This is a genomic window from Pseudomonas sp. NPDC088890 (genome assembly GCF_044900155.1).
In the GTDB taxonomy this organism is placed as follows: Bacteria; Pseudomonadota; Gammaproteobacteria; order Pseudomonadales; family Pseudomonadaceae; genus Aquipseudomonas; species Aquipseudomonas urmiensis.
Genome location: NZ_JBJDNG010000001.1, coordinates 440001 through 551514 on the forward strand (window position 1 = coordinate 440001; position 111514 = coordinate 551514).

Annotated in this window: 109 protein-coding genes and 1 pseudogene (2 of these 110 only partly in view); 70 read left to right on the plus strand and 40 right to left on the minus strand. The window is 60.5% G+C overall.

The window, feature by feature from the left end; all coding sequences use genetic code 11:
* Positions 1–1472, minus strand: the 5' portion of a protein-coding gene (gcl, locus tag ACI2JX_RS01985; RefSeq protein ID WP_186556269.1) for a glyoxylate carboligase. Its footprint begins 304 nt before the window's first position; only the first 1472 of its 1776 coding nucleotides appear in the window; it begins with the start codon at positions 1470–1472; the stop codon falls past the left edge of the window.
* A 258-nt stretch (positions 1473–1730) separates the two neighbouring features.
* On the opposite strand from gcl, the gene ACI2JX_RS01990 reads away from it, so the two are divergent.
* Positions 1731–2171, plus strand: a complete 441-nt coding sequence (locus ACI2JX_RS01990; RefSeq protein WP_404689233.1) for a heme-binding protein — start codon at positions 1731–1733, stop codon at positions 2169–2171.
* Positions 2172–2291: 120 nt separating this feature from the next.
* Here the strand turns inward: ACI2JX_RS01990 and ACI2JX_RS01995 are convergent, their stop codons facing one another.
* Entirely contained in the window at positions 2292–2903 is a 612-nt protein-coding gene (locus tag ACI2JX_RS01995) for a TetR/AcrR family transcriptional regulator (protein ID WP_404689234.1), read from the minus strand.
* A gap of 130 nt (positions 2904–3033) precedes the next feature.
* On the opposite strand from ACI2JX_RS01995, the gene ACI2JX_RS02000 reads away from it, so the two are divergent.
* On the plus strand, positions 3034–3948 hold the full coding sequence (locus tag ACI2JX_RS02000; RefSeq protein ID WP_404689235.1) for a DUF808 domain-containing protein: 915 nt from the start codon (positions 3034–3036) through the stop codon (positions 3946–3948).
* A 150-nt stretch (positions 3949–4098) separates the two neighbouring features.
* Here ACI2JX_RS02000 and ACI2JX_RS02005 read toward each other — a convergent pair whose 3' ends face one another.
* The 7 genes from ACI2JX_RS02005 to puuE form a co-directional block, all read right to left on the minus strand.
* Complete coding sequence (locus ACI2JX_RS02005; protein WP_186556273.1) at positions 4099–4881, minus strand: outer membrane protein OmpK; 783 nt, start codon at positions 4879–4881, stop codon at positions 4099–4101.
* A gap of 356 nt (positions 4882–5237) precedes the next feature.
* The gene (locus ACI2JX_RS02010; RefSeq protein ID WP_186556274.1) at positions 5238–6023 is read right to left on the minus strand and encodes an outer membrane protein OmpK; all 786 of its coding nucleotides are present in this window, start codon (positions 6021–6023) and stop codon (positions 5238–5240) included.
* Between the two features lie 139 nt (positions 6024–6162).
* Positions 6163–7518, minus strand: coding sequence for a nucleobase:cation symporter-2 family protein (locus ACI2JX_RS02015; protein ID WP_264237216.1), 1356 nt, complete (start codon positions 7516–7518; stop codon positions 6163–6165).
* Positions 7519–7774: 256 nt separating this feature from the next.
* Positions 7775–9103, minus strand: a complete 1329-nt coding sequence (locus ACI2JX_RS02020) for a urate hydroxylase PuuD (protein WP_186556276.1) — start codon at positions 9101–9103, stop codon at positions 7775–7777.
* Between the two features lie 72 nt (positions 9104–9175).
* Complete coding sequence (locus ACI2JX_RS02025; RefSeq protein ID WP_186556277.1) at positions 9176–9679, minus strand: ureidoglycolate lyase; 504 nt, start codon at positions 9677–9679, stop codon at positions 9176–9178.
* A 108-nt stretch (positions 9680–9787) separates the two neighbouring features.
* The gene (gene uraD, locus ACI2JX_RS02030; protein WP_264237217.1) at positions 9788–10303 is read right to left on the minus strand and encodes a 2-oxo-4-hydroxy-4-carboxy-5-ureidoimidazoline decarboxylase; all 516 of its coding nucleotides are present in this window, start codon (positions 10301–10303) and stop codon (positions 9788–9790) included.
* The gene (gene puuE / locus ACI2JX_RS02035; protein ID WP_186556279.1) at positions 10303–11229 is read right to left on the minus strand and encodes an allantoinase PuuE; all 927 of its coding nucleotides are present in this window, start codon (positions 11227–11229) and stop codon (positions 10303–10305) included. Before puuE ends, uraD begins: the two co-directional genes overlap by 1 nt.
* A gap of 389 nt (positions 11230–11618) precedes the next feature.
* Between puuE and uraH the strand changes: the two genes are divergently transcribed.
* Positions 11619–11972, plus strand: coding sequence for a hydroxyisourate hydrolase (gene uraH, locus ACI2JX_RS02040; RefSeq protein WP_186556280.1), 354 nt, complete (start codon positions 11619–11621; stop codon positions 11970–11972).
* 934 nt (positions 11973–12906) lie between these two features.
* Here uraH and ACI2JX_RS02045 read toward each other — a convergent pair.
* Positions 12907–14835 (minus strand): transglycosylase SLT domain-containing protein, encoded by a 1929-nt coding sequence (locus tag ACI2JX_RS02045; RefSeq protein WP_264235422.1) that lies wholly within the window; start codon positions 14833–14835, stop codon positions 12907–12909.
* 216 nt (positions 14836–15051) lie between these two features.
* Between ACI2JX_RS02045 and ACI2JX_RS02050 the strand changes: the two genes are divergently transcribed.
* Positions 15052–16980 (plus strand): ATP-binding cassette domain-containing protein, encoded by a 1929-nt coding sequence (locus tag ACI2JX_RS02050; RefSeq protein WP_404689236.1) that lies wholly within the window; start codon positions 15052–15054, stop codon positions 16978–16980.
* 128 nt (positions 16981–17108) lie between these two features.
* Here ACI2JX_RS02050 and ACI2JX_RS02055 read toward each other — a convergent pair whose 3' ends face one another.
* Positions 17109–17552, minus strand: coding sequence for a universal stress protein (locus ACI2JX_RS02055; protein WP_264235424.1), 444 nt, complete (start codon positions 17550–17552; stop codon positions 17109–17111).
* Positions 17553–17661: 109 nt separating this feature from the next.
* Here ACI2JX_RS02055 and ACI2JX_RS02060 point away from each other — a divergent pair, with 109 nt between their 5' ends.
* The 7 genes from ACI2JX_RS02060 (at position 17662) to ACI2JX_RS02090 (ending at position 26021) form a co-directional block, all read left to right on the plus strand.
* The gene (locus ACI2JX_RS02060; RefSeq protein ID WP_404689237.1) at positions 17662–18099 is read left to right on the plus strand and encodes a hypothetical protein; all 438 of its coding nucleotides are present in this window, start codon (positions 17662–17664) and stop codon (positions 18097–18099) included.
* Between the two features lie 486 nt (positions 18100–18585).
* Complete coding sequence (gene fadB, locus ACI2JX_RS02065; RefSeq protein ID WP_404689238.1) at positions 18586–20733, plus strand: fatty acid oxidation complex subunit alpha FadB; 2148 nt, start codon at positions 18586–18588, stop codon at positions 20731–20733.
* Between the two features lie 32 nt (positions 20734–20765).
* Positions 20766–21941 (plus strand): acetyl-CoA C-acyltransferase FadA, encoded by a 1176-nt coding sequence (gene fadA / locus ACI2JX_RS02070; protein WP_186556329.1) that lies wholly within the window; start codon positions 20766–20768, stop codon positions 21939–21941.
* A 79-nt stretch (positions 21942–22020) separates the two neighbouring features.
* Positions 22021–22272 (plus strand): DUF1653 domain-containing protein, encoded by a 252-nt coding sequence (locus ACI2JX_RS02075; protein ID WP_186556330.1) that lies wholly within the window; start codon positions 22021–22023, stop codon positions 22270–22272.
* 100 nt (positions 22273–22372) lie between these two features.
* Entirely contained in the window at positions 22373–24985 is a 2613-nt protein-coding gene (topA, locus tag ACI2JX_RS02080) for a type I DNA topoisomerase (RefSeq protein WP_404689239.1), read from the plus strand.
* Positions 24986–25215: 230 nt separating this feature from the next.
* Positions 25216–25737 (plus strand): DUF6586 family protein, encoded by a 522-nt coding sequence (locus ACI2JX_RS02085; protein ID WP_264235428.1) that lies wholly within the window; start codon positions 25216–25218, stop codon positions 25735–25737.
* A gap of 50 nt (positions 25738–25787) precedes the next feature.
* Positions 25788–26021, plus strand: a complete 234-nt coding sequence (locus ACI2JX_RS02090) for a hypothetical protein (protein WP_138220148.1) — start codon at positions 25788–25790, stop codon at positions 26019–26021.
* A gap of 44 nt (positions 26022–26065) precedes the next feature.
* Here ACI2JX_RS02090 and sulA read toward each other — a convergent pair whose 3' ends face one another.
* Positions 26066–26542: an SOS-induced cell division inhibitor SulA gene (gene sulA / locus ACI2JX_RS02095; protein ID WP_368971330.1), complete on the minus strand. Its 477-nt coding sequence runs from the start codon at positions 26540–26542 to the stop codon at positions 26066–26068.
* A gap of 13 nt (positions 26543–26555) precedes the next feature.
* Positions 26556–27164: a transcriptional repressor LexA gene (lexA, locus tag ACI2JX_RS02100; RefSeq protein WP_264235430.1), complete on the minus strand. Its 609-nt coding sequence runs from the start codon at positions 27162–27164 to the stop codon at positions 26556–26558.
* Positions 27165–27398: 234 nt separating this feature from the next.
* Between lexA and ACI2JX_RS02105 the strand changes: the two genes are divergently transcribed.
* From ACI2JX_RS02105 to nagZ, 3 genes are read left to right on the plus strand one after another with little or no spacing between them, the layout of a single operon-like run.
* Positions 27399–28112, plus strand: coding sequence for a TetR/AcrR family transcriptional regulator (locus ACI2JX_RS02105; protein ID WP_264235431.1), 714 nt, complete (start codon positions 27399–27401; stop codon positions 28110–28112).
* 46 nt (positions 28113–28158) lie between these two features.
* On the plus strand, positions 28159–28683 hold the full coding sequence (locus ACI2JX_RS02110) for a L,D-transpeptidase family protein (RefSeq protein ID WP_404689240.1): 525 nt from the start codon (positions 28159–28161) through the stop codon (positions 28681–28683).
* Between the two features lie 22 nt (positions 28684–28705).
* Entirely contained in the window at positions 28706–29704 is a 999-nt protein-coding gene (gene nagZ / locus ACI2JX_RS02115) for a beta-N-acetylhexosaminidase (RefSeq protein WP_404689517.1), read from the plus strand.
* 97 nt (positions 29705–29801) lie between these two features.
* On the opposite strand, the gene ACI2JX_RS02120 is transcribed toward nagZ, so the two are convergent.
* The 3 genes from ACI2JX_RS02120 to mfd are packed head-to-tail and all read right to left on the minus strand — an operon-like array spanning position 29802 to position 37147.
* Positions 29802–33113, minus strand: a complete 3312-nt coding sequence (locus tag ACI2JX_RS02120) for an SNF2-related protein (RefSeq protein WP_404689241.1) — start codon at positions 33111–33113, stop codon at positions 29802–29804.
* Between the two features lies 1 nt (position 33114).
* Complete coding sequence (locus ACI2JX_RS02125) at positions 33115–33687, minus strand: peptidoglycan binding protein CsiV (protein WP_404689242.1); 573 nt, start codon at positions 33685–33687, stop codon at positions 33115–33117.
* A 10-nt stretch (positions 33688–33697) separates the two neighbouring features.
* Positions 33698–37147, minus strand: coding sequence for a transcription-repair coupling factor (gene mfd / locus ACI2JX_RS02130; RefSeq protein WP_264235435.1), 3450 nt, complete (start codon positions 37145–37147; stop codon positions 33698–33700).
* A 168-nt stretch (positions 37148–37315) separates the two neighbouring features.
* On the opposite strand from mfd, the gene ACI2JX_RS02135 reads away from it, so the two are divergent.
* The 3 genes from ACI2JX_RS02135 (at position 37316) to sthA (ending at position 41630) form a co-directional block, all read left to right on the plus strand.
* Positions 37316–38779 carry a glyceraldehyde-3-phosphate dehydrogenase gene (locus ACI2JX_RS02135; protein WP_186556340.1) on the plus strand — a complete coding sequence of 488 codons (1464 nt, stop codon included), beginning with the start codon at positions 37316–37318 and terminating at the stop codon, positions 38777–38779.
* A gap of 247 nt (positions 38780–39026) precedes the next feature.
* Complete coding sequence (locus ACI2JX_RS02140; protein ID WP_264235436.1) at positions 39027–40025, plus strand: FAD:protein FMN transferase; 999 nt, start codon at positions 39027–39029, stop codon at positions 40023–40025.
* A 210-nt stretch (positions 40026–40235) separates the two neighbouring features.
* Positions 40236–41630: a Si-specific NAD(P)(+) transhydrogenase gene (sthA, locus tag ACI2JX_RS02145; protein ID WP_186556342.1), complete on the plus strand. Its 1395-nt coding sequence runs from the start codon at positions 40236–40238 to the stop codon at positions 41628–41630.
* 42 nt (positions 41631–41672) lie between these two features.
* On the opposite strand, the gene ACI2JX_RS02150 is transcribed toward sthA, so the two are convergent.
* Positions 41673–42395, minus strand: coding sequence for a glycerophosphodiester phosphodiesterase (locus tag ACI2JX_RS02150; RefSeq protein ID WP_264235437.1), 723 nt, complete (start codon positions 42393–42395; stop codon positions 41673–41675).
* Between the two features lie 31 nt (positions 42396–42426).
* Complete coding sequence (locus ACI2JX_RS02155; protein WP_368971335.1) at positions 42427–43011, minus strand: PilZ domain-containing protein; 585 nt, start codon at positions 43009–43011, stop codon at positions 42427–42429.
* A 93-nt stretch (positions 43012–43104) separates the two neighbouring features.
* Here ACI2JX_RS02155 and ACI2JX_RS02160 point away from each other — a divergent pair, with 93 nt between their 5' ends.
* From ACI2JX_RS02160 to ACI2JX_RS02170, 3 genes are read left to right on the plus strand one after another with little or no spacing between them, the layout of a single operon-like run.
* On the plus strand, positions 43105–44355 hold the full coding sequence (locus ACI2JX_RS02160; RefSeq protein WP_186556345.1) for a lipoprotein-releasing ABC transporter permease subunit: 1251 nt from the start codon (positions 43105–43107) through the stop codon (positions 44353–44355).
* Positions 44356–44362: 7 nt separating this feature from the next.
* Positions 44363–45046 (plus strand): lipoprotein-releasing ABC transporter ATP-binding protein LolD, encoded by a 684-nt coding sequence (gene lolD, locus ACI2JX_RS02165; RefSeq protein WP_186556346.1) that lies wholly within the window; start codon positions 44363–44365, stop codon positions 45044–45046.
* Positions 45047–45105: 59 nt separating this feature from the next.
* Positions 45106–46350: a lipoprotein-releasing ABC transporter permease subunit gene (locus ACI2JX_RS02170; RefSeq protein WP_404689243.1), complete on the plus strand. Its 1245-nt coding sequence runs from the start codon at positions 45106–45108 to the stop codon at positions 46348–46350.
* A gap of 31 nt (positions 46351–46381) precedes the next feature.
* Here ACI2JX_RS02170 and ACI2JX_RS02175 read toward each other — a convergent pair whose 3' ends face one another.
* The gene (locus tag ACI2JX_RS02175; protein WP_404689244.1) at positions 46382–47725 is read right to left on the minus strand and encodes a heavy metal sensor histidine kinase; all 1344 of its coding nucleotides are present in this window, start codon (positions 47723–47725) and stop codon (positions 46382–46384) included.
* A complete protein-coding gene (locus ACI2JX_RS02180) occupies positions 47725–48405 on the minus strand; it encodes a heavy metal response regulator transcription factor (protein WP_264235441.1) in 681 nt (226 codons plus the stop codon). Before ACI2JX_RS02180 ends, ACI2JX_RS02175 begins: the two co-directional genes overlap by 1 nt.
* A 176-nt stretch (positions 48406–48581) precedes the next feature.
* Between ACI2JX_RS02180 and ACI2JX_RS02185 the strand changes: the two genes are divergently transcribed.
* Both ACI2JX_RS02185 and queF read left to right on the plus strand, forming a co-directional pair.
* Positions 48582–49085, plus strand: coding sequence for a plastocyanin/azurin family copper-binding protein (locus tag ACI2JX_RS02185; RefSeq protein ID WP_368971338.1), 504 nt, complete (start codon positions 48582–48584; stop codon positions 49083–49085).
* Between the two features lie 68 nt (positions 49086–49153).
* Positions 49154–49984, plus strand: a complete 831-nt coding sequence (gene queF / locus ACI2JX_RS02190) for an NADPH-dependent 7-cyano-7-deazaguanine reductase QueF (RefSeq protein WP_404689245.1) — start codon at positions 49154–49156, stop codon at positions 49982–49984.
* Between the two features lie 43 nt (positions 49985–50027).
* Here queF and ACI2JX_RS02195 read toward each other — a convergent pair whose 3' ends face one another.
* Together ACI2JX_RS02195 and ACI2JX_RS02200 are read right to left on the minus strand one after the other, a co-directional pair.
* Positions 50028–50291 (minus strand): DUF4404 family protein, encoded by a 264-nt coding sequence (locus ACI2JX_RS02195; protein ID WP_209871096.1) that lies wholly within the window; start codon positions 50289–50291, stop codon positions 50028–50030.
* 123 nt (positions 50292–50414) lie between these two features.
* Positions 50415–50978 carry a phosphonoacetaldehyde phosphonohydrolase-related protein gene (locus ACI2JX_RS02200; RefSeq protein WP_404689246.1) on the minus strand — a complete coding sequence of 188 codons (564 nt, stop codon included), beginning with the start codon at positions 50976–50978 and terminating at the stop codon, positions 50415–50417.
* A gap of 191 nt (positions 50979–51169) precedes the next feature.
* Here ACI2JX_RS02200 and ACI2JX_RS02205 point away from each other — a divergent pair, with 191 nt between their 5' ends.
* Entirely contained in the window at positions 51170–51877 is a 708-nt protein-coding gene (locus ACI2JX_RS02205; RefSeq protein ID WP_186556354.1) for a VacJ family lipoprotein, read from the plus strand.
* Positions 51878–52015: 138 nt separating this feature from the next.
* Here the strand turns inward: ACI2JX_RS02205 and ACI2JX_RS02210 are convergent, their stop codons facing one another.
* A complete protein-coding gene (locus tag ACI2JX_RS02210) occupies positions 52016–52315 on the minus strand; it encodes a PilZ domain-containing protein (protein WP_264235445.1) in 300 nt (99 codons plus the stop codon).
* Positions 52316–52584: 269 nt separating this feature from the next.
* Between ACI2JX_RS02210 and rssB the strand changes: the two genes are divergently transcribed.
* Positions 52585–53769: a two-component system response regulator RssB gene (gene rssB, locus ACI2JX_RS02215; RefSeq protein ID WP_264235614.1), complete on the plus strand. Its 1185-nt coding sequence runs from the start codon at positions 52585–52587 to the stop codon at positions 53767–53769.
* Entirely contained in the window at positions 53766–54248 is a 483-nt protein-coding gene (gene rssC / locus ACI2JX_RS02220) for an anti-sigma factor antagonist RssC (protein WP_186555062.1), read from the plus strand. The genes rssB and rssC overlap by 4 nt, the downstream gene beginning before the upstream one ends.
* A 115-nt stretch (positions 54249–54363) precedes the next feature.
* Here the strand turns inward: rssC and ACI2JX_RS02225 are convergent, their stop codons facing one another.
* From ACI2JX_RS02225 to dusA, 3 genes are all read right to left on the minus strand, one after another.
* A complete protein-coding gene (locus tag ACI2JX_RS02225) occupies positions 54364–56253 on the minus strand; it encodes an alkaline phosphatase D family protein (protein WP_404689247.1) in 1890 nt (629 codons plus the stop codon).
* Between the two features lie 175 nt (positions 56254–56428).
* Complete coding sequence (gene tal, locus ACI2JX_RS02230) at positions 56429–57355, minus strand: transaldolase (RefSeq protein ID WP_404689248.1); 927 nt, start codon at positions 57353–57355, stop codon at positions 56429–56431.
* A gap of 305 nt (positions 57356–57660) precedes the next feature.
* Complete coding sequence (dusA, locus tag ACI2JX_RS02235) at positions 57661–58671, minus strand: tRNA dihydrouridine(20/20a) synthase DusA (protein WP_404689249.1); 1011 nt, start codon at positions 58669–58671, stop codon at positions 57661–57663.
* Positions 58672–58775: 104 nt separating this feature from the next.
* Here dusA and ACI2JX_RS02240 point away from each other — a divergent pair.
* Both ACI2JX_RS02240 and ACI2JX_RS02245 read left to right on the plus strand, forming a co-directional pair.
* Positions 58776–59896: pseudogene (locus ACI2JX_RS02240) on the plus strand (tyrosine-type recombinase/integrase).
* Positions 59897–60033: 137 nt separating this feature from the next.
* Complete coding sequence (locus tag ACI2JX_RS02245) at positions 60034–60729, plus strand: hypothetical protein (RefSeq protein ID WP_404689250.1); 696 nt, start codon at positions 60034–60036, stop codon at positions 60727–60729.
* Positions 60730–61828: 1099 nt separating this feature from the next.
* Here the strand turns inward: ACI2JX_RS02245 and ACI2JX_RS02250 are convergent.
* The 6 genes from ACI2JX_RS02250 to ACI2JX_RS02275 form a co-directional block, all read right to left on the minus strand.
* Positions 61829–62437, minus strand: a complete 609-nt coding sequence (locus ACI2JX_RS02250) for a hypothetical protein (RefSeq protein WP_404689251.1) — start codon at positions 62435–62437, stop codon at positions 61829–61831.
* 165 nt (positions 62438–62602) lie between these two features.
* The gene (locus ACI2JX_RS02255) at positions 62603–62878 is read right to left on the minus strand and encodes a pyocin activator PrtN family protein (protein WP_404689252.1); all 276 of its coding nucleotides are present in this window, start codon (positions 62876–62878) and stop codon (positions 62603–62605) included.
* Positions 62879–63299: 421 nt separating this feature from the next.
* A complete protein-coding gene (locus ACI2JX_RS02260; protein ID WP_404689253.1) occupies positions 63300–64253 on the minus strand; it encodes a hypothetical protein in 954 nt (317 codons plus the stop codon).
* Positions 64254–64309: 56 nt separating this feature from the next.
* Complete coding sequence (locus ACI2JX_RS02265) at positions 64310–64627, minus strand: pyocin activator PrtN family protein (RefSeq protein ID WP_404689254.1); 318 nt, start codon at positions 64625–64627, stop codon at positions 64310–64312.
* Between the two features lie 158 nt (positions 64628–64785).
* Positions 64786–65070: a phage antirepressor KilAC domain-containing protein gene (locus tag ACI2JX_RS02270; RefSeq protein WP_108480055.1), complete on the minus strand. Its 285-nt coding sequence runs from the start codon at positions 65068–65070 to the stop codon at positions 64786–64788.
* A 9-nt stretch (positions 65071–65079) separates the two neighbouring features.
* Positions 65080–65391 carry a hypothetical protein gene (locus ACI2JX_RS02275; RefSeq protein ID WP_404689255.1) on the minus strand — a complete coding sequence of 104 codons (312 nt, stop codon included), beginning with the start codon at positions 65389–65391 and terminating at the stop codon, positions 65080–65082.
* A 334-nt stretch (positions 65392–65725) separates the two neighbouring features.
* Between ACI2JX_RS02275 and ACI2JX_RS02280 the strand changes: the two genes are divergently transcribed.
* The gene (locus tag ACI2JX_RS02280; RefSeq protein WP_404689256.1) at positions 65726–66697 is read left to right on the plus strand and encodes a hypothetical protein; all 972 of its coding nucleotides are present in this window, start codon (positions 65726–65728) and stop codon (positions 66695–66697) included.
* Positions 66698–66709: 12 nt separating this feature from the next.
* On the opposite strand, the gene ACI2JX_RS02285 is transcribed toward ACI2JX_RS02280, so the two are convergent.
* Entirely contained in the window at positions 66710–67426 is a 717-nt protein-coding gene (locus ACI2JX_RS02285; protein WP_404689257.1) for a S24 family peptidase, read from the minus strand.
* A 78-nt stretch (positions 67427–67504) separates the two neighbouring features.
* On the opposite strand from ACI2JX_RS02285, the gene ACI2JX_RS02290 reads away from it, so the two are divergent.
* The 32 genes from ACI2JX_RS02290 (at position 67505) to ACI2JX_RS02445 (ending at position 93998) form a co-directional block, all read left to right on the plus strand.
* Positions 67505–67822 carry a hypothetical protein gene (locus tag ACI2JX_RS02290; RefSeq protein WP_404689258.1) on the plus strand — a complete coding sequence of 106 codons (318 nt, stop codon included), beginning with the start codon at positions 67505–67507 and terminating at the stop codon, positions 67820–67822.
* Between the two features lie 262 nt (positions 67823–68084).
* A complete protein-coding gene (locus ACI2JX_RS02295; protein ID WP_404689259.1) occupies positions 68085–68603 on the plus strand; it encodes a phage regulatory CII family protein in 519 nt (172 codons plus the stop codon).
* 97 nt (positions 68604–68700) lie between these two features.
* Positions 68701–68814: a TraR/DksA C4-type zinc finger protein gene (locus tag ACI2JX_RS02300; RefSeq protein WP_404689518.1), complete on the plus strand. Its 114-nt coding sequence runs from the start codon at positions 68701–68703 to the stop codon at positions 68812–68814.
* Positions 68804–71020 carry a VapE domain-containing protein gene (locus ACI2JX_RS02305; protein ID WP_404689260.1) on the plus strand — a complete coding sequence of 739 codons (2217 nt, stop codon included), beginning with the start codon at positions 68804–68806 and terminating at the stop codon, positions 71018–71020. The genes ACI2JX_RS02300 and ACI2JX_RS02305 overlap by 11 nt, the downstream gene beginning before the upstream one ends.
* Positions 71017–71379 (plus strand): hypothetical protein, encoded by a 363-nt coding sequence (locus ACI2JX_RS02310; RefSeq protein WP_021782199.1) that lies wholly within the window; start codon positions 71017–71019, stop codon positions 71377–71379. Before ACI2JX_RS02305 ends, ACI2JX_RS02310 begins: the two co-directional genes overlap by 4 nt.
* Before the next feature lie 510 nt (positions 71380–71889).
* Positions 71890–72237: a phage holin family protein gene (locus tag ACI2JX_RS02315; RefSeq protein ID WP_232858820.1), complete on the plus strand. Its 348-nt coding sequence runs from the start codon at positions 71890–71892 to the stop codon at positions 72235–72237.
* Between the two features lie 165 nt (positions 72238–72402).
* Positions 72403–72999, plus strand: a complete 597-nt coding sequence (locus tag ACI2JX_RS02320; RefSeq protein ID WP_404689261.1) for a terminase small subunit — start codon at positions 72403–72405, stop codon at positions 72997–72999.
* 4 nt (positions 73000–73003) lie between these two features.
* Positions 73004–75052, plus strand: a complete 2049-nt coding sequence (locus ACI2JX_RS02325; RefSeq protein ID WP_404689262.1) for a phage terminase large subunit family protein — start codon at positions 73004–73006, stop codon at positions 75050–75052.
* Position 75053: 1 nt separating this feature from the next.
* On the plus strand, positions 75054–75260 hold the full coding sequence (locus tag ACI2JX_RS02330) for a phage head-tail joining protein (RefSeq protein WP_084858143.1): 207 nt from the start codon (positions 75054–75056) through the stop codon (positions 75258–75260).
* Between the two features lie 17 nt (positions 75261–75277).
* Positions 75278–76735, plus strand: coding sequence for a phage portal protein (locus ACI2JX_RS02335; protein WP_404689519.1), 1458 nt, complete (start codon positions 75278–75280; stop codon positions 76733–76735).
* Positions 76732–77883: a head maturation protease, ClpP-related gene (locus tag ACI2JX_RS02340; protein ID WP_404689263.1), complete on the plus strand. Its 1152-nt coding sequence runs from the start codon at positions 76732–76734 to the stop codon at positions 77881–77883. Before ACI2JX_RS02335 ends, ACI2JX_RS02340 begins: the two co-directional genes overlap by 4 nt.
* Positions 77880–78227, plus strand: coding sequence for a head decoration protein (locus ACI2JX_RS02345; RefSeq protein WP_404689264.1), 348 nt, complete (start codon positions 77880–77882; stop codon positions 78225–78227). The genes ACI2JX_RS02340 and ACI2JX_RS02345 overlap by 4 nt, the downstream gene beginning before the upstream one ends.
* A 61-nt stretch (positions 78228–78288) precedes the next feature.
* Positions 78289–79284: a major capsid protein gene (locus ACI2JX_RS02350; RefSeq protein WP_404689265.1), complete on the plus strand. Its 996-nt coding sequence runs from the start codon at positions 78289–78291 to the stop codon at positions 79282–79284.
* A gap of 2 nt (positions 79285–79286) precedes the next feature.
* Positions 79287–79601: a hypothetical protein gene (locus ACI2JX_RS02355; RefSeq protein ID WP_404689266.1), complete on the plus strand. Its 315-nt coding sequence runs from the start codon at positions 79287–79289 to the stop codon at positions 79599–79601.
* Positions 79598–80260: a hypothetical protein gene (locus ACI2JX_RS02360; RefSeq protein WP_404689267.1), complete on the plus strand. Its 663-nt coding sequence runs from the start codon at positions 79598–79600 to the stop codon at positions 80258–80260. The genes ACI2JX_RS02355 and ACI2JX_RS02360 overlap by 4 nt, the downstream gene beginning before the upstream one ends.
* Positions 80253–80786, plus strand: a complete 534-nt coding sequence (locus ACI2JX_RS02365) for a hypothetical protein (protein WP_404689268.1) — start codon at positions 80253–80255, stop codon at positions 80784–80786. The genes ACI2JX_RS02360 and ACI2JX_RS02365 overlap by 8 nt, the downstream gene beginning before the upstream one ends.
* The gene (locus ACI2JX_RS02370) at positions 80783–81343 is read left to right on the plus strand and encodes a phage baseplate assembly protein V (RefSeq protein WP_404689269.1); all 561 of its coding nucleotides are present in this window, start codon (positions 80783–80785) and stop codon (positions 81341–81343) included. Before ACI2JX_RS02365 ends, ACI2JX_RS02370 begins: the two co-directional genes overlap by 4 nt.
* Before the next feature lie 43 nt (positions 81344–81386).
* Positions 81387–81611 carry a hypothetical protein gene (locus ACI2JX_RS02375; protein WP_404689270.1) on the plus strand — a complete coding sequence of 75 codons (225 nt, stop codon included), beginning with the start codon at positions 81387–81389 and terminating at the stop codon, positions 81609–81611.
* Between the two features lie 4 nt (positions 81612–81615).
* The gene (locus tag ACI2JX_RS02380) at positions 81616–81942 is read left to right on the plus strand and encodes a GPW/gp25 family protein (protein WP_404689271.1); all 327 of its coding nucleotides are present in this window, start codon (positions 81616–81618) and stop codon (positions 81940–81942) included.
* A complete protein-coding gene (locus ACI2JX_RS02385; protein WP_404689272.1) occupies positions 81939–82820 on the plus strand; it encodes a baseplate J/gp47 family protein in 882 nt (293 codons plus the stop codon). The genes ACI2JX_RS02380 and ACI2JX_RS02385 overlap by 4 nt, the downstream gene beginning before the upstream one ends.
* Positions 82820–83428, plus strand: a complete 609-nt coding sequence (locus ACI2JX_RS02390; protein WP_404689273.1) for a phage tail protein I — start codon at positions 82820–82822, stop codon at positions 83426–83428. The genes ACI2JX_RS02385 and ACI2JX_RS02390 overlap by 1 nt, the downstream gene beginning before the upstream one ends.
* Entirely contained in the window at positions 83421–85388 is a 1968-nt protein-coding gene (locus ACI2JX_RS02395; RefSeq protein ID WP_404689274.1) for a phage tail protein, read from the plus strand. Before ACI2JX_RS02390 ends, ACI2JX_RS02395 begins: the two co-directional genes overlap by 8 nt.
* A 272-nt stretch (positions 85389–85660) precedes the next feature.
* Positions 85661–85837 (plus strand): hypothetical protein, encoded by a 177-nt coding sequence (locus ACI2JX_RS02400; protein WP_404689275.1) that lies wholly within the window; start codon positions 85661–85663, stop codon positions 85835–85837.
* A gap of 85 nt (positions 85838–85922) precedes the next feature.
* Positions 85923–87089, plus strand: coding sequence for a phage tail sheath subtilisin-like domain-containing protein (locus tag ACI2JX_RS02405; RefSeq protein WP_404689276.1), 1167 nt, complete (start codon positions 85923–85925; stop codon positions 87087–87089).
* 12 nt (positions 87090–87101) lie between these two features.
* A complete protein-coding gene (locus ACI2JX_RS02410) occupies positions 87102–87611 on the plus strand; it encodes a phage major tail tube protein (protein ID WP_404689277.1) in 510 nt (169 codons plus the stop codon).
* Positions 87612–87641: 30 nt separating this feature from the next.
* Positions 87642–87944, plus strand: a complete 303-nt coding sequence (locus ACI2JX_RS02415) for a phage tail assembly protein (RefSeq protein ID WP_404689278.1) — start codon at positions 87642–87644, stop codon at positions 87942–87944.
* Positions 87945–88073: 129 nt separating this feature from the next.
* Positions 88074–90722 (plus strand): phage tail tape measure protein, encoded by a 2649-nt coding sequence (locus ACI2JX_RS02420; RefSeq protein WP_404689279.1) that lies wholly within the window; start codon positions 88074–88076, stop codon positions 90720–90722.
* A 9-nt stretch (positions 90723–90731) separates the two neighbouring features.
* Entirely contained in the window at positions 90732–91577 is an 846-nt protein-coding gene (locus ACI2JX_RS02425) for a phage tail protein (protein ID WP_404689280.1), read from the plus strand.
* Positions 91552–91758, plus strand: coding sequence for a tail protein X (locus ACI2JX_RS02430; protein ID WP_404689281.1), 207 nt, complete (start codon positions 91552–91554; stop codon positions 91756–91758). The genes ACI2JX_RS02425 and ACI2JX_RS02430 overlap by 26 nt, the downstream gene beginning before the upstream one ends.
* Positions 91759–91819: 61 nt before the next feature.
* Positions 91820–92866, plus strand: coding sequence for a phage late control D family protein (locus ACI2JX_RS02435; RefSeq protein ID WP_404689282.1), 1047 nt, complete (start codon positions 91820–91822; stop codon positions 92864–92866).
* A 26-nt stretch (positions 92867–92892) separates the two neighbouring features.
* Positions 92893–93444 (plus strand): glycoside hydrolase family 19 protein, encoded by a 552-nt coding sequence (locus tag ACI2JX_RS02440; protein ID WP_404689283.1) that lies wholly within the window; start codon positions 92893–92895, stop codon positions 93442–93444.
* Positions 93441–93998, plus strand: coding sequence for a lysis protein (locus ACI2JX_RS02445; protein ID WP_404689284.1), 558 nt, complete (start codon positions 93441–93443; stop codon positions 93996–93998). The genes ACI2JX_RS02440 and ACI2JX_RS02445 overlap by 4 nt, the downstream gene beginning before the upstream one ends.
* 120 nt (positions 93999–94118) lie before the next feature.
* On the opposite strand, the gene ACI2JX_RS02450 is transcribed toward ACI2JX_RS02445, so the two are convergent.
* Positions 94119–94394, minus strand: coding sequence for a hypothetical protein (locus ACI2JX_RS02450; RefSeq protein ID WP_404689285.1), 276 nt, complete (start codon positions 94392–94394; stop codon positions 94119–94121).
* Positions 94395–95153: 759 nt separating this feature from the next.
* Between ACI2JX_RS02450 and ACI2JX_RS02455 the strand changes: the two genes are divergently transcribed.
* The gene (locus ACI2JX_RS02455) at positions 95154–95345 is read left to right on the plus strand and encodes a hypothetical protein (RefSeq protein ID WP_404689286.1); all 192 of its coding nucleotides are present in this window, start codon (positions 95154–95156) and stop codon (positions 95343–95345) included.
* Between the two features lie 465 nt (positions 95346–95810).
* On the opposite strand, the gene ACI2JX_RS02460 is transcribed toward ACI2JX_RS02455, so the two are convergent.
* Complete coding sequence (locus ACI2JX_RS02460; RefSeq protein ID WP_404689287.1) at positions 95811–96515, minus strand: SOS response-associated peptidase family protein; 705 nt, start codon at positions 96513–96515, stop codon at positions 95811–95813.
* Between the two features lie 105 nt (positions 96516–96620).
* On the opposite strand from ACI2JX_RS02460, the gene ACI2JX_RS02465 reads away from it, so the two are divergent.
* Together ACI2JX_RS02465 and umuC are read left to right on the plus strand one after the other, a co-directional pair.
* Entirely contained in the window at positions 96621–97049 is a 429-nt protein-coding gene (locus ACI2JX_RS02465) for a LexA family protein (protein WP_404689288.1), read from the plus strand.
* A complete protein-coding gene (gene umuC, locus ACI2JX_RS02470) occupies positions 97039–98310 on the plus strand; it encodes a translesion error-prone DNA polymerase V subunit UmuC (RefSeq protein WP_404689289.1) in 1272 nt (423 codons plus the stop codon). The genes ACI2JX_RS02465 and umuC overlap by 11 nt, the downstream gene beginning before the upstream one ends.
* A gap of 5 nt (positions 98311–98315) precedes the next feature.
* On the opposite strand, the gene ACI2JX_RS02475 is transcribed toward umuC, so the two are convergent.
* The 4 genes from ACI2JX_RS02475 to ACI2JX_RS02490 form a co-directional block, all read right to left on the minus strand.
* Positions 98316–98681, minus strand: coding sequence for a multiprotein-bridging factor 1 family protein (locus ACI2JX_RS02475; RefSeq protein WP_404689290.1), 366 nt, complete (start codon positions 98679–98681; stop codon positions 98316–98318).
* Positions 98682–99027: 346 nt separating this feature from the next.
* Positions 99028–99882 (minus strand): DUF4435 domain-containing protein, encoded by an 855-nt coding sequence (locus ACI2JX_RS02480; RefSeq protein WP_404689291.1) that lies wholly within the window; start codon positions 99880–99882, stop codon positions 99028–99030.
* Entirely contained in the window at positions 99882–101279 is a 1398-nt protein-coding gene (locus tag ACI2JX_RS02485) for an AAA family ATPase (RefSeq protein WP_404689292.1), read from the minus strand. Before ACI2JX_RS02485 ends, ACI2JX_RS02480 begins: the two co-directional genes overlap by 1 nt.
* A gap of 656 nt (positions 101280–101935) precedes the next feature.
* Entirely contained in the window at positions 101936–103402 is a 1467-nt protein-coding gene (locus ACI2JX_RS02490; protein WP_404689293.1) for a sensor histidine kinase, read from the minus strand.
* Positions 103403–103744: 342 nt separating this feature from the next.
* Between ACI2JX_RS02490 and ACI2JX_RS02495 the strand changes: the two genes are divergently transcribed.
* From ACI2JX_RS02495 to ACI2JX_RS02525, 7 genes are all read left to right on the plus strand, one after another.
* The gene (locus tag ACI2JX_RS02495; protein ID WP_404689294.1) at positions 103745–104668 is read left to right on the plus strand and encodes a hypothetical protein; all 924 of its coding nucleotides are present in this window, start codon (positions 103745–103747) and stop codon (positions 104666–104668) included.
* A gap of 268 nt (positions 104669–104936) precedes the next feature.
* Entirely contained in the window at positions 104937–105422 is a 486-nt protein-coding gene (locus ACI2JX_RS02500) for a formate dehydrogenase subunit gamma (protein WP_186555056.1), read from the plus strand.
* Positions 105416–106969 (plus strand): formate dehydrogenase beta subunit, encoded by a 1554-nt coding sequence (locus ACI2JX_RS02505; RefSeq protein WP_404689295.1) that lies wholly within the window; start codon positions 105416–105418, stop codon positions 106967–106969. Before ACI2JX_RS02500 ends, ACI2JX_RS02505 begins: the two co-directional genes overlap by 7 nt.
* Positions 106966–109851, plus strand: a complete 2886-nt coding sequence (fdhF, locus tag ACI2JX_RS02510) for a formate dehydrogenase subunit alpha (protein ID WP_404689296.1) — start codon at positions 106966–106968, stop codon at positions 109849–109851. The genes ACI2JX_RS02505 and fdhF overlap by 4 nt, the downstream gene beginning before the upstream one ends.
* The gene (locus ACI2JX_RS02515) at positions 109848–110069 is read left to right on the plus strand and encodes a formate dehydrogenase subunit delta (protein ID WP_368971347.1); all 222 of its coding nucleotides are present in this window, start codon (positions 109848–109850) and stop codon (positions 110067–110069) included. Before fdhF ends, ACI2JX_RS02515 begins: the two co-directional genes overlap by 4 nt.
* A gap of 109 nt (positions 110070–110178) precedes the next feature.
* Positions 110179–110361 carry a YhfG family protein gene (locus tag ACI2JX_RS02520; protein ID WP_404689297.1) on the plus strand — a complete coding sequence of 61 codons (183 nt, stop codon included), beginning with the start codon at positions 110179–110181 and terminating at the stop codon, positions 110359–110361.
* Between the two features lie 3 nt (positions 110362–110364).
* Positions 110365–110961, plus strand: coding sequence for a Fic/DOC family protein (locus tag ACI2JX_RS02525; protein ID WP_368971349.1), 597 nt, complete (start codon positions 110365–110367; stop codon positions 110959–110961).
* A gap of 38 nt (positions 110962–110999) precedes the next feature.
* Here ACI2JX_RS02525 and ACI2JX_RS02530 read toward each other — a convergent pair whose 3' ends face one another.
* On the minus strand, positions 111000–111514 hold the 3' portion of the coding sequence (locus ACI2JX_RS02530; protein WP_368971350.1) for an SOS response-associated peptidase family protein. Its footprint extends 193 nt past the window's final position; the window shows 515 of its 708 coding nt (coding positions 194–708); the start codon falls outside the window, past its right edge; the stop codon is at positions 111000–111002.

A 111514-nucleotide genomic window follows, 5' to 3' on the forward strand; every position in this document is an offset into this window, starting at 1 on the left:
CAGTAATCCATGTCGAAGCCACGCTGCGCCTGGCGGATCAGGCCAAGGTAGGCGTTGTTCACCAGCACGTGGACGTACGGCAGGTTGAACTGCGCGCCGACTGCCAGTTCTTCGATCATGAACTGGAAGTCGTAGTCACCCGAGAGGGCAACGACCTTGCGTTGCGGGTCGGCCTTGACCACGCCCAGTGCTGCTGGAATGGTCCAGCCCAGCGGGCCGGCCTGGCCGCAGTTGATCCAGTGGCGTGGCTTGTAGACGTGGAGGAACTGCGCGCCGGCGATCTGCGACAGGCCGATGGTGCTGACGTAGCAGGTGTCCTTGCCGAACACTTGGTTCATTTCTTCGTAGACGCGCTGCGGCTTGACCGGCACGTTGTCGAAGTGAGTCTTGCGCTGCAGGCTCGACTTGCGCTGTTGGCAGTCTTCCAGCCAAGCGCCACGGTCCTTGAGCTTGCCAGCGGCTTTCCACTCGCGCGCCACTTCGAGGAACACATCCAGCGCCTTGCCGGCGTCAGACACGATACCCAGGTCCGGGGTGAACACACGGCCGATCTGGGTCGGTTCGATATCGACGTGAACGAACTTGCGGCCCTCGGTGTAGACGTCGACGGAACCGGTGTGGCGGTTGGCCCAACGGTTGCCGATACCGAACACCAGGTCGGATTTGAGCAGGGTGGCGTTGCCGTAGCGGTGCGAGGTCTGCAGACCGACCATGCCGACCATTTGCGGGTGGTCGTCAGGGATGGTGCCCCAGCCCATCAGGGTCGGGATGACCGGTACGCCGGTCAGCTCGGCGAACTCAACCAGCTTGTCGCTGGCATCGGCGTTGATGATGCCGCCACCGGCAACCAGCAATGGGCGCTCGGCGTCATTGAGCAGGGCCAGGGCCTTCTCGGCTTGCACGCGGCTGGCCGATGGCTTGTTGACTGGCAGTGGCTCGTAGGCATCGATATCGAACTCGATCTCAGCCATCTGCACGTCGAACGGCAGGTCGATCAGCACTGGGCCAGGGCGGCCGCTGCGCATTTCGAAGAAGGCCTTCTGGAAGGCGTAAGGCACTTGGCCTGGCTCCAGAACAGTGGTGGCCCACTTGGTCACTGGCTTGACGATGTTGGTGATGTCGACTGCCTGGAAGTCTTCCTTGTGCAGACGTGCGCGCGGTGCTTGGCCGGTGATGCAGAGGATCGGGATGGAGTCGGCGGATGCACTGTACAGGCCGGTGACCATGTCGGTGCCGGCAGGGCCGGAGGTGCCGATGCACACGCCGATATTGCCTGGGTTGGCACGGGTGTAACCCTCGGCCATGTGCGAGGCACCTTCGACGTGACGAGCGAGGACATGATCGATGCCACCGACTTTTTTCAGGGCCGAGTACAGCGGGTTGATGGCAGCCCCTGGGATGCCGAACGCGGTATCTACACCTTCACGGCGCATGACCAGAACGGCTGCATCGATTGCTCTCATTTTGCTCATGGGTTGTGCCTCATCGATTTTGTAATTGTATACAACTTGCTCTGCGCCAGAGTGTATTCACGCTCGGCGGCTTAGGTCAATCCATTTTCATCGGGACGGGTGGCTTTCGTCGGGATGCCCATGAAAACGGCATTTCGTCTGATCGTGCACGATCGTCTAAAAATATTGTATACAAAAACAATTGTCGTTGTGTTCTATTTGTCCGATCGAATTTCAACTGCCCTCAGGGCTTCTCACAACAATAAGAGGACCTTTGCAATGACTACATTGACTCTGAAAGTCGCTGTCAGCGTGGTGAACGCCGCGCTGGCCGCTGGCCGCAAGATCAACGCCGCACCACTGACCGTGGCGGTGCTCGATGCCGGTGGGCATCTGCTGGCGCTGCAGCGTGAAGATGGCGCCAGCCTGTTGCGGCCGCAGGTGGCCACCGGTAAAGCCTGGGGCGCGATTGCGCTGGGCAAGGGCTCGCGTCTGCTGGCGCTGGATGCGCAGCAGCGGCCGGCGTTTTTCGCTGCCTTGAATGGGCTGGGTGAGCGGTCGGTGGTGCCGGCGCCGGGGGGTGTGCTGATTCGTGATCAGGACGGCAAAGTGCTGGGAGCGGTGGGGATCAGCGGGGATACTTCGGATATCGATGAGCAGTGTGCGATCAGTGCGATCGAGGAGGCGGGGTTGACTGCCGATGCGGGCGTCGCGGCTTAAGCGATAGTTGTCAGTTGCAACCCTATCGCGGGGCAAGCCCGCTCCCACGAAGACTGCATGCCACCTAGGGACAGTGCAGGTAGTCCACGTGGGAGCGGGCGTGCCCCGCGATTGCGGCTCTCAGGCTGCCTCGGGTTCACATCCCTTCAGCACCAGGCGAATGATGGTCTGCGCCGCCGCTTCATAATCACTGTCAGCCAACTTGGCCTTGCCGGTGACTGCCGAAATCTGCCAATCGAAATCCGCATAGGTCTGGGTCGCCGCCCAGATGCTGAACATCAGGTGATGAGCATCGACGGGGGCGATCTGCTTGCGGTCGATCCAGCGCTGGATGCACTCGATGTTGTGCCTGGCCTGCTCGTTGAGCTGCTCGACCTGGCTGGGCGACAGGTGCGGCGCGCCGTGCATGATCTCGCTGGCGAACACTTTGGAGGCATGTGGCAGGTCGCGCGAGATGCGGATCTTCGAGCGAATGTAGGAACTCAACACTTGCTTGGGGTCACCATCGGCATTGAACGGCGTCGAGGCCTGCATGATCGGCGCGATGATGCTTTCCAGGACCTCGCGGTAGAGGTTGTCCTTGGATTTGAAGTAGTAGTACACGTTCGGCTTGGGCAGGCCTGCCTTGGCCGCGATGTCGCTGGTCTTGGTGGCGGCGAAGCCCTTGTCGGCGAATTCCTCGCTGGCCGCGCGCAGGATCAGTTCCTTGTTGCGCTCGCGAATGGTGCTCATGGTCAGGGATCTTCCTCGCAATGGTCGCCTCTAAGAGGGATCGGCCATGGTAGCACCGGCCTTGACGGGCGCTCAAGGCAGGGTGTTTGGGCTAGAATTCGACGATTCACTCAATGGGAAACCGGCAAACATGGCAGGAAGCAGTCTACTGGTACTGATCGACGACATCGCCACGGTGCTCGACGATGTCTCGCTGATGACCAAGGTCGCGGCGAAAAAGACCGCTGGCGTGCTCGGTGACGATTTGGCACTGAACGCTCAGCAAGTCACTGGCGTGCGTGCCGAACGGGAAATCCCGGTGGTCTGGGCGGTGGCCAAGGGTTCGTTCCTGAACAAGCTGATCCTGGTCCCGGCGGCGCTGTTGATCAGTGCCTTCATTCCTTGGGCGGTAATCCCGTTGCTGATGCTGGGCGGGGCTTATCTGTGCTTCGAGGGCTTCGAGAAGCTGGCGCACAAGTTTCTCCACAGCAAGGCCGAGGATGCCGCCGAGCACGGCGCCCGCGCCGAAGCGGTGGCAGATCCGAATGTCGATCTGGTGGCCTATGAGAAGGACAAGATCAAGGGCGCGGTGCGCACCGACTTCATCCTCTCGGCGGAGATCATCGCCATTACCCTGGGTACGGTGGCCGACGCCCCGCTGGCGCAGCAGATCATCGTGCTGTCGGGTATCGCCATCGTCATGACCATTGGTGTGTATGGCCTGGTGGCCGGCATCGTCAAGCTCGATGACCTTGGCCTGTGGCTGACCCAAAAAGCCTCGCGTGCGGCGCAGGCGGTGGGGAACGCAATTCTGCGCACCGCGCCGTACATGATGAAGAGCCTGTCGGTGATCGGTACTGCAGCGATGTTTTTGGTCGGCGGCGGGATTCTGGTGCATGGCATTGCGCCGTTGCATCATGCCATCGAAGCCTTCAGCGAAGGGCGCGGCGGGGCACTGACCGGGGCGTTGCTCAATGGGCTTGCCGGGGTGGTTGCCGGGGCCGTGGTGCTGGCGGTGGTCAGCGTGCTGGGTAAGGTTTGGCGGGTGGTACGTCCTGCTAGCTGATGCCAATCGCGGGAGCGGGCTTGCCCTGCGATTGCGTCGTCAATCAAATCGCTATCGCAGGGCAAGCCCGCTCCCACAGGTTCAGCAGCGTTATACCTGTAGGAGCTGGCTTGCCCGCGAAGGGCCGCAGAGCGGCCCCGAACACTCAGATCAGAAGTGCACCTTGACCAACAGGCTCGCGGTGTTCTGGTCGGTGGTGAACGCATCGGAATCCTTGATCCCGTACTTGTTCTTCCAGTAGTCGTACTCGATACCGACGTACAGCTGCTTCTCGCCAAAGTGCAGCGCCTTGCCCAGGTCATACTTGATCTGTGGGTTGAAGTGCAGGTTGGCCTGATAGGTGCCGCGACGGTTCTCGTCGTTATCCACCACCCAATCCATGAAGCCATCGATGAGGATGTCGGACGAGCCGACCGGGATGGTGTACGACCACACTGGGGTGATCTGCCAGACGTTGTCACCGGGGCGGCTGCCATCGGTGGTGCGCTGGTAGAAGTTCAGCTGGAAGTAATCGAAGCCTGGGATATCCAGGTCAAAGCCAGGACCGATCAGGTACGCCTCGGTATCACCCTCGCCGAACTCGTAGGTCATCGCCAACAGCACGTCCTTGACCGGGCCGAAGGCGATCTTCTGATCGAAGATCTTGCCGAACGACAGGCGCGGGCTGATTTCGCCGTAGTAGGTGTTGGGGCCGTTACTGGCGTCTTTCTTGCCCTGGTAGAAGATCTTGTCGACAAAGATGAAGTTGTCGCCGTACTTCCACCCATCGGCGTGCTCGAAGGTGAAGGTCTGCTGGGTCTCTGGGTTGACCTTGAAGTTCTTGCCCCAGAGGTAGGTCAGGCTGTTGTTCTGCCACTGCAGCAGGTCACCGGCGACGCTGGCGCCAGAGGCCAGCAGGCCGCCAGCGAGGATCAGGCTATTGATGGTACGCATTGCGTGTGTCGCTCCCTTGAGTCGGATCTGTTGTCAGCGCTCGGTGGCGGCGCTGTTCTTGTCTTTTGAGTCAGCTTTTTTCGATTGGCCACAGCTGTTTGGCAAGAGCTGCGCCAACTTTCCGGGTTGGTCACAACCATCCTGCTCGACGTCTTTCTGAACGGATGAAATGGGTAGCTTGAGGCTGGCAAAACGTTGGCCAACCGCCCGAATTCATTGACTGAGCGGTCAGTAAACGCAGGCAGAAATCATTCTGCCCTGAGCGAGGGGGCGCGCAGATTACTCACTTGCGCGCCGGTCCTCAAGTGCTCCGTCCTGGAGCACTACTCACCAAACTTGGGCGTTTGGTCAGATTCTTAGAAGTGCACCTTCACCAGGGCGCTGGCGACGCTTTGATTGCTGTCGACATTGCCACGGCTGTCGATGCCGTATTTGTCTTTCCAGTAGCTGTATTCAAAGCCCACATACAGCTGCTTGGCGCCCATGTTCAGAGCCTTGCCCAGGTCGTATTTGACCTGTGGGTTGAACTGCAGGTTGGCGTGATAGGTGCCGCGGCGGGTCTGGTCGTTGTCCACTACCCAGTCGATGTAGCCATCGATAAGGATGTCGGAGCGGCCCACTGGGATGGTGTAGGACCAGGCCGGGGTAATCTGCCAAACGTTGTCACCGGGGCGGCTGCCTTCGGTGTTGCGCAGGTAGAAGTTCAGGGTGAAGTAGTTGAAGCCGGGGATCCCCAGGTCGAACCCGGGGCCGATCAGGTAGGCCTCGTTGTCGCCTTCGCCGCGCTCGTAGGTCATGGCCAGGAGCACGTCCTTGACCGGGCCGAAGGCGAAGCTCTTGCCGGTGATCTTGCCCAGCGACAGGCGCGGGCTGAACTCACCGTAGTAGGTGGTCACGCCTTTGCTTGGGTCGGCCTTGCCGTTGTAGAAGATCTTGTCGACGAACAGGAAGGTGTCGCCGTACTTCCATTTGTTGGCGTGCTCGAAGGTAATGGTCTGCTGGATGTCGGGGTTGACCTTGAAGTCTTTGCCGTACAGGTAGGTCAGGCTTTCGCCGTGCCATTGCAGCCATTCGCCTGCATGCGTGGGGAGGGTGGCCAGCAGGCTGCTGCCCAGCAACAGGGACGAGGTGATGCGCTTCATGTTGTGATTCCCGGACTTATTGTTTTTTTTGGGTTTTTTTGGCGCAAACGCGCCCCGAACGGCCCATTCCGGCGGGCCGACGGTGTTGCGGTACGACGAGGTTGAAAAACGGGGTGGCCGACCGCGCCACCCCGCGCACTCAGTGCTGGTGACAGGCGTCGTTATGCGCCGCCCGATCAGCGCCACCGAGGATGTTGAACAGCACGTTCAGCACCAGGGCACTGAGCGTGGCCATGGCGATACCGCTGTGGGTGATTGGCTCCATCCACTGTGGCATTTGCGCGAAGAACTCGGGCTTGACCACCGGGATCAGGCCAAAGCCCACGCTGACCGCGACCAGCAGCTGGTTGCGGCGGTCGGAGATGTCCGCCTCCTGCAAGATCTTGATCCCGGTGGCGGTGACCATGCCGAACATGGCAATGGACGCGCCGCCAAGGACCGCAGGCGGGATCGAGGCGATCAGGTAGGCCGCCTTGGGCAGCAGGCTCAGGCCGATCAGCAGCCCACCCGCGACCACCGTGACGTAGCGGCAGCGCACGCCGGTCATCTGCACCAGGCCGATGTTCTGGGCGAACGAGGAGTGGGTGAAGGTGTTGAAGAAGCCAGCGACGAACGAGGCGCCAGCGTCGCACAACAGCCCGCGGCGGAGCATGCCCGGGGTCACTTCGCGATCGGTCACTTTGCCCAGGGCCAGGAACATCCCGGTGGACTCGACAAAGATGATCACCACCACCAGGCACATCGACAGGATCGGCGCCAGGCTGAACGTCGGCATGCCGAAGTGCAGCGGCGTGACCACTTGCAGCCATGGCGCCTGGGCCAGGCCCGACAGGTCGACCATGCCGATCGAGCCGGCCAGGATGTAGCCCAGGCCCATGCCGACCAGCACCGAAACGTTGACCCAAAAGCCGCGCATGAAGCGGTTGATCAACAGGATCACGGCCAGCACCAGGCCTGCCACCATCAGGTAGATCGGCGAGCCGAAGGTCTCGGCTTCATGCCCGCCACCGGCCCAGTTGACTGCCACTGGGAACAGCGACAGGCCAATCGAGGTAATCACGGTGCCGGTGACCAGCGGCGGGAAGAAGCGCACCACCTTGGACATGAACGGCGCGATCAGCATGCCGAAGAAGCCGGCGGCGATGGTCGCGCCGAAGATCCCCTGCAGGCCGACACCGGGCATGCCGGCCATGGCCACCATGCTGCCGACCGCAGCAAAACTGGCGCCCATCATGACTGGCATGCGAATGCCGACAGGACCGATACCGAACGATTGGATGATGGTGGCAACGCCTGCGACCAGCAGGTCGGCGTTGATCAGGAACGCGACTTCTTCGCGCGACAGGCCAGCGGCCTGGCCGATGATCAGCGGCACGGCGATCGCGCCTCCGTACATCAGCAGAACATGTTGCAAACCTACCAGGATCAGCTGAAACAGGGGCAGGGGCTGTCGTGGCGGCGCAACGGGGATGTACGCCTTGGGTGACTCGGACATGCAGCACCTCGAGTTTTGTTCTTATTCTCGGATCCAAGCGCTGGGTCTCGATCGGCAAGCTCTGGTTAGAAAGCTAGGGGTTCCCGATTGAGGCCTGACGCTCGATGCTTGCTTGTTGCGTACTGCGTATAGCGTAAGCGGCAAAGCCACTGCGTCTGTAGGAGCGGTGTTGCCCGCGATGGCGATAGTGCACGCTCTATCGCATTCGCGGGCAAGCCCGCTCCTACAGGTTGACGCGTCGTTGCCGCTGTCTCGATCAGTTGACGGGAGCGCCTTTGGCAATCCAGTCACCGACCAACTTGCGCTCCTCGACGGTCATCTGGGTGATGTTGCCCAGCGGCATGATCTGGCTGGCGACCGCTTGCGCTTGGATGCGCGCGGCCTGGGCCTGGATCTGCTGCGGGGTGTCGAACATCACACCGCCAGGGGCGGCGCTGAACAGCGGGCTGGTTGGCTTGGACGAGTGGCACACGGTGCAGCGTTCCTGGATGACCGTGTGGATCTTGTCGAAAGCGCCACCGGCGGCCTGGGTGCTGGCCTGAGCTGGAGCCTCGGCCGCTGCGGCAGGCGCTTGGGCGGCTTTGGCAGCTTCTTCGGCGCGCAGTTCGGCAGCGGTCTTGCCCCCTACAGCGGTCGCTGGCAGCGGCTGGTACTCGACCTGCGCGGCAGCCTGCTCAGGTGCGGTGGGCAGCGGCTTGGGACCGGTCACATAGGCCAGGCAGATCATCGCCAGGGCGCCGACAGGCAGGGTCCAGGCGAACTTGTTGCTGTCGTGGCGGGTGTTGAAGTAGTGACGGATCAGTACCGCAGCCACGGCGATCCCGGCCAGGATCAGCCAGTTGTATTGGCTGCCATAGGTGCTCGGGAAGTGGTTGCTGATCATGATGAACAGCACCGGCAGGGTGAAGTAGTTGTTATGACGCGAGCGCAGCAGACCCTTGGCCGGCAGTACCGGATCAGGGGTCTGGTTGTTCTCGATTGCCGCCACCAGCTGGCGCTGGGCCGGCATGATGATGCGGAACACGTTACCGACCATGATGGTGCCGATGATCGCGCCAGTGTGCAGGTATGCGCCGCGACCGCTGAACACCAGGCTGAAGCCCCAGCAGGCGGCGATGATCAGCACAAACAGCACACCGCCGAGCAGGGCGGGGCGCTTGCCCAGTGGCGAGTCGCAGAGGAAGTCGTAGATGAACCAGCCGGCGACCAGCGAGCCGATACCGATCGCCACGCCTTCGGCACCACTGAGGGTGCTGCCTGGTGCCAGCAGGTACAGGGTCGGGTTCCAATAGAACACCACGCACAGCAGGGCGATACCGGACATCCAGGTGAAATAGGCTTCCCATTTGAACCAGTGCAGGTTCTCAGGCATTTTCGGCGGGGCCAGCTTGTACTTCTCCAGGTGGTAGATACCACCACCATGGATGGCCCAGAGATCACCTGACAACCCATCGCGCGGGTTGCTTCGATTCAGGTGGTTCTCGAGCCAGACGAAGTAGAACGATGCACCGATCCAGGCCACGCCGGTGATCATGTGAACCCAGCGAATGCTCAGGTTCAGCCATTCGTGAAGGTGTGCTTCCACAGTATGTACCTCTTGCCGGTCACGGTTCAGGCACTGAGCAGGTCGCCCAGTGCTTGGATGACCGACCTTTTCTTATTGGTGGGGATTGAGGATCAGCATCTGTTCCTCGGTGAAATAATGCTCGTCGCAGTTGTTACCGGAACCACTGCGATCAACCACCAGGAAGTCATCCCGCTTTTCGATCGTCAGCACCGGGTGGTGCCAAACGCCGCGATGGTAATTAATGCCCTGCCTGCCGTTGCTGCGGAAAGCGCGGACCAAACCTGATACAGGTGCATCGCCAACTGGCGCGACCACGATCAGAAAGGGGTTGCCGAGCAGCGGAATGAAAGCCTGGCTGCCCAGCGGATGGCGTTCGAGCATGCGTACGGTCAAGGGCATCTCCAGGGCGTCGGCGCGGAAGATGCTGATGATCGCTTTGTCCTCGGGCTCGGCGGTTTCGACCGTGGCGAGCTTGTGGAAGCGCATGGTCGAGCCGTTGTTGATCATGAAGTGGTCGCTGCCATCGGTTTCGATCACGTCACCGAACGGGGCGAAGGCTTCTTTGGTCAGGGGCTCGATCACTAGTGTGCGCATGCTTGTTATCTCTTTTTTCTATGTTCTATGTAGGGTTGGACAACTGCCTTGGGTCAGGCCCTGGGTGCGTTCGCGTGTGCACTCGGGCCAGGCCTTGACGGTGTGCCCTTACAATTGCAGCAGGCGGAACAGCGCGATCAGGTTGATCTGCGCCAGGGCTTCCTTGAATTCGGTATTGGCATCGTTATGGATGCGTTTTTCGAAGGCGGCGAGAATCTGGTGCCGGTTGCTGCCCTTGACCGCCATGATGAACGGGAATTGGAACTTGGCCTTGTAGGCATCGTTGAGTTCGGTGAAGCGAGCGAACTCTTCGGCGGTGCACTGGTGGATACCGGCACCGGCCTGCTCGTTGGTGCTCGACTCGGTCAGCTCGCCCTGGATCGCGGCCTTGCCAGCGAGGTCCGGGTGAGCGTTGATCAGGGCCAGCTGGTCGCTATGGTTGGCGCTCAGGAGGATATCGCTCATGCGCTGGTGCAGCGTCTCGATCTCGTCCAGCTCGACCCGTTGGCCGAGGTCATAAGCCTTCTCGGCAACCCACGGCGAGTGCTCGTAGATGTCGGCGAAGGCACTGACGAAGGCGTCGCGGCTCAGGGTCGATGGCGTCAGGGTCTTGAAGGCGGTCATCAGGCGTTCTCTTTCTTGTACGGGTGGGTGGTGTGCCAGTGGCGGGCGATATCCACGCGACGGGCGAACCAGACCTGTTCATGGCTCTTGGCGTATTCGACGAAGCGTTTCAGTGCAGCCAGGCGGGCCGGACGGCCGACCAGGCGGCAGTGCAAGCCGATCGAGAGCATTTTCGGCGCCTCGGCACCTTCTTCGTAGAGCACGTCGAAGGCGTCCTTGAGGTACTGGAAGAACTGCTCGCCGCAATTGAAACCCTGCACCTGGGTGAAGCGCATGTCGTTGGTGTCCAGGGTGTAGGGGATCACCAGGTGCGGCTTGTCGGTCGGGTTGTTCGGCTCCCAGTAGGGCAGGTCGTCGTCGTAGGTGTCGCTGTCATAGAGGAAGCCGCCTTCCTCCATCACCAGCCGGCGGGTGTTCGGCCCAGTGCGACCGGTGTACCAGCCCAGTGGGCGTTCGCCGGTGAGTTCGGTGAGGATGCGGATGGCTTCGAGCATGTGCTCGCGCTCCTGCGCCTCGTCCATGTTCTGGTAGTCGATCCAGCGGTAGCCGTGGCTGCAGATTTCATGGCCGGCTTGGGCCATGGCGCGGATTACGTCGGGGTGGCGCTGGGCGGCCATGGCCACGGCGAAGATGGTCAGCGGTACGCCGGTGTCCTTGAACAGCTTGAGCAGGCGCCATACGCCGGCACGGCTGCCGTACTCGTAGAGCGACTCCATGCTCATGTTGCGTTGGCCTTGCAGGGGTTGCGCCGCGACCATCTCGGAGAGGAAGGCTTCGGACTCTTTATCGCCGTGCAGGATGTTGCGCTCGCCACCTTCTTCGTAATTGAGGACGAAAGACAAGGCAATGCGGGCATTACCCGGCCATTGCGGGTGAGGTGGGTTGTTGCCGTAACCGATCAGGTCGCGAGGGTAGTCAGCGCTCACTGCAGTCTTCCTTCTTGTACGTGTGTGCGGGGGTGGGTGGACCCGCGTCGGGTTGTCGCACTCACCGGATGGGCTGATTGTATACAACTTCTGAAATCATTTGTAAGCCTGTTTTTCCGCATTTCTTCCCTTTTGTCGCTTGAGAATGTATTGCAAGAAACCTGCCTGTTTGGTCAGCTAATGATGTTGGCGTGTGCGTGGCGCCTATATTTGGCAACTGGTGGCCTATTCTTGAGGGAGCTTGATCGGATGTTTCGAAAGGGTCGAAAAAATTGTGTACAATTTTTTGAGAAAGTGTCTTAATGGCGCCATTCCCACACACGGTAGGCGCTTTCGTGGTGCCTGCTGGGTATTTTCTGCCCACGATTTGAACAAGAGGCGACAAGCACATGGGACGTTTGACTACTCACGTACTGGATGCTGCGCATGGCTGCCCGGGCAGCTCGATCAAGGTCGAGTTGTACCGTGTCGAAGGCCAGCAGCTGGAGTTGGTGAATACTGCGCTGACCAATAGCGATGGCCGGGTCGATGCGCCGTTGCTGCAGGGTGATGATTACCGCACTGGGGTATACCAGTTGCAGTTCAGTGCTGGGGACTACTATCGGGCTCGGGGCGTGGCTTTGCCAGAAGCGGCGTTCTTGGATGTTGTGGTGTTGCGGTTTGGGATTGATGAGAAGCAGGAGCACTACCATGTGCCGCTGCTGATCTCGCCCTATAGCTACTCGACCTATCGTGGAAGCTAGTTGGTCGCTAGAAGAATCTTCGTAGGTCTTTGGCCCGCTCTCACACTGGCGGGCTTTTTTTCGTCTCATGGTTTTGTGGTTGTGGTTAGTTTTGTATTTTGTGCGCATATCCATTCACGATGGCGACATTTAGGCACCCTTGCGCCCTTACGGCGGGTCACTTTTTGGCAAACGCCCGGTGTGCCGGCCCAGCCATAAGTAACCAAAAAGGTCTGCGCTCCACCATCAGTCCCGCCCGTGGCGGGATCCCCTCGCTTGGGTGCCTTCCGGGCCCGCGCGGCCTCCTGAAGTCGCGAAGTTAGTGGCGGCGACTGGGCTGGCGTTATCTGGCGATAGCGCCATGTGTGGTGGATATACCGGCCTCTTCGCGGGCAAGCCCGCTCCCACAGGTACCGCGTAGATTTAAGTCCAGCGTTGAGCCAGCACTGACACCACGCAGATGCTGCGAACCCCGCAAAACCCTGTGGGAGCGGGCTTGCCCGCGAAGAGGCCAGAACAAACAACACAAAACAGAAAAATCAAATCTTGGCTTTGGCTTTGGCTTTGGCTTTGGCTTTGGCTTTGGCTTTGGCTTCTGCGAGAGCGCAGCGATTCGCTGCTCTTGATCTTCATGCGCGTAATTCCAGGCGCCGCAGATTCGCGACTTCAGGAGGCTGAGCAGAGGTGCCTGGAGGGCCAGGTGCGTTAGCACCCTTCGGCGTAGCCGAAGGCGCGAGATGTAGATTTGCGTAGCAAATCGTAGGCCGCGCGGGCCCGGAAGGCGCCGGCGCGAAGGGACCCCGGAGCGCAGCGCAGGGGCCGTATGCAGGAGCGAGCGGCTTTGCCTACTTTGGCCAAGACCAAAGTAGGCCGCCGTAAGGGCGGAAGGGGCCAGTAGCGCCGCCACATCAAACGGATAAGCTCAAATCTCTAAAAGCCCAAGCCCAAGCCCACCTCACATATCGTCAAAATACCGCTCATGCCAATCCACCAAAGGCTGCGGCGAATTCAGCTTCTGCCCATAAATCACCGAATAAGACAGCACGTTCTGCACATATTGGCGCGTCTCATCGAATGGAATCGACTCAACCCAAACATCGAAACTCAAATGCTTAGCCCCCTTGAGCCACTGCCGCACCCGCCCAGGCCCAGCGTTGTAGGCCGCCGAGGCCAGCACCCGGTTGCCATTGAACTGCCCATGCACCTGGCTCAAATAAGCCGCACCCAGCTGAATGTTCTTGTCCGGATTAAGCACCTGCGACGGCGAGGCCAGAGGAATACTGAACTTGCGCGCAGTTTCCTTGGCCGTGGCCGGCATCAACTGCATCAAGCCGCTGGCACCCACCGGAGATCGAGCATCTTCCATGAAGGCACTTTCCTGTCGGGTAATGGCAAACACCCAGCTGGAGTGCAGGCCGCGGACCTTGGCCTCACGCACCAGGGTATCGCGGTGCGCCATTGGGAAGCGGATGTCCAGGTCGTCCCAGTACTGCGCCTGGCTGATGGTGCGAATAGCTGGGAAGTACCAGCGCAAGTCGTACGCCAGGCGCGCCTGGGCGACCATCTCGTCACGGTTGAAGTGCCGGCTGACGTGGTACCACTCACGGCGCCCCTCGACGATCTGGCCGCGTGCGTGGAATTCCAGCGCGCGACGGATACCCGGGGTATTACGCACCTTGTTGACCAGCTGCGGGCTCAGCACCAGCGGCCTGTTGTTCAGCTGATAAGGCGTCTGCGCCCGATCGGCCGCAAGGAAGCCATAGAAGTCGCGCTCACGAGCCACAGTCTTGTACAGCAGCGGGATCTGCGGGTTGTTCGGCTGGGCGAGCTCCAGGCTACGGGCCTGCCAGTAACGCCAGCGGCTGCTGCTGGCCAGGTCCTGGGGCAGGCGCTTGGTCAGCTCGTAAGCTTCTTCCCAGCGGCCCAGACGCAACAGTAGGCGCAGGCGCCATTCGCTGACGGTGTTATCGCGCAGCTCAGGATCGTAGCGGGTCATCAAGTCGAGTGCGCGTGGGTCGTAGCGGCGCGCCAGGGTCAAGCCGATTTCGCGAGCGATGGCGACCTTTTCGTCGCGCGAGAAGTGCATGCGCTGGGCGTAGTCATCGAGCAAGGCCATGGCCCGCTCAGGGTTTTGGCGGGCGAGCCGGCGCAAGCCCAGGCTGACCACGTCGGACATCGCTTCATTGACCGGGGTAAAGCGCGAAGGCTGGTTGAGCAGCTCGGGCTTTTGCGCCACATCGATCAGCAGTTTGCCTTGCGGGGCGAGGGTGGTCAGGGTCTTTACCAGGCTGTTGGCCAGGGCGTAGTTACGCGTTTGGGCAGCAAGCTTGGCGCGTTCCCAGCGCTTGGCCTCGGTCAGTTGGCCTTCGGCTGCCCACATCGCGAACAGGGTGTCGCAGGCCGCCGGTTGCGACTTGCCGACGTTCCATAGTTTTTCGGCGCTGGCAAAGCCTTCGGCGCGTTTGCCATGGCTGAGCTGATACTGGCCATTGATGCAGTCCAGTTCGGTGAAGTTGAGCTTGGGGTCGTAATACTTGGCGAACGTGTTCCATTCGCCGCGCTCGGACAGCCAGCGTAGCCAACGCAACTTCATCCAGTTGGCTTGAGGCAGATCGCCGTGCTTGGCGAGGAAGCCTTCGATTTCTTCGTTGCTGGCGCTTTTCAGGCGGGCGGTCAGCTCGTCATAGGCCAGGTAGGGCGTCAGTGGATAATCACGCAGGGCCTGCGAATAACGCAGGTAAGGGCCTTTGTCGCCTTTGGCCAGGGCGCGTTTGGCTTCGTCATAGTACTGACGTTGCTGGGTAAGGTCGGCGGCCTGCGCCGCACTGGCAGTGGCGGCGGTGATCAGCAGGCAAGAAGCAATCTGTAACAGGCGGCTGCGCATGATACGTCCGGGCAGTTGAACCATGGGAAAGTGACGGCGAGGCCAGCACTGTTGTATTGCGTAAGCTTAGCCGTTTGCGCGCTGGCGGTGAAAGCACTGCGCTTGTATCCAACTGTTAAGTTCGACCAGATGTCGCAAAGCGTTTGCGCTGGCGTTGACTTGATGCCGGCAAGGGTCAAGTCAGGTAGAATGCGCGCCCAGTTTTTGGAGATGATCATGACCCTACTCAAATTAAGCGATGTGTCCCTTGCGTTCGGCGCCATGCCGCTGCTGGACAAGGTTTCCTGGCAGATCGCCCGTGGTGAGAGGGTGTGCATCATCGGTCGCAACGGCACGGGCAAGTCGAGCATGCTGCGCCTGGTCAAGGGCGAGCAGAAGCCCGACGATGGTGCCATCTGGCGCGCTCCGGCGTTGAAGATCGGCGAACTGCCGCAGGAACTGCCGGTGGCCGACGAGCGCACCGTGTTCGATGTAGTCGCTGCCGGCCTGGATGGCGTCGGTGAACTGCTCGCGCAGTACCATCACCTGAGCCAGAACATCCACAACGATGAAGACCTGGACAAGCTCATGCATGTCCAGCACGAGCTCGAAGCGCGTGACGGCTGGCGCCTGCAGCAAGTGGTCGACAGTACCCTGAGCCGCCTGCAACTGCCGGCCGACAAAACCCTGGCCGAGCTTTCCGGTGGCTGGCGTCGCCGGGTACTGCTGGCCCAAGCGCTGGTGTCCGAGCCGGACCTGCTTCTGCTCGACGAGCCAACCAACCACCTGGACATCGGTGCCATCGCCTGGCTGGAGGAGGCCCTGAGCGGTTTCAACGGCGCTGTGCTGTTCATTACCCACGACCGTTCCTTCCTGCAGAACCTGGCCACGCGCATCCTTGAACTGGACCGTGGTGGCCTGATCGACTGGAACGGCGACTACGCCAGCTTCCTGGTGCACAAAGAAGCCGCACTGGCCGCTGAAGAAACTGCCAACGCGCTGTTCGACAAGCGCCTGGCCCAGGAAGAGGTATGGATCCGCCAGGGCATCAAAGCCCGGCGGACCCGTAACGAAGGTCGCGTGCGCGCCCTCAAGGCCTTGCGTGTCGAGCGTGGTGAACGCCGCGAGCGCCAGGGCAAAGCCAATATCCAGATCGAGTCGGCGGAAAAATCCGGCAAGCAGGTGATGGTCCTGGAAAACGTCAGCTTCGCTCACCCGCAAGGGCCGATGCTGGTCAAGGACTTCTCCATGGTGCTGCAGCGTGAGGACCGTATCGGCCTGCTGGGCGCCAACGGTACCGGCAAGACCACCTTGCTCAAGCTGATGCTCGGTGATTTGCAGCCCACCGGCGGCAAGGTCGAGAGCGGCACCAAACTGGAAGTGGCTTACTTCGACCAGATGCGTCACCAGCTCGACCTGGAAAAAACCGTTATCGAAAACTTGGCCGAAGGCCGCGATTTCATCGAGATCGATGGCCAGAACCGCCATGTCCTGAGCTACCTGGGCGACTTCCTGTTCAGCCCGCAGCGTGCTCGTACGCCGGTCAAGGCGCTGTCGGGTGGTGAGCGTGCGCGTTTGCTGCTGGCCAAACTGTTCAGCAAACCGGCCAACCTGCTGGTGCTGGACGAACCGACCAACGACCTGGACGTGGAAACCCTCGAGCTGCTCGAGGAGGTGCTGTGCAACTACAAGGGTACGGTACTGATGGTCAGCCACGACCGGGCCTTCCTCGACAACGTGGTCACCAGCACGCTGGTGTTCGAAGGCGAGGGCAAGGTGCGTGAATATGTCGGCGGCTACGAAGACTGGATCCGTCAGGGCGGCTCGCCGAAGTTGTTGGGCGTGACCGAGAGCAAGGGCGGCAAGTCCGAGCTCAACAGCGCTGTGGTGGAGAAAACGGTTGAAGCACCGGCGCCGGTTAGCGCAGCACCGGTGGCAGATGCCAGCAAGAAGAAGCTCAGCTACAAGCTTCAGCGTGAGCTGGAAGCCTTGCCGGGGCAGATTGATGTGATCGAGCAGTCCATGGCCAAGTTACAGGAAGAAGTCGGTTTGCCGAGCTTCTACCAGCGGCCGATCGGCGAGACCTCGGCGGTGCTGGCCAAGCTTGAGAAGCTGCAGGCTGAGCTGGACGTGCTGGTTGAGCGCTGGGCTGAGCTGGAGGGTTAAGGTGCGGCACTTGCGGTGATCGGGCGAGCCTCATCGCGGGGCAAGCCGCTCCCACGCCGCTGGCACTGAAAGCGCTGGCGTGGGAGCGGGCTTGCCCCGCGATGAGGCCGTTCAGAACCCCGCGGCCCTTAGCTTTCCTTCTTCAGCAGACGCACCGCCAGCACATCGCACGGCGCACCATGCAGCACGTCATTGGCGGTGGAGCCCAGTAGCAGCGCCAGGCCATGACGACCATGGCTGCCGACCACGATCAGGTCGCACTGTTGATCCTTGGCCAGCTGATGAATCTCTTGGCGCGGCTGGCCGTAGACTAGGTGCGAATCACCGCGGTTGATATCGGGATACTTGTTGTACAAGCGCTCCATGCGCTCTTTGGCCTGGTCGAACTGCTGTTGTTGCAGCTGCGACAGGTCCATCGGCACGTCACCGCCAAAGGCCATGGCCATCGGCTCGACGATGTGTACCAGCGATACCTTCGCGCCGTTAGCCAGAGCGATCGCCTTGGCGCGCTTGATCACCGGGTCGCATTCTTCGGTCAGGTCGACGGCGACCAGAATATGTTGGTATTCCATGGGTGGTACTCCTGACAATCGCGATAGTAGAAGTATGGTCGCTTTCGCGCCGATTAACGTGAAACCTGGCTAACCAGCTCATTTGCAACGCTTTATGGGATCTACAGATATGACGGTATGGCTGGTGGTGTCAATCCTTGCGCTGATTCTCAGCCCTCTGGCGTGGTTGCGCCCCTCACGCAAACAGAGCGAGCAGATGAACCTGCGCCTGGAAGGTCGGCGTATGGGGCTGGCCATGCAATTGGCGCCGCAGCATTGGCCGCACTGGCTACAAGACCAACCGCCAAGCCCTTGTCCGCAGTATCACCGGGCGCGGCGCAAAGGGCGCGACGATTGCTGGGCCTACTGGCAGGTGAGTCCCGGGGTATGGTGGAACACGTGGCGTGAGCCTTGTGCCGATCCACGCCTGATCGAGCAATTTTCCCGCCTGCCAGGCAATGTCTACCTGGTCGAGGCCAATAGCCAAATGATCGCTCTCTACTGGGGAGAGCGCGGCGATAGTTCTGTGTTGCAGAATATTGCCCAGACCTTGGAAACCCTCGCTTAAACCCTAAAAACGACATCGCGGGGCAAACCCGCTCCCGCGTTAGCGTGGAGTGGGCTTGCCCCGCGATGCGTTCTGCAGCCGCAGAATGGCCAGGCAGGCCGGGAAACATTCAACTCGCCCCTCACTATAGCTAGCCTCAGCGAATTTGCGATCGGCCAAACGCATTTTCCCTCCCGCCTTTATGTTTATCGCCGCCATGAATGTCTGGCGATCACTGTCATCAGGGTTTGCACCCACGCGTTGCAAAATGACCGGAAAGTCGCGTTTTCGCACTGCTTGCGAGCATTTGACAACGTCGATCATTTCGGAGAATGTGTGCATACCCAAATCAAACGGGCGTATGAATTGAGCGTTTGTATGTCAGACCGCTCGTACGAATCCCGACTATCGCGCTGACGGGTGTGCCTGGTAAGACCGCTGAATAGACAGCGTTTCAGCCAGCGTTCGGCGTGTACAGTTCAGCTTCCATATCGTGGAGATCAGTTGATGATTTACGAAGGTAAAGCCATCACGGTTAAGGCTCTTGAAAGCGGCATCGTCGAACTCAAGTTCGACCTCAAGGGTGAGTCCGTCAACAAGTTCAACCGCCTGACCCTGGACGAACTGCGCCAGGCCGTAGCTGCCATCAAGGGCGACGCTTCGGTCAAGGGCGTTATCGTCAGCAGTGGCAAGGATGTGTTCATCGTCGGCGCCGACATCACCGAATTCGTCGACAACTTCAAGCTGCCCGAGGCCGAACTGGTCGCTGGTAACCTGGAAGCCAATCGCATCTTCAATGACTTCGAAGATCTCGGCGTGCCTACTGTCGCTGCCATCAACGGCATCGCTTTGGGCGGTGGCCTGGAAATGTGTCTGGCCGCCGACTACCGGGTCATGTCCAGCAGCGCCAAGATTGGCCTGCCGGAAGTCAAGCTGGGCATCTACCCAGGCTTTGGCGGCACCGTGCGCCTGCCGCGCCTGATCGGTTCGGACAACGCCATCGAGTGGATTGCCGCCGGTAAGGAAAACCGTGCCGAAGACGCCCTGAAAGTCGGCGCAGTCGACGCTGTAGTCGCGCCTGAGCTGCTGCAGGCCGCCGCCCTGGACCTGATCAAGCGCGCTATCAGTGGTGAGCTGGATTATCAGGCCAAGCGCCAGCCCAAGCTTGAGAAACTCAAGCTCAATGCCATCGAGCAGATGATGGCCTTCGAAACCGCCACAGGCTTCGTTGCCGGCCAGGCGGGTCCGAACTACCCGGCGCCGGTCGAAGCGATCAAGTCCATTCAGAAAGCGGCCAACTTCGGCCGTGACAAAGCGCTGGAAGTCGAAGCCGCAGGTTTTGCCAAGCTGGCCAAGACTGACGTCGCCGCCAGCCTGATCGGCCTGTTCCTCAACGATCAGGAGCTCAAGCGCAAGGCCAAGGCACATGACCAGATCGCCCAGGACGTGAAGCAGGCCGCCGTGCTCGGCGCCGGTATCATGGGTGGCGGTATCGCCTACCAGTCGGCGGTCAAGGGTACGCCTATCCTGATGAAGGATATTCGTGAAGACGCCATTCAGTTGGGTTTGAACGAAGCCTCCAAGCTGCTCGGCAACCGCGTCGAGAAGGGCCGCCTGACCCCGGCGAAGATGGCCGAGGCGCTCAATGCCATTCGCCCGACCCTGTCCTATGGCGACTTCGCCAATGTCGACATCGTCGTCGAGGCGGTGGTCGAGAACCCCAAGGTCAAGCAAGCCGTGCTGGCTGAAGTGGAAGGCCAGGTCAAGGAAGATGCGATCCTCGCTTCCAACACCTCGACCATCTCCATCAACCTGCTGGCCAAAGCCCTCAAGCGCCCAGAAAACTTCGTCGGCATGCACTTCTTCAACCCGGTGCACATGATGCCGCTGGTGGAAGTGATCCGTGGCGAGAAGTCCAGCGAAGTGGCCGTGGCCACCACCGTTGCCTACGCCAAGAAAATGGGCAAGAACCCGATCGTGGTCAACGACTGCCCGGGCTTTTTGGTCAACCGCGTGCTGTTCCCGTACTTCGGCGGCTTCGCCAAGTTGGTCAGCGCCGGCGTCGACTTCGTGCGCATCGACAAGGTCATGGAAAAGTTCGGCTGGCCGATGGGCCCGGCCTACCTGATGGACGTGGTCGGTATCGACACCGGCCACCACGGCCGCGACGTGATGGCCGAAGGCTTCCCGGACCGCATGAAGGACGATCGCCGCTCTGCCGTCGACGCCCTGTACGAGGCCAATCGCCTCGGCCAGAAGAACGGCAAGGGCTTCTATGCCTATGAGACCGACAAGCGCGGCAAGCCAAAGAAAGTCGCCGATGCCAGCGTGCTGGATGTGCTCAAGCCGATCGTCTTCGAACAGCGTGAAGTCAGCGACCAGGACATCATCAACTGGATGATGATCCCGTTGTGCCTGGAAACCGTCCGTTGCCTGGAAGATGGCATTGTCGAAACCGCCGCCGAAGCCGATATGGGCCTGGTGTACGGCATCGGCTTCCCTCCCTTCCGTGGGGGCGCGCTGCGCTACATCGACTCGATCGGGGTCGCTGAGTTCGTCGCCCTGGCCGACCAGTACGCCGATCTGGGGCCGCTGTACCACCCCACCGCGAAGCTGCGCGAAATGGCCAAGACTGGCCAGCGCTTCTTCAACTGAGCGCCCAAACGAGTTAGAGCGAGAGTATTGATATGAGCCTGAATCCAAGAGACGTGGTGATTGTCGACTTCGGTCGGACCCCGATGGGCCGTTCCAAGGGTGGCATGCACCGCAACACCCGTGCCGAAGACATGTCCGCGCACCTGATCAGCAAACTGCTGGAGCGTAACGACAAGGTCGATCCAAAAGAAGTCGAGGACGTGATCTGGGGCTGCGTCAACCAGACCCTGGAGCAGGGCTGGAACATCGCCCGCATGGCCTCCTTGATGACCCAGATCCCGCACACCTCGGCTGCGCAGACCGTCAGCCGCCTGTGTGGCTCGTCGATGAGCGCGCTGCACACCGCCGCCCAGGCGATCATGACTGGCAATGGTGACGTGTTCGTCATCGGTGGCGTCGAGCACATGGGCCACGTCAGCATGATGCATGGCGTCGACCCTAACCCGCACATGTCGCTGCATGCGGCAAAAGCCTCGGGTATGATGGGCCTGACCGCCGAAATGCTCGGCAAGATGCATGGCATCAGCCGTGAACAGCAAGATGCCTTTGGCTTGCGCTCTCACCAGCTCGCTCACAAGGCGACCTTGGAAGGCAAGTTCAAGGACGAGATCATCCCGATGCAGGGTTATGACGAAAACGGCTTCCTCAAGGTCTTTGACTTCGACGAAACCATTCGCCCTGACACCACCCTGGAAAGCCTGGCCGCCCTCAAGCCTGCCTTCAATCCAAAAGGTGGTACGGTCACTGCCGGTACTTCTTCGCAGATCACTGACGGTGCTTCGTGCATGATCGTCATGTCTGGCCAGCGCGCCATGGACCTCGGCATCCAGCCGCTGGCGGTGATTCGCTCCATGGCAGTAGCTGGCGTCGACCCGGCAATCATGGGTTACGGCCCGGTGCCATCAACCCAGAAAGCCCTCAAGCGTGCCGGCCTGACCATGGCCGATATCGACTTCATCGAGCTCAACGAAGCCTTCGCCGCACAGGCCCTGCCAGTGCTGAAAGATTTGAAAGTGCTCGACAAGATGAATGAGAAGGTTAACCTGCACGGCGGCGCCATTGCTCTGGGACACCCGTTCGGTTGCTCTGGTGCTCGTATTTCGGGCACCCTGCTCAACGTCATGAAGCAAAATGGCGGTACCCTGGGCGTCGCCACCATGTGTGTAGGCCTGGGCCAAGGCATCACCACTGTCTTCGAACGCGTCTGATCGCGATCGCTAGGCAGCAACCGGGGCCATGTGCCCCGGTTTTTGTTTTTTACAGAATTTGTTCAAGAGGGTCAGCGAGATGCACATACAGCCAGGCGTATACCGCCACTACAAGGGCCCTGAGTATCGTGTATTCGGCGCTGCGCGGCACTCTGAAAGCGAAGAGTGGGTAGTCTTCTACCAATGCCTGTATGGTGATTACGGGCTTTGGGTGCGACCCCTTTCGATGTTCCTGGAGTCAGTCGAGGTTGACGGCGAGCAGGTGCCACGCTTTGCTTTGGTCACGGCCGAAGAAGGGCGGTTCGAGCATCCCGGTGCAGACCAGGCTTAGTCGACTGCGCTTGACCTCACCCTGTTGCCACTATATATAGCGGTGCCGCGTGCGGCACCTGACGCGTTTTTCATCTTCAGATTCAGGAATACTCCGATCCATGGGCAAATCGCTGGTCATTGTGGAATCCCCGGCCAAGGCCAAGACCATCAACAAGTACCTGGGCAGCCAGTACGTGGTGAAGTCGAGTATCGGCCACATCCGTGACCTCCCCACCAGCGGTTCGGCCAGCACCAGTAAGGAGCCGGCGGCCAAGCGTGGCAAGGCTGCAGCGGGTGAGGCGCCGGCCTTGTCGCCGAAAGAGAAGGCTCGGCGCCAGCTGGTCGCGCGTATGGGCGTCGATCCGGATGCGGGCTGGAAGGCCAAGTACGAGATCCTGCCGGGCAAGGAAAAGGTCATCGACGAGTTGCGTCGTTTGGCTAAAGATGCCGACACCATCTATCTCGCGACCGACTTGGACCGCGAAGGGGAGGCGATTGCCTGGCACCTGCGTGAGGCCATCGGCGGTGACGACACTCGCTACAAACGCGTGGTGTTCAACGAAATCACCAAGAAAGCCATCCAGGAGGCGTTCTCGCAGCCAGGTGAGCTAGATATCGACCGGGTCAACGCCCAGCAGGCACGGCGCTTCCTCGACCGCGTCGTGGGCTATATGGTCTCGCCGCTGCTGTGGTCGAAGATCGCCCGTGGCCTGTCGGCAGGTCGCGTGCAGTCGGTAGCGGTCAAGCTGGTGGTCGAGCGTGAGCGCGAGATTCGTGCCTTCAACCCTGAAGAGTACTGGGAAGTGCACGCCGACCTTGGCACCGCCAAGGATGCCAAGGTGCGTTTCGAAGTGGCGCGCGAGAAGGGTGAAGCCTTCAAGCCGCTCAACGAAGCCCAGGCCATGGCTGCCCTGGACAAGCTCAAGGCCTCCAGCTACAGCGTGGCCAAGCGCGAAGACCGGCCAACCAGCAGCAAGCCTTCGGCGCCGTTCATTACCTCTACCCTGCAGCAGGCCGCGAGCAATCGCCTGGGCTACGGCGTGAAGAAGACCATGATGATGGCGCAGCGCTTGTACGAAGCCGGCTACATCACCTACATGCGTACCGACTCGACCAACCTGTCGGCTGACGCTGTGGACATGGCTCGCAGCTACATCGAGAAAGAATTCGGCAAGCAGTACCTGCCTGAAGCGCCGATCGTGTACGGCAGTAAGGCAGGCGCCCAGGAGGCGCACGAGGCGATTCGTCCTTCCGATGTCAACACCCATCCCACCAAGCTCAGTGGCATGGAGCGTGACGCCGAGCGTCTGTACGAGTTGATCTGGCGCCAATTCCTGGCCTGCCAGATGCCGCCTGCGCAGTACCTGTCCACCAGCGTCACAGTCAACGCTGGTGACTTCGAGCTGCGTGCCAAGGGCCGTATCCTCAAGTTCGACGGTTACACCCGGGTGCTGCCGCAACAGAGCAAGCCAGGCGAAGACGATGTGCTGCCTGACATGGCCCAGGGCGAGGCGCTCAAGCTGATCAAGCTCGACCCAAGCCAGCACTTCACCAAGCCGCCGGCGCGCTTTACCGAAGCCAGCCTGGTCAAGGAAATGGAAAAGCGTGGCATTGGCCGTCCATCGACCTATGCGGCAATCATTTCCACCATTCAGGACCGTGGCTATGTGACCCTGCATAACCGCCGCTTCTACTCCGAGAAGATGGGTGACATCGTCACCGAACGTCTGTCGGAGAGCTTCTCCAACCTGATGGACTACGGCTTTACCGCCGACATGGAAGAAAACCTCGACGACGTCGCCCAGGGCGAGCGCGATTGGAAGAACGTTCTCGACGAGTTCTACGGCGACTTCAGCAAGAAGCTGCAGACTGCCGAGTCGTCGGAAAACGGCATGCGCGCCAATCAGCCGACCATGACCAACATTCCGTGCAAGGAATGCGGCCGCCCGATGATGATTCGTACCGCCTCCACCGGCGTGTTCCTTGGCTGCTCGGGCTACAGCCTGCCGCCTAAAGAGCGCTGCAAGGCTACCGTCAACCTGGTGCCAGGCGACGAAATTGCCGCCGACGACGAAGGTGAGTCGGAGTCGCGGGTGCTGTTGGGCAAGCATCGCTGCCCGATCTGCGCCACAGCGATGGATGCCTACCTGCTCGATGAGAAGCACAAGCTGCATATCTGCGGTAACAACCCAGATTGCGTCGGCTACGAGATCGAACAAGGCAGCTACCGCATCAAGGGCTACGAAGGGCCGAGCCTGGAGTGCGACAAGTGCGGCAGCGAGATGCAGCTCAAGACTGGCCGTTTCGGCAAGTTCTTCGGTTGCACCAACCCTGCGTGCAAGAACACCCGCAAGCTGCTCAAGAGCGGCGAAGCGGCGCCACCGAAGATGGACAAGGTGGACATGCCGGAGCTCAAGTGCGAGAAGGTCAACGACACCTACGTGCTGCGTGACGGCGCATCGGGGTTATTCCTGGCTGCCAGCCAGTTCCCGAAAAACCGCGAGACGCGTGCACCGCTGGTAATGGAAATCATCCCGCACAAGCACGAGATCGATCCGAAGTATCACTTCCTCTGCGAAGCGCCGCAGAAAGACCCGGAAGGTCGCCCGGCGGTGATCCGCTACAGCCGTAAGACCAAGGAGCAGTACGTGCAGTCCGAGGTCGATGGCAAGCCGACGGGTTGGAAGGCGTTCTACGATGGCAGCGTGTGGAAGGTAGAAGACAAGCGCTGATATCGCACTGCCTTTCTTGATATGGGGCCGTTTTGCGCCCCTTCGCGGGCAAGCCCGCTCCCACAGGGATCGCGCCGCTTCTAAGGATAAGCGCAATAACTGTGGGGGCGGGCTTGCCCGCGAAACAGCTCCAAAAGCAGCTATGCCCCGCGATGTTTTTGAGCTTGCGAGAGGGCGGGGCGATGGCTGAAACTGAGCTATCGCCTTGCAGCCTTTGGGAGGGCATTGAAATGGCCCAGGAACTCTACACCCGCACCAACCAGAAACTGTTCTTTGCCGGTCTTGCACTGGAATCCATGGCCAAGGCTGAGCAAAGCCGGGCGATGAACGCCCAGGGGTTGATCCAGGCCGAGCGCGAATCGGCGCTGTTTCACCTGTACGGCGCGCTGCTGGGGTTGTGCCACGAAATCGGTGGTTTCTATCGTCTGCCCCAGGCTAGCGCCGCGCGTGCTGAGGTGTTGCTCAACGATGAAGTCCTGCAAAGCGTGGCGATTCCGGAAATGGCCGAGATGCTCGAATTGGCACGCCAACCGGAAACCTGGCTGGCGCAATTGCTAGCAGCTTATGCCGATTTGTTCCGACCACCTGTCGCCAAGAAAGTCGCCAAAACCGACGTTACCCAGCCGCTGATTCAAGCCATAAATCTCGACGAAGCCGAGCAGCCCGCGCTATCTCGGGAAGAACTGGAAAGCTGGCGGAAAAATCTGAAAGATCTGGTGCGACGTTTTCGTGACGCGTTGAGTGAGTGCTGATAGGCCACTTGGCTGGTACAATGCCCGCCTTTCGTGGAGAACAGCCCTTTATGTCAACGTCCTTTCTTGAAATTGTAGAGTTGCCTGATGGCCGGATCGAGCTGCGTCGCGCCGAAGATGAAGGCTCTCTGGTAACCCTGGATTTCTCCGAGGACGCCAAGGCATTCCTGCAGGGGCAGCACGTTGAAGTGGCCAAGGCCATGCTCAGTGTGGGTGTGCAGATGGCAGGCAAGCTGGTCGAAGGTGACTTCGAACGCGAAGAAGGCCCGCGCGTTCTGCACTGAGTATCAGCTACACGATAGCGATCAATACAGGCAAAGCCTGAACATCAGCCGAGGCGGATGTTCAGGCTTTGTGCATTTCCACTGTTGGCAGCGCGGATCAGCTGCTGACGGGTGTTGGCGTTGAGGTTGCCCAGCCAGCTGACCACGGTGTGGCTGTGGCCCAGGCGCAGGGCTTCACAGGCCAGCTGCAGGGCGCTCTGGTTGCCGCCCGGTTGCAGCAGCAGGATGCGTTCGCGGTTAAGGCCTGCATCGCGCAGCCAGGCCTGGGTCAGGCTGGAGGGTGGGGCGATCAGGGTCAGCCAGCGTGCATCTTGCTCTTCGCTCAGGTCGCGTAGCACAGGCGCCAACAGGCTTTGGCAGTGACCCGGCGCACCGCGCAGGGCCAGTTCGCTGAACCGCTCGGGCTGGCTGCTCTTGCGCGCGTGTGCGCTAGCCTTCAGGCCCGGCAGTACCGGTTCGGCCAGAAAGGCTTCAAACAGCGGTAGCTGGGCGGACTGGGGTGCGTGGATGAACTGCTGCATGGCGCCTCCTGGATCAGCGGCGTATGACGCCGACACTCAAGCCCTCGATAACCAGCTCCTGTTGTTTCAGGTCGACTTCGATGGGGGCGAATTCGGGATTCTCGGCGATCAGCCAGACCTTGCTGCCTTCGCGCTTGAAGCGCTTGACGGTCACTTCATCACCGATACGGGCGACGACGATCTGGCCATTACGGGCCTCGCGGCAGGTGTGTACCGCCAGCAGGTCGCCGTCGAAGATGCCGACGTCCTTCATGCTCATGCCGTGGACACGCAACAGGTAGTCGGCAGGAGGGTGGAAGAAGGTCGGATTGATGTTGCAGGATTGCTCGATGTGCTGCTCGGCGAGAATCGGCGCACCGGCCGCGACCCGGCCGATGATCGGCAAGCCGCTCTCTTCAGCCTTGGCTTCGTGGCCAGGGATGCGGATGCCGCGGGATGCACCTGGGGTCATCTCGATTGCACCCTTGCGGGCCAGGGCCTTGAGATGCTCCTCGGCAGCGTTGGGCGACTTGAAGCCCAGTTCCTGGGCAATCTCGGCACGCGTTGGCGGGAAGCCGTTGTCGTCGAGGCAGCGTTTGATGAAAGCCAGGATCTCGGCTTGGCGTGGCGTCAGTTTCAACATGGCGAGCGCTCTGTCTTTTTATACAGTGACTGGGATTATATACAGTAGATGGCTCGCTGCAAGCAGTTAACGGAAGAAGATGCGTGAGGGGGCGTATTGCGGGGGCTGCAGCTTGAAGCGCAGCGCTGTGTTTTAATGGCGACCCATGGGTCACCGAGCCTTGACAGATGATGGCCTGAAACGTATGTTTCAAACAACTGTTTGTCAGGCCCCGTCCCGGAGTAGTGAGTAGTCATGGCCCAATCGGAAACCGTTGAACGCATTCTCGATGCTGCCGAGCAGCTATTCGCGGAAAGGGGGTTCGCGGAAACCTCGTTGCGGCTTATCACCAGCAAGGCCGGGGTCAACCTGGCGGCGGTGAACTATCACTTCGGCTCCAAGAAGGCCCTGATCCAGGCAGTCTTCTCGCGCTTCCTCGGCCCCTTCTGTGCCAGCTTGGAGCGTGAGCTGGAGCGTCGCCAGGCGCGTCCGGAGAGCAAGCCCAGCCTTGAAGAACTGCTCGAGATGCTGGTCGAGCAGGCGCTGGTAGTGCAGCCGCGCAGCAACAATGACCTGTCGATCTTCATGCGTTTGCTGGGCCTTGCGTTCAGTCAGAGCCAGGGCCACCTGCGGCGTTACCTGGAAGACATGTACGGCAAGGTATTCCGTCGTTACATGTTGCTGGTCAATGAAGCGGCCCCGCGTATTCCGCCGCTCGAATTGTTCTGGCGGGTGCACTTCATGCTCGGCGCCGCGGCGTTCAGCATGTCGGGTATCAAGGCCCTGCGGGCGATTGCCGAGACCGATTTCGGTATCAATACCTCGATTGAGCAGGTCATGCGCCTGATGGTGCCGTTCCTGGCGGCCGGTATGCGCGCCGACAGCGGTGTCACCGATGAGGCCATGGCCGCAGCGCAACTGCGCCCGCGGGCCAAGTCAAGCGCCTCCAGTACCCCCGCCAAGGCCTGAGCGCCGAGGCTGGGCGAGCAAGAGCAGTTGGGCTAAGCTAGCGCCCATGCCCGACCTCGATTTCCTGCACATTTCCCTCGCCGACCAGCACCTCTACGGTTTTGCCCATGGGCAGTTGCGTCTGCGCCTGGCGGTTTCCACCGCGCGCAACGGTGCCGGTGAGCTCAATGGTTCGGGTTGCACCCCACGCGGCCTGCATCAAGTGCGGGCCAAGATCGGTGCCGGCTTGCCCCTCGGCGCGGTGTTGAGCAGTCGCCGCTGGACGGGTGAAGTGTGGTCGCCGGCGCTGCACGCAGCATTTCCCGGGCGCGACTGGATCCTCAGTCGCATCCTCTGGCTCAGTGGCTGCGAACCCGGGGTCAATCGTCTGGGTCGGCGCGACACGTTTCGCCGCTATATCTATCTGCACGGCACGCCGGATACGCAACCGCTGGGTATACCTCTGTCCCATGGCTGCGTACGCCTGCGCAATGTTGATTTACTGGACCTGTTCGATCGCGTGCCCGCCCACTGCCCGGTGCGGATCGACGAGGTCGCATGCCCGCAATGGCTTTCCCTGAATATCGAATGAAGGACTTTCCATGACTGCCAGCCTGCAAGGCTCCCTGATGGTCGACATCGCCGGTCTCTGGCTGACCGCCGAGGACCGGCATCTGCTGCGCCAGCCCGAAGTGGCCGGCCTGATCATCTTTGCGCGTAACATCGACAGCCCGCGCCAGGTGAGTGAGCTGTGCGCCTCGATTCGCGCCATTCGCCCTGACCTGATTCTTGCCGTCGATCAGGAAGGTGGCCGGGTCCAGCGCCTGCGCCAAGGCTTTGTGCGCCTGCCAGCGATGCGCGCAATCGCCGATAACGACAACGCCGAGTACCTGGCCGAGCAGTGCGGGTGGCTGATGGCCACCGAGGTGTTGGCGGTTGGCTTGGACTTGAGCTTCGCCCCGGTGCTGGATCTTGATCATCAGCGCAGCGCAGTGGTGGGTAGTCGTGCGTTCGAGGGTAATCCTGAGCGTGCCACGCAGCTGGCCGGTGCGTTCATCCGCGGTATGAATGCTGCGGGTATGGCCGCTTGCGGCAAGCACTTCCCGGGGCATGGTTGGGCTGAAGCGGATTCGCATGTGGCGATTCCTACTGACGAGCGCAGCCTTGAGCAACTGCGCCAGGCCGACCTGGTGCCCTTCACCCGTCTGAGCGGTCAATTGGCGGCGGTAATGCCGGCGCATGTCATTTACCCGCAAATCGACACTCAGCCTGCTGGTTTTTCCCGACGCTGGTTGCAGGACATCCTGCGCGGCGAGTTGGGCTTCGACGGGGTGATCTTCAGTGATGACCTGTCGATGGCTGGGGCGCATGTGGTGGGCGATGCTGCCAATCGGATCGAGGCGGCGTTGACTGCCGGTTGCGATATGGGCCTGGTATGCAACGACCGGGCGGCGGCGGAGCTGGCGCTGAGTGCGGCGCAGCGCTTGAAGGTCAAGCCTTCGCCGAGGATTGCCGGGATGCGCGGACGTGGTTTTGCACGCACCGATTATCGGCAGCAGCCGCGTTGGCTGGAAGCGTTGGGGGTCTTGAGAGAGGCGCAGCTGGTCGATTGACAGGTTGGCCCTCATCGCGGGGCAAGCCCGCTCCCGCAGATCTTATCCATCTCTGTAGGAGCAGGCTCGGCCCGCGATGCGGCTGTGGCAATTATGGCTACTTGCCGCGCTTGCCTGGCAACGGCGCGAACAGCGCTTCAATCTCCTCATCCCCAAGCCGCCACTGCCCGGCCTGGCCGCCATCCAGCAGCCCGGCTGCCAGTGCCGCTTTCTCTTGCTGTAGCAGCTGGATCTTCTCTTCCACGGTTCCTCGGGTAATCAGCTTGAACACGAATACCGGTTTGTCCTGGCCGATGCGGTAGGCTCGGTCGGTAGCCTGGTTCTCGCTGGCGGGGTTCCACCACGGGTCATAGTGAATCACGGTATCAGCCGCAGTCAGGTTCAAGCCGGTGCCGCCGGCCTTGAGGCTGATCAGGAACACCTCGCTATCGCCCTTCTGGAACTGTCGCACCGGCGCGCGGCGGTCACGGGTGTCGCCGGTCAGTAGGCTGTAGCGGATCTCGCGTTTCTCAAGCTCTTGCTCGATCAGCGCCAGCATCGAGGTGAACTGCGAAAACAGCAGTACCCGGCGGCCTTCGCTGAGCAGCTCTTCGAGCATCTGCATCAGGCTGCCTAGTTTGCCTTTGTCGGCCTGGTTGCCTTTGCTCTCCACGCTCTTGACCAAACGCAGGTCGCAGCACACCTGGCGCAGCTTGAGCAGCGCGTCGAGGATGACGATCTGGCTGCGCGCTGCGCCATTGCGCGCCAGCTCGTCGCGGACCTTCTTGTCCATCGCCACCCTTACCGCTTCATAAGTGTCGCGCTGGGCGTCGCTGAGCTCGACCCAGTGAACCATCTCGGTCTTGGCGGGTAGATCCTGCGCCACCTGCTCTTTGGTGCGTCGCAGCAGGAACGGGCGGATGCGACTGGCCAGGTGGGCCATGCGTTCGTGGTCGCCGTGGCGCTCGATCGGGGTGCGGTAGTCGTGGTTGAAGCGTTTGAGATCGCCCAGCCAGCCGGGCATCAGGAAGTGGAACAGCGACCATAGCTCACCCAGGTTGTTTTCCATCGGTGTGCCCGTCAGGCATAGGCGCTGAGTGGCTTGTAGCTCGCAAACGGCCAGGGCGGCCTTGCTGGTGCTGCTCTTGATGTTCTGCGCCTCGTCGAGCACCAGCGTATGCCAAGGTTGCGCGCGCAGGTGTTCCAGGTCGCGAGGTACCAGGGCGTAGGTGGTCAGAACCAGGTCGTACTCACTGAGCGTGGCAAAATGCTTGCTGCGGCCTGGGCCGTGCAGGGCGAGTACGCGCAAGTCGGGGGCGAAGCGCTGGGCCTCGTCCAGCCAGTTGGGTACCAGGCTGGTGGGCATGACCGCCAGGGCTGGCTGCTGAAGGCGTCCGTGCTGCTTTTCCAGCAGTAGGTGGGCGAGGGTTTGCAGGGTCTTGCCCAGGCCCATGTCGTCGCCAAGGATGCCGCCGGTGCCCATCTCGCGCAGCGCCTGTAGCCAGTTCAGGCCCTGTTGCTGGTAAGGGCGCAAGGTGGCCTTGAGCTGTTTGGGCGGCTCGACCTCAAGCTCGCGGGCGTCACGCAGGCGCCGACCGAGGCCGCGTACGTGCTCGCCGCCTTCCCAGTGCAGCGGCAGGTGCTCGATATCGTTCAGGCGGGCTGCGTCGGCGCGGTCCAGGCGCAGGGCGGGGCCTGCGGCGCCCTCGTGCAGGTAGAGCTCGCCGAGGGTGCCCATCACCGCCTTGATGCGGCCGTAGGGCAGGGCTACCCGCAGGGCCGGGCTCTCTGGTCGGCCCCGGTTGAGGTCGATCAGCAGGTGTTCATCGTCATTGCGCCGGGCCAGCTCGCTGGGGCGCAATAGCTCGGGGTTGCTGCGCAGTAGCTGCAGGACGATCGGCAGCAGGCTGTGGCGTTCACCATCGACGACGATGCCCAGCTCCAGATCGAACCATTCATGGCCAGGGGCTTCCTCGACCGTGGCGTACCAGTCGTCCACCTCGTGCAGGTTGAAGGCGAAGTCGCGGTGTACTTCGACCTCCCAGCCGGCCTCGCGCAGGCGCGGCAGGCCTTCGCGGGCGAACTGCAGCCAGGCTTCATCGTCGGGCAGTTGGTGCATGTCGCCAGCGCTGTCGGGCAGGGCCTTGCTCTGCCGGGTGGCCGGCTTGAAGCCGAACTCACGCAGGGTTTTGCGAATGGCCTGCTCGGCCTGGGGTTGGCGCTGGATGCGCTGGCTGGTCTCGCCGACCAGGCGGGTCAGCGGTTTGTCATCAGTGCCGGTGGCGCGCAGGCCGTCGTAGTCGAAGGCGAGGGCGGCGCGGTGTTGCATCTGGCGCTGCATGCGTCCGGTCTTGGGCATGTAGGCGCTGAATTCGAGGCTACCCAGGGTCAGCCGCGGCGTGGGGGTGAGGCTATCAATGGTTTCACTGCGCACTGGCGTTGGCGTTGGCACGTGACGGTTCAGGGCGTTCAGGCGATGGCTCAAGGGGATGACCAGGTGTTCGGGTACGGTAGGTGCACGTGCTAGTTGGCTGGCTATGAAGGGGTCCAGGTCGTGGCTGAGCTTACCCGCCAGGTGATTTTCGGTATCGATGTAATACAGCGGGTCGAGCGGCAGGGCGAGCAGGGGCATGTGTTCATCGTGGTACCAGGCGCCGCGATAACTGCCGTTGTTCAGCCGCACCCAACGAAACGCGGCATGCCGTACCGGCCCGGCGGCGAGGGTTGCCTGGGGCTCGGCGAGCAGCACCCGCCCGGTTGCCAAGGCGTACTCGAACACCTCCGCACCCTTCTTGCCTTCCAGGCAAAGCACAGGCAGTCCTGTGCCTCTGCTCTGGGTATCGATCAGGCGTAGCACGCGTGCGTCTTCGTCGGTGACGTAGCGCGGGGTGTAGTAGATCATCTCCGGCATCGAGGTGATGCGGCTCAGCTTTAGGTGGCCGTCGGCTTGCGGCGTGCCCTTCATCGCTGTCAGCAGCCAGCGCTGTTGATCAAGGCTGATCTGGTAATAGATGGCCGGGCCTTTGCGCGAGGCTTCGCGGGCTTTGGCTGCTGGGGTTGGCGTTTCCAGGCCCTCCACCCATTTGCTCAGTTCGTGCGGCAAGGCCAGCGTGTGGTCGTTCAGTGCTGGCCGATCGCCCTGCAGATGAAAAAGGGCGGCGGCGCAGTGCTTGCAGTTGATCCCGACCGGGCAGGAGCAGCGTGCCAGGACCCGCAGCCTGCCAGCATTCATCACCAGGTTGATCTTCTGGCTGTAGAGATGCCGAGCAGAGCCGGTGCAGGTCGACTCGATGGTGTTGTCGTGGATCGAGTGGAGGGTCACGCGGTCCTGTGCGGCATAGTCGCGACCACGCCCAAGTGCGCCGGGATCGAAATCTGCGGTCCAGCTTTCGTGGTCCCTGAGCAGTTGCTGCGTCTCGCTCTCGCTCACTTCACTGCTCCATCATCTCCGGATCCATCACCGGCAGCTTGCGCGCACCTACCGGCGCGACTTTCAGCAGCAGGGCCAGGTGCCCGCCATCGAGGAAGGTCAGTTGGCCGCTCTTCATATTGCTGTTGGTTTGCTTGAACTGCTCGCTGCGCAGCACGCTGCCATTGCCGTCGAGTTGGTTGACCCATAAGTTCGCCTCAACTGCGATGAAACGGCCTTCGGTAAGGCTCAGGTTGCCTTCGATGGGGAAGTGGCCGAATTGCTCTTCACCCGCGCCGACGGCAATCCGGCTTGGCTCGCTGCCAAGCTGTTGTTGCCAGGCCTTGTGCAGCAGCACGGTGTAGCTGGGCGTCGCTTCCAGGCGAGTGGCCTCATCGCCCAGCACGGGCGGACGTTCAGCGTCCTTGGCCAGGCGTGGGGCGCCGGCGCTCCAATCTTCCGGGGCGAACTGGCTGGTCACTGCCGGCACGTCGTTCTGGCGCACCAGAATCATTTCTACCTGATACAGGCCTTCGGCGAAGGCGGCCGGCGCAAACAGCGTCAGCAGCAAGGTCAGGCAACGGATGGCACGCATGGATCTTCCTTCAGGCAGTCTGTGGGGTCAGGCGCTCGAACAGCGCCTCCAGGGTATTGAAGCGTTCGTCGGGGCGTTCCATCGGCACCAGGAAACGGAACTGGGTTGCGCCTTCGAACTTATAGCGTTTGGGCTGGCCCTGGATCAGTTTGATCAGGGTCAGCGGGTCGACCGGCGTCTCGGCCTCGAACTCGATCTTGCCGCCATTGGGGCCGCCATCGACTTTCTTGATGCCGAGCTTTTCCGCCTGCAGCTTGAGCTGGGTCAGGCGGATCAGGTTCTTGGTCGGCTCCGGCAGCAGGCCGAAGCGGTCGATCATTTCCACTTGCAGGTCCTTGAGACCTTCTTCGTCGGCCGCCGAGGCGATGCGCTTGTACAGGATCAAGCGGGCGTGCACGTCGGGCAGGTAGTCCTCGGGGATCAGTGCCGGCAGGCGCAGGTTGATCTCCGGACCGCCGCCCAGAGGTTGCTCAAGGTTTGGCTGGGTGCCCTTGCGAATGGCCTTGACCGCGCGCTCGAGCATTTCCATGTAGAGGGTAAAGCCCACTGCCTGGATTTGCCCGCTCTGGCCTTCGCCGAGCAGCTCACCGGCGCCACGGATTTCCAGGTCGTTGGTGGCCAGGACGAAGCCTGCGCCCAGGTCCTGGGTGTTGGCGATGGCCTCCAGGCGTTTCTCGGCGTCGCTGCTGATTTTCTGCCGGGCGGGCGTGAGCAGGTAGGCGTAGGCCTGGTGGTGGCTACGACCGACCCGACCGCGCAGCTGGTGCAGCTGGGCCAGGCCGAACTTGTCGGCACGCTCGATGACGATGGTGTTGGCGCTGGGCACGTCGATGCCGGTCTCGATGATGGTCGAGGCGATCAGCACATTGAAGCGCTTGTGATAGAAGTCGCTCATCACCTGTTCCAGCTCACGTTCGCGCATCTGCCCGTGGCCGATGCCGATACGAGCTTCGGGAACCAGCTCGGCGAGGTCGGCGGCGCATTTTTCGATGGTTTTCACATCGTTGTGCAGGTAGTACACCTGGCCGCCCCGCAGCAGCTCACGCAGCAGTGCTTCCTTGACCGTGCTGTTGTTCTGCTCCATGACGAAGGTGCGCACCGACAGCCGGCGCGCCGGCGGGGTGGCGATGATCGACAGATCGCGCATGCCGGCCACGGCCATGTTCAAGGTGCGCGGGATAGGCGTGGCGGTCAGGGTGAGGATATCCACTTCGCTGCGCAGGGCCTTGAGCTGTTCTTTCTGACGCACGCCAAAGCGGTGTTCTTCGTCGATCACCACCAGGCCGAGGTCTTTGAAACGCACATCGTCCTGCAGCAGCTTGTGGGTGCCTATGAGGATGTCGATCTTGCCTTCGGCGAGGTCTGCGGCGGCGCTGGCGATATCCTTGGCCGACTTGAAGCGGCTCATCACCTCGACCGTCACCGGCCAATCGGCGAAGCGGTCACGGAAGCTGTTGTAGTGCTGCTGGGCGAGCAGGGTGGTGGGCACCAGCACGGCCACCTGGCGACCGCTGTGCACGGCGATGAAAGCGGCGCGCATGGCCACTTCGGTCTTGCCAAAGCCGACGTCGCCGCAGACCAGGCGGTCCATCGGCTTGCCGGCCAGCATGTCGGCGCGGACCGCTTCGATGGCGTTCTGCTGGTCGGGGGTTTCCTCGAACGGGAAGCCGGCGCTGAAGGTGGCGTAGTCGGCGGCAGGGTCGGCGAAGGCATAGCCTTTGCGCGCGGCGCGGCGGGCATAGATGTCGAGCAGCTCGGCGGCGACGTCACGCACTTGCTCGGCAGCTTTGCGCTTGGCCTTCTGCCAGGTTTCCGAGCCCAGGCGGTGCAACGGCGCCAGGGCGTCATCGCTGCCGGTGTAGCGGGCGATCAGGTGCAGGTTGGCGACCGGCACATACAGCTTGGCGTTCTCGGCGTATTCGAGGGTCAGGAACTCGGCGGCCTGGCCATCGATTTCCAGCGTTGCCAGGCCCAGGTAGCGGCCTACGCCATGGTCGATGTGCACCACCGGGGCGCCTTCGCGCAGCTCGGTAAGGTTCTTGATCACCGCGTCGTTGGCAGCTTCGCCGCGTTTTTCACGGCGGCGGCGCTGCATCACCCGTTGGCCGAACAGCGGGCTTTCGGCGATCAGGGCGATGGCTGGGTCGTCCAGCAGCAGGCCATCGTCGAGTGGGGCGATGGTGATCGCCAGACGCTCTTTGCCGGTGACGAAGTCGGTCCAGCCTTCGACTGTCTGGGGCCGTAGCTTGAGGCGTTCGAGCAGTTCCAGCAGCACCTCGCGGCGGCCTGCCGATTCAGCGGTGAACAGCACCCGCCCAGGGAACTGGTCGAGGAAGTTCGCCAGTGCCGCCAGAGGCTGGTTGGCCTTGGCTTCGATGGCCAGGTTGGGCAGGGCGCGCGCGGGGAAGCGTTCGCGGCCGGCGGCGGGCTCGACGTCGTCACTGCTGACCACCACGCGTGGCCACTGTTTGAGCTGGGCGAAGCAGTCCTCGACCGGCAGGAACAACTCTGCTGGCGGCAGCAGCGGGCGGGTCAGGTCGCCGCGGCGATCCTCATAGCGCCCACGCACATCATTCCAGAAGTGCTCCGCCGCCTGTTCGACGCCCGGCAACGAAAACACCTGGGTGTCGGCCGGCAGGTAGTCGAACAGGGTCGAGGTTTCTTCGAAGAACAGCGGCAGGTAATACTCGATGCCGGCCGGAATGATCCCGCTGGCCAAGTCCTGGAAGATCGCGCTGCGCCGGAAATCGACATCGAAGCGTTCGCGAAAGCGCGCCTTGAAGCGGGTCACTTCCTCTTTTTGCATCGGGAACTCGCGCGCCGGCAGCAGGCGCACCGAGTCGACCTTGTCGATCGAACGCTGGGTTTCCGGGTCGAACGTGCGCAGGGTCTCGATTTCGTCGTCGAACAGGTCGATCCGGTAGGGCAGCTTGCTGCCCATCGGGTAGAGATCGATCAGTGCCCCGCGCACGGCGAACTCGCCATGCTCGTAGACGGTGTCGACGCAGCGATAGCCGCTGGCCTCCAGGCGGGTGCGCATCTGTTCGACGTCAATCGTCTGGCCAACGTCCAGCACCAGGCTGCTGCCGAGCAGGAACCGCGTCGGCGCCAGACGGTGCAGGGCAGTGGTGATCGGCACGACCAAAATGCCGTGATCCAGCTCTGGCAGCCGATACAGGCTGGCAATGCGCTGGGAGATGATGTCCTGGTGCGGCGAGAACAGGTCGTAGGGCAGGGTTTCCCAGTCGGGGAACGGCAGCACCGGCAGCTGCGGGGCGAAGAAGCGCAGCTCCTGCTCCAGACGATCGGCCGCCTGGCTGTCGGCGGTCAGCAACAGGGTGAACCGGCGGGCGCCGCTGGCGGCCTCGGCGATGGCCAGGCTGAGGGCGGCACCGGGCAGGTTGCCCCAGGTTTGTTTGCCGGCTGTGGCCGACATTTGCGGTAGGCGCAGAACTGACACGGGAGATTGCACTCCAAGCGTTGCGGCAAAGAGGTCGATTGTACCGACGCCAGTGCCGGCTGTCAGGCTCGCGAGGGCCAGAACAGCGCGGTGTGGCGACGGCGACAGGCGCTCATTGCCCGATACGCTGTGGGGCGTCATAATGTAGCCCCTTTTTTCTCCCCCTACATGTGGAAGGTTCCCGTGACTCAGAAGCCCGACCAGTGTCTTGGTGAGTGGATCGATCGTGAAGCGCTTGCTGAAGCGATGATCCCGCTTATCGGTCAGCTCTACCGCAATAACAACGTGGTGAGCTCGATCTATGGCCGCAGCCTGATCAACCGTTCGGTTATCTCGATCCTCAAAGCCCATCGCTTTGCGCGTCACCGTCAGAGCGACGAGACCGAGCTGTCCGTCCACGAGACATTCCCGCTGCTCAAAGCGATGAGCGAGCTGAAACTGGGCGCCGCTTCGGTCGACCTGGGCAAGCTGGCCAACAAGTTCAAGCTCGAAGGCAATGGCCGCAGCGCCGAGCAGTTCGTGCGCGAAGAGCTGGCTGACGTGGTTGGCCAACAGAACGCCTCGGCGCGCAAAGGCACCGACGTTGTCCTGTACGGCTTCGGTCGCATCGGCCGCCTGCTGGCGCGCATCCTGATCGAAAAAACCGGTGGTGGCGACGGCCTGCGTCTGCGCGCCATCGTCGTGCGCAAAGGCGCCGAGAACGACCTGGTCAAGCGTGCCAGCCTGCTGCGTCGTGACTCGGTGCACGGCCCGTTCGATGGCACCATCACCATCGACGAAGCCAACAACACCATCACCGCCAACGGCAACCTGATCCAGGTTATCTACGCGAAGAACCCAAGCGAAGTCGACTACACCCAGTACGGCATCGAAAACGCCCTGATCGTCGACAACACCGGCGTATGGCGTGACGCTGACGGCCTTGGCCAGCACCTGGCTTGCCCGGGCGCTGCCCGCGTGATCCTCACCGCGCCTGGCAAAGGCGCGCTGAAGAACATCGTGCATGGCATCAACCATGGCGACATCAGCGCAGATGACAAGATCATCTCCGCCGCCTCCTGCACCACCAACGCCATCGTGCCGGTGCTCAAGGCGATCAACGACCAGTACGGCATCGTCAATGGTCACGTCGAAACCGTTCACTCGTTCACCAACGACCAGAACCTGATCGACAACTTCCACAAGGGCAGCCGTCGTGGCCGCGCCGCGCCGCTGAACATGGTTATCACCGAAACCGGTGCTGCCACTGCTGCTGCCAAGGCGCTGCCAGTGCTCAAGGGCAAGCTGACCGGTAACGCGATCCGCGTTCCGACGCCTAACGTGTCGATGGCCATCCTCAACTTGAATCTCGAGAAGGGCACCAGCCGCGAAGAGATCAACGAGTACCTGCGCCAGACCGCCATGCACTCCGAGCTGCACAAGCAGATCGACTACGTCAGCTCGCAGGAAGTGGTTTCCACTGACTTCGTAGGCTCGCGCCACGCTGGTGTAGTGGACGCTGAAGCGACCATCTGCAATGACAACCGCGTTGTTCTGTACGTCTGGTACGACAACGAATTCGGCTACAGCTGCCAGGTGGTTCGTGTGATGGAAGACATGGCCGGTGTGAACCCGCCAGCGTTTCCACGCTGATTCGCTTGTAAGGCAATGAAAAAACGGGAACCTTTGGGTTCCCGTTTTTTTGTCCAGCCTATTGTGGTGTCTGTGCTGGCGCTATCGCGGGGCAAGCCCGCTCCCACGTAGCCCGCTCCTGCGCAGTCTAGTTTCCCCCGTAGCCTAGTCTCCCGCGTAGCCCATGCGCCCCCGCAGCTTGTGTTGTTATACGTGGGAGCGGGCTTGCCCCGCGATAGCGCCGGCCCAGACAACCGAGACTCAATGAATGCGCGCAACGCTCCTGCTCACCCTGCTACTGCTTGGCGCCTGCGACCAGCGCTCAACCCTGGAGCGCCTCAGCGGACCGACCATGGGCAGCAGCTACAGCATCCAGTACGTGCGTGAAGCCGATGGCCCGCCCCCCGAGCAGGTCCGCCAAGCCGTCGAAGCGATCCTGCACGACATCGACCAGCACTACTCCACCTACCGCAGCGATTCCACCGTCAGCCAGTTCAATCAGCTCCCCGCCAATCAGTGCCTGGCCATGCCCGCCGACCTACTTGAATTGGTCGACTTCGGCCAACACCTGGCCGAGCAGAGCGCTGGCGCCTTCGATCTGACGGTCGAACCCTTGCTCGACCTGTGGGGCTTCGGCCCCCAAGCCCGTCATGAGCGGGTTCCTGATCCGCACGCTTTGGCCCAGGCCCGCCAGCGCGTCGGCTACCAGCACCTGCGCAGGGAACCGGGCATGCTGTGCAAGGATGGCGCAGTAGAACTCGACTTCAACAGCATCGCCGCCGGCCATGCCGTCGACCTGATCGCCCAGCGCTTGGCTGCCATGGGCATTGCCAACTTCCTCGCGGAAGCTACTGGGGAGCTCAAGGCAGTAGGGCGCAAGCCCGATGGCAGTCCCTGGCGGATCGCCCTGGAACTGCCGCGCGCAGACCGCCAGATCGCCCGCCAGGTGATCAGCGTCAATGGCCTGGCTGTATCGACCTCGGGTGACTATCGCAACTATTTCGAGGAGAATGGCCGGCGCTATTCGCACACCTTCGATGCGCGCCTGGGGCGGCCGGTCGAACATGAGCTGGCTGCGGTGACCGTGCTCGATGCCTCGGCGCTGCAGGCCGACGGCTATTCGACCTTGTTGTTGATCATGGGGCCGGAGCGCGGCTGGGATTACGCCGTCGCCCACGACATCGCCGCGATTCTGGTGACCCGGGTCGAGGGTGGCTTCGTCTCTCAGGCTACGCCCGGCTTCGAGCGGGCAGTGAAAGGCGAGTGAAAGCGTATGCAGGGATGATCGGCGCCAGGGAATCGGTGAACGATAACGACAATGTAGTGCAGGCAAAAATGGCCTACGACGCGACCAAGGGTTAATGTGCGCGGCGTTCACGCTTGATTAGACTGCACCCGAATTTTCTCATGGCGCCCCGGCGACATGATCGAGTCCCGCGGCTACCGTGGCCGGCGGGCGAGTTCTGAAGGAGTACGCATGGCTGTCTACAACTACGACGTAGTGGTGCTGGGTTCCGGCCCGGCCGGAGAAGGTGCGGCAATGAACGCCGCCAAAGCAGGGCGCAAGGTGGCGATGGTCGATAGCCGTCGCCAAGTCGGCGGCAACTGCACCCACCTGGGCACCATCCCGTCCAAGGCACTGCGTCACTCGGTGCGGCAGATCATGCAGTTCAACACCAACCCGATGTTCCGTGCCATTGGTGAGCCGCGCTGGTTCTCCTTCCCGGACGTGCTCAAGAGCGCCGAGAAGGTCATCTCCAAGCAAGTCGCCTCGCGCACCGGCTACTACGCGCGCAACCGTGTCGACGTGTTCTTCGGCACCGGCAGCTTCGCCGACGAGCAGACCGTCGAAGTGGTCTGCCCCAATGGCGTGGTCGAGAAACTGGTCGCCAAGCACATTATCATCGCCACCGGCTCGCGCCCCTATCGCCCAGCCGATATCGACTTCCATCACCCACGGGTCTACGACAGCGACACCATCCTCAGCCTGAGCCACACCCCGCGCAAGCTGATCGTCTATGGCGCCGGCGTGATCGGTTGCGAATACGCCTCGATCTTCAGCGGCCTGGGCGTACTGGTCGAACTGGTCGATAACCGCGGCCAGTTGCTGAGCTTCCTCGACTCGGAAATCTCCCAGGCGCTGAGCTACCACTTCAGCAACAACAACATCACCGTGCGCCATAACGAGGAGTACGAGCGAGTCGAAGGCTTGGACAATGGGGTGATCCTGCACCTGAAGTCGGGCAAGAAGATCAAGGCCGACGCCTTGCTGTGGTGCAACGGCCGCACCGGCAACACCGACAAGCTGGGCTTGGAAAACATCGGCATCAAGGTCAACAGCCGTGGCCAGATCGAGGTCGACGAGGCTTACCGCACCACCGTGCCGAACATCTATGGCGCGGGTGACGTGATCGGCTGGCCGAGCCTGGCCAGCGCTGCCCACGACCAGGGTCGTTCGGCGGCCGGCAGCATCGTCGACAACGGCAGCTGGCGCTTCGTCAACGATGTGCCGACTGGCATCTACACCATTCCGGAGATCAGCTCGATCGGCAAGAACGAGCAGGAGCTGACCCAGGCCAAAGTGCCTTATGAAGTCGGCAAGGCGTTCTTCAAGAGCATGGCCCGCGCGCAGATCGCCGGCGAGCCGCAAGGCATGTTGAAGATCCTGTTCCACCGCGAGACGTTGCAGATCCTCGGCGTGCACTGCTTCGGCTACCAGGCTTCGGAGATCGTCCACATCGGCCAGGCGATCATGGATCAGCCGGGTGAGCGCAACACCCTGAAGTACTTCGTCAACACCACCTTCAACTACCCGACCATGGCCGAAGCCTATCGGGTAGCGGCCTACGACGGCCTGAACCGGCTTTTTTGAGCGGCTCCGGCCGGTGGCCTGAGCCGGTCGGGGAGTGCGGGTTCAGTCCTTCCCAAGGGTGGTCTTGGCCAAACCGGGAAAGTCTGTAATCAGGCTATCAGCGCCAAAGTCGGCGAGTCGGCGCATCAGTGCCGGCTCGTTGACCGTCCACACCGACACGTGCAACCCCTGGCGCTGGGCCTTGATCAGGCGCTCTGGGGTGCATAGCGTCCAGTTCAGCGCCAGTATCTGGCAGTTGTAGTTCTGCGCGACCTTCAGCGGGTCGAGCCAGGCATATTCGGCGACCAACCCACGCGACACGTCCGGGACCAGCTCCAGGGCGGCGCCGAGCACTTCCCGCGAGCTCGAGGTGATGGTGATCTTGTCCAGCAGGCCGTATTGCTGGGCCAGTTCGCGAATCGCCAGCACAGTGCTGGCAGCGCGGGTGCGCGAGGCGCTCTTGACCTCCAGTTGCCAATGCTCGAAATCACACTTCTCGAACAGCTCCTCAAGACGAGGAATGGGGCACGGCTGGACATGCCCTGGGCCGCCCTTGCGGGCGTCGTAGGTGGCAAGGTCGGCGGCAATGTGCTCGACCACCTTGCCGCGCCGGCCGGTGGTGCGTTTGAGGGTCGGGTCGTGGATTACCATCAGCTGGTTGTCGGCCGACAGGTGCAGGTCCAGCTCGCAGCGGTTGACGCCGTGCGACAAGCACTTGCGAAAGCTGGTCAGGGTATTTTCGGGCGCTTCGCCCTTGGCGCCGCGATGGCCGTAGATCAGGGTCACGTTCGTTCCTTCAAATCAAAAAGAGCAGGGCTCAGGAGGCGGGATCGTTCTGTTCCAGCGCCTGGCGTCGTTGCTGTTGCTGGCGCTGCAAGATGTAGCGGGCGAGCAGTTGGCGCTGGGCATCGGTCATGTCGGTGAATTCGGTGCCGACCTCGTAATCGCCATCCGGGCGCAGGTCGCAGTGGGTGACCCTGCCGCGCAGCAGCAGGCCATGGGCGCGGGGCATCAGCACCATTTTCACTTTGACCCGAGTGCCTGGGGCGATCTGCTGGGCCTGGGCGAACTCGATGCCGCCTTCGGACAGAATCACCCGGTGCGGCTGGCCGATTTCGCCCAGCAGGGTTTGGGCGACCACGGCGCTGAGCAGATCGAGGCGTTTGTTCTGGGCGCGCAGAAACGCGGCGAGGGTGCGGTCTTTGTCACTCAACTGGCGTAGCAGATGCTGGGATTCGAAGTCCGACAGGTGCAGTTCGCTGAGCAGGTTGAATAGCGGCGAATCATCCTGCAACAGTTCTGGCTCAAGGGCCTCAGCCGCGCTCAAGGGGCTGATTTCCAGTGCGATCCTGTCTTCGATGCGGTAGTATTCGCGGCGATCTTCATCGTCTAATGTCGTCATGGCGAACCCAAGGTTACGGCGGTGGTCCGAGTGTAAAGCCGCCGTAGGCGCCCCGCCACAAGGACGTTCCCTTTCATCCGAACAAGCCCCGACATGTTCAGACCTCTATTCGCATTCATCGGTACGCGTTATACCCGTGCCAAGCGTCGCAATCACTTCGTCTCGTTCATTTCCCTGACCTCGATGATCGGCCTCGCCCTGGGCGTGGTGGTGATGATCGTGGTGCTCTCGGTCATGAACGGTTTCGACCACGAGATGCGTACCCGCGTGCTTGGCATGATCCCTCACGCCACGCTTGAGAGCGGCCAACCGATCAATGATTGGCCGGCCCTTGCTCAACAAGTAAAGCAGAATCCGCAAGTGCTGGCGGTGGCGCCCTTCACCCAGATGCAGGGCCTGCTGACCCACGACGGCAAAGTCTCCAAGGTGCTGCTCAACGGCATCGATCCGGCCCGTGAGCGGGAGGTGTCGATCATCGACAACTTCATTCGCGAAGGCAGCCTGGACAAGCTGGCGCCGGGCGAGTGGGGCATCATGATCGGCGACAAGGCCGCCGCCAAACTGGGCGTTGCCATCGGCGACAAGCTGACCTTCGTCGCCCCCGAGGTCAGCGTGACGCCGGCCGGCATGTTCCCGCGCATGAAGCGCTTTACCGTGGTCGGCACCTTCCACGTCGGCGCTGGCGAGATCGACGGTTATATGGGGCTGACCAACATTGCCGATCTGTCCCGCCTGCACCGCTGGAAGCCCGATCAGGTCCAGGGTGTGCGGCTGAAGTTCGACGACCTGTTCCAGGCCCCACGGGTTGCCTGGGATATCGCTCAGCGCCTGGGCGACCAGGAGTTCTACGCCCGCGACTGGACCCGCAGCCACGGCAACCTGTACCAGGCGATTCGCATGGAGAAGGCCATGATCGGCCTGCTGCTGTTGCTGATCGTCGCGGTGGCGGCGTTCAACATCATTTCCACCCTGGTGATGGTAGTCAACGACAAGAAAGGCGACATCGCCATCTTGCGTACGCTCGGCGCCACCCCCGGGCAGATCATGGCCATCTTCATGGTCCAGGGTACGGTAATCGGCGTGGTCGGGACCTTGATCGGCGCCGTCGTTGGCATCATCGCCGCACTCAATGTCAGCGCCGCGATTGCCGGCCTGGAGACGTTGATCGGGCACAAGTTCCTCAACGCCGATGTGTACTTCATCGATTACCTGCCGTCGCAGATCATGGCCCAGGACGTCTGGCAGGTCTGTGGCGCGGCATTGGTCCTGAGTTTCTTCGCCACCCTGTACCCGGCCTGGCGTGCGGCCCGCACCCAGCCTGCAGAGGCGCTACGTTATGAGTGAGTCGCGCATGAGTGATAAAGCCGTTCTGAGTTGCCGCAACCTGGGCAAGTCCTACGACGAGGGCCCGGAGTCGGTGCAGGTGCTGGCCAATCTGCAGCTGGAGCTGCACCCCGGCGAGCGTGTGGCCATCGTCGGTAGCTCAGGTTCGGGCAAGAGTACCTTGCTCAACCTGCTCGGCGGTCTCGACACCCCAAGCCAGGGCAGCGTGTGGTTGGCCGGCGAGGAGTTGTCGGCGCTCGGTGAGCGCGCCCGCGGCCTGCTGCGCAACCGCGCGCTGGGCTTCGTCTACCAGTTCCACCACCTGCTGGCCGAGTTCACCGCTCTGGAAAACGTCTGCATGCCGCTGCTGATCGGTCGCACGCCGATCCCGGAGGCGCGCGAGCGGGCTGAAGCGCTGCTAAAACGCGTGGGCTTGAGCCATCGCTTGAGCCACAAGCCGGCTGAGTTGTCCGGTGGTGAGCGTCAGCGCGTGGCGATTGCCCGGGCGCTGGTCAATCGCCCAGGCCTGGTGATGCTCGATGAGCCGACCGGCAACCTCGACCATCACACCGCCCAGGGTATTCAGGAGCTGATGCAAGAGCTTTCCAGCGCTTCGCAAACCGCCTTCCTGGTGGTCACCCACGACCTCAACCTGGCGCGTCAGATGGACCGCGTATTGAAGCTCGAAGACGGCCACCTGGTGGCGATCTGAGTCGCTTGCCCGGGGCGGGATAAACCGCCCCGCAACTTTTTTCTTGGGTGTTCTCGTACATGTTCAGACCCTTGCCCTTGTTCATCGGTGCTCGCTACACCCGTGCCAAGCGCCGCAATCACTTCATCTCGTTCATCTCCACGACCTCGATGATCGGCCTGTCCCTGGGCGTGCTGGCGATGATCGTGGTGCTGTCGGTGATGAACGGCTTCCAGCGTGAGATGAGCTCGCGCATTCTCGGCTTGGTGCCGCATGCCAGCATCCTTGGCGTGCAACCGCTGGATGATTGGCAAAAAGTCGCCGATGCCGCGCTGAAGAACCCGGCAGTGATCGCCGCGGCGCCGATTACCGAAATGGAAGGCATGCTGTCCTACAAGGGCGCGATGCAGCCGATTCAGGTGGGCGGTATCGACCCGGCCGAAGAGGGCAAGGTTTCCATCGTGGGTCAGCACATCGTCCAAGGTAGCCTGCAAGACCTGGTGCCGGGTGAATACGGCGTGGTCATCGGCGAGCTGACAGCGCGACGTTTCCGCCTCAATACTGGAGACAAACTGACCCTGATCGTTCCTGAGATCAGCAAGGCGCCGGGCGGTATCACTCCGCGCATGCAGCGCCTGACTGTGGTTGGCATCTTCAAGGTTGGCGCCGAACTGGATGGCTCGCAGGCCTACATCAACGTCGCTGATGCCGGCGAGATGCAGCGTTGGGCACCGGGTAGCGTGCAGGGCGTGCGGCTCAAATTGCATGACTTGTATGCCGCGCCGCAGGTGTCCAAGGCAATTGCTGCGCAGCTGGGGGCGGCCTATCACGCCGATGACTGGTCGCACACCCAAGGCAGCCTGTTCAGCGCCATGAAGATGGAAAAGACCATGATCGGCCTGCTGCTGATGATGATCATCGCGGTGGCGGCGTTCAACATCATCGCCACCTTGGTGATGGTGGTGAACGACAAGGGTTCGGACATCGCCATCCTGCGCACCATCGGCGCCACGCCTGCGCAAATCATGGGGACGTTCATGGTCCAGGGCAGCTTGATCGGTATTGTCGGCACCTTGATCGGTGGCGTGCTTGGGGTGATTGCCGCACTCAACGTCAGCCAGATCGTTGGCTGGCTGGAGCGGGTCAGTGGCCAGCATATCTTCACATCCGATGTGTACTTCATCAGCAGCCTGCCTTCGCAGTTGCAATGGACTGATGTGGCAATAATCTGCACGGCAGGGTTGGTGATGAGCTTCCTGGCGACTATCTATCCGGCGTACCGCGCTTCGCAGATCGAGCCGGCCATGGCGCTGCGTTACGAGTGATGGATTGGGGGCCGCTTTACGGCGGCCCCGGTCATCCCGGTAGGTTGATCACAAATCGCGTCCAGCCACCCTCACATTCCGCCCGAATCCCCCCGCCATGCGCCTGGACGATCGACCGGGTAATCGCCAGTCCCAAGCCCGCATGCTCGCTGCTGCCTTCCCGTCGCGCAGGATCAGCCCGGTAGAAGCGATCAAACAAGCGCTGCAACGCCCCCGCCTCAATCGCAGGCCCGGTGTTGGCCACTGTGATACTCAACCCCGCAGCCAAGCTCACCTTGATCGTGCCACCTTGAGGGGTGAAGCGCAGCGCATTGTCCAGCAGGTTGGAAAGCGCCCGCCGCAGCATGTGCCGATCGCCCTCGATCGTCGCCGCGCCCTCGCGTAGCAGTTGCACGTCGCTTTCCTCGGCCAGCGCAGCGTAGTAGTCGAGCAGGGCATCGACCTCCGCAGCCAAATCCAGCGGCTGGCGGTTGGGCATCAACAAGCCATGGTCAGCCTTGGCCAGGTAGAGCATGTCGTTGACCAGTTGGGCCATCCACTGCAGCTCTTCGAGGTTGCCATGCAGCGCCTCGCGATACTCTTCCAGGCTGCGCGGACGGGTCAGGGTGACCTGGGTGTGGGTCAGCAGGTTGGACAGCGGCGTGCGCAGCTCATGGGCGATATCGGCAGAAAATGCCGAGAGCCGCTGGAAGGCGTCATCCAGACGCTGCAGCATGGCGTTCACCGTGCTGGCCAGCTGCGCCAATTCTTCTGGCATCTGCGCCACCGGCAGGCGCGTGGTCAGGGACTGGGCACTGACGCTCGCCGCCACTTCGCCGATCTGTCTTAACGGTCGTAGCCCGCGCCGCGCGGCCCAGGCGCCGAGCAGGGCGGTGGCCAGTGCCGACAGGCCGACGGTGAGCCAGATCAGTCGCTGCATGCCCTGCAAGAAGTGTTGGTGGTGGGTAATGTCGAGGAACAGGGTCAGTTGCGCGGCGTGCTCAGCGTGCTCATCGAGCGGCACGGACAGGCTGCGGTAATCGACGTTGTCGGCACGCAAGGTGGCCAGGCCAGGTTGCACAGCATCCTCAGGCAGCCCTGGGCGACTCTGGAACCACAGCTCGCCTTCGGCGCCACGAATACGCAGCGCGAGATCGGCCTGGTGGCTGAGTTCTCCACGCAGCGCTGGCAGTCGGGTGGCCAGTTTGTCCACCGAGTCGACCCCGGCCAGTTGGCTGCGCAACTGCGACAGGCGGGCGCCGAGCAGTTGTTGGTCGAGTTCGATGAAATGGTGTTTGCTGGCATGGCTGAACAACAACCCGGCAGTCAACGACACCGCCGCGGTGCAGGCGGCGAACAGCAGGGCCAGGCGGCTGCCCAGCGACAATTGGCGCATCAGTCCTGGCGCTCCTCAAGTACGTAGCCCATGCCGCGCACGGTGTGGATCAGCTTGTTGCGATGGGCATCATCGATCTTCAGGCGCAAGCGGCGGATGGCGACTTCGATGACATTGGTGTCGCTGTCGAAATTCATGTCCCAGACCTGGGAAGCGATCAATGACTTGGGCAGTACCTCGCCTTGGCGACGCAACAGCAGTTCGAGCAGGGCGAACTCCTTGGCGGTAAGGTCGATGCGCAGGCCGGCGCGCTCGGCGCGGCGACGAATCAGGTCCAGACGTAAATCGGCGAGGGTCAGCGTGGTGTCAAGGCTAGGGCTGGCACCGCGTCGTAACAGGCTGCGCACGCGCGCTAACAGCTCGGAGAAGGCAAACGGCTTGACCAGGTAATCGTCCGCGCCAAGTTCCAGGCCGTGCACGCGATCCTCCACGGCATCGCGTGCGGTCAGAAACAACACTGGCGTCTCCAGGCCCGCCTGGCGCACGGCTTGAAGAATCTGCCAACCGTCACGGCCAGGCAGCATCACATCGAGGATCAATAGCGCATGATCGCCGGTCAGCGCCAGGTGCAGGCCGGTTTCGCCATCGGCGGCAAGCTCGGTGGCGAAGCCTGCTTCGCTCAGGCCCTGGCGCAGGTATTGGCCGGTCTTGGCCTGGTCCTCGACGATCAGCAGTTTCATGCACGGTCCTTCTCAAGTTGAAGCCCATCGCCCGGCTGGATGCGCTGGCGTGCGGAAATGATACGTGATGGTTTTGCCCTTCGCCCAAGCTGACAAAGTTGTAATCTTCCTGTCAGCTAGCCGCCAGTCATTGCCCCATAAAGTCGCTTCATCATCGCTGTAACCCCGGAGTAGATATGAAACACCCGCTCATCGCCGCCGCCCTCGCGCTGTTCAGCCTACCTGTGCTGGCTGATAGCAGCCATGGCTTGGCCTTTGGCGAGCCAGCCCCGGCAGCCAAGGCCACGCGCACCATCGAGGTTGTGCTCAAGGACATTTCCTTCGAACCGAAAAGCCTGCAGGTAAAAGCCGGTGAAACGGTGCGCTTCGTCCTCATCAACCAAGGCCAATTGCCCCACGAGTTCAACCTGGGCGACAAGGCCATGCACGTCGAGCACCAGAAACAGATGATCGCCATGCAGGGCAAGCTGTTTACCGCCGGGATGAATCACGAGGGCATGGACCACAACCAAATGGGCCATGGCGAGCACGGCCATGCGAGCGGCAATACGGTACTGCTGCAGCCTGGTCAGCGCGGCGAGTTGACCTGGACCTTCCGCACCTCGGCACCGATCGAATTCGCCTGCAACGTGCCCGGCCACTACCAGGCTGGCATGGTCGGGCCGTTGACCATCGAGTGACTTGCTGCCCAAGGCGGGGTGCAAAACCGGTAGACTAGGGGCAGTTTCGAACTTTCAGGTCAGATTCCATGCACCCCGCAGCCGAACACTCTCCGCTGGGCAAGTCCAGCGAATACATCTCTACCTACACGCCATCGCTGCTGTTCCCCATCCCACGCCTGGCCAAGTGGGCCGAGCTTGGGGTCAGCGGCGATGCCCTGCCATGGCAGGGCGTCGATTACTGGAACTGCTTCGAGCTGTCCTGGCTGCTCCCGTCGGGCAAGCCGGTGGTAGCCATCGGCGAGTTCGCCATACCGGCAGATTCACCGAATATCATCGAGTCAAAATCGTTCAAGTTGTACCTCAACTCGCTGAACCAGACGGTCTTCGCCTCTACCGATGAGCTGCAGGCGTGCCTTGAGAAGGACCTGTCGGCTGCGGCTGGCAAGCCGGTAGCGGTGCGCGTGCGCACCCTGGCCGAGGTTGAAGGTGAGGGCGTGGTGGCGCTGCCGGGGCAGTGCATCGATGGTCTGGATGTGGCGATCAGCAACTACGAGCAGCCACAACCACAGTTGTTGCAGTGCGATCCGCAGCGGGTGGTGGAGGAGGCGGTTCACAGCCATCTGCTCAAGTCCAACTGCCCGGTCACTGGCCAGCCTGACTGGGGTAGCGTGGTGGTGGAGTACAAGGGGCTGGCGCTGGATCATGCCAGTCTGCTGACCTATCTGGTCAGCTTCCGCCAACATGCAGACTTCCATGAGCAGTGTGTGGAGCGGATCTATCTGGACCTCAAGCGCTTGCTCAAGCCGGAGTATCTGACAGTGTATGCGCGCTATGTGCGCCGGGGGGGGCTGGATATCAACCCGTATCGCAGCACTGGGGCGATCAGTCCGAACAATCTGCGACTGGTTCGTCAGTGACAATGTAGGGGCCGCTTTGCGGCCCCTACATTGTTGCGCGGGTTTAGATGCCCATGCTGTGCAGGCTATTGGCGATACTGCGCAGGGTGGCAGTCAGGTCCGGGTGTTCGACTTCAAAGCGCTCGACCGCCAGGTTGAAACCATCAGCCAGGTTGTTGTCCGGCGTAGCTTCCTCAAGCTTCAACTGAGCTTCGATCTGTCTGGCTTCTTCATGCAGCGCGGCCAACTCTTCTTCCGTGAGCGGCACATTTCGATCCAGTTGCTCGCGCAGGCTGTTCAGCCGCTCTTGCAGTTCGCGGGCAGGCATTGGGTGTTCTCCCTCTATGGCTTGGCAAAGCATGGACCTCGGCAACTAGGCAAAGGTTCTCACCTGTCTTCAAGCGTAATCCACTCGCCGCTGCTTTGCATGATCCGCGTCAATCACCCTGTGTCAGGGTTTTTCGCCCTTGCGCCGACGTTGGGCGATGTCCGCCAGGCAGGTATCGAGTGCTTCCAGATGATCGATTACCGAGTGCACGCCCAGGCTGAACAGCTCAAGGGTCGCCTTGCCTCGCGCGAGCTCGCGATCTTGCGGGTTCATGGCTTGCCACTGGGTCGAGGAAAGATCGCACGAGGGGCTACAGGCCGCCAGGCCTACCGTCCACAGCCCAGCGTTGAGCCCGCACCGCAGCAAGCGCGGGTCGCCGCTGACCACCACGCAACCGTCTAGCTGCTGGCTTTGCAATTGCATCAGCGCGTGCCAGCAGGCGTTGGGCGCAGGCCAAGGGGGAGAGGCGGTCAGCTGCCCCGGTAGCCACTCAGGCAGCACACTGGCCAAGCGCTCGCCTTGGGCGGTGTTGAGTTCATCGAGCCAGATGCAGGGAATGCGTTGCTGACGCAGGCCGGCTAGGGTTTGCAGGGCGCCGGGGGCGGGGAGGGGGTTGCCCTCGGCTGGCTGGACCAGGCAGCTGCGCAAGCCGAAGAGCACAGCGGTGAAGGCGGGTGCGTCGTGCATGGTAACGTCCCTGAAATACTGCGCAGGCTATGCGTCGATTGTTACCGTGGGATGACTTCGCAACAGATGTTCACAAAATGTTGAGCAATAATGTGTAAGGCTGTTTATCAGCCAGCGACCCTTTATACTGTCGCCTTCTTAAGCAGCGCACCAAGGCGCCTGCGACCGTGAAATCCGATGGAGAAACATCTATGCATAGGATCGGTGCCGGAGTGATCGAGCGAATCACCCACGCCTGTGTCTGCGCCAGCCTGCTATTGGCGCCCGTGGCGGCCACCCAGGCGGCGACCGAAGAAGATCCCTGGGAGGCGGTCAACCGCCCGATCTTCAGGTTCAACGACACCCTTGATACCTATGCCCTCAAGCCGCTGGCCCAGGGTTACCAGGCGATCACCCCGCAGTTTCTCGAAGACGGCATTCACAACATCTTCCGTAACCTGGGCGATGTTACCAACCTGGCCAACAATGTCCTGCAGCTCAAGCCGCACGCGGCTGGCGTGGATACCGCGCGGTTGATCGTCAACACCACCTTTGGCCTGGGCGGTTTCTTCGACGTCGGCACCAAGATGGGCCTGCAGCGCAACGACGAAGACTTCGGCCAGACCCTGGGTTACTGGGGCGTAGCCAGCGGCCCGTATGTGGTTATCCCACTGCTTGGCCCAAGCACCGTGCGCGATGGCCTGGCCAAGTATCCGGACACCTACACCGAACCCTACCGCTACATCGACCACGTGCCGACGCGTAACTCGATCATTCCCGTGGACATCATCGACACCCGCGCCAGCCTGCTGTCGGCCGAGAAGCTGATCAGTGGCGACAAGTACGTGTTCATTCGCAACGCGTACTTGCAGAATCGCGAGTTCAAGGTCAAGGATGGCGAAGTCGAAGACGACTTCTGATCTCAGTATTTTGTGAAACTGGGGCCGCTTCGCCGCCCTTCGCGGGCAAGCCCGCTCCCACAGGGTTCGACGCTGTACTGGTGGGAGCGGGCTTGCCCGCGAAGGGCGGCGAAGCGGCCCCTGTTTTTTCGTAACAGATCAATGCATCGCCAGAATCCGCAGGCCGAACTTCTGCTGGCCGCCAGGCTGATCGGCGATCCACACCACCTCGGTACTGGCGTGCAAACCCTTGAGCGCCGGGTGGTCGGAGTCAATGCTCACCTCGATCTGGTCGCCTACCTGGTAGCGTTGCGGGGCCTTGATCTGCATGCCGCTGCTGGACAGGTCCACGCATACCGCAGAAATCACCTGGCCAGCATGCAGCAGGCTGACCTGGGCATCGATTCGCATGCGGATGAAATCGCGCTTTTCGCTGTGATTACTGGGTGTCTGGTGCATGCATGATCCTTTCATCGGGTTGCGTTCTACGGGTTTCTTATAACTCTCAGCAATTTGCCCGGTAAAGTGCACTGCACCCGACCCTCGCATGCTTGAAACGCCTGGCGGATGGGAGTACCGTCTGCGCCTTACAGGGCACCTCTGCTGGTTGCCGGACAAGGGTTCTTGTCCTACAACTCAAAGAGTAGAGCAGCCAAAGAGTATTCCAGTAGTGCTCGTCGCTTTTCATGACGATCCTACGCCAACCCAATCCGGCGCCGTTCGCCCACATGCAGAAAACCAGTGCAACGCTGCTGATCATCGATGACGACGACGTGGTCCGTGCGAGCCTCGCCGCCTATCTGGAAGACAGTGGCTTCAGCGTCCTTCAGGCCGGCAATGGCCAGCAGGGGCTTCAGGTCTTCGAAGAACACCAGCCCGATCTCGTGATCTGCGATCTGCGCATGCCGCAGATGGGCGGCCTCGAACTGATCCGTCGGATCAGCGAGCTGGCCCCTCAGTTGCCGGTGATCGTGGTGTCCGGTGCCGGTGTCATGAGCGACGCCGTCGAGGCCTTGCGCCTGGGCGCTGCCGATTACCTGATCAAGCCGCTCGAAGACCTCGCCGTCCTCGAGCACTCGGTGCGCCGCGCCCTCGATCGCTCACGCCTGGTGTTGGAAAACCAACGCTACCGCGACAAGCTGGAAGCGGCCAACCGCGAGCTTGAGGCCAGCCTGCACCTGTTGCAGGAAGACCAGACCGCCGGGCGCCAGGTGCAGATGAACATGCTGCCCGAGAGCCCGTGGGTGGTGGATGACTTCGCCTTCGAGCACCAGATCATCCCGTCGCTGTACCTGTCGGGTGATTTTTCCGATTACTTCCGCGTGGATGATCGGCGCATTGCGTTTTACCTGGCAGATGTCTCCGGCCATGGTGCCTCGTCGGCGTTTGTCACGGTATTGCTGAAATTCATGACCACCCGCCTGCTGTTCGAATTCAAGCGCGGCGGCAAGATGCGTGATTTCAAACCCTCGGAAGTGCTCAGCCACATCAACCGTGGGCTGATCAACTGCAAGCTGGGCAAGCATGTGACCATGGTCGGTGGCGTGATCGACCAGGATACGGGTCTACTAACCTACGCCGTCGGTGGCCACCTGCCGCTGCCGGTGCTGTACACCCCAGGTCAGGCCCGCTACCTCGAGGGCCGCGGTCTGCCGGTTGGCTTGTTCGAAGAGGCAACCTATCAGGATGTGGTCATGGAGCTGCCCGAGCAGTTCAGCCTCAGCCTGATGTCGGACGGCATACTGGACCTTTTGCCTGGGGACACGCTCAAAGATAAAGAAGCTGCCTTGCCGGATATCGTCAAAGCAGCGGGTGGCAGCCTGGATGGGCTGCGCCAACGTTTCGGATTGGCTACGCTTGGGGAGATGCCGGATGATATCGCCCTATTGGTGTTGAGCAGGAACCTTCAATGAGTACCGGTAGAATCCAGTTCGCCGAGCAGAGCGGTACCTTCGTACTGAAATTCGTCGGTGAAGTGCGCCTGACCCTGTGTTCGGCCTTGGATGCGACGATCGAGAAGATCTTCACCGCGCTGAACTTCTCGGCCATCGTCATCGACTTGACCGAGACCGAAAGTATCGACAGCACTACGCTAGGCCTGTTGGCCAAGCTGTCCATACTGTCCCGGCAGAAGGTCGGCCTGTTGCCGACCGTGGTCACCACCAACCCGGATATCTCGCGCTTGTTGCAGTCGATGGGGTTCGATCAGGTGTTCAACATCGTCGATCGTCCAGTACCCTGCCCAGAGTGCCTGACCGACCTGCCATCGCAGGACCAGAACGAAGACGTAGTGCGCTCCAAAGTGCTCGAGGCGCACAAGATCCTCATGGGCCTCAACGATTCCAACCGTGAAGCGTTCCATGACCTGGTGAGCGCGCTGGAGCGGTCATGATTCGAAGCCGCTCACACATGATCGCGGCAATCCAAACCCTGTGATCACCGCGCCCCTGTAGGCGCGGGCTTGCCCCGTGAAGGCGTCAGCTCAATCACCGCCCAGTCCGCCAGGCTCACTGATCCCGGACAAACTCATTCGCCGTCGAGCCATCGGCATTCAACTGAAACACCCGCTCCGGCTGCCCCTGCGCATTGAAAAACACCTGCCCCAGGCCGGCGCTATTCCACAAGCGCTCGCCAGCCTCACTGCGGCTCGGCAAGCGCGGCGCCACTTCCATCAAGCGCCGCTTGGTAAACCAGTTGAGCGGTGAGCGTGGCGAATACAGCCAGCGATTAAGCCTGTCGAGCACATCCAGCAAACGCTTGGGAAACTCGTTCTTGATCCCGCTGCTGGTGATCTGCCACAGGTGCGGATTGCGCTGGCGATGGCGGATCATCACCTCATAGACGAACGAATAGTGCACATCCCCCGACAGCACCACGTAATGCCCCGGTGTGCGCGAATGGCGGAAGATATTCAGGATCACCTGCGCAGCACCGCGGTGGGCCATCCAGTTTTCCGCATCCACCAGTAGCGGATAACCGCACCAGCTAAATACCCGCTGCACGGTTTCAATCAGCTTTACCCCGAAGATCGGCGCCGGTGAGACGATAATCGCCGACGGGTGATCGAGCAGCGACTGCTGCAGTTCACTCAGCGCCTCCCAGTCGAGCAAGCCGGAAGGCTTTTTCAGGCTGCTCTCACTGCGCCAGCGCCGGGTGCGGGTGTCGAGCACCAACAGCGGCGGATTGCTCGGCAGATCGTACTGCCAGCCCTGAAAGCGCAGCAGTTCGCCAATCAGGGTGTCCTGAGCCTGTTTGTTCAGATGCCGCTCGATACTGTTATCGCCCAGCGTCGCGCAGTGTTGGACCAGTTCTTTGCAGCTATCTGGATCGTTGCCCCAACCCTGGCAGAGCAAGTAGCCGAGCAAGGCATTACCGATGATCCGTCGCGAAAACGGATGGCCGTAGGCCGTTTCTTCCCATTGCGCCGAAAGGTTCCAGTCGTCGGTAATATCGTGGTCGTCGAAGATCATCAGGCAGGGCAGGTGCGCCATTACCCGTGCCACCTGGCCAAGGCCAACAGCGAAGGCTTCGATCAGCGGCAGCTCTGCGTGGTAGCGCGCCTGCCGCTGTTTGGTGAGACCCTCGGGCATGTTCATGTCTACCAGCGCCCACGGCGTCGGCGACCAGACCAACAGATACATCGCCATCACCTCAGCGAAGGTCACCAGGTGGTTGTCGGCGTTGCTCGAGGAGAAAATCGGCTTGCGCTTGCCGCCGAAGAAGCGTTCGCGCAGGCTCTCGTTGCTCTCCTGAGCCGGCAGCAGGTCGGCGCGGTGGTAATAGCAAGCTGGATGGCGATACAGCGCTGTGCTGTCGTCGACCAAGGCGCCGTCCAGCGCTTCCTCGAACAGGCCCAGGCGCTCGATCAAACGATGGATGGCGCGCAGCATCGGGCCGGCGACATCGTCGGCATAGACCTGGTCGCCGCTCATCAGTAACAGGGCAGGGCGCTGCTCGGGGCTGGCGCAGTCTTGCAGTAGCCGGTCGGCGCAGAGCAGGCCGTCGGCAGCCGGATGATGAGGCTTACGGCACGAGCCGTGGAGCAGCTGTTCGATCCGCTCGCGCAAGACCACGCTTGGCCGGCTGGCGCCGGGATACAGCAGGTGCGGCGCCCAGGCGGCAATGCCTTCACCGGTGCTCAACTGCAGGTCGTATTCAATCGCCACGTTGCACGGCAACGGGGTGTCGAAGTGGACATCCAGCAGGTGTACGAATGCGTGCGTACCCATTGCAATCACTTGGCAGTCAACGCTCGCCTGGATGCCTGGGCAGTCGAGAATAAAGCGCGGATCAAGCGGTTGCGAACCGACCAGCCAGATGGCCAGGCGCTGGGGTTCCAGGCGGCGCAGCACAGGCCCGGCCAAGACGGGGGGGAGGAGATCGGCAGAGGGTGTCATCGACAGCTCAAATGGGTAGCAGCAAGCCAAGCCCGCCCCCGCAGGATACGCGCAGTCCCTGTAGGAGCGGGCTTGCCCGCGAAGAGGTCAGCAAATTCAACACAACATCCGGACTTGTAAGCAATGGGCGCAAGATGCTCGGCACTTTGCGCCCGTCAGGCAAACCCGATTTGTATCAGGCTTTTTCTGCCAGCAGTGCTTCCAGCTTTTCCTGGTCCCGGGCGAACTGGCGAATCCCCTCGGCCAGCTTCTCGGTACCCATTGCATCTTCGTTCATCGCCCAACGGAACTGGCTCTCGCTCAGTTGCTGTTTGGCCTCGCCTTGATTGCCTGGCTTGAGGATGCGCGGCAGCTCGCCCTGATCATCGCTCAGCTGTTGCAGCAGTTCAGGGCTGATGGTCAGGCGATCGCAGCCAGCCAGGTGCTCGATCTGGCCGATGTTGCGGAAGCTCGCGCCCATCACCACGGTGTTGTAACCGTTGGTCTTGTAGTAGTCGTAGATACGCGTGACCGACTGCACGCCTGGATCTTCGGCGCCGACGTACTCCTTGCCGGTACTTTTCTTGTACCAGTCGTAGATCCGTCCTACGAACGGCGAGATCAGGAACACCCCGGCATCGGCGCAGGCCTGGGCTTGGGCGAAGGAGAACAACAAGGTCAGGTTGGTCTGGATGCCTTCCTTCTCCAGCTTCTCGGCAGCGCGAATGCCTTCCCAGGTCGAGGCCAGCTTGATCAGCACGCGATCGCGGCCGATGCCAGCGCCATCGTACAGCTCGATCAACTGACGGGCCTTGGCTAGCAGCGCAGGCTCATCGAACGACAGCCGTGCGTCGACTTCAGTCGAGATCCGCCCCGGAATGACCTTGAGAATCCCCGCGCCCACGGCTACGGCGAACTTGTCGCAGGCCAGGTCGACATTGCCCTTGCTATCGGCCTTCACTTGCTTGAGCAGATCGGCATAGCCAGGGATGGCTGCGGCCTTGAGCAGCAGCGACGGGTTGGTGGTGGCATCGACCGGCTTGAGCCGAGTGATGGCGTCCAGGTCCCCGGTGTCGGCGACCACGGTGGTGAACTGCTTGAGTTGTTCCAGCTTGGAGGTCATGGGCGTGCTCTGTCCTGTGCAATGACTCGACATTACCCGACCCCCGACGGCCGCTCAAGGGCCGTCAGAGTGTCAGGCACAACCATCGCGAATTCACGCAAAACCCTGTAGCAGCGGGCGTGCCCCGCGATGGGCTGAGTACCAGCCTCGGGATCGACGGCCGTACCGAGATCCCCAGGCTATACGAAAGGTGAAGCTTCGAGTCAAAACCCAGCCCAGGGTTCCGCCCGCTTGCTTGATGCACGCATTGCGCGACCCGCGAAGAGGCCAGCCCAGCCCCCACTCATCTTTGGCAATACCCTAGCTCAGCGACCCTGCAGCAATTCAGCAGCCTGATCCAGCACCGCCAACGGCGCGTCAGTCTTGTGAATATCCGCCGACAGCAATTGGCGGAACCGCCGCGCCCCCGGAAAGCCCTGGCCAAGCCCGAGAATATGCCGCGTTACATGGTGCATGGCGCCACCGCTGTCGATATGCGCAACGATGTAAGGTCGCAGCCGCTCCATCGCCTCACTGCGGCTAACCACCGGCGCGTCACTGCCAAACAGCTGCTGATCCACTTCGGCCAGCACATACGGATTGTGGTACGCCTCGCGCCCCAGCATCACCCCATCGAAGGTCGTCAGGTGCGTGCGGCACTCATCCAGCGTCTTGATCCCACCGTTGAGCACGATTTCCAGATCCGGGAAGTCCGCCTTCAACTGCGCCGCGACGTCATAGCGCAGCGGCGGGATCTCCCGGTTCTCCTTGGGCGACAGACCCTCAAGAATCGCAATCCGCGCATGCACGGTGAAACTACGGCAGCCCGCCTCGCGCACCTGGCCGACGAAATCGCACAGCTCGGCATAGCTGTCACGCCCGTTGATACCGATGCGATGCTTGACGGTAATCGGCGTCGCCACCGCATCACGCATGGCCTTGACGCAATCGGCCACCAGTGCCGGGTGGGCCATCAGGCAGGCACCGATCATGTTGTTCTGCACCCGGTCGCTGGGGCAGCCGACATTGAGGTTGACCTCATCGTAGCCCGCCTGCTCGGCCAGCCGCGCGCAGGCCGCCAAGTCAGCCGGCACGCTACCACCCAGTTGCAGGGCCAGCGGGTGCTCGGAGACGTCATGGCGCAGGAAACGGTCGGCGTCGTTGTGCAGCAGGGCGCCGGTGGTGACCATTTCGGTGTAGAGCAGGGTGTGCTTGGAGAGCAGGCGCAGGAAGAACCGACAGTGGCGGTCGGTCCAGTCCATCATCGGTGCAACGCTGAAGCGGCGGGAGGGCTCAGGGCGCGTGCTTTGTGGCTTTGAGGCTGATTCTAGGGGCATTCGGGTCTACGCATTTTGGCACCATTTTCCTGGGTTTTCGGGCGTTTCTGGTGTGACAGTGGTACGATGTACCACCGTCAGTAACCCTTGTACCACCGGAAGCTATGGCAACGATCAGAGCAAGGAAAAAGGCCGATGGAACGGTCAGTTATACCGTCCAAATCCGCCTCAAGAAAAAGGGTGTCTTAGTCTACCAAGAAGCCCAGACCTTCGCCCGTAAGCAGGCTGCACAAGCCTGGGCGAAGCGACGAGAGACAGAGTTGGCGGAACCGGGTGCGATCGAGCGTGCCAACCGTGGGGGCACGCGGTCAAGGACATGATTGATCGGTATTTGGTCGAGGCCGAGAAAGCCCGGCCGCTGGGTAAGACGAAGCGACAGACCCTCTTGGCCATCAGTGGCACGTATTTGGGGGAATTGGTCGACTCTGATATCTCTCAGCAAGTATTGGTGGACTACGCCCTGTGGCGTATGAGCCCTGAAGGAGGCGGCGTTAAACCGCAGACGGCGGGCAACGATTTGGCCCACCTGGGCTCAGTACTCTCGCTTGCCAGAGCAGCGTGGGAATACGAGATCAACCCGCAAGCTATGCCCGATGCGCGCCTTGTGTTGAAGCGACTCGGCTACAACATGAAAAGCCGCGAGCGGGACCGTCGGCCTAGCCTGCAGGAACTCCATGAAGTGCTTGAGTATTTCTTCGATATGTTGGGACGTCGACCGACGGTCATCCACATGCCAAAAGTCGTGGCGTTTGCCATTTTCTCTACGCGCCGTATGGACGAAATCGCCCGGATCTTGTGGGAGGATCTAGACGAGCATCGTCAGGCGGTGAAAGTTCGGGACATGAAAAATCCTGGACAAAAGATCGGCAACGATGTGTGGTGCCATTTGCCGGATGAGGCGTGGAAGATTGTGCAAAGTATGCCGCGTCAGTGCGCCGAGATCTTCCCTTACAACAGTGAGTCAATAGGTACGGCATGGTCGAGGGCATGCAAGATGGTGGGCGTGGAAGATCTGCACTTTCATGATTTGCGCCACGAGGGTGTAAGCCGCTTGTTCGAAATGGATTGGGACATACCTCGGGTATCGAGCGTCTCCGGTCATAGGGATTGGAACTCGCTGCGGCGGTATACCCACCTCCGCGGACGGGGCGATCGATATAAAGAATGGAATTGGTTGGAGCGGATTGTACGGTCTCCGGTTACACTTGGCGCCCGGGCTGAGTAGTCGGCTTGGTAATGCGCAGAATTGTTCATCACTTTTGTATTCGCGTTGTCCGATCGTTTGCTCTCTAGCATTCGGTAAGATTGCCCCCGGCAATCGTCAAGCGGACTGCTATAATAAACGAGTGTCTGGAGTCTTTCGTGAGTTCTGATTTCGATGAAGGATCTTTCCCAAAAGCGCGTGGCTGGCTGCTTGCGTTCTCGTCCCTACTCATTGCTCTATGGTTTTTTGGTGCGGATCTCCAAGCTGTGTCAGTATTAGGCACCAAAATTGATTTCAGGAGGAATACCGAGCACGTCTGGTTCATCGCCTTTGCAATTAACGCCTATCTGTTGTTAAGATTCTATCAGCAGCAGCCGGATATATCGTATTCAGGCGTCAAGGAGTACAAAGCTTACTATGGCAATTATGTGCGCAATATTATGTTGTTGCTTAATAGGCGGTCAATTGAAAAGGAGGTGCTTCAACGTGGTAAGGGGAGCATTCCTTCTGCTCTAAAACATGGCGTAAGCAAGTGTGTTTTTGAAACGTCAGAGTACAAGCGTTTTACCAATCCTTCCGAGAAGCGCAGATACATCCGAGGCATGAAAGATGTCATCGTGACTCATGCTTATTGTGTAGTCAGTCATGAGAAAGATAGTGGGGTCGTAACTACGTCAACTTATCAGGTTGACCGCGACTGTCCGTATTGGCTGATTTGTCTGTGTGTATGGCTCTCTATGGTTAAGCTCTGGACCAAAACTTCGTACGCTACTGAGCACCTGTTTCCCTACATCTGGAGTGGGTTCGCGGCAGTGGTCTGCCTTTTCCGTTGGCACGCGGTGATTAACCCTTAAAGTCCTGGAGCTTTGAGATCCAGCTGAAGCTCTGAGCCTACATGACGATTGCAGTTTTCATACAAATGCGTTTATCTCTTTGCGAGCATATGCTCTTACAGACGAGAATGTATAAAAATGCCCCCCTTACTACGCAAGGCTTGGCGCCTTATTCGCAGTGCAAAAGTCACTACCTACGTCCTTCTAATGCTTGGCCCCATGTTTGTTCGCCCTCTTGACTTCGTCAGACAGCCAAACCAAATTCAGCCGGCATATGCGAGGATTCCAGGACTCAAAAGCGCGCCTTTGTTGGTCTCTGGCATATGTGCAGCTTCAGCCCAATCGATATACCAGTGGATGTTTTGGCTGGAAATGAGCAAGCCCGCTCCTGCGGTACCCTCGGCCGATTTGCTGCTGCGACTGCACAACACCGAAAGCTTATTATTCTGGGCGGTCTTCGCCCTGACTGCAATAATTGTATATGTCCTAGCGCTCTTGCGTTGGGCTTATCACTGCGGTTTTATTCATGTGCTCCGTAAATGGCGACCCGAGTTGAGTGGGCCACCACTTTTATATTTCGTGGTTACTACGGCGGCATGGGGATTATGGTTAGGTATCTATAGTGCGATAATTGTACGTGGTCTCTGGCAATGGAAAGCACAAGACGATATAGGCGAGTTAGTCTGCGCCTTTGTTCAATCACACCAAGGAAGCGCACTGGTAGTCCTGTTGATCATTGGTGTAGCCATGAGGTTCGCTGGGCGCAATAGTGAACGGGGTATGAAAGCCATATACGGGGGGTCTAGTTGGCTCTACGCCCTAGTCAGCATGTTCGCTATCGGCGTATTGGCATTGTTGGCGATTTTATTGGGGCAGCTGTAGTTCACTCTTGGAAGATAACGTATTGCGACAATGTAGATATCGTGCAGCTCGTCACATCGCCGGCGAAGTCGGCTTCCAAAATGGTTTCAGCCAACCTCAGAGCGTACTCCCGCAGCAATGCCTGTGAGGCTTGACGGTGAAGCCGCGCCTGCCTCTTACGATGGGCAGCTATCGCCCAAAACCGGTCGTCGAGTGGTCTTGTGGCTAGGGAGCCTCACTGATCACTCCAATCGCACGCTTAAATAAGCGCAGCCTGCTGCAGTTCCTTAGCCGCTTTGTGGACGGCCTGAGAGTTGTGCGCGAAAACAGTCGCGCAGCGAAGTCGATCGACATGACCATCGCGTCCGTTAGCCAGTAAGCTAGCCATTACATGGCTCTGTTCCATTGCAGCTTTGATTCTCAGAAACGGCTCTACCATCTCTGGCCGGGGGAGGTCCACAGGGTTTATTCCTCTTAGGGACAGTACCTGTGACTCGACAGTAGTAAGAATCTCCTCGTTTGTCTCCGCAACCTGTTGCTGTAGATCATTAAAGCTCATGAACAACAAGTTGCTCACCTCCGCCGCGCGCGTAGCAACCCCAACAACGAGATGGGAGACAACCAAATCCTTACTCTGGCGCTCCTGAGACTGCTGCCGCCCTTGCTTGTTCGCAATCAGAACCGCAGCCAGAACTGCTGCAATGGATCCAACTGCTTGTACCCAACCGGGGCTATCTCTATCGAGCACACCGAAATGCTCAAACACTCCTATTAGCAACCAGAGCGTCGGAATCCCGAGGGCCAATAGCCACAGCCAATACACGGTGAATAGACCTATTTCGCGAGAAACTGATTGCCACTTACTCACTGGCCGCTCCTGTCAAGTTTCCAGATCTGGAGGATGCCCTACATTTGCTCAACTCGTCTATGAATGTTTGCACCTACAGTTTTCAATTGCTGACATGACGTATGTGAACGGAATATTTACATATAGGCGCACCCAAAACTGACCATACGAGGTGCAGCCCTCCGGTTAGCCGGCCCGAAACGTCTTGTTCAACTGCGCACACTCTTTCCGCGCAGCATCCCGCTGCTGATCCAGGTAAAGCGCCAGATCGGAAATATGAATGCCTCGTGCGCTCTTCTGGCTCGTCTCGAGTCGGGTGATAGGCAGCTGGATCTGGCCGGCTAGAACTTTGCGCTGAAACATGTCAGGTGTAAGGTGGGTAAAATAATCTCTACAAACCTCCTCCAGCGGAATGATTGCTCTCGCATTGTACTGCGCCATTAGCATGAAAGCGGTATTCATGCGTGTCTCCCCATTGCCCGTTTCGCGGCCACATTGGCCATGTAAGTTGCCCATTTGTCATTCTCGCGCTTCTGTCGAATCTGGCTACATTTGGTGTGTCGTCGGGTCGATCTGCCTTTGCCGCAGACATCGCAGATGGCGGGCAGGTCGAGGCTATGAGATGCAATGGGTGGTCGCATGCGCTCAGTCATGGAGCACCTCGCGATCCATTCTTGCGGCGCTCCGACATCTGTACAGTACGTCGCTGCGGGACGACTGAAACAGTTGGTCAATGGAAACGGACTGAAGCCGTTGCTCTCCGTTCTGCGCTCCTTCAAGCCGGGTGCGGTACAGTCCAGCCCGGCCGAGCCAGGTGATGGCGCAGTGTTCCGAGTCTGACAAGGTGCAGTCATTGCGTTTGGGATGGGCGCCGTCGTAAGGATTAGTTGTGCGCCATTGATGCGCGTGCGTGCTCATGGGCCTCCTCCGTGCCATCTGTGATGGCGGTGGTTCTGCGCAGTTGGGCATGGACACGCTTTGCAAGCGCCTCGAGGCTGATGGCTTGCTCACCAGCTTGCTTCGCAACCTGAGATTTCAAAGCTGTCATGGTCCGTTCGGCTAGGCGTAGTGTTTCAATGGTTTGCATCAGGAAGGAGTAGTCAGACCTGGTCACCGGCACACCGGTGTGGGAAGGTGTTCGCTGCTCAAACTCGATAATCGTTCTCTTGAGGTTGGCTATGGTGCGGTGGTGCCCACACTGCTCTGCCTCGCGGCTGATCAGCAATTCGTCCAGGCGGGCACGCATGACCTGCCAGGACTCATCGGCTGGGCTCAGGAACCCTGCTTGCAGCAGGGCTGCTTCAATCGCCAGCGCCATGTGCTCAGAGGTGGCATAGGTTCCGGCTTGCCCGGCCAGTGTTACGTCCATGGCGGCGACAATGCAGCTGACGGCGGGGGTGTGCGTATACCCCTCGGCAGGCTGCGCGTGCGGCCGATCTCTAGCGATTAGCGTTGCATCAGCGAGCGCTGCCTCGCGCAGCTTGTCGTGGGGTATCAGCGCCTCGGCGGGGCTGATGAGAGGTTGAATAATGCCTGCTGCTTTGCAGCAGAGACTCTTTGTTTTCTGAGCGTCGATACTCCGAGCATCGCGAAGCGAAGCGGGAATAGCATCGCGGATTGCCCGCGCTACCGCGTACCCGCTTCCCTTCGGGGTCGAGATCTGTGGCGATGCCTGGACGCTGAAGCTGTTGTGTCCTGGGCGCGGCGCGGAATCAAGAAGCAAGCCGGGTTGGCGGTGGGCGCGACCTGCTTTTCTCCCAAGGAAATAGGCGTAGGTAAACAGCCCGATCACGAAGGCGCAGATGATGAAGAGGGCGACGACCTGTTGGGTGGTCATGGTTCTTACTCCTTGTAGTGTGCAGGCCGGTGGTGACGGCCCGTGCTGGTGTGTTGTTACTGCTTGTCTTGCTCGGTCTGCCGCGCTTGCTTTTCATCCGCCAGGTAGGCCCTGCTATCGATCAGCGCGGCAACGTGGCGAATGTGGGCGAACTTCAGCGCCTTCTGGCTGTTGTCCAGCGTGGTGATGGGCAAGCAGATCCGCCCAACCTTCAGCTGCTCGGCAAAAGTGTCTTCGTTGAGATTTCGGAAGTACTGCACGCGCACCTTGTCGAGCGGGATGAGCACGTCGCCGAAGGTCCGGTAGAGCAGTTCTACCGTGGTTGCGTCAGGTGCGTGCGGCAAGCGCAGCGCCAGTTGGTCAGTGGTGCTCATCAGGCTTCGGGCTCTCCCTGAGCTTGTGGCGTGACGGGTGGTTCCAGGTGATTTCGCAGTGTTTGCGTACCAGGCTCTGCCAGGCTTTGGGGACCTGCAGGAGTGCTGCGTTGCGCTCCGCGCGGGTCCTGAGCTGGAGAATCTCGGCGGCGTATTGCCTAGGCTGCATGACGCTTGTCTTCCGGTGGTGTCGGAAGCTGCAGCTGCAGGCGCTCTGCGAGCCAAGGGATCCCGGCCTGCTTTACGCGGGTCGACATGCTGTACTGCATGCCTGAGGTCGGGTGAAACCACTGTCCCTCTTTGGTCCGCAGATACTCTCGGTCCCGGGTTGGATAGCGAGGCAGGTTGCGCTCGGTCAGTAGCTCGTTCTCGCGCATCAAACAGATCAGTTCGTTGCGGCTGATCCCGAACAGCTTGGCGGTTTGTGCCAGGTTGCGTTCCATGGCTTCCTCCTACGCCGCGTCAGCCAGCAATTGATCGGTCGTAGACATGGCGGCGGTATCAACCTGGCCATTGGCGATCGCCTCGAGGTGGACTGCGATCTTTCTAGCACTGGAGAGGCTGTTCGCTGGCAGCCTCAGAGTATTCACCGTCGAGCCCATGCGGATCATCACATCGAGCTGGTCGAGATAGACCTCGGTCTGCAGCGTGGCCTTGGCGCAGGCACCGTTCGCCTCGTCGCGGAGGATGTGGGTGAATTGCCCGGAGAGGTTGGTCTGTGCTTTGAGGCAGGCGAAAGCGTTGTGGCTCAGTGCGTAGCTCATGCTGCATGTCCCCCACCGTCTGGGGGCACTGGGCGGGTAGCGTGTGCTGTCGCGGGGCGCTTTGTGGCGGCAAATTCGCAGCCGTGTTGCCGGGCTAGGCGGCGGATTTTGAAGATCAGATCAGTAGATGCAGCGGCCGGGTGGACGTGCAGAGATGCAGTGGTGTGCATGGTATGGCTTCACTCTGTGGTGGAAGAGTGAATCAAATATCAACCAACAATTGATAAAAGTCAACTGATGGTTGCTAAGCCATGGCTTGGGTTCTGTCAAATGGTTGCACGGCATGGTGGCTTTTTAGTAGCTTCCGGTTCTTGACTCTCACTGAGCGTTGATCATGGAAGATTTTTTGCCTACTAGTTTTTTCGAAGCATTGGGTGGTGGTCTTGCCGCTGTGGCGGTGATCGCCGGGGGGCTTTCGCTCTGTCCGTGTTTTCGAACCCACACGCTGAAATTACTGGCTATTTTTCTAGTCGCTTCATTAGCTTTGTTTGCGAATCATGTCTCGACATATTTCATAGCCATCTTTGTTATCGCAACTGGTGTAACTGAGCTGGAGTTTCTTCAAAACCTTGCTGCTATCATCAGGGGCAATAAAGATTACTTTGATTACAAGAAGAATCAGTTGTCAACTGCAGATAAGCTGGAGCTGCTAAAAAGAGAACTCGCTCAGGCTGAGGCGATTGCGCAGTCCGAAACAATCAATGTCGATCAGTCAGTTACTCAAGCGGAAGATTCGACAGTCCCTGATTCTCTTCATACTGCGCCGTCGGACGTTGATACCTCTGTGCAAGCACCGCGTGAAAGCGCCCCTCCAACTGGTCAGGCTCCCCAGGATATTGTGGAACCGAAGGTGACAAGTGTCGAAGATGCTGGTGAAGGTACTCACCGTGTCTTTAAATTGTCTCCACGAGAACAAGATCTAATGCGCGTGTATCAACTTGAATCCCAGGCCTTAGACCGGGCGGAGCTGATTTTCAATTCCGCTATCGAACGGGGAGTTTTGCTCCGTGGCAAACAGACGCGCATTGAGTTGGACGGTCTGATACCGGCAGGAAGCGGACGCACTGAAGATGTGGTGTTTGAGGTGAAGTACGTGAGGACCGGGCGGAACTTGATAATGCTGCTGAAGCATGTCGGCGAGCAGGTGCAGCGCATTAAAGCGGTGTATAAGGAAATCACTAACAAGTCAGTGACTGTTCATGTTATTTTGATTTTCGAGCCTGGTATTGTACTGACTCTGCGCCAGCGTAGGGAGATTCAGGCACTTGGAAGTGATGTCTCAATTTTTCAAGCTGATCAGTTGTAATGGTTTTTTAAGCTATTCTGGAATGAATGAACCCACAACCTTTCCGCAGATCAATGTTTCTTCAGTTATTGGTAATACCGGGTATTGTGGGTTGATTGGTCGCAGATATGCTACTCCTGCATCTTCTACAAGGACCTTGAAGGTAGCTTCATTTGTTCGGGGAATACTGGCGATCACGCGATCGCCGGTAGCAGGTTTTAGTTCGGGGTCTACAAAGATGATACAGCCCGCTGGATAACTCCTACCTGGGCCAGGGTTAGTCATCGAGTCGCCTCTTACTCTCAATGCGTAGCCACTTTTGCTAATCGACACCGGGCAAGAAAGCCATGATTCTGCTTGGGAGCTTTCAACATTTGAAGCAGAGTCACACCAAGCGCCGGCTTGGACCCACGAAATTAAGGGCACCTTTCCAAACACCCTGCCGATGGCTTGGACGTTGCCGCCATCGTCGAAAGCCATTTCCTGGTAACTCTCTCGAGGCATTACGCCATATTCAAGCCATTCACGTCTGACGCCAAGCCATTCGGCTAGGGCCGCAATGCTGTCAGCTTCGGGTATAGCCTCACCATTCAACCATTTGCTGATCGCCTGTGTCGTCTTCACAACGCCCAGATTTTTCAGGTGTTTATGCACATCAACGCCCCGGCCTCGCTGTCTTATCCCAGCTGCAGTCAGTGCTTCGTGTAAGCGGGAGCTGAATTCAGCTCGGATTTCATTTTTATCAACCATAGGTTGAGAGTCTCATAAGGCTTGCGCAATAGTCAGTTGATGTTTAATATCAACTGACGGTTGATTAAGGAGGCCGTCATGCTTGACCCGTTGGATTTCCCTAACGCCATTGCGTTTGCTTTCGAGGCGGCAGGAGGGATTGGTGCTGCAGCTAAGGTGTGTAATCGAAGCTATCAAGCTCTGAATAAATGGCGCTTGGCAGCTGCGTTTCCTCGGACCGAATACACTGGCGAAACAAAATATGCTGAGCGTTTAGCTGCTGCGGCCAGAGAGAGGGGTAATTTTTTCGATGCGAACTGGTTGTTAAAAGCTGTAGCACCGAACAGCACCACATCGAGGCAGAAAAAAGGCGGCCTTGAGGCCGCCCTTTATCCCCCTGCAAAACCACCACAGTAATGCTGGGCCGCGTTCAAGATTAGCGGGCACACCACATGCAACCACGGCCCTTGAACACGTACTCCGGGCATGGAGCCTGGAGGCCGCCATCTCCACCACAGATCAGGCGGCAGTTTTGCCAGGGGTAGTCGACGGATCGACACCCCGGCTTGGTGCCGGTATCCCTTTGGAGGTTTAACCGGCGTATGGCCTACTCAAGCCACGCGGCAAATGTATCACCACGACGCGCCGCTGGCACTGGCAACCTACAAGGATTAATGCCATGAGCCGAACTCCAATGAGCTGCATCGAGCGCGCCAAGCGCGAGGTGCTGCCGCTCGAACTCGCGCTGTACCACGCTGTACGTGACTATCCGGGTGGTGCTGCCGCCATCGCTGCTACCACCGGCCGCAACGCCACTACCCTCCAGCACAAGCTGTCTCCCACCCATCCGACCCACATCGTCAACGTCCAAGAATTCGGCGAGATCCTTGAGCTGACCAAGGATCCGCGGATCCTCGATTCGGTGCATGCCCTGGTCGGCGACACCATCTGGCAAGAGCTCTCGGACGCCTACAGCCATGACATTCCCGAAACCCTGACCATGGGCCTTGCGGCGTTCTTCCGCCAGGTCGCCAACCTGTCCGAAACCTGGGCGCGCAGCATCGGCGACGGCAAGGTCGACGATCAGGAGCTCGCGGAGATCCAACAGCAAGTCTTTCGGGGCATCCAGGGCTTGCTCGGCATGTACCGCCGTGCCGAATACGTCAACCAGACCACTCGGGGGGCGCGTCGTGGCTGATATTGCTGATTTGGCGAATGATCGCGCCCAATGGCACTTGGACTTGGCGCTGGCAGCCCGCAAGCCTGCCCCCGTGCGCGTCTCTCTTGAAGAGTGCGTGGATTGTGATGAGCCAATCTCTCAGGCACGCCGGGTAGCAGCCCCAGGCTGCATGCGTTGCACGGATTGCCAGGTCTTAAACGAGAAGCAAGGGGCTCGTCATGCTCGATAAAGTTCTCGACCAGTTGCACGACTACGGCCTTCAGCCTGACCAGCCTCTGATCTTCGGCAAACTGACCCGCTGCCGCACCAAAGATGACAAGGGCAAGGAAAAGAACGGTTGGTATGTCCTACACGAGCATTTGACCGAGAAAGGTCAAACGCTGATCTTCGGCAGCTTTGGTGATTGGCGCCTGGGCGAAACACAGAAGGTGAAAACCGACGGTCGTGGCCTGACCCCCGAAGAGCGTGAGGTGATGCGTGCACGGCAAGCTGATGCCAAGCGCCGGGCCACAGAGGTAGCCGCCAACGCGGCGCGTCGTGCGGCCAAGCGTGCGGAGGCGCTGTTCAAGCGCATGCCCGAAAAGGGGCGTAGCGCCTATTTGGATCGCAAGCAGGTGGTCGGCTTCGGCGTCCGCTATGCGCCGAAATCGGGCGTGGTGCTCGTCCCAATGCAGAATGCACAAGACGCCATCGTCGGTCTGCAGGTGATTTTCCCGACAGTCCAAGAGGATACCGGGCGCGACAAGTCCTACTGGCCGCATGGCATGGCCAAGGATGGTGCGTTCCACATGATCGGTGGCCATCCTGAGCCAGGGGAGCCTGTACTGGTGTGTGAGGGTTACGCCACCGGCGCTAGCCTGCACATGGCAACCTCCCAAGCAGTCGCTATCGCGTTTGATGCGGGCAACCTGATGGCGGTAGCCAAGCACATGCGGAAGCGCTTCCCTGGCCGGTCCATCATTATCTGCCGGGATGACGACTGGAAGACCAAGCGGCCAACGGGCGAGCCCTGGAACCCGGGTGAGGAAAAGGCCAATAACGCGGCTGTGGTGGTCGGCGGCCAGGTGGTAGGCCCAATCTTTTCGGGCGACCGCGAGGTCAAGTGGACTGACTTCAACGACCTGCACTGCGCGGAAGGTCTCGAGGCAGTTCGTCGGCAGGTCACGGCGGTGATCAAGCCTCCGGCTACGGGGGGCTGGAAAGACATGCTGGCGAGGACCGAGAGTGGTGCCCTGATCGCGCACATGCAGAACGTCGAGCTGATCCTGGCCAACGATGAGCGGTGGAGCGGTGTGATCGGCTACAACGCCTTCAGCTCGAAGATCATGCGCCTCCGGGCGGCGCCTTATGGTGGCGTACCGGGGGAGTGGAGCGACATCGACGACATGCGTGTAATGAAGTGGCTGGCCCAACAGGGCCTCCGCGTCAAGGCCTCGCATGTGGTCGAGGCCGTCAGTGTTGTGGCGCACGACAACGCCTTCCATCCGGTCTGCACCTACCTGGCCAAGCTGGAATGGGATCGCGTGCCACGCCTTGAGCGCTGGCTCCATGAAATCTTCGGTGTGCCTCGCAATGAGTACAGCGCCAAGGTCGGTAAGCGCTGGATGATCTCGGCGGTGGCCCGAGTGATGAAGCCCGGTTGCAAGGCGGATGCGGTGATGATCCTTGAGGGTGCGCAGGGCGCGGGTAAGTCCACGGCGCTGGGTATCCTTGGTGGCGAATGGTTCATGGACACGCCGTTTACCTTGGGCGACAAGGATGCGTTCCAGGCGATCCGGGGCAAATGGATCGTCGAGCTGGGCGAACTGGATAGCTTCAACAAGGCTGAGAGCACTAAGGCCAAGCAGTTCTTCTCGGCCTCCATCGACACCTACCGCGAAAGCTATGGGCGAAGAACGAGCGACGTGCCACGCCAGTGTGTTTTCGCGGGCACTACCAACCAAGATGAATACCTCAAGGACGCCACCGGTAACCGCCGTTATTGGCCGGTCGCCTGTTTCAAGGTCGATCTGGAGGCGTTGCGCCGGGTCCGTGACCAGCTTTGGGCCGAGGCCATGTTCTGCTACCAGGCCGGTGACATCTGGTGGGTCACCCGCGAAGAGGAAGAACTGTTCACCACCGAGCAGGAAGAGCGCTTCGTGGTGGATGAATGGGAAGGACCGATCCTCAAATGGCTGGAGGAATCGCAGGCCGGGGAGACAGTCACCGGGAGCGAGGTGTTGGGTCAGGCGCTCAACCTGGACCCCGGCCATTGGGGCAAGCCCGAGCAGATGCGTGTGGGGTCGATCATGCACCGCCTGGGTTGGCGGCGTCGACGGCTCGCCGCGCTTCCGAAGAGTGGCAAGCGGCCCTGGGCGTACCAGAAGCCCGAGGGCTGGGGCCGCACCAGCGCCCTGGAGCAACAACCGCCAGCGCCGAAGGAGGACTGCTTTTGATCAAGCATATCGATGAGATGCTGAAGTTGTGGGCTCAAGAGCTTCATGCACCTGAGCCCTGTCATTCGGCAGGCGGTGTTGGTAGCATGCTCGGCCTGTTGATTGAGTGTAAGGGTGATCTTGTCCGTGGTACCCGAGGCAGCAAGGTGCTGCTGGACGAGTCTGCGGACATAGAGATCATCGTGAACAAGCATCTGGCACCGGAGCTCTACCTGGTGGTCTATGAGCATTACTGCAACGCCGACAGTGAGCTGTACCAGAAGTACCGCCACTGTGGGTGTAGCCGGGACACGTACTACAAGCGCTTGCATGAGGCGCACGTCTGCATCGCAGGCATGCTCATGGGGCGAGCTGCATGATCCGCCTCGCATGGTCCCACCGTCCAGCCACTGGACTACCACGTTTTTTGCAGGTGATCCACGCTCAAGCCCGCGCTATTCGCGGGCTGTCCCACCGTCCCACCGCTCATACGAAGGCGCGCACATAGGGCGCATGCAGCGCGTTACGCGCGCATCGCGCGCAGCGTGCTTTTAATCTCTCTCTTTACACGGGAAAGGGTTAAAACAGTTGGACAGTGGGACAGCCCTTGATTTTCAAGGGCTCAACAAGTCCCACCATTACCGCCCCCTTTGGGACCTATGGGGCAGTGCCGAAGTGAAGCTAAGCCGGGGTGGTGTATTCCCCCGACATTTTCCAGACATTCCCTAGGCGTTTACCCCTTATTGCCGGGTGGCATTAAAACTTGCTTGCTGCCACCGGAATCGACCTGTAAAAAGTACCCATCTTCGAGACGTGCGGGTGCACAAAGCAGCCCGCCAAACACCGCAAACCCGGCCACCGCGCCGGGTTTTTTGCATTTGGGGAACGGGATGACGAACGAACAACAAGCGCTTGCCGAGATGCCGGTCTGGCTCGTGATCACTCTCGCCCTGGTCGGCGGGGTATCTGGCGAGATGTGGCGCGCGGACAAGGCGGGTGTCCGTGGCTGGGCGCTGGTTCGGCGTATCGCCTTGCGGTCTGGAGCCTGTGTGGTCTGCGGGATGGCAACGATCATGTTGCTGTACTCCGCCGGCGCATCGATCTGGGCTTCGGCTGCATTCGGTTGCCTGACTGCAATGGCCGGCGCCGATGTCGCCATCGGCCTGTACGAGCGCTGGGCCGCCAAGCGTCTGGGCGTGTGCGAGATGCCGCCGCGCAGTGGCGAGCAAGGTCAGTGAGCAGGCCGAAACCCTGGCAGGGGCAGGGGACCCTGGCGACTTGGGCGGGGTACGGGACGGGAAACCCGCGGAAAAGTGTTAGCCACAGGATTGCCAGCTTACTGAAATTCAACCTGTTGAAATTGAAAGGATTCCTGTTGAAAAAGTCGTTGAAAAGGAGGGCTCATGACGGAACCGATCTACATGTCAAAGAGTACCTTCGCGGCTCGTATCGGTAGGTCGCCGAGCTACATCACTTGGTTGAAGGATAACGACCGATTGGTGCTGGCGCCGGATGGCAAGCTGGTGGATGTCCTTGCCACTGAGGCCAAAATCCAAGAAACCGCTGATCCCAGCAAGGCAGCTGTAGCCGCTCGACACCATCAAGACCGGCTTCAGCGAGGCGTTTACAGCCAACTGAGTCCATCCGCCGAGCCGACCCACACGGCTGCGCCGGAGCATCTGCCTTCGATTCAGTCTCCCGACTTTCACAAAGCTCGGGCACTGCGTGAGCAGAGTCTTGCTGAAATGAGCGTCATTGAGTTGCGCACTAAGCAGGGATCTTTGGTTGAGCGTGAGGCTGTCGAAAAGAGCGCCTATGACTCGGGCCGACTGCTTCGCGACCAGTTGCTTCGATTATCTTCACAGGTGGCCCCGGAGTTGGCAGGCATGAGCGATCCCTGGGAGATTGAGAGGCATCTCACGGCAGCGCTCCGCCGGACATTAGAAGACGCTGAGAAGCTTTCCTCGGCGGACCTTGATCACGCTATTTCAACGAGCTAACTCTATGTCAGTCGATTTTCCTGACGGCGCAGAGGTGTACCGTGAGGCGTACTTCCGTGGGCTACGTCCCGACCCAGATCTTTGGGTCGACGAATGGGCTGACGAGTACATGCGTATTCCGCGTGACACCGGAGCCCCAGAGCCCGGCCCATATCGTACCGAGCGTACGCCGTATGCCCGAGAGCCGATGCGTTGCCTTTCACCCGCTCATCCTTGTCGGCGTGTGGTCACCATGGTGGCTTCACAGCTGATGAAAACCCAGATCGCGCTGAACTGGATGGGTGCCCTGATCCACATGGCCCCCTCCAATATTCTGGCGTTGCTGCCGAGTCTCACGCTGTCCAAGCGTGTCTCAGGTCGGATCAGCAAGACGGTCAAAGCGACTCCTGTTTTACGTGGTCGGGTAGCGGCCAACCGCTCGCGGGATGCCCGTAATACCATGGACACCAAGGAGTTTGAGGGAGGCTCGTTATATGTGACGACAGCCGGCTCGGCTGCCAACCTTTCCGAGCTCTCCTCGAGGTACATCTACGGCGACGAGGTCGACCGCTGGGAAAACGATGTCGGCCAGGAGGGTGACCCTGTCGCCTTGGCTGAGATCCGGGCTACCAACTTCGGTCGGAATGCGAAGATTTACTTCTCGAGCTCGCCGACCATCAAGGGTGCCTCTAGGATTGCTGATCTATTCGAGGCCAGTGATCAGCGTTACTACTACGTCCCGTGCCCGCACTGTGGCCATATGCAGGTGCTGGAGTGGGAGCGATTGTTGTACAGCGCCGATTTCAGCAAGGTCCACTATCAATGTTCTGGTCCGGACTGCGATGTGCTTATCGAAGAGCACCACAAGACCGGCATGCTTGCCGGAGGTGAGTGGCGCTCTCATGCGGTCGGCGACGGCCAGACAGTGGGTTTCCATCTGAACGGGCTTTACTCACCGTCTGGATGGTTGGATTGGGGGTCACTTGCCAAAGAGTTTGAGGAGGCGAAGAAGGCCCAAAAGAGTGGTGAGCTTGGTTTAATGCAAGTGTTCTACAACACCCGTCTGGCTAGAGTGTGGGACAGTGCGCAGGAGCAGACTAAGGCTGAGGTGCTTCGGGACCGAGCCAAGCTTGAGCGCTATAGCCTGGGTTCGATGACATCAGAGACACTGATGCTAGTGGCCTCCGTCGACGTCCAGGCCAATCGACTCGAAATGCTCGTCATGGGCTTTGGCGTGGGCATGGAGCGTTGGTTGGTAGACTTTCAGGTGATTTGGGGAGATCCCGCCAAAGATAGCACTTGGTTGCTGCTCGACGAGAAATTGAAAGCTCGTTATCGCCATCCATGTGGTGCTCACCTGGGAATCCTCGCAGCCGGTATCGACTCTGGTGGACACCATACGGACGAGGTGTATCAGTTCTGTCGTATGCGCCGTTGGCGCAACGTCTTTGCGCTCAAAGGGGCCAGCAAGCCAGGTAAACCCGTAATCGCGCAACGTCCTTCCATGATGGACGTGACTTGGAAAGGCCAGACCGAGCGGAACGGTGTTGAACTGTGGTTTGTAGGTACCGACACCGCCAAGGATTGGATCTATAACCGATATCCATTTGAGTCCGGGCCTGGGGCGCTTCACTTCCCTAATGACTTGCATGATGAGTTCTTCGACCAATGTGTCGCGGAGCGCAAAGTCGCACGCAAAGTACGTGGGGGGATGCGAACCGAGTGGGTTAAAGGTAGTGGCGAGCGAAACGAAGCGCTGGATCTGATGGTGTATTGCCTTGCAATGGCCCATTACCTCGGAGTGAACCGATATCAAAGTGCTGACTGGGATCGACTCCGACAAGCACTGGCCCAGGCGGGATTGTTTGATGGTCCTGAGCCGGGGCCTGTGCAGCCGGCAGTCAGCGAACTGTCAGACGATGAAGACGCCGACGACGGGGCCGACCCTGAGCCTGAGCGGTGGCCACCGCCCCCAGCTCGGCCTGCTCCACCGGCTCCACCACCGCCGCCTCGCCCGACACCTCAACCAATGCAACGCCGCAGCTCAAGCAGCGGTTACCTGAAGAGACGCTGACATGGCATACACCCAGGCACACCTCGCGGCTGTCGAGCGTGCGATTGCGCGTGGCGAAAAAATCGTTCGCTACAGCGACCGCACCGTCGAATATCGCACGGTGGACGAGCTGATCAAGGCTCGCGATCTGATCCGTACGGAACTGTCCCAGGCAGCTGGCCCGCGCTCCCGCGTTGTCCGGCTTTATCACGGAGGTAAGGGCCTGTGAGCGGTCGCTACATCTCCATGCGCTCCGGCCTGTTGGTGCCTGAGCGCATCAAGGCCAGCTATGAGGGCGCCGCCGAAGGGCGACGTGCCTCCGGCTGGGATGCCCCGGACACCGGACCGAACAGCTTGATCATGCCGGCGTTGCGCAACCTGCGGGCGCGTTCACGGGCCGCTGTGCGTAATGACCCGTATGCGGCCAACGTGATCGACAAACGCGTCAGCAACTTGATCGGTACCGGCATTACCCCGCACCCACGGCTGCTCGACAAGGCGATCCGCAAGGTGATGCAGGAGCTGTGGGAAGACTGGGTGGATGAGGCCGACGCCGATCAGATCACGGACTTCTACGGTTTGCAGGCCCTGGTGGCCCGCACCGTAGAGCAGTCAGGCGAATGTTTTGTTCGCCTGCGGCCCCGGCGTTCTGAGGATGGCTACGCGGTACCGCTCCAGCTGCAATGTCTGGCGCCGGAGTTCGTTCCTCATGACAAGTTTGAAGTGACCCGCTTCGGCAATGTGATCCGCGCAGGCATCGAGTTCAACGGCATGGGCAGGCGCGTGGCGTACTGGTGCTACCGCACCCACCCCAGCGACAAGTCCTCGCTCAATGTCGGCTACAACCAGCTGGTGAGGATCCCCGCCGAGCAGATGCTGCACATCTTCGAGCCCCTGGAGCCTGGCCAACTGCGCGGTGTCCCACGCCTGGCGCCGATCCTGAAGCGCCTGCGCAGCCTGGACAACTTCGACGACGCGGTGCTCTTCCGGCAGGAGGTGGCCAACCTGTTCGCGGGCTTCGTTCGCAAGCCAGCCCCGGATGGCGCGCCGCAGCTCGATCCGCTCACCGGGGCGCCGGTCAAGTACGACCGGGATGCGTTCACCCCGATGGTGGGGCTTGAGCCCGGCACGATGCAGGAGTTGCTGCCGGGTGAGGAGGTGGACTTCTCGGACCCTCCTGACGCGGGCAACAACTACCCCGAGTTCATGCGGCAGCAACTGCTGGCCGCGTCAGCGGGGGCAGGGGTGCCCTACGAGCTGGTCACCGGCGACATGAAGAACGTGAACGACCGGGCGATCCGCGTGGTGCTGACCGAGTTTCGGCGCCGCCTCGAGCAGCTCCAGTTCCAGGTGTATGTCCACCAGCTGTGCCGACCTGTGCGCAAAGCCTGGTTGGACATGGCCGTGCTCGCGGGCGTGCTCGACCTGCCGGACTACGCGCAGCGCCGCCGCGAGTACCAGCGTACTCGCTGGGTGCCGCAAGGCTGGGCCTACATCCACCCGGTTCAGGACGTGCAGTCGCGGATCCTGGAGATCGGCGCAGGCTTCGCCTCACGCAGCGAGGTATGCCTGCGCGGCGGCACCGACGCCGAGGTGGTCGATGAAGAGAACGCGGCAGACCTCAATCGCGCCAAAACCCTTGGCCTCAACTACAGCACCTTGTCGGCGATCGATGACGATCCTGACGAAAAGGAGAAACCATGAAACCGTTGATGCCATTCCGCGTCTTCAACAAGGTCCCGTCGGTACCGGAAGTCGATGACCAGCATTGGTACACCATCACCGCAGCGGCGCAGGCTGAAGCATCTGAAGAAGGGCAGGCCTCCCCGATCGAGATCTACATCTATGGGGAGATTGGCGGGTGGGGCATCACTGCCAACCAGTTCATCCAGGATCTGAAGGCCGTGGATGATGGTACCTCTCCAGTGGTCGTGGCCTTCAACACCATCGGCGGCGATCTGTTCGATGGCCTGGCTATCCACAACGCCTTGAGCCGACTCGGTGAGCGTTGCACGGCACGGGTTGATGCCCTGGCGGCCAGCGCAGGTAGCGTGGCCGCTTGCGGCGCTCACCGTCTTGTCATGGCCTCGAACGCCATGCTGATGGTGCACAACCCCTGGACCTGGACCAGTGGCGATGCCGAAGACTTGCGGCGGGTGGCCGACGTTCTCGACCAGACCTTCGAAGCGATCATCGCGGCCTACAAGGCCAAGGCGCCGGACATCGACGACGCCGAGCTGCGCCGGATGGTCAACGACGAAACCTGGCTCACCGCACAGGAGGCCCTCGCGCTGGGCCTGGCTGACGAAGTCGGTAACGGGGTGTCGGTCAAGGCCTGCCTGGGGCAAGGCGCTGTCATGCAGCGATACCGCCAGACGCCGAAGGCGCTCTTGGATCAGCTCGCAAACAAGCCTCCAGCAGATGATCCAGCGACCCTGCCGGAGCCAGTTGAGCCCAAGCCGGAGGATTCCACGGCGCTTGCCCTGTTGATCGCCCAGGACTGCGCGAAGGCCGGTATCAGCAACCTGGTCGAGCCGCTGATTGCTTCGACCAAGCTGGCCGATATGGCCACGGTGCAGGCCGCTCTGACGCGCGCCAAGGGAATCCGTGACCTGTGCGCAGCGGCCCGGCTGCCCGAGCTGGCCGCCGATTACGTGAAGGCTGGTCTGGAGCCGGACGCCGTGCGTGCCCGATTGTTCGAGAAGGTGGTCGGCACCGGCCAGGGTATCGAGATCGACAACAGCCTGCCGCCTGCCGATGACGACTCGGAGCAGATCAAGGCGCAACTACCCAATCCCACTGACATCTGGGCTGCCCGTCGGCAGGCCGCCACTAAAGGAGCACGACCATGAGCACCATCCTCCAGGAACCGGTTCACGCCGGTGAGTTCCTGCTTTCCGAGGGGCCGGGCCAAATCTCTCGCGAAGCCATCAACGTTGCCGCTGGTCCGGCGCTGGTCGCTGGACAACTGCTGGGCCTGGTCACTGCCACCGGCGAATTCGCCGCCTATGACCCCGCAGCTGAAGACGGTAGCGAGAAGGCGACCTGCATCTTGTTCGCCTCGCTGGGCGAATCCGAAGTCGTCCGCCGTGGCCGTGCAGTTGTGCGTTTGGCTGAGGTCTCTGAGGCGCTGCTGACCGGGCTCGATGACGATGCGGAAAAGGCCTTGGCAGCCAACCTCATCATTCTGCGCTGACCCGACCCTTTCTTCCTCCCAACCCCGCCTAGAGCGGGGTTCTTACTTTCTGGAGTACCCCATGGCTGAGATTGCCATTTTCCAAGATGATGCCTTCAGCGTTGCAGCCCTGACGGCTGCCATCAACGAGCAAGAGTATGTGCCAGGCCGCCTGGCTGCCCTAGGTCTGTTCCGCGAAGAGGGTGTTCCAACCCTGACGGTGCAGATCGAAAAGGACGGCGATACGCTCGCCTTGGTACCAGCAGGTGAACGCGGGACCTCTGGCCTGGTGGTCGGCGGTAGCAAGCGCAAACTCATCCCCTTCAACACCATCCACCTGCCGCAGCGCTTCTCGATCAAGGCCGACGAGATCCAAGGTATCCGGGCCTTCGGCAAGTTGACCGAGCTGCAAGCTGTTCAGGCGGTAGTGAACAAGCGCCTCGGCAAGGCCCGGAGCCAGTTGGACGCCACCCACGAGTATCACCGAATGGGGGCAGTCAATGGCCAGGTGCTCGACGCCGATGGTTCGACGGTGCTGCTGGACATCTACAAAACCTTCGGTGTGTCCAGACAGACGCTGTCGATGGGACTCAACGATCAGAACACCAACGTCCAAGTCCAGTGTGTCGACGCGCTCGACATGCAGGAAGACGCGCTCGGCAACGTGACCACCACTGGCGCCCGTGCGTTCTGCGGCAAGACGTTCTGGAAGAAGCTGATTGCTCATGCATCGGTTGTCGACACCTACAAGGGCAGCCAGCAGGCAGCGGCGCTGCGGGGTGATGGGCGTGAGTCGTTTGAGTTCGGCGGCATCAGCTGGGAGCGTTATCGCGGCAAGGTCGGCGGCAAGGCCTACGTGTCCGACGACGAAGCCCGACTTGTACCCGAGGGCGTTTCGGACCTGTTCCTGTCGATCTATGCCCCGGCCGACTACATCGAGACCGTCAATACCGAGGGCCTGCCGTACTACAGCAAGATCGAGGAAATGCCTTTCGGCAAGGGTGTCGACGGTGAGGCGCAGTCCAACCCGCTGCACATCTGCACCCGTCCTCGTGCCGTCATCCGCCTGACGCTCTGACCATGGCCTTCCGCGATCTGATCGACGACATCGACGAAACGGTGTTCGAGGTCCTGGGTGACACGGCGCTGATTGAGGGCCGCGAGGTGCTGGGCATGTTCTCGGCGCCATGGCTGCAGCCCAAGCTCGGCCAGATCCGTACAGGCCTGCGCGAGCCGCACCTTGTGATTCGCGTCGGTGACAATGCCGGTATAGAGGTCAAGCAGAAGGTAGTGATCGATATGCCCCCGGAGGACGGTGGGGGCAACTACACCATCACCAACATCGAGCCGGGTGGTGATGGTCTGGTCACCTTGGTACTGAGGAAATCGCTATGAGCGTCGGCAGCTACCAAAAGCAAACGGCCAGCTCCGGGCTGATCACCCTGCAGGCCAACCCGCAGGATGTGAAGGGCTTCGAAGCTTTCGCCAAGCTGGTGCCCAAGGCGGTCGCCGCCGCGCAGCGCCGGGCAATCAACAAGACACTCCAGTGGCTTCGGGGTCAGGTTGCCCGTGAAGTTGGTCGCCAAGAGCGGATCGCCATTTCGGCGGTTAGGCAGCGTCTCAAGGTCTTTGCTGCAGGTAGCAACGGCCAGGGCAAGCTGTGGTTCGGCATCAAACCTATCGAGGCCAGCCGGGCCGGCCGGCCACGCCAGATCCGCTCTGGCGTGTCGGTCGCCGGGCGTCGCTACCAGGGCGCGTTCTTCAGGCGCGTCTATGGCGGCAACCCCGACATCTGGATCCGTACAGCCAGCAAGCACTTCAAGGCGAGCGACTACCCGGACAGTGAAGTATCTGGCCGGGGTGGTGGCAGCTCCGGCTGGATCTCGGAAAACGACAGTCGCTTCCCCTTGGCCAAGGCCAAGATCTCGCTCGAGGACGTCCGCCCTCACTTCGAGGCCTGGACCAATCGCGCTCACCAGCGGCTGCTGATGGTGATGGAGCAAGAGCTGAACTTTGAACTGCTGAAGTACCTGCGGAGAACAAACAATGAATGACGGTCCGATTCCTCTCGCGCAGGTGTATGCCGCCATTGAGGAGCATGTAAAGGAAGCGATCCCCGGCCTAGCTTATGTCGGGACCATGCCGGAGGGCATTCAGACTGTCGAGCCCCCCGCGGTGGTGCTCGAGCTGGTTGGGTTTGATGATGCTGACAAGGATCCTGGGACGGGCGAGGTCGCAGTCGAAGCCCGTTTCGAGGCGCGTGTCATCGTCGGGCAGGAGGAGTCCAACTGCTTGCGCGTTGCGGCCTTTGTCGCGGCTCAGATTGCGGTGCTGCTGCGCATGCAGTCCTGGGGGCTGCCGGTCGAGTTTGCTCAGTTCGTGCGGGCGGAGCGTGATTGGTCCCGTCCTGAGCTGGACTCCTATGCCGTGTGGGTGGTCGAGTGGGTGCAGGTCATCTATCTCGGCAAGGAAGAATGGCCCTGGCCCGTAGAGCCGCCCGGCAACCTGGTGTTCGGATTCAGTCCTGACACCGGCCCAGGTAGTGAGCATCAGTACCAGTCTCCGGAGGCCATGGAATGAGCTATGCGAGCGCGCAGCATGACCGCATGCTCTCCAGTCTGATCATCCCTTGCCGAGTAGTGGCGGTCGATCTGGCCGCCGCCATGGTGCGTGTGTCGGATGGTGGCGACTGGACCAGCGCCTGGGTGCGCTGGCACAGCCAGGCAGCCGGCAAGGCCCGGCACTGGCGCGCACCGAGCCTCGGCGAGCAGGGCGTACTGGTCAGTCCCAGCGGTGAACCAGCCCAGGGAACCTTCGTACCAGGGCTGTACGGCAACGCAGGTGCCCCGCCTGATAACCGCGATCACGTCGAAGTCTGGCGCTTCGATGACGGCGGTTCGCTGGTCTACGACTGGAACGCCAAGAATTACTCGATCACCGTGCCCACCGGCACAGTCGCCATCAGGGTGGGAGGCACCACGGTGGTCGCCACTGATGACGCCATCACTGCCCAGGCGACCAACATCACCTTGACCGGCAACGTGCTGATCAACGGCGTGTTGGCGGTCACCGGGGACATCAACGGTGGCGGTCGGATCATCGATACGGCCGGCAATACGGCCAACCATAAACACTAAACCAAGCCCGCATCCGCGGGTTTTTTTATGCCAGGAGCACAGCATGGCCAAAACAGACAATGCCACGCCGCCTGATCAGCAGGCGGCCGAGCCGGTGCCAGTGACGCCGGTTACCTTCCTTGATAAGCACTACAAGTCGCGCACGCTGATCCTGCCGGATCGCCGCGTCATGTCAGTGCAGCAGATGAAGGTGACGGTAGCCGGTGATGACGCGGTGGCCATCGATTTCTTCCGCAAGCGGTCGGACTTCGAGCGGGTGCAGGAGTAGCGCCATGATCGGAATGGACCGCCGCACGGGGCAGCCGCTGTCCGGCCAGGACCATCTGCGGCAGTCCGTCGAAGACATTCTGACCACGCCGGTCGGCAGTCGTCGCATGCGCCCAGAGTACGGCAGCCAACTGCGCCGCTATGTCGACCTTCCCGTTAACGAAGGGTGGAAGAGCGCCGTACAGGCCGAAGTCGCTCGTGCCCTGGGGCGCTGGGAGCCGCGCTTGAAATTGGAGCGCGTCCGGGTGGTGGCTGTGCTGGGGGGGCAGATCACGCTGGAGGTATCCGGCGCCTACCTTGGCGATGGCGTGGTGATCGAGGTGAGCGCATGAGCACGATTGATTTGACGGCCTTGCCGGCACCCGCAGTGCTGGAGGCCCTCGACTTTGAGGATCTGTATCAAGCAGATCTGGCGGCGTTTCGCGAGGGCATGGGTGATAACTGGTCGGCTCTAGTGGAGAGCGATCCCATTACCAAGCTGTTGGAACTGGTTGCCTACCGGCGCTTGTCCAACCGGGCGCGGGTCAACGATGCGGGCAAGGCGCTTATGTTGGCTTTCGCCACGGGCTCGGATCTTGACCAGTTGGCGGCCAACGTGCGTCTTCAGCGGCTGGTGATCCAGGCCGAGGACTTGAGCGCGGTGCCTCCGGTGCCGGCTGTGCTCGAGGCCGACGACGCCCTGCGTGAACGAGTGCAGTTGGTCTATGAAGGCCTAACCACGGCCGGGCCGCGTAACAGCTACATATTGCACGCCCGCAATGCCTCGGGCCTGGTGGCCGACGCCACAGCGGAAAGCCCGGCCCCGGCCGAGGTGGTGGTCACCGTGCTGGCCCTGGAGGGGAATGGTATGGCATCACCCGAGCTATTGGCCACGGTGAACGCCTATCTCAGCGACGATGACATACGGCCGGTGGCTGATCGCCTGACGGTGCAAGGCGCCGAGATCCTACCGTACCGGATCGACGCCAAGGTCTACATGTCCGGAAACGGACCGGAGAACGAAGCCGTGCTCGCCGAGTGCAGAGCGCGCCTTCAGGCCTGGATGAATCCCCGCCGTCGGCTCGGCGTAGAGGTAGCCAGGTCGGCCATAGATGCGCAGTTGCATATCGGCGGGGTATCCCGTGTTGAGCTCGCAGATTGGGTTGATATCCGGCCCACCAAAGCGCAAGCGGCCTGGTGCGAGGGCTTCACCGTTGAGCGGGGTGATTGATGACCAGTCTCCTGCCGCTCAACAGTACGCCGCTGGAACGCGCCATGGAGGCCGCAACCGCTGAAACCACTGATGTTCCCTTGCGCACCTTGTACAACCCCGACACCTGCCCGGCGCACCTGCTGTACCAACTCGCATGGGCTTGGTCGGTGGATCGCTGGGATGACAGTTGGCCTGAGTCGATCAAGCGCTCGGTAATCCGTTCGGCGTTCTACATCCATGCCCATAAAGGAACCATCGGCGCGCTGCGCCGGGTGGTCGAGCCGTTCGGCTACCTGATCGAGGTCGTCGAGTGGTGGCAGACCGAACCTAAGGGCGTGCCGGGGACGTTCTCGCTCAAGGTCGGGGTGACTGATGAGGGGATCAGCGAGGAAACCTATCAGGAACTGACCTGGCTGATCGATGACGCCCGACCCGTCAGCCGGCACATGATCGGCCTGGCGATCAGCCTGGAAGCGACCGGCCGCTTGTACATAGCCCCGTCGATCTACGACGGCGACGAACTCGACGTTTACCCGCCGCAAGCCGTTGACCTTGAAGTCACTGGCGAGATTGGGCGCGGTGGCCGCGATCACACAATTGACTATCTGGACGTACACCATGGTTGATCAGACCTCACAGTTTTACGCGATCCTGACCAACGTCGGCGCGGCCAAGCAGGCTAACGCCGATGCCCTGGGCATTCCCTGGACCATCACGCAGATGGCCGTGGGCGATGGTAACCCGGCCGGTGTGGACAACCCGCCGTTGCCGATGCCGACAGCGGGTTGGACCTCGCTGCTCAACGAGTGGCGCCGAGCGCCGCTCAATCAGCTTAAGGTTGATGACAAGAACAATGCTGTCATCGTCGCCGAGCAAGTCATCCCCGCCGATATCGGCGGCCGCTGGATTCGCGAGATTGCCCTCTATGACGCGGACGGTGACATGGTGGCGGTGGCCAACTGTGCGCCGACCTTCAAGCCGTTGCTCAGTCAGGGGTCAGGACGTACCCAGGTGGTAAGGTTGAACCTGATCGTCAGTAGCTCTAGCAATGTTCAACTGAAGATCGATCCAAGCGTGGTGCTCGCCACCCGCGAATGGGTGACCGAAGAGCTGGCCAAGCAGGATTTCAAGCATTCGGTAGTCGCCGCTACGACGGCCGCAATCACCCTCAGTGGCCTGCAGACGGTCGATGGTGTGGCGTTGGTTGCCGGTTCGCGGGTGCTGGTGAAGAATCAGGCCGCAGCCAAGGACAACGGTTTATATCTGGCCGTGGCTGGTGGGCCCTGGGCACGCTGCACTGATGCGGACACCAGCGCCAAGGTCACCCCTGGCCTGTTGGTCCTGGTCGAGCGTGGGACGGTCAACGGCGACAGCGCATGGCAGTTGGTCACCGACGGCCCGATCACTCTGGGCGTGACTGCCCTGGCCTTTGAAATGGCATTCGGTCGCACTGGTGTGGCGGCTGGCACTTATCGGAGCCTAACGGTCGACGCGAATGGTCGAGTGACCGCTGCGACCAACCCGACCACGGTGGCGGGTTATGGTCTGACTGATGCATACACCAAGACTCAGGTTGATCAAGCGTTAGCGCTCAAGGCGTCGCTAGCCAGCCCGGCCCTAACCGGGGTGCCGACGGCGCCGACGCCGGCGGTTGGCACCAATACCACCCAGCTGGCCAACACGGCCTTTGTGCAGAAAGCACTAGCGGATCTGGTGGCATCTTCACCGGCGGCCCTAGACACGCTTAATGAGTTGGCGGCGGCTATCGGAAATGACCCGAATTTCGCTGCCACAATGACTAACATGCTGGCCCTAAAGGCGCCGTTGGCCAGCCCGATCTTGACCGGCGATCCCAAGGCGCCGACTGCGCCTGCGAGCGATAGTGATACGTCCATCGCGACAACCGCTTTCGTTCGCAGTGCTATGGCCTTGTTTGGAATCGGTGCCCCGGGGACAGACATTCCGGATGCTGACTTAGCCTCGAGAACAGGCATTTACCGGGTGCCGTCCGGGGTGAATTGCCCAAAGCCCGGGTCTTACCATCTTGTTCATATTGAGCGCGCCGCAGGTCAACAATCAGCGCAGATTGCAATCGTTGACGGTGGCGCTGGTGTAGGCGCGAACATATGGACGCGTAACCGGCACGAGCTGGGGGTATGGTCTGAGTGGGAAGCGTCGTGGACCACCCGAACTCTTGAATATGCGAGCCAACCAGAGGCTGAGACGGGTACAGCAAACAACAAGATGATGTCGCCTTTACGGGTATTCCAGGCAATGCGTTTAGGCTTTTCCGCAAGCTTGGCGCCTAATGGCTACATCATTTTTCCCTCTTGGCTAGGCGGGCTGGTGATTCAGTGGGGAGGGTATGCCCACGGTGAGGCAGTGAACTATGTGGGAGCCAACGTCCCGTTCAATATCGCGTTTCCAAGCACCTGCTACAACGTGCAATGCATTTCCGACGCTGGAACAACTACCCCTGACTTGAACGGTTTTACCCGTACTAACGTTGGCGTGACCATCGCGGCACGCGATACCACTGCCACTGTTGTGGCGGGAACGTTGTATTGGCTCGCTATTGGTAAGTAACTGGAGGTTTTATGAGGTTGTATAGCGCAAGGACAGGCTGTTGTTATTTGCCAGCTGTCCACGAAGACATCCCGGATGATGCTAGGGAGATAAGCGAGGAGCTGTATCAGGCGACCATCGCCAATCCCGAGAGGGGTAAGGTTAGAAGCCATGACGCCGAAGGTCTGCCGATCCTAATCGATTCGCCCGCGTACAAGCCGACCAACATAGCTGATCTTCAAGCAGTCGAGCGCAGTTGGCGAGATGGCGAAGTTTCTTCAACCGAGTGGCTGGTGACGCGTCACCGTGATGAGCAGGACATGCAGCTTCCCACCACGCTGGCCGCTGAGCAATTCACCGCGTTGCTGGTCTATCGCCAGTCGTTACGCGACTGGCCGCAAGACAGCCGTTTTCCCTACAGCGACTATCGCCCGGTGGCGCCACCCTGGATCGCCGAACAAACCCAATGACGCCCCGCACTGACGGGGCGTTTTCCTTTCTGCTGCATCCCTTCTGGCCTCGCTGACGCGGGGCCTTTTCGTATCTGGAGAACCTATGAGCGGTTTCTTTCACGGCGTTACCGTAACGAACGTCGACACCGGCGCGCGCACCATCGCTTTGCCGTCGTCCTCGATCATTGGATTGGTTGACACCTTCACCCCCGGCCCGGACGCCACCGCGAAAGCCAATGACCTGGTGCTGATCACCAGCGAGCGCGAGGCGGTGGCCGCGTTCGGTCCTAACTCGGCCATCACCAAAGCTTGCCGGGCGATCTACACCCGCGCTCAAGCGGTTATCGTCGCGTGCGGCGTGGCCAAGCTGGAGGATGCGGCCGAGCAGACCTCGGCAATTATCGGTGGCGTGCTGCTCGATGGCACGCGCACCGGGCTGCAAGCGCTGCTCGATGGCAAGAGCCGGTACAACGCCCAGCCGCGGCTGTTGGTGACCCCCAAGCACAGCGCGACCCAGGCGGTCGGCACGGCCCTGGTGGCGTTGGCGGACAAGCTGCGCGGCATTGCCATTATCGACGGCCCCAACACCACCGACGAGGCCGCCATTGCCTACGCGGGCGAATTCGGTGCCAAGCGCGCATTCATGGTCGACCCCGGCGTCAAATACTGGGACACCGACGAGAGCGCCACTGTCGACGCGCCCGGCTCGGCATGGGTCGCTGGCTTGTTCGCCTGGACTGACAACGAGTATGGCTTTTGGGCCTCGCCATCCAACAAGGAATTCGTAGGCATCACCGGCGCCGGACGCCCGGTGGAGTTCTTGGATGGTGATGCGACGTGCCGGGCCAACCTGCTCAACAACGCCAATATCGCCACTATCATCCGCGATGACGGCTACCGACTGTGGGGTAACCGCACCCTGTCGAGTGATGCCAAATGGGCATTCGTCACCCGCGTGCGAACCATGGATATCGTGATGGACGCGATCCTGTACGGTCACAAGTGGGCCGTCGACCGCTCGATCACCGCGACCTATGTCAAGGACGTGACCGAAGGCCTGCAGGCGTTCATGCGCGACCTCAAGAACCAGGGCGCAATCATCAACTTCGAGGTCTACGCCGACACCGAGCTGAACACGGCCAGCCAGCTGGAGCAGGGCAAGGTGTACTGGAACATTCGCTTCACCGATGTTCCGCCTGCCGAAAACCCCAATTTCCGCGTAGAGGTCACCAACCAATGGCTGACCGAAGTTCTGTCGTCTGCCGCTTAAGGAGCGCATCGCATGGCAATGATTCCCGAAACCCTCGCGAACCTGAATCTGTTCGTCGATGGCGTCAGCTTTCAAGGTGACGTGCCCAGCCTGACCTTGCCCAAGCTCACGCTCAAGATGGAAGAGCACCGTGTAGGAGGCATGGATATGCCGGTCGAAATGGACCAAGGCATGGAGAAACAAGAGGCTGGATTCACCACCACCGGCGTGCGCCGCGAAGCCCTGAAATTCTTTGGCCTGGCAGACGGCAGCGCCTTCAACGGCACATTCCGGGGCGCCTTCAAGGGCCTGAAGGGCAGGGTCACTCCTGTTGTAGTCACACTGCGCGGCAGCCTCAAAGAGGTGGACATGGGTGACTGGAAGCCTGGCGATAAGGCCGAGATCAAGCACAACGTCGCCGTGACCTATTACAAGCTCGAAGTCGATGGCCGCTTGATCTACGAGATCGACGCCCTCGGTATGAAGCGCGTGATCAACGGCGTGGATCAACTGATGGCGCAACGTCAGGCCCTGGGCCTGTAACCCCTCTCTTTCAAATCAGGACTTATAACCATGGCTCAAGAAATCAAGACCCCACCAACTTGGATGACCCTTCACGCCGACTGCGTTACGGTCAGGTTGAGTAAACCTTCAGAGGCTAATGGTGTGCAGGTTGACCAGCTCTCGCTGCGTGCCCCAACCGTGCGCGACATCCGCAGCGCTCAGGCCGGGAGTGGTGAGGAAGAGCAGCGCGAATTGAACCTGTTCGCAAGCCTCGCCGAGGTCGGTGTGAAGGATCTCGAAGGCCTGACCCTGAAAGACTATACCCGCCTTCAGACCGGTTATTTTCGCCTTCTGCAGGACGACGTGCTTTGACCCCCAGCGGCAAAAAAAGATGGCCAAACGCCTAGCCAAAGAGCTGGGCTTTTCGGCCGCTGAAATCACACTCATGCCCTGGTCGGACATGTGCTGGTGGCTCACGGATTGAGCCCAAGGGGGTAGTCGATGGCAGGCAAGCTGGCGTTATCGCTGGTAATCGGTGGCGCCGTCGCATCATCAATGGGCGCCGCGTTCACCACCGTCTCGGGCCATATCAATAAGCTCGAGGCTAAAGGCAACAAGGCCAAGGTGCTCAAAAACACCATTGGCGACACGATCAAGCTGCGCGACGAGTGGAAGCGAGCACACGATACCGGAGCAGCCGGGGCCGATAAGCTGCAGCGCAAACTCGAAGGTAACCTGGATGCGTTGCGTAAGCAGGGCGTCGAGGTTGGGCGCTTGGGTCGTGAATACCAACGTTTGGGGCGTGAGGCTAAGGCCGCTGACCTGCAGCTCAAAGGGCATCAGCAGATCGAGGCGGGCAAGTCCTCGCTCAAGTCCAACTTGGGCGCAGCGGCAGTGGGCATTGGTCTGACGGCTATTCCCACGAAGATCAGCGCGGACTATCAGTCGATCATCCGTGACATTGCGATTAAGGCGGACGTGGCCAACACACCCGAGGAGGTGCAGCTCAGCCGCACTGTTATCAGCACCGCCAACGATACCGGCATGGCACGCAATGACGTCGCTGATCTGATCAATCAACTGGTCGGCGCCGGCATGGAGCTGGACAACGCCATGGCGTATGCACCGACGGCGGCCAAGTTTGCCGTCGGCCAAGGATCCTCGGGCGTCGACACGGCTAGCATGATCATGGCCTTGCAGCAGAACGCCAAGATTACCGATCCCAAGGTGATGCAGCAGGCGCTGGAGGCCATTGCCTATCAAGGCCAGGCGGGCAGCTTTGAGGCCAGCGATATGGCTAAGTGGTTCCCACAGCTGCTGGCAGGGATGGAGAAGAACGGCATCACTGGCCTGGATTCGGTGTCATCGCTGGGTGCAATGCTGCAGGTCCAGATGAAGACTGCGGGCAGCTCGGATGAGGCTGCGAATAACTTCAAGAACTGGATGGAAAAGATTGGCTCCGGCGATGTGGTCAAGGCCTATGCGGATGCGGGCATCGACTATCAAGCCTCGCTGAACACTGGTCTGCAGAAGGGCATGAACGTTATTGAGTCGTCCATGGCCCTGGCGATGAAGTATGTGCAGGCGACGGACCCGGCGAAAGCCAAGAAGATGCAGGAAGCCCAGGCCAAGATCGACAAAGAGGCCGATCCAGTGAAGGCCAAGGCGGCGTTAGAGGCCTTGGAGAAAACCCTGCGTACAGGTGATCTGTTCGCTGACATGCAGGTTAAGGCCGCGCTGACTGCCTATGCGCAGAATCGGGGGCTCTACGACACGCTTAAAGCTGATTCGGTTGAGGCGGAAAAGGTCGCGGGCATCCTCGACAAGAACTTGGCTGAACGGCGTGAGACTTCCGCGCAGCGCTGGGCGGAGTTGGCCCAGGCTGTTGACGACTCGATGCGTAGCATTGGTGATGCCATCCGTCCCGCGACCGATGCCGTAGCGCAGGGCTTGACCTGGGTGGCGCGTGGTATCAGTGGCCTCTCGGACAAGCTGCCGATGGTGGTGATGGGGGTCGCTGGTGTTACGGCCGCCGTGATTGGCCTTCTCACTGCGGTCAGCGCGGTCAAGGTCGGGCGCGGGGTATTCAACGTCGCTCGCGGGACTCTTATGGGGCGGCGTGGTGCGCGGGGTGCGGGTAGCGCGGTCGGTGATGTCGCGCTGCCCAAGACCGGCAACAAGGTCGTAGACGCAGGCCTGGGCGTGCTGGGTAAGGTCTTTGGTGCCCCGGCAAGCAACGATGCCGGCGCTGTCTTTGGCAACGACCCGCAGCGCGTTTTCGTGGTCAACGCCGATGCATTCGGTCGGATCGGCGGCAGTGCCGGCAACTCTGGCCCTGGTGAGCCTGCCAGGGGGCGCCGGGCTCGCCGTCGGCGCAATCGTCGTGCCGGAGCATCGGCCGGAGCACGGCGTCCTGCCGCTGGGCCGCGTGTTCCTGTCCAGGCGCCGGTGTCCTTGGCGCCGGGCGCAGGTTTGCCGACCGTGCCACCCGCTGCGGTGAGCGGTGGATTAGGTGACCTGGGTAGAACGGTGCGGGGCATTCGTGGGATGACCAAAATCGCCAAGCGTGTGCCTGGCGGTAATCTGCTGGATGCCGGTATCGGAGTTATTGATACCGCGTTGAACGCTGAGACCCAGGATGAAAAGGCCGAGGGGTACGGTGGCGCGGCTGGCGGTCTGGCTGGTGCGCTTGCGGGTGGGGCGGCGGGGGCAGCGATTGGCTCGGTGGTCCCTGTGATCGGCACAGTGATTGGTGGCGCTATCGGTGCCGCGCTGGGCGGTATGGGCGGGGAGTTCATGGGCGGTTTCCTCGGCAAGAAATGGTTCGGCGAGGACAAGCCCGAAGCGGTGGCAAGTAAGGCACCGCCCGCGCCGGGCGATGTAGTGCGCGAGATAGTTCAGGCGACACCGCCCGCGCCAAGTGTGCCGGAGATCGCCAAGGCCGCGGCGCCCAAGATCGAAGCACCGAAGATCGATCAGTCGTTTGCCTATTCCCCTAGCATGTCGTTCACGATTGAGGGGGATGCCCGAGATCCTGACCGGCTCTTTGGCCTGCTGGAGTCCCGCTTGCGTGGCAGTTGGGAGCAGTGGGAGCGCGAGCGGTCGTCCCGTCAGGCCGCCACGCAATTGTTCGATGCTGCTCACGTCTAAGGAGGTGCCATGGCCTACATGGAGGCAATGAAATCAGCGTTGTCATCACTGATTGCGGCGGGGGAGGCTGGGCGGACCAGTCTCGATGGGATGTTGGGACCGCTCAATGGGGCGATCAGCGATATGTCCGGAGCGGCGGCTGAGCTTGAAGGTGTGCCCTTCATCGGGCCTGCCGTCGGTGCCAAGCTGCAACGTACCATGCGGGCGATCAATGCAGCGCAGTCCACCGTCGGGAGGGTGGCCTCGACCTACGGTCGGGCTGTCACTGCTGCAGGTCAGGTGCAGGATCGCCTAGGGTCGCTCAAGGAACAGGCCAGCAAGGCGGGTGCGGCTATCAACCGCGTCGCAGGCCAAGTCAGCCCGGCCCTGGGCAATATCCTCCCAACGGGGGCTCTAGGTCCAGGGTCCACTCCTGCGGCCGAGGCGGTAAAGCCTTTTCCGCATCTGCTGATCCTGCAGCCGCTCGAGCCGAACGCGAAGCCCTATTACTTCAACTTGGATACAGCAGCCTTCGACGAGCTGCGTCGGCAGACGGGTTTTCGTTGGACTGGCCAGGAGCGTCTGACCCGTGACATCGCGCAGCAGGCGGTTGGCCAGGGCGAGGACAAGCTGACCATTAAGGGCGTGATTTTTCCTGCCTTCAAAGGCGGCATCGCCCAGTTGGACACGCTGCGCGGCATTGGCCGGAAGTTGGGACCGGTGAGCCTGGTGACCGGTTTCGGTGCGGTGCTGGGTACCTGGTGCTTGACCAGCGTGGAAGAAGAGCAGTCCGTGCTGCTCGCCGGTGGGATCCCCCGCAAACAATCGTTCTCTTTGGAGTTTGTGAAATATGGCGACGACCTGCAGAACGTCTGAGGGGGATCTGCTGGACACTTTGTGCCAGCACTATTACGGCCACCTGACCGGCACGGTGGAAGCGGTGCTGGAGGCGAACCAAGGATTGGCAGATGAGCCGCAGCCCTATCGGGCGGGCCTGCTGATCACCTTGCCGGATCTGCCCGCGCCCGAGATCGAGTCCGTCATGTTATGGGATTGAGATCCCGCAAATCCTATACCGAGCCCCGCCTAGTGCGGGGTTCTTCATTTCTGGAGCACGCATGAAACCGACGTTTCGAATCGTCGCTGATGGAAAGGACATCACGACCTTGATCAACGACCGGCTGATACTGCTGCGCACCTCGGACAAGCCCGGCATGGACTCAGATGAGTTCGAGTTGCGCATCGATGACCGCGACCAGTTGGTAGCGCTGCCCAAGCGAGGGGCCAAGATCGAGATCTACCTGGGCTATTCGAGTCAGGCGCTGGTCCGGCTGGGCAGCTACACCGTGGATGAGATGGAAGTGACCGGGCCTCCTGACACGCTCACGATTCGCGGTAAAGCCAGCGACATGCGCGGTACCGGCAAGACCACGCGCAGCGGAAGCTGGGAGAACGTGCCGCTCGCTCAGATCGTGCGCGACGTCGCTGCCCGCAATGGCTGGTCGCCGGTCTGTTCAGTTCAGACCAAACTCCCCCGGATCGATCAGGTCAACGAGTCCGACTTTAACTTCATCACCCGCCTGGCCAAGCAGTACGACTGCACTGCCAAGGTTGCCGACGCCAAGCTGCTAGTCATGCCCAAGGAGGGCAATCAGACGGCCAGCGGTAAGGCACTGGCGGCAATCACGCTCACGCGACCGGACGTCAGTCGCTATTCGTTCAGGCTTAGTGATCGAGGTGCACAGAAGGCGGTCAAGACCAAGCATCAGGACAAAAGCACTGGCGAGCTGAAGGTGGTCGAGCTGGGGAACGACGAAGCGCCTGACGGCCTTCCTGGCGTGCATACAGATCGTCACATCTACCCCAACAAATCGGCGGCTGAGCAAGCCGCCAAGGCGAGGCTAGCGGCGTTCAACCGCAGCACTGCCGGCGTGCGCTTCGAGATGGTCGGCCGCACCGACATGTTTGCCGAACGCCGCATCAATGCCCAGGGCTTCAAGTCAGGCCTCGACGGCGAATATCTGGTCGACAGCGTGGAACAGGTATTCACCCAGTCCGGCTGGACCACCACCGTTGAGTGCAATGGCGGCAAGAAAGGCAAGGCCAAGGCCGTCGGCAAGAAGAAAAAGAAAACAGAGAAGCCGCTCAGAGTTGAGCAGCTGTAACCACTTCACAATAAACGGAGAAGGTAATGAGCATAACGGTCCAACAACTACAGCAGATTCTCCCCCACGCCGGCCGCCAAGCCGGCGTTTTTGTTCCTGGACTCAACGCCACCATGGGCAAGTACGCGATCATCACGCCTCTGCGCATGGCGGCTTTCATCGCCCAAGTTGGCCACGAGTCTGGTCAATTGCGCTTCGTGCGTGAGCTGGGCGGCGATCAATACCTGGCGAAGTACGACACTGGCCGTTTGGCCCAGCGCCTGGGTAACACGCCTGAGGCAGACGGAGATGGCCAGAAGTACCGCGGGCGGGGCTTGATTCAGGTGACTGGGCGAGCCAACTACGAAGCCTGCAGCCAGGCACTGTTCGGCGACAGCCGATTGCTTTCGACCCCGGAGCTACTCGAGCACCCGGTGTACGCCTCGATGTCGGCGGGTTGGTATTGGCAAAAGACGGGCCTCAACAGCCTCGCTGACAAGGGCGACTTCCTCGCCATCACGAAGAAGATCAACGGCGGTACCAACGGCCTGGAGGATCGGCAGGCGCTCTACAAGCGGGCGCTGGAGATCCTGCAATGAATCCCGTGGGTTGGCGCCTTGCGGCGCTCGCCCTGCTGCTCGGCTTGGTTATGGGTGGCAGTGGAGCGTGGTTGTGGCAGGCGAATGACTACGGCAAGCAGCTCTCGGATCAGGCTGCAGACTACGCCCGGCAGCTGGCAGCGAAAGATCGAGCGTATGGCCGCGAGCGCGAGGCGGCTGCGGCGTCTGCGTTAGATCAACTGGCGGTGCAGCAGGATGCTCGCCGCGACTTAGAAGATCGTCTGCAGGAGCAGACACAAATGCACTGGAAGGAGATGAACGATGCTCAACAAACTCAGGCTCGCCTGCGCGACAGGCTTGCTACTGCTGATGTGCGGCTGTCAGTCCTTGTCGACGCCGGAGCCATTGCCGCCCAGGGTTGTGACGGTGGGGTGCGAGAAACCCCCGGCGCCGGAAGCGTGGTACATGGTGTCGTTCGAGCCTACCTTGAGCCAGCGCATGCGCAACGAATTATCGCCATCATCGACGAAGGCGACCGAGGACTGATCGCGCTTAAGGCCTGCCAGGCCTACGTGCGCCAAGTCACCAAGTGAAAGGAGCGAGCCGGGTGGGTGCGTCACCACCCAGCCCGGCCCGCCAAACCCGCAGACCATTCCTGCGAGTCCAGCTGACGCTCTCGCTCCGGGCACAAAGCGGGGCGAACTTTTTGCCGTTTAAGAGGGAGACCCGTCTGCTTGGCTCTCAAGCTCGCCAAAGCGCTGAGCTGCGGTGTGACCGATGAGCAAATAGAGTTTCTCGATTTGCTCGTCATCAAGTTTTTTGAGTAGTTCGAGACATTCCACCACTCCCTCTGCTCGCTCTTGGACGAGCAGGATGTTAACAACGGTGTCCGCTACGTTCAGCTGGGCTAGCAGTTGCCTCAATCGTCCGTGAATCACTGGTGGCAGTGTGACGCCAGGGATGAGCTCATGTGCGGATAAATCTTCCAAAGCAGTTGTCCTCGACCATGATGAGCGATAGCTGACGAAGGAATAACTCGAACATTTTTAGTTCCTAAAGACAACATAGAGTGTAGTTATCTGTGCAGGTTTTTCAAATCCCGAAGTCAACAACCGATAATCGCTTGTAATCGCCTTTTGCTAATTCCTGTACAGAATGCTGTGAAATGTATAGGTTTTAAGCCGATGGTCGGTTTTTTAGGGGGCAACCGCAGTGCATGTTTTGCCATTAGCCAATGGCTTGGCTAGGGTAAAAACCATCACATCCCATGTAGCGGTTTTCTGAGACCAATCCGCTTAGAGGGGGGGCGTTCAGCTAACGTGCGCGAGGATTACAATGTGGGACAGCCGCCTACTAACCAGGAGATGGCCATAGCAGCGGGGCTTAGCGAGGAAGAGGTCCAGCAATATAGGCGTGAGACATATCTGTTGAAAGACGGATCATGGCTTATACATTTCGCATTCCACATGCCGAAACCACTGCGGGAGAGGCTTACGGGGAGCTTTACCTTAATCATCAAGCCTTCGGCAGGAAGCGGCGAAAAGCGTAGACAAACCTTATGAGCATCGCTATGAGGCCGAGCGTGCTCAGGAAGCGGCTGGTTACTAATATAAGCGGCTGCTCGGTGTTACGCGAGAGCCGCCCGGCGGAAATTTCACTACGGATGGAATTATCGCCGAAGCGGAAAGCCTTAATAAAAGGTAGACGTGTCGTGATAACGTCTGACTCCGCTTTTCAAGGATTATGTCATGACTAGTGAAGATGACCGTTATCGTGCGTATCAGCTTCTGAGAAAACTTGATTCACTTATATCTTTAACTATGAGTCAAGTAGCCTATGGGAATTTCGAACAACTTGCTTGGAACGAAATGTGTGAATCCCATCGGGAGGTATTCGAAGACTGGATGCGTTTTGCTCAAAATTTATCAAGTCATAGTTAGTGAAATTCTGGCTGCTTTTGCGCGCACCCGATGATAAGGCCTACGACACGCCTCCAGGGAAACTGTCGGAAATTCCAAAATAGGAAAGATTTCATAATGAAAAGGGCACTACAGGACGCGATGCTAACAGTTCAGTTGATGGAGCAGGCGGTGCAAGCTATGCATAACATTCTCCATGCCGAGGCGGTCGGCAGCCCGGATGAAGAGGTCCAGCGTTTACATTTAGTTGCCCAGTCAGTGGTCGAGGCATTACCTGACTATGAAGGGCTACGCGAAGGTCTCCACAAAACTCTCCATTAATAGACAGTACACGATGCGCGCTCCAAGGGCAGGATGAGGAAGAGAGTCAAAGATCAATCAAGCTTCCTTCTACACTTCAGCTAAATCAACAGCAACCAGCGCCTGGGTAAATCTAGAGGTGACAGAACGCTGGTAATCATTAGCTGGCAACCTGGAGGACAGCAGCTATTCTAGCGGCGGCGCCGGGATCTCCTCGATCAACTCTTCGCCCTGGTTGCGCACATTGCCGACCTGCTTGCTCACCGGGTACCACTTGAAATCGGCTGCGGACCGGCAGCCTGTTTGCACGATCTCAGCGGCTCGTTCGGGCGTGGTCTCTTTGGCAATCCACTCACGGGCTAGCTCAGGCGTGAGAACAAGCGGCTTGCGGTCATGGATATCAACGAGTCCCTGATCAGCTGCTGCGGTGATGATGACGAAGCCATCCCGGTCATCTGGTTCTAGGCCGGGGTGGACTTCGGCCAGCGCCGCGAAATACAAGGGCTCGTCATTTGCGGCAGTGATGTAGTAGGGCTGCTTGCGTTTCTGGTCAGCTGGATCGGGAATCCACTCAAACCAGCCATTCGCAGGAGCCAAAGCCCGGCCTCCCGGCCACAGCGTTTTGAAGAACTTCCCCGTCATTACCGTCTCGGCCCGGGCATTGATCGGGTCGGGACGCTTCCCCTTCGCCCAAAAGGGCGCCCATCCCCATTTCACTCGATCTACGCTCAACCCTCCGTCGACTGGTCGAATCAGCTCGACTCGGGTGGAGGGCGCGACGTTGTAGCGGTTGATTCGCTCATGGTCGTAGCCATTGATCACCACCAGGTCCAGCGACAATTTCTGGAGATAGTGGTCCATGCTTTCGTAGATCGAGTACCGCCCACACATAACTCACCTCAAGCGCTCGTCGGTTGCTGAGCATCCGACCATTGACGTAGGAACGGTCTGACAGTTAACTGTATGCATATACAGTTTGATTCGGACCTTTTCCTCATGACAATCACCTTTCTAGGCACACCGACGGGCGGCCCGGCGTTGCTGCCCGTGTATTCCTTCCGCGTGCCGGCCGGGTTTCCCTCGCCGGCTGCAGACCACCTTGAGCGACATATTTCCCTCGATGAGCTGTTCGATCTCCGTGCGCCCCATATCTACCTGGTTCAGGTCGAAGGGGACAGCATGCAGGGCGCGGGGATCTATTCGGGTGATCTACTGATCGTAGACCGTAGCAGTGAGGCTGAGCATGGCGACATCGTGATCGCAGCCATCAATGCTGAGCCGGTGTGCAAGCGATTGTATCGCCGTAACGGCGTGCTGATCCTGCAGTCGGAGAATCCCGCCTATCCGCCTCGCCATGTCATGGAAGGTGACGACCTGGTGATCTGGGGCGTAGTTCGCTACAGCGTGCGCGACCATGCCCAATGACCAGGTGTTCGCCCTCATCGACTGCAACTCGTTCTATGCGAGCTGCGAGCGCGTATTTCGCCCTGATCTGGCTAAGACGCCGATAGTCGTCCTGAGTAACAACGACGGCTGTGTCATCGCCAGATCCTACGACGCCAAGCCGTTCGTAAAAATGGGTGAGCCTTACTTCGAGGCCAAGGACAAGCTGCGTCGGCATGGCATCGTGGCGTTCTCCTCGAACTACGCGCTGTATGGCGACATGAGCGAGCGCGTCATGTCTTTGATCGAGGAGATGGTGCCGGCCGCTGAGGTGTATTCGATCGATGAGTCCTTCGCTGACCTCACCGGCATTCCAGGCAATCTGACCCAGTTCGGCCGTGAACTGCGCGCCAAAATCCTCAGATGCACCGGCATTCCGGTAGGCGTTGGGATCGCCCGTACCAAGACCTTGGCAAAGCTGGCCAACCACACCGCGAAACGTCTGCAGGCGCAGACCGGTGGAGTGGTCGATATCTGTGACCCCTTCAAGCGCGACTGGGTGCTGCGTAATACCGAGGTCAAGGAAGTCTGGGGGATTGGTAGGCGGATGACCGCGCACCTTGAGGTCATGGGGATTCGCACCGCGATGGACCTTGCCCAAGCTGACCCGTGGACGCTTCGCCAGAAGTTCAGCGTTGTGGTCGAAAAGACGGCCAGGGAGCTCGCCGGCACCCCTTGCCTCGAGCTCGAGGAGGCTGACCCGCCGAAGCAGGAGATCTGCTGCAGCCGGATGTTCGGCAAGCGCCTGACCGAGATCGCACCCATCAAGCAGGCGGTGGCATCCTACGCCGGGCGTGCGGCGGAAAAGCTGCGTGCACAAGGTTCGGTTTGCAAGCGCATCCGGGTGAGCATCCGCACCGGCATGTTCAACCCGGATGAGGCACGCTACGCCCAGGGGGTGCTGGTGGAGCTGCCGTATCCCACCAATGACACGTTGCTGCTCACGCGGGCGGCTACCGAGTCGGTTGAGCGGATCTACCGTCCTGGTTTCCGGTACAGCAAGGCAGAGGTGCTGCTGCTGGATCTGCGGCAGCCCGGCGAATTTACTGATGATCTGTTTGCGGTCACCCAGCCGGTGGCCTGTGACCGGCTGATGTCGGTGCTGGACGAGATCAACGGCAAGTATGGAAGAGGCACGTTGCACACGGCGACCGTCCCCCGCACCCCCGACTGGGGGATGCGCCGGGAAATGATGAGTCGCTCCTACACAACCCGGATCGATCAGTTGTGGAAGGTTCGTTGACCTGGTCACTCGATTAAATGGAAGTCATCCCTGGTACTGGGGTGTGGCGTTGCACCTCGGCAGTTACCTGCGCGCAGGGGAGGGTGGCCAGGGAAGAACACTAGGCCCTTTGCCTCCAGTGCATGAGCAAGGGCCTGCATCGTGACGCGACGCAGCTCGGCCCCGTTCTCGATGCTCCGTATCGCGCATGGAGACACCCCCGAACGAAACGCCAGGGCCTCGACGCTCCAGCCAAGCAGGGAGCGCGCTGGAGCGCAGTGGTAGGGTAGGAAGCCAAGCGGCAATTGCTCCATTAGCCATTCCATGGCCTCGAGCTGTTCGTCATCCAAGACTAATCGAATGGGTTGCGTGTCGATTGCGTCTGCAGACATCTGAGAACTCAATTTATCTGTATGTCTGTACAGTATAATCGTTGAGTCACAATTCAGGCAAAGCGTCGGGGCGCCGCCCGGCGCGGCTGCGAGGGGTTGGGGCAAAAATGGGGCAAACCGAGCGCCATTCTATGCCCCCTAATGCCCTTTCTTCGTCTCGCCAGTAGCCACGAAAAAGCGCCCAAGCCCTTTGTATATGGGGCTTGGGCGCTTCATGGCGTTAATACCCCGGCACAATCGGTGTGTGTAGAAATCCTTCTGCGCTTGTGAAAGGATGCCGAGATTGTTTTTTATGCCAAAGCGACGTCCGTAGGAAGCTCGTCTCGACTCCGGCTCAATAGTCAGCTCAATGACTCTCGCGCCCACGAATGAATTCAACAACTGGTGAGAGTATGCGTACCATGTCGTCTGATTTGTGAATTACTGCTGATAAAAGCTCTCTGGTTGTTTCGACATCAGAATACTTCCCCTTTGCGGAGGGGCGCAACCTTATAACCTGCTGCCTGATATATCGTTGCAGTGAAACCTTTAGCATTTTTCCAGGAAAGTTTTCAACGGCTGTGCCCGGTAGATCAAAATGTTCTTGGTAATATTTATCCGCTGCCTCGCGTGCCTCACTTGTGGGTAGTAGTGTGTTAATGAGGTCATTGATCTTGGTATTGCACAAGCGCCAGTTACTGTTTTCGCAAAGAAAAGTGTCGCTCCAGGCGGGTCGGTCACCTTCAATGGTTTTCGATAAAACCTTTTGATAGTAGTAGATCGCTTTGATAAGGTTCTCTGTCGCGCCTGAAATAAACTCGCTGAATTCGTTTAGATCGAAAGCTTCATGTGCATCTTTGAATTTGCAGTTGAGCGCGAATTTAAGTGAGTGGCTGATAACTTGAGAGCATATGAAGTAATTTTCGATGGAGTATCGGTCGAGTGTTATAAGGCGAGGGTCTTCGATTTCAATGTCTTGGAAATCTCGATCAATAATAAAGACTGCATTGTGTGCTCGATTCGATCGCAAGAAGTCCCTTATCGCTGTTTTCCCATCAGTGAATACGATGTCATATTTGTGGCAATCTTGAACCATGTGGCTCAGACATGATTCATAGATGGGGACGTCGTCAACACCTTCTACAACAACAAAGGTTGTGGATTTTTGCATTTTGATTCGCCGGAGGTTTTCAACTCCGTTGTACTTAGGAATGGCGCCCATCAACGGCACTCCTCGAGATCTATCTCGTTAGCACCTCTGGCGTTAATTGCAGGTGAGTGCGTGGCTACAATTATTTGCGATTTAGGGGAGAGCCTTATAATTGAAGGCATAATCATTCGCTGCCAGTCTAGGTGTAAAGAAAGCTCTGGTTCGTCAGCGATAAAAACTGCCCCTTCTTGCCGGCTAAGAGCTGCCTTTCCGAGAATGGTAAGGATATGTTTTTCACCGGAAGATAAGTCGCTAAGCTCAACAGTTCTTTTGTTTGATTTTACTGAAAAAGCCCCATCTTCATTGATGTTGAATAATTTGCGAGGGTGAAAATAAGAATTAACTTCTTTCTCGTAGTCGCGGAATGATTTGGTGGCTTCAAGTTTTTCAAATTGCATTTTTTCAACGTCTTCGGTTATCGAAAGAAACCGATCGTTGAAGGTGGTCATAGCGAGAAGTGCGAAGTATGCAGTGTTAAATCTATCAAGCGATTGTTGGAATTTTTTGGTGTCGCTTTCAGATTGCTTTCCCTGCGGTCGAAGGGTATCCATGGCCGCGTAGGAGTCTCGAACGTTATCGTTTAGTTTTTTCCATGTTACGAAGTGCTCCCGAATTTTTTCTTCCGGAATATTGATTTGTGCGTCTCTGAATTTTTTGATGTGAGCAGAGACATCTACATCTTCAACCTTGGTGTGTAGTGCTTTAGAAACTTGGCCGATGGTTTTTGAGGCTTTTTGAGCTAATACGTCATCGATCATGACTTTTTCGAGGATTTTGGACTTAAGTGTTTCTAATTTGCCCGTAATTATTTTCCGGGCTTCATTGGCTTCGGCAATAAATTGTCTCTGCAATGAGGTTAGTACTCTTACGCTTGGGTCCAGAATTTCATTTATCTGGCTTGCACTCAAATTTCTAGTCCTGAGCATTGAGTGCAAGAATTCATCGCGTTCATCACGCATGCCAAATAGTTCGGAGTCGTGCATTCGTAGCAGCGGAACATGAGTCAAGTTAACAAATTCAAATATTCTCTGCTTAAGACTCTCGGTCAGTTCGTTGCTTATTTCGCTGGCGCGGGCTCGTGGGGAGATTGTGAATATTTTTGGTTCTTCATTGAAGATATCGTAGACTATCGTTGTGCCTGAGATATCTTGATTTCTGGTGACTTTAAGAAAGCTGGCTGGCCTGCTTTGTTTGCTTTTTGCAAGATGTATTGTGATCGTGCTGAATGGGGTCTTGGCTATTCGATCAATTTCTGCGTTCAAGCATGAAACGATCAAACTAATAATTGTAGTTTTACCTGTTCCGTTGCCGCCGTAAATGCAGTTGCATCCCTCGGTGAGATCAATCTTATAATCATTCTTGCTCTCGAAGAGGTCCTGAATGGTTACGCGCCTTATGTAATAGTCCATGGTCTTCCCTAGAGTGCATGCTGGCTACATGCCTGCATACCATCATATTTTGGCGCGGGTTGCCATCTTTTGTGTGGCCTGTAACGAAACTCAGCAGCGAACGCTCGCTCCAGGCTGACTGGCACAATCCCTCGCGCGGACAGTGATGTAGAGCTTCATCAACCGATCTCCCGTTACGAGTCATGCACAAGCGTGGGAGCGTCACTCGGTTGCAGCGCGTTTCTACCTAAATGACGCTAGATACCCGGACGTGCAGCCTTCCAATGAGCGTTCGGCTTTAAATCCTACAGCGAGAGCTGATGATCGATGGTACAAAATTGGTACATGAACGCTTGATGGGCGTCCAGGGCGGCGTAAACAAAGGTCTCTAGAGAAAACAGGCCCAATCCATCATCGGTGCAACGCTGAAGCGGCGGGAGGGCTCGGGGCGCATGGTCAGCGGCGTTGTGGAGGCTTCGAGAGGCATTTTTAGGTACGCGTAATGTGCTGCTTCGGAGCGCTTGAGGGCGCGGTCCAAATCAGCCTTGGAAATTGAGGCCTCAGATTGTACCAGAGTGACGGCGTTGACCCGCAGAACACGATGTCCACGCCCCAGGTGCAGGTTGATTGCCTACAGGATTGTGGCAATCGCCAATCACAGCCTGGGCGCATGGGCACTAGCCAGCCTTGGCCTGAACCCCGTCCAGATCGGTCCTGAATCGCAAACAAATCCGTGTGCCCTGGGTCGTGAGGTTGTGCAAGCTGGCCTCGCCACCAAACCGCTCCATGATCTGCCGGACCATCACCAAGCCAATGCCCAGGCGGCCTTGCTTGGTGCTGTAGAACGGCTTGAACGCCATCATCTCTTGCTGGCGGCTCAGCCCTTGCCCGGAGTCGTCGATGCACAGCAGCAACTGGCCTTCATCCAGCCGATCAAGGGTCAACACCAGCTTGCCGCCCTCTGGCATGGCTTCGATGGCATTGGCCAGCACGCTGTTGAGCAATTGCCCAAGCAGCAGCGCGTTGCTCAATACTGGCGGCGCGCTGTCTGGATTGAAGACGGCTTCGATTCGCGCTTGGCGCAGCTGCGATTCGAACGTGCCCAGGGCCGTGCGCACGGCGCTTACCAGGTCCACCGGCTCGGGTTCGCCGCGCAGGGGGCGTAAACACAGCAGCAGATCATGCAACCACCCCGACATGCGGTCGACCTGGCTGATGATGTCGGTGATGTTGCCGGTCGCGGGTTGGCCGGGCACCACCTGGGCCAGCTCGGCGCTGCTGCGAATGCTTGCCAGGGGGTTGCGCAGGCTGTGGGCGACGGCGGTAGACATCTCTACCAGGCCGCCGTAGGTCTTGTTCGCCACCAGTTGATCCTGCTGCGAGGCGAGCAAGCGCGAGGCGCGCCAGACGATCCAGAACAGGCCGAAATAGATAGTCAGCCCGCCGAGCGCAGTGGCGGCCCAGATCAGTTTGTGGCCGCGGTCGATCCGCTCGATCAGGTCGACCGGCTCTTTGTAGATCTCGACCATGGCCAGCACCTTGCCTTGGTCGTCGACCAGGGGGATGTAGTTCTCGACGAAGAACATCTTCGGCGCACGTACGAATTGCTGCTCGGTGCGGCCGGGCTCGACCTCGTTGTAGCGCGCGCTGACCTGGCCATGCGAGGCGAAGGCTTGTTCCAGGGCTGAATCTTCATGCACCTGGCGGCCGATCAGCGCCGGGTTGGTCGACCAGATCACCTTGCGCTCGGGGGAGAAGATGCTGGCCAGCAGCACGTCGGGCAGGTGCGCCAGGTGGTCGAGGAACTCCGAGCGGGCGCGTTCGCGGTTCTTGCCGGTTTCGCCGGTGAGCATGCCGTACTGGGTCGAGGCCAGCACGTCGCCCATCTTCATGCCATCCAGGTCGTGGTGGCGGATCTCGCCGAAGGCCATCGACTGGATGAATTGCGCCGACAGCAAGGCATCGCGCTCCAGGCTTTCATTGACCAGAAACCGCGTCGACAGCGAAGCCAGGCCGATCGCCACGGCGCTGATGATGACGAAGCTGATCAGCGAGAAGCGCCGCATGAGGTTGAATGGCTCGACCGGTCCCGGCTGGGAGAACCGTCGGCGGATGGGCGCGAGCCAGGCTGACAAGGATGGCATCGGGAGACCCCAGGTCGAGAGTTGGGTGGTGCAGGCCCGACGGCAGGGGCGCGCGGGACTGATGGCATTTAGTACCTAGTCTAGGTGCATACCGGCGCAGTGAGGGGATTGCTTGCGGGGTAGACCAGCCGGTTTAACCACCTCGCAGCAACATCGTGAAAAACCAGGACAACGCCCGACACATTGTCCGGCGCTGCGCCGATTTGAGCGTTGCCATAGTTAATCAGGTGTGGCGCAGGTTGCGTGTATGCACAGGCAGGCTGCCGTTGGTCGCTCGAATCCGCTGGAAGGTGGATTCGCTTTCTATTTTGTACGATGATTTTCGTATTGGCAGGGATGGCTATGAAAGATGGGTTCAGGAAGGCCCGGCACGATGTGATCGCTGCGCTGGAGTCCGGTAACTACCTGCATGTTGCGCGTGGCGATATCGAGGTGAAAAACCTGCTAGCGATGGGCGAGGTTACGGCCGAGGTGCTCATTCGCGTTGTTCGCTCCTGCAGCGGCGTCCATCACCACTGCAGCCCTCACCACGCCGTGCCGGCCATCGATGTGCATGTGCTCAAGCGCCTGGGGTGGTACATCAAGTTCTATTTCATCGAGCCAGATACCTGGTTCATCAGTGAGTACCAGATCATGAAGATCTTCTTCGAAGGCGACACCGGCAAGGCGCTCTGTGAGCAGTGCCAGGCACTGGTGCAGATGCGCTATGTGCGTCGCGACGTGCTGTTCAGCGATAGCCAAGGCCAGGCCAAGGACGTGCTGGTGGGGGTATGCCTGGGCTGCGATAGCGTGGTCGCGATCCCGCCGCAGTCCACGCCGGCGATTCGCGAGGCGCGCAAGCAGCAGCTCAAGTCGATCGAGGCGCGCCTGCCGGCGGTCTATCTGGATGTACTGGACGCCGCTATGCATGCCGTGAGCAACGATGCGGGGGCCAGCCTGCGCAAGCTGTTCCTTGGCTACTATTTTCATGCTTTGGCTCACGCCCAAGGCGCGGCGGGGCTGCCGGCGGCGCATGCGACGTTCAGTGCTGCGCTGGAGCAGCAACTGCACATGCGTGCACTCGCAACACCAGCGGCCACGCGGCGGCTGTCGATGAAGGTCAACGCCCATGTGGCCCAGGATTACCTGGCGTTGCTGCAGGCCACCCAGATGAGCCAGACGGAGCTGCTCAAGGCCGTGATCGCGCGTATTCAGGCCGATGTACTCGAAGCCCGTGATCCTGCGGTGATCGGCGACTTGCAGCGTCTGGTGCACTTGGCCATTTGAAGGTGCCCAGCGGCTGGCTTTGCAAATCGACCTTGGCGAGTGGCTAGGTCGGTTTCAGGATACGCCTGGTCGTTCGCACGCAACCCCCAGGCGACAGGAGTGCCATGCTGTGAGGATGCCCTCGGACCAGTGCACGTAGATGCACGGCCACGGGCAAGGAGGTGCCCGCAGACCACGCGCCCGTGACGTGGCCGGTGCACCGCAGCAGAACACGCCGGAGCCAGGCCTGCCCACGTGCAGCCTGGTCCGTGATGCCGAGGTCCGCTGTATGCCTGATCCGACCCTTGAACTGCCCGTGATCCAGCGTGTGCTGGATCATCACCGCGACACCCCTGGTGCGCTGTTGCCGATTCTCCATGCTATCCAGGCTGGCAGCGGCTACATCCCCGACGCCGCCGTACCTGAGATCGCCCATGCCCTCAACCTGAGCCAGGCCGAAGTGCGCGGGGTGATCAGCTTCTACCACGACTTCCGCACTTCGCCGCCTGCGCGCCACACCTTGCGCCTGTGCCGGGCCGAATCCTGTCAAAGCCGTGGCGCCGAGGCGCTGGCCGCGCAACTGCGTGAACAACTGGGGCTTGATGATCACGGCACTAGCGCCGATGGCGCCGTCAGCCTGCGCCCGGTCTATTGCCTGGGCGCTTGCGCTTGCTCGCCAGCGCTGGAGCTCGATGGCCAGGTGCATGCCCGGCTTACCCCTGAGCGCCTGCGTACGCTGGTCGACGGCTGCCTGCAGGAGGCCAAGCCATGCTGAAGCTGTTCATTCCCTGTGACTCGGTCGCCCGTGCGGTCGGCGCCGATCATTTGGCCGCTGCCCTTGCCGCTGAGGCCGAGCGTCGGCAAATTGCGCTGCAGATCCTGCGCACCAGCTCGCGTGGCCTGTACTGGCTGGAGCCGCTGGTCGAACTGGACAGCGCCGCTGGCCGCTTGGGCTTCGGCCCGGTGATGGTCGAGGATGCGGCCTCGCTGCTCGATGCCCTGGTTGCAGATCCCGCCAGCCATCCGCTGGCACTGGGTTTGGCCGAGCAGATTCCGTATTTGAAGACGCAACAGCGCCTGCTGTTCGCGCGTGCCGGCATTACTCGGCCTCTGTCGTTGGATGACTACCGCAGCCATGGCGGCTTTGACGGGCTGGCCAAGGCGGCGCTGATGGATGGCGCGGATGTGGTCGCTGCGGTGCTCGACTCCGGCTTGCGCGGGCGCGGCGGCGCGGCGTTCCCGGCGGGGATCAAGTGGCGCACCGTACGCGATGCCCCGGCAGGGCAGAAGTATGTGGTGTGCAACGCTGACGAGGGTGACTCCGGCACTTTCGCCGACCGCATGCTGATGGAGGGCGACCCGTTCCTGTTGATCGAAGGCATGATCATCGCTGGCCTGGCGGTGGGGGCGAGCAAGGGCTACATCTATGTGCGCTCGGAATACCCTGACTCGGTTCGGGCGCTGAGCGAGGCAGTGCTGCTCGCCCGTGAAGCGGGTTATCTGGACGCCACTGGCAGCGGTGTGGCCTTCGACCTGGAGGTGCGGGTGGGGGCTGGCGCCTACATTTGCGGCGAGGAAACCGCGCTGCTCGAATCGCTCGAAGGCAAGCGCGGGATCGTCCGCGCCAAGCCGCCACTGCCGGCGCTCGAAGGCCTGTTCGGCCAGCCGACCCTGGTGCATAACGTGCTCACCCTGGCCTCGGTGCCGATCATTCTGGCCAAGGGCGCGCCGTTCTACCGCGACTTTGGCATGGGTCGTTCGCTGGGTACCTTGCCGTTTCAGCTGGCGGGGAACGTCCGCCAGGGTGGGCTGGTCGAGCGCGCGTTCGGCCTGACCCTGCGCGAACTGGTCGAGGGCTACGGCGGCGGCACGGCCAGTGGCCGGCCACTGAAGGCTGCGCAGGTCGGTGGCCCACTGGGCGCCTGGGTGCCGCCAAGCCAGTTCGACACACCGCTGGACTACGAGGCCTTCGCCGCCCTCGGCGCGATGATTGGCCACGGCGGAGTCGTGGTCGCCGACGACACCCTGAACATGGCTGGCATGGCACGTTTTGCCATGCAGTTCTGCGCCGAGGAGTCGTGCGGCAAATGCACCCCGTGCCGGATCGGCTCGACCCGTGGCGTGGAGGTGGTCGAGCGCTTGATCGCCAGCAGCGACCCGGCCTATCGCCAAGAGCAGGCCGACCTGCTGCGTGACCTGTGCGACACCATGCAGTACGGCTCGCTGTGCGCCATGGGCGGGATGACTTCGTATCCTGTGGTCAGCGCTCTCAAGCATTTCCCTGCCGACTTCGGTCTGGCCAGCCCGGAGGCCGCGCAATGATCAATTTCTTCGACCCCGCCAGTGATATCGACCTGGGCACCCCTGCGCGTGACAGCGAGGTACAGGTCAGCCTGAATATCGATGGCCGCGCGATCAGCGTGCCTGCCGGCACCTCGGTGATGCGCGCTGCGGCGCAAATGGGTACCAGCATCCCCAAACTGTGCGCCACCGACAGCCTGGAAGCGTTTGGCTCGTGCCGCATGTGCATGGTGGAAATCGACGGCATGCGCGGCTACCCCGCCTCGTGCACCACGCCGGTCACCGAGGGCATGGTGGTGCGCACGCAAACCGCGCGCCTGGCCGACCTGCGGCGCAACGTCATGGAACTGTACATCTCCGACCACCCGCTGGACTGCCTGACCTGCTCGGCCAACGGCAACTGCGAGCTGCAGAGCGTGGCCGGCCAGGTCGGCTTGCGCGAGGTGCGTTATGGCTATGCCGGTGACAATCACCTGGCCGAGGCCAAGGATGTTTCCAACCCCTACTTCGACTACGAGCCAAGCAAGTGCATCGTCTGCAGCCGCTGCGTGCGCGCTTGCGAAGACATTCAGGGCACGTTCGCCCTGACTATCACAGGCCGCGGTTTCGACTCGCGAGTGGCAGCGGCGGGTGGCGACAACTTCCTCAATTCCGAGTGTGTGTCTTGTGGAGCGTGTGTGCAGGCCTGTCCGACCGCGACCCTGACCGAGAAGAGCCTGGTGCAGCTCGGCCAGCCGGAGCGGGCAGTGATCACCACGTGCGCTTATTGCGGCGTGGGCTGCTCGTTCCGTGCCGAGATGAAGGGCGATCAGCTGGTGCGCATGGTGCCGGACAAGAACGGCGGCGCCAACCATGGCCATGCCTGCGTCAAGGGCCGCTTCGCCTGGGGTTATGCGACCCACCCCGATCGCATCACCACGCCAATGATCCGCAAGCACATCGACGACCCTTGGCAAGAGGTCAGCTGGGACGAGGCCGTCAGCTATGCGGCCAGCGAGCTGCGCCGGATCCAGCTCAAGTACGGGCGCGATTCGATTGGCGGGATCACCTCCAGCCGCTGTACCAATGAAGAGGCCTACCTGGTACAAAAGTTGGTGCGTACCGCCTTTGGCAACAACAACGTCGATACCTGTGCGCGGGTCTGTCATTCGCCCACCGGCTACGGCCTCAAGCAGACCTTGGGCGAGTCGGCTGGCACGCAAAGCTTCGACTCGGTGATGCTCGCCGACGTGATCCTGGTGATTGGCGCCAACCCCACCGATGCCCATCCGGTGTTCGGCTCGCAACTCAAGCGGCGCCTGCGCCAAGGCGCCAAGCTGATCGTCATCGACCCACGGCGTATCGATCTGGTCGACTCGCCGCATGCGCGCGCCGAACTGCACCTGCAATTGCGCCCAGGTACCAACGTGGCCATGCTCAACGCCTTGGCCCATGTGATCGTCACGGAAGGGCTGCTCGATCAGGGCTTCGTCGATAGTCGCTGCGAAGCGGCGGAATTTGCCCGCTGGCGCGACTTCGTCAGCCTGGCGGATAACGCCCCTGAAGCGCTCGGGCCGATCTGCGGCGTACCCGCCGAGCAGATCCGCGCTGCTGCCCGGCTGTACGCCAACGGCGCCAATGCGGCCATCTACTACGGGCTGGGTGTTACCGAGCACAGCCAGGGCAGCACCGCGGTGATGGGCATCGCCAACCTGGCCATGGCCACCGGCAACATTGGTCGCGAAGGGGTAGGGGTCAACCCGCTGCGTGGCCAGAACAACGTCCAGGGCTCCTGCGACATGGGCTCGTTCCCGCATGAGCTGCCCGGCTACCGGCACATTTCCAACGAGGGCGTGAGGGCTGAGTTCGAGCAGGCCTGGGGTGTGACCTTGCAGCCCGATCCGGGCCTGCGTATTCCCAACATGTTCGAAGCGGCCTTGGATGGCAGCTTCAAGGCCCTGTACTGCCAGGGCGAGGACATCGCCCAGAGCGACCCCAACACCCAGCACGTCACTGCCGCCTTGCGCGCCATGGAATGCGTGGTGGTGCAGGATATCTTCCTCAACGAGACGGCCAAGTTCGCCCATGTGTTCCTGCCGGGCAGTTCGTTCCTGGAAAAAGACGGCACCTTCACCAACGCCGAACGGCGTATCTCGCGGGTGCGCAAAGTTATGGAACCGCTGGCTGGCAAGGCGGACTGGGAAGCAACCGTGGCCCTGGCCAACGCCTTGGGCTACCCGATGGACTACCGCCACCCGTCCCAGATCATGGATGAAATCGCCCGCCTGACGCCGACCTTCCACCGCGTCAGCTACGCCGAGATCGATCGCCACGGCAGCCTGCAATGGCCGTGCAACGAGGCCGCGCCCGACGGCACCCCGACCATGCACATCGGCCAGTTCGTGCGTGGCAAGGGGCGCTTCATGCTCACCGGTTACGTGCCCACCGACGAGAAGGTCAACAGCCGCTATCCGCTGTTGCTGACCACCGGGCGCATCCTCAGCCAATACAACGTCGGCGCCCAGACCCGGCGCACCGGTAACGTCGCCTGGCACGCCCAGGACCGCCTTGAGATCCACCCAAGCGATGCTGAAAGCCGCGGCATCGTCGAGGGTGATTGGGTCGGCATCGGTAGCCGCGCCGGGCAAACCGTGTTGCGTGCGCAGGTCACTAGCCGGGTCGCGCCGGGGGTGGTGTACACCACCTTCCACTTCCCCGAGTCGGGCGCCAACGTGATCACCACCGACAACTCCGACTGGGCCACCAACTGCCCCGAGTACAAAGTCACGGCGGTGGAAGTGGTGCGCGTGTCGCAGCCTTCGGCCTGGCAGCAGCGCTATCAGGCGTTCAGTGACGAACAACGGCGCTTGCTCAAGGAGCGCCGCCACAGCGACCAACCGGAGACTGCCGAGGTGCGCCGATGAGCGTCGACAATCTGATCAAGATGGCCAACCAGATCGCCCATTACTTCGACAGCGAGCCAGACCGCGCCCTGGCGGTGCAAGGGGTGAGGCAGCATCTGCACAGCTTCTGGGCCCCGGCGATGCGCCGGCAACTGGTCGAGTGGATGCAGGCCAATCCGGGGGAGGGGATCGATCCGTTGGTGCGCGAGGCTTTATGCCCGGGCGCGGTGGTGGCTTAGGGGACTCTTTACTGGCCCAGTCGCGGGATGATTCCTGACGCTGAATCGTTCAAACGCTGGGCCAGCACCGTCCGGCGGGATCCGTTATAATCAGTTTTCAGTCATTCGTATGAGGCATTGCCAGGTGAAAGGCATTAGCTTGGAAGCCAAGAAAGCTCATTGCGCCAAAACACGTCGTGCCAACTATGCGGCCAGTCTGCGCCTTGAAGGCTATGATGTGACCCCTAGTTCAGCTGACCGCGAACTACCGTCCCGCGAGTCTCTTCTGCGAATCTATCGCAAGCAGGGTTGATCGTTGGATAAGTATGGTGTCGGCCAAGATGCATACTGCTATCCCGGCACTGGCGTCCTGCGTAACCGGTTGGGTATCCAGGACGACGAGCAGCTCTTGCGTGCTGAGCGAGATTTTTCTGAGCTTGCCGCGAGTCAGATCGAATTCTCCCTGCCTCCCTATGATTTGGCCTATCTCACGCGCCTTCATCAATCGCTCTTTCGAGACATTTATGAGTGGGCTGGCGAGATTCGCACGCTCGATATCTCCAAGGGCGACACCCGTTTTTGTAACGTGAACAGGATTGACCCTGAGGCGACCAAGATATTTTCCTGCATGGCGCGCATGGACTGGTTCGAAGGATATGACCGTGATGCGTTAATCACTGCTGTAGCGGAAAGTTTTGGCGACCTGAACATGATTCACCCTTTCCGCGAGGGCAATGGTCGAGCCCAGCGCATCCTATTTGAGCACCTGATCCTGAACGCTGGTTTTCAGATTGATTGGTGGCAGGTTGGGCCTCAGGAGTGGGTGGAGGCAAATATTGCTGCGGTTGGATGCGACTACTCCGCTTTGGAGAGTGTTTTCGACAAATGCATCGGGCCGCCAATCATCGAGTGAATTTCGGCCATTCTTTTCTTGCCCCTCACTAAATGCCGCTAGAACAGCGTCGCCTGCGGCGTCTCCAGCACGATCAATTGCGCCCCCTCGTTGCGCACATTACCCACGGCCTTGCTCACCGCAAACCACTCGAACGCCTCCACCGGCAGGCATTGCTCACGGGCTAACTGCTGCGCACGTTCTGCGGGGAGTTCAGGGTCCAACCAAGCCCGGGCGTGTTCCGGCGCCAGTACCAGTGGCCGGCGATCATGGATATCCAGCATGCCCTGATCGCTGGCGGCAGTGATGATCACAAAGCCATCGCCTTCACTCGGCTCCAGCCCCGCCCGCACCTGGGCCAGCGCCGCCATGAACATCGGTGCCTGGCTTTTCAGGCGAATGAAATAGGGTTGCTTGCGCTTGGGGTCGTGCGGGTCGGTTACCCACTCGTACCAGCCATCGGCCATTACCAGCGCCCGACCCTGCGGCCACAGGGCCTGGAAAAACGTGCCGGTGGTGACTGTTTCGACCCGCGCATTGATCGGCGCCGGCCGTTTGCCAGTGGCCCAGAACG

What these genes read in the sequence shown, in the direction of transcription:
- ACI2JX_RS02135 (WP_186556340.1), top strand. Translation starts at nt 37,316, where the DNA reads ATGTGGAAGGTTCCCGTGACTCAGAAGCCCGACCAGTGTCTTGGTGAG.
- ACI2JX_RS02385 (WP_404689272.1), top strand. Translation starts at nt 81,939, where the DNA reads ATGAGCACGATTGATTTGACGGCCTTGCCGGCACCCGCAGTGCTGGAG.
- sulA (WP_368971330.1), bottom strand. Translation starts at nt 26,542, where the DNA reads ATGCAGCAGTTCATCCACGCACCCCAGTCCGCCCAGCTACCGCTGTTT.
- ACI2JX_RS02185 (WP_368971338.1), top strand. Translation starts at nt 48,582, where the DNA reads ATGAAACACCCGCTCATCGCCGCCGCCCTCGCGCTGTTCAGCCTACCT.
- ACI2JX_RS02255 (WP_404689252.1), bottom strand. Translation starts at nt 62,878, where the DNA reads ATGAATACCGCTTTCATGCTAATGGCGCAGTACAATGCGAGAGCAATC.
- ACI2JX_RS02045 (WP_264235422.1), bottom strand. Translation starts at nt 14,835, where the DNA reads ATGCGCAGCCGCCTGTTACAGATTGCTTCTTGCCTGCTGATCACCGCC.
- ACI2JX_RS02340 (WP_404689263.1), top strand. Translation starts at nt 76,732, where the DNA reads ATGAAACCGTTGATGCCATTCCGCGTCTTCAACAAGGTCCCGTCGGTA.
- ACI2JX_RS02395 (WP_404689274.1), top strand. Translation starts at nt 83,421, where the DNA reads ATGGTTGATCAGACCTCACAGTTTTACGCGATCCTGACCAACGTCGGC.
- ACI2JX_RS02350 (WP_404689265.1), top strand. Translation starts at nt 78,289, where the DNA reads ATGGCTGAGATTGCCATTTTCCAAGATGATGCCTTCAGCGTTGCAGCC.
- ACI2JX_RS02225 (WP_404689247.1), bottom strand. Translation starts at nt 56,253, where the DNA reads ATGACACCCTCTGCCGATCTCCTCCCCCCCGTCTTGGCCGGGCCTGTG.
- ACI2JX_RS02410 (WP_404689277.1), top strand. Translation starts at nt 87,102, where the DNA reads ATGGCAATGATTCCCGAAACCCTCGCGAACCTGAATCTGTTCGTCGAT.
- ACI2JX_RS02200 (WP_404689246.1), bottom strand. Translation starts at nt 50,978, where the DNA reads ATGCACGACGCACCCGCCTTCACCGCTGTGCTCTTCGGCTTGCGCAGC.
- ACI2JX_RS02430 (WP_404689281.1), top strand. Translation starts at nt 91,552, where the DNA reads ATGGCGACGACCTGCAGAACGTCTGAGGGGGATCTGCTGGACACTTTG.
- ACI2JX_RS02335 (WP_404689519.1), top strand. Translation starts at nt 75,278, where the DNA reads ATGCGCTCCGGCCTGTTGGTGCCTGAGCGCATCAAGGCCAGCTATGAG.
- ACI2JX_RS02155 (WP_368971335.1), bottom strand. Translation starts at nt 43,011, where the DNA reads ATGACGACATTAGACGATGAAGATCGCCGCGAATACTACCGCATCGAA.
- ACI2JX_RS02480 (WP_404689291.1), bottom strand. Translation starts at nt 99,882, where the DNA reads ATGGGCGCCATTCCTAAGTACAACGGAGTTGAAAACCTCCGGCGAATC.
- ACI2JX_RS02495 (WP_404689294.1), top strand. Translation starts at nt 103,745, where the DNA reads ATGAAAGATGGGTTCAGGAAGGCCCGGCACGATGTGATCGCTGCGCTG.
- ACI2JX_RS02025 (WP_186556277.1), bottom strand. Translation starts at nt 9,679, where the DNA reads ATGCGCACACTAGTGATCGAGCCCCTGACCAAAGAAGCCTTCGCCCCG.
- ACI2JX_RS02170 (WP_404689243.1), top strand. Translation starts at nt 45,106, where the DNA reads ATGTTCAGACCCTTGCCCTTGTTCATCGGTGCTCGCTACACCCGTGCC.
- ACI2JX_RS02405 (WP_404689276.1), top strand. Translation starts at nt 85,923, where the DNA reads ATGAGCGGTTTCTTTCACGGCGTTACCGTAACGAACGTCGACACCGGC.
- fadB (WP_404689238.1), top strand. Translation starts at nt 18,586, where the DNA reads ATGATTTACGAAGGTAAAGCCATCACGGTTAAGGCTCTTGAAAGCGGC.
- ACI2JX_RS02110 (WP_404689240.1), top strand. Translation starts at nt 28,159, where the DNA reads ATGCCCGACCTCGATTTCCTGCACATTTCCCTCGCCGACCAGCACCTC.
- ACI2JX_RS02375 (WP_404689270.1), top strand. Translation starts at nt 81,387, where the DNA reads ATGGCCAAAACAGACAATGCCACGCCGCCTGATCAGCAGGCGGCCGAG.
- ACI2JX_RS02485 (WP_404689292.1), bottom strand. Translation starts at nt 101,279, where the DNA reads ATGGACTATTACATAAGGCGCGTAACCATTCAGGACCTCTTCGAGAGC.
- ACI2JX_RS02325 (WP_404689262.1), top strand. Translation starts at nt 73,004, where the DNA reads ATGTCAGTCGATTTTCCTGACGGCGCAGAGGTGTACCGTGAGGCGTAC.
- ACI2JX_RS02365 (WP_404689268.1), top strand. Translation starts at nt 80,253, where the DNA reads ATGAATGACGGTCCGATTCCTCTCGCGCAGGTGTATGCCGCCATTGAG.
- ACI2JX_RS02520 (WP_404689297.1), top strand. Translation starts at nt 110,179, where the DNA reads ATGAGGCATTGCCAGGTGAAAGGCATTAGCTTGGAAGCCAAGAAAGCT.
- ACI2JX_RS02195 (WP_209871096.1), bottom strand. Translation starts at nt 50,291, where the DNA reads ATGCCTGCCCGCGAACTGCAAGAGCGGCTGAACAGCCTGCGCGAGCAA.
- ACI2JX_RS02015 (WP_264237216.1), bottom strand. Translation starts at nt 7,518, where the DNA reads ATGTCCGAGTCACCCAAGGCGTACATCCCCGTTGCGCCGCCACGACAG.
- ACI2JX_RS02320 (WP_404689261.1), top strand. Translation starts at nt 72,403, where the DNA reads ATGACGGAACCGATCTACATGTCAAAGAGTACCTTCGCGGCTCGTATC.
- ACI2JX_RS02060 (WP_404689237.1), top strand. Translation starts at nt 17,662, where the DNA reads ATGACGGTATGGCTGGTGGTGTCAATCCTTGCGCTGATTCTCAGCCCT.
- ACI2JX_RS02515 (WP_368971347.1), top strand. Translation starts at nt 109,848, where the DNA reads ATGAGCGTCGACAATCTGATCAAGATGGCCAACCAGATCGCCCATTAC.
- sthA (WP_186556342.1), top strand. Translation starts at nt 40,236, where the DNA reads ATGGCTGTCTACAACTACGACGTAGTGGTGCTGGGTTCCGGCCCGGCC.
- ACI2JX_RS02355 (WP_404689266.1), top strand. Translation starts at nt 79,287, where the DNA reads ATGGCCTTCCGCGATCTGATCGACGACATCGACGAAACGGTGTTCGAG.
- ACI2JX_RS02490 (WP_404689293.1), bottom strand. Translation starts at nt 103,402, where the DNA reads ATGCCATCCTTGTCAGCCTGGCTCGCGCCCATCCGCCGACGGTTCTCC.
- ACI2JX_RS02280 (WP_404689256.1), top strand. Translation starts at nt 65,726, where the DNA reads ATGGAAGATTTTTTGCCTACTAGTTTTTTCGAAGCATTGGGTGGTGGT.
- fdhF (WP_404689296.1), top strand. Translation starts at nt 106,966, where the DNA reads ATGATCAATTTCTTCGACCCCGCCAGTGATATCGACCTGGGCACCCCT.
- topA (WP_404689239.1), top strand. Translation starts at nt 22,373, where the DNA reads ATGGGCAAATCGCTGGTCATTGTGGAATCCCCGGCCAAGGCCAAGACC.
- ACI2JX_RS02345 (WP_404689264.1), top strand. Translation starts at nt 77,880, where the DNA reads ATGAGCACCATCCTCCAGGAACCGGTTCACGCCGGTGAGTTCCTGCTT.
- ACI2JX_RS02050 (WP_404689236.1), top strand. Translation starts at nt 15,052, where the DNA reads ATGACCCTACTCAAATTAAGCGATGTGTCCCTTGCGTTCGGCGCCATG.
- tal (WP_404689248.1), bottom strand. Translation starts at nt 57,355, where the DNA reads ATGACCTCCAAGCTGGAACAACTCAAGCAGTTCACCACCGTGGTCGCC.
- ACI2JX_RS02380 (WP_404689271.1), top strand. Translation starts at nt 81,616, where the DNA reads ATGATCGGAATGGACCGCCGCACGGGGCAGCCGCTGTCCGGCCAGGAC.
- dusA (WP_404689249.1), bottom strand. Translation starts at nt 58,671, where the DNA reads ATGCCCCTAGAATCAGCCTCAAAGCCACAAAGCACGCGCCCTGAGCCC.
- ACI2JX_RS02090 (WP_138220148.1), top strand. Translation starts at nt 25,788, where the DNA reads ATGTCAACGTCCTTTCTTGAAATTGTAGAGTTGCCTGATGGCCGGATC.
- ACI2JX_RS02125 (WP_404689242.1), bottom strand. Translation starts at nt 33,687, where the DNA reads ATGCGTGCCATCCGTTGCCTGACCTTGCTGCTGACGCTGTTTGCGCCG.
- uraH (WP_186556280.1), top strand. Translation starts at nt 11,619, where the DNA reads ATGGGACGTTTGACTACTCACGTACTGGATGCTGCGCATGGCTGCCCG.
- ACI2JX_RS02000 (WP_404689235.1), top strand. Translation starts at nt 3,034, where the DNA reads ATGGCAGGAAGCAGTCTACTGGTACTGATCGACGACATCGCCACGGTG.
- ACI2JX_RS02180 (WP_264235441.1), bottom strand. Translation starts at nt 48,405, where the DNA reads ATGAAACTGCTGATCGTCGAGGACCAGGCCAAGACCGGCCAATACCTG.
- ACI2JX_RS02270 (WP_108480055.1), bottom strand. Translation starts at nt 65,070, where the DNA reads ATGGAACGCAACCTGGCACAAACCGCCAAGCTGTTCGGGATCAGCCGC.
- rssC (WP_186555062.1), top strand. Translation starts at nt 53,766, where the DNA reads ATGAGTACCGGTAGAATCCAGTTCGCCGAGCAGAGCGGTACCTTCGTA.
- ACI2JX_RS02445 (WP_404689284.1), top strand. Translation starts at nt 93,441, where the DNA reads ATGAATCCCGTGGGTTGGCGCCTTGCGGCGCTCGCCCTGCTGCTCGGC.
- ACI2JX_RS02455 (WP_404689286.1), top strand. Translation starts at nt 95,154, where the DNA reads ATGACTAGTGAAGATGACCGTTATCGTGCGTATCAGCTTCTGAGAAAA.
- ACI2JX_RS02330 (WP_084858143.1), top strand. Translation starts at nt 75,054, where the DNA reads ATGGCATACACCCAGGCACACCTCGCGGCTGTCGAGCGTGCGATTGCG.
- ACI2JX_RS02175 (WP_404689244.1), bottom strand. Translation starts at nt 47,725, where the DNA reads ATGCGCCAATTGTCGCTGGGCAGCCGCCTGGCCCTGCTGTTCGCCGCC.
- ACI2JX_RS02160 (WP_186556345.1), top strand. Translation starts at nt 43,105, where the DNA reads ATGTTCAGACCTCTATTCGCATTCATCGGTACGCGTTATACCCGTGCC.
- ACI2JX_RS02420 (WP_404689279.1), top strand. Translation starts at nt 88,074, where the DNA reads ATGGCAGGCAAGCTGGCGTTATCGCTGGTAATCGGTGGCGCCGTCGCA.
- ACI2JX_RS02500 (WP_186555056.1), top strand. Translation starts at nt 104,937, where the DNA reads ATGCCTGATCCGACCCTTGAACTGCCCGTGATCCAGCGTGTGCTGGAT.
- ACI2JX_RS01995 (WP_404689234.1), bottom strand. Translation starts at nt 2,903, where the DNA reads ATGAGCACCATTCGCGAGCGCAACAAGGAACTGATCCTGCGCGCGGCC.
- ACI2JX_RS02140 (WP_264235436.1), top strand. Translation starts at nt 39,027, where the DNA reads ATGCGCGCAACGCTCCTGCTCACCCTGCTACTGCTTGGCGCCTGCGAC.
- ACI2JX_RS02290 (WP_404689258.1), top strand. Translation starts at nt 67,505, where the DNA reads ATGCTTGACCCGTTGGATTTCCCTAACGCCATTGCGTTTGCTTTCGAG.
- queF (WP_404689245.1), top strand. Translation starts at nt 49,154, where the DNA reads ATGCACCCCGCAGCCGAACACTCTCCGCTGGGCAAGTCCAGCGAATAC.
- ACI2JX_RS02210 (WP_264235445.1), bottom strand. Translation starts at nt 52,315, where the DNA reads ATGCACCAGACACCCAGTAATCACAGCGAAAAGCGCGATTTCATCCGC.
- rssB (WP_264235614.1), top strand. Translation starts at nt 52,585, where the DNA reads ATGCAGAAAACCAGTGCAACGCTGCTGATCATCGATGACGACGACGTG.
- ACI2JX_RS02285 (WP_404689257.1), bottom strand. Translation starts at nt 67,426, where the DNA reads ATGGTTGATAAAAATGAAATCCGAGCTGAATTCAGCTCCCGCTTACAC.
- ACI2JX_RS02075 (WP_186556330.1), top strand. Translation starts at nt 22,021, where the DNA reads ATGCACATACAGCCAGGCGTATACCGCCACTACAAGGGCCCTGAGTAT.
- uraD (WP_264237217.1), bottom strand. Translation starts at nt 10,303, where the DNA reads ATGACCGCCTTCAAGACCCTGACGCCATCGACCCTGAGCCGCGACGCC.
- ACI2JX_RS02085 (WP_264235428.1), top strand. Translation starts at nt 25,216, where the DNA reads ATGGCCCAGGAACTCTACACCCGCACCAACCAGAAACTGTTCTTTGCC.
- lolD (WP_186556346.1), top strand. Translation starts at nt 44,363, where the DNA reads ATGAGTGATAAAGCCGTTCTGAGTTGCCGCAACCTGGGCAAGTCCTAC.
- ACI2JX_RS02360 (WP_404689267.1), top strand. Translation starts at nt 79,598, where the DNA reads ATGAGCGTCGGCAGCTACCAAAAGCAAACGGCCAGCTCCGGGCTGATC.
- ACI2JX_RS02370 (WP_404689269.1), top strand. Translation starts at nt 80,783, where the DNA reads ATGAGCTATGCGAGCGCGCAGCATGACCGCATGCTCTCCAGTCTGATC.
- ACI2JX_RS02505 (WP_404689295.1), top strand. Translation starts at nt 105,416, where the DNA reads ATGCTGAAGCTGTTCATTCCCTGTGACTCGGTCGCCCGTGCGGTCGGC.
- ACI2JX_RS02010 (WP_186556274.1), bottom strand. Translation starts at nt 6,023, where the DNA reads ATGAAGCGCATCACCTCGTCCCTGTTGCTGGGCAGCAGCCTGCTGGCC.
- ACI2JX_RS01990 (WP_404689233.1), top strand. Translation starts at nt 1,731, where the DNA reads ATGACTACATTGACTCTGAAAGTCGCTGTCAGCGTGGTGAACGCCGCG.
- ACI2JX_RS02390 (WP_404689273.1), top strand. Translation starts at nt 82,820, where the DNA reads ATGACCAGTCTCCTGCCGCTCAACAGTACGCCGCTGGAACGCGCCATG.
- ACI2JX_RS02415 (WP_404689278.1), top strand. Translation starts at nt 87,642, where the DNA reads ATGGCTCAAGAAATCAAGACCCCACCAACTTGGATGACCCTTCACGCC.
- ACI2JX_RS02475 (WP_404689290.1), bottom strand. Translation starts at nt 98,681, where the DNA reads ATGTCTGCAGACGCAATCGACACGCAACCCATTCGATTAGTCTTGGAT.
- ACI2JX_RS02425 (WP_404689280.1), top strand. Translation starts at nt 90,732, where the DNA reads ATGGCCTACATGGAGGCAATGAAATCAGCGTTGTCATCACTGATTGCG.
- fadA (WP_186556329.1), top strand. Translation starts at nt 20,766, where the DNA reads ATGAGCCTGAATCCAAGAGACGTGGTGATTGTCGACTTCGGTCGGACC.
- ACI2JX_RS02260 (WP_404689253.1), bottom strand. Translation starts at nt 64,253, where the DNA reads ATGACCACCCAACAGGTCGTCGCCCTCTTCATCATCTGCGCCTTCGTG.
- ACI2JX_RS02435 (WP_404689282.1), top strand. Translation starts at nt 91,820, where the DNA reads ATGAAACCGACGTTTCGAATCGTCGCTGATGGAAAGGACATCACGACC.
- ACI2JX_RS02440 (WP_404689283.1), top strand. Translation starts at nt 92,893, where the DNA reads ATGAGCATAACGGTCCAACAACTACAGCAGATTCTCCCCCACGCCGGC.
- ACI2JX_RS02295 (WP_404689259.1), top strand. Translation starts at nt 68,085, where the DNA reads ATGAGCCGAACTCCAATGAGCTGCATCGAGCGCGCCAAGCGCGAGGTG.
- ACI2JX_RS02465 (WP_404689288.1), top strand. Translation starts at nt 96,621, where the DNA reads ATGACAATCACCTTTCTAGGCACACCGACGGGCGGCCCGGCGTTGCTG.
- ACI2JX_RS02105 (WP_264235431.1), top strand. Translation starts at nt 27,399, where the DNA reads ATGGCCCAATCGGAAACCGTTGAACGCATTCTCGATGCTGCCGAGCAG.
- umuC (WP_404689289.1), top strand. Translation starts at nt 97,039, where the DNA reads ATGCCCAATGACCAGGTGTTCGCCCTCATCGACTGCAACTCGTTCTAT.
- ACI2JX_RS02265 (WP_404689254.1), bottom strand. Translation starts at nt 64,627, where the DNA reads ATGAGCACCACTGACCAACTGGCGCTGCGCTTGCCGCACGCACCTGAC.
- ACI2JX_RS02315 (WP_232858820.1), top strand. Translation starts at nt 71,890, where the DNA reads ATGACGAACGAACAACAAGCGCTTGCCGAGATGCCGGTCTGGCTCGTG.
- ACI2JX_RS02305 (WP_404689260.1), top strand. Translation starts at nt 68,804, where the DNA reads ATGCTCGATAAAGTTCTCGACCAGTTGCACGACTACGGCCTTCAGCCT.
- ACI2JX_RS02275 (WP_404689255.1), bottom strand. Translation starts at nt 65,391, where the DNA reads ATGAGCTACGCACTGAGCCACAACGCTTTCGCCTGCCTCAAAGCACAG.
- ACI2JX_RS02005 (WP_186556273.1), bottom strand. Translation starts at nt 4,881, where the DNA reads ATGCGTACCATCAATAGCCTGATCCTCGCTGGCGGCCTGCTGGCCTCT.
- ACI2JX_RS02205 (WP_186556354.1), top strand. Translation starts at nt 51,170, where the DNA reads ATGCATAGGATCGGTGCCGGAGTGATCGAGCGAATCACCCACGCCTGT.
- lexA (WP_264235430.1), bottom strand. Translation starts at nt 27,164, where the DNA reads ATGTTGAAACTGACGCCACGCCAAGCCGAGATCCTGGCTTTCATCAAA.
- ACI2JX_RS02055 (WP_264235424.1), bottom strand. Translation starts at nt 17,552, where the DNA reads ATGGAATACCAACATATTCTGGTCGCCGTCGACCTGACCGAAGAATGC.
- ACI2JX_RS02460 (WP_404689287.1), bottom strand. Translation starts at nt 96,515, where the DNA reads ATGTGTGGGCGGTACTCGATCTACGAAAGCATGGACCACTATCTCCAG.